We start from the raw sequence: 115,343 nt of genomic DNA on the forward strand, positions 1-115,343 counted from the left end.
AAAGTAAACCAGAGGCAGAAGTAGAGAAGCTGGAAGAAGAAAGTAAACCAGAGGCAGAAGTAGAGAAGCTGGAAGAAGAAAGTAAACCAGAGGCAGAAGTAGAGAAGCTGGAAGAAGAAAGTAAACCAGAGGCAGAAGTAGAGAAGCTGGAAGAAGAAAGTAAACCAGAGGCGGAAGTAGAGAAGCCGAAAGAAGAAAGTAAACCAGAGGCAGAAGTAGAGAAGCCGAAAGAAGAGACAAGTAAATCTGTAACAGTGAGGGAAAATGTAAGTGAGCTAGAAACAAATGTTGAGAAACAAAAAGAGGGTTTAAATGGATTAGGAACGGCGAATGTTCAAAAGAGTGAAGCGGTACAAGCACAGGAAGTAGTGAATCAAACAACGGAAGAAAATGTATCAGATAAACAAGTTAGCAAGCCGAAAGAAGAAAGTAAAAAATCTTTAGCAGCAACAGGTGGACAAGCGAATACATCAATGTTACTTTCAGGTGTAACATTAGTTCTTTCAGCATTGAGTATGTTTGCATTTAGAAAGAGATTATTTAAGAAGTAAATAACGTTTTATCTTATTATATTGCAAAATAATTATATAAGTTTTTGAGAAGACATTATCATGGCAGTTTCATTTTGAAATAGGCTTATGATAATGTTTTTTTAAGGAGGATATAAATGGAAAAGGTGTAAATGTATTAGAGAAGGAGGAGAGGTTATGTATGTCAGTTCGATTTTGAAAATTGAAGAGGTAGCATCATTTATTGCGAATATGAATAAAGATGCTACTCATCATGTTGGGTATTGTGGAGAAGAGAAAGAGGAGTTGTTACAGACAATTATCCATGATTTTTCGGATATAGGGTGGGAACAATCTTTTGTTGCTACTTATGAGAATAATAACTTAATAGGTGTATTAGGATTTGATGTGGATGAAGTAAAGAAATGTGCAGAAATATGGGGACCGTTTATTCTTTCAGCGAATTGGGAAGAAGTTGCGTTACATATGTGGAAGGAACTTATAGAAAAGGTACCCGTTCATATTGAGAAATTTTATGGTTTTTATCATGTGGAAAATAATAATTGTGCCCGCTTAATGAAGGATTTACATGCAAAAGAAAAAGAGCTACATAGTATTTTCAGGTTGAGTAATAGTGGCGTGAAACAACATACTATATGTAATGTAGAAGAAGCTTTACCACAGGTATTCGAGCCGTTTATCGCTTTACACAATAATGTTTTTCCTAATACATATTATGACGGAAATGAAATTATCGAACGTTTAAGTGATACGAATAAATTATTTGTGAGTATGAAGAATGATAAGTTAGAAGGCTACGTATATGTTGAAGTAAATCCGGAGTTTCAAGAAGCAAATATCGAATTTATTGCAACTGCTGAAAATAGTAGAAAAAAAGGTGTCGGAGAGTGTTTATTGCAAGCTGCAATTCAGTATATTTTCTCCTTCCAAGGGATGAGAGAGATAGAACTATGTTTGAATACGAATAATGATCGTGCGATGAAGTTGTACAAGAAAGTGGGTTTTGAGGAGAAGGCATGTTTACAACACTATATAATAGAGTAAAAAACCCATTCATATGAATGGGTTTTATTAATCTACTTTTTTCCTCATCCATCAAGGATTTAGGAGTGATTTGAGGCGCCAATCGTTACATAACCTTTTTTATTTTTTTGGGAACTTCTTTTGTTTGTGAATTAACATTTTCCTTTTGCAACTCTTTAAAGAGCGAAGTAACCATAAGAACGACTACGATAGAAAATGGTAGTGCTGCAATGATAGCTGCAATTTGTAGTGCATTTAATCCTCCAGCTTGTAATAAAATAGCGGCAATTATCGCGATTGTTAATCCCCATATAAGTTTTAAACTATTTTTCGGTGATAAGCTTCCGTTACTCGTTTGCATTGAAACAACAAATGTTGCTGAATCGGCAGAAGTAACGAAAAATGTGGCTACTAAAATTAACCCGATAATCGTTAAAAATGTAGAGAATGGTAGATGTGAAATAACAGCAAATAATCCAATCTCTGTACCATTTTTTGCAATTTCATCAGCTATTCCAAGCGATTGGAACATTTCCATATGGATTGCGGTACCACCAAATACTGCAAACCAAAATGTACAGATAAGAGTTGGGACTAATACAACTCCAAAGATAAATTCTTTTATTGTGCGTCCTTTAGATATACGGGCGATAAATGTACCGACGAATGGAGACCAAGAGATCCACCATCCCCAATAAAAAATAGTCCAGTTTTCAATCCAAGAAGAGGATTTTTCACTAAATGCTCCTAAATTTAATCCCATGCTAGGTAAATCACCAATATAAGAACCAAGTGTAGATGTGAAATATTTCATAATAAATACAGTTGGTCCCAAAAGTAAGAAAGAAACGAGTAAAATACCTGCAAGAGAGAAATTCAAGTTACTCAGATATTTAATCCCACGATCTAAGCCAGTTTGTGCACTTGTTAAATATAAAAGAGCGAAGATAGCTATAAGTACGAGCTGAGTAAGTAAAGTGTTATGGATGGAAGGGAATAAATAGCTTAATCCTCCGGCGATTTGTTGAGCACCAATCCCAACAGATGGTACAATGCCAAATACTGTGGCTAAAACAGCTAGAATATCAACTGCTTTTCCGATACGAGAATTTTTCGATCGATTAAATAATGGAGTAACTGTAGCCCCGATAGTGCTACCTTTTTGTTTGCGGAATGTGAAATATGCAATTGTTAAAGCGACCATTGCGTATAGTGACCACGGAAAGAGTCCCCAGTGGAAAAATGAATATTGCATAGCAAGTTTAGCGCTTTCTTCTGTACCTGCTTTTCCTGTTAACGGATCTGTAAAATGTGAAATCGGTTCAGCGATTCCATAAAAGAGGAGTCCAATTCCCATTCCTGCCCCAAACAACATGGATAACCAAGATGGATAATTATATTTTGGCTTTTCTCCATCTTTACCAAGACGAATAGAACCGTACTTAGAAAATGCTAAATAAGCAGCCAAAATAATCATTGTAGTCATAAGTAGAGAGTAAAACCACCCAAATTTATTGAGGATAAATGAGTTTAAAGAAGATGTAACACTTTGTAAATCGTAGCCTTGTATCCAACTTGCTGGGGTAATTCCCCATATAATGAATAATGTTGTTAGCAAGAAGGAGATATAAAATACACTGTTTTCTTTTTTTATCATAGAATCCCACCCTTGTTTAATAAAGTTAACAATTATAATAATCATAACAATTAAGTTTTTAATTGTCAAAAAATTCCCTTTTTATAATATGAAAGGATGCAATTTGTTTTAGGGAGGTACAGAGCAATGCGTTCACGATATGTACAAATTATAGGAAGAAATAATATGAAATATTGCATTTTATATTGTTGTATCCAGATTTTATGTTAAATTCTTGGATGGAATATTAAAATAGGGGGCAAGGATATGAACAAGAAATCAAAGATCAATAAAGTGATGCTTAGCATTAGTACAATGGCTTTATCGTTAGGTGCACTTCAAACTCATGTAGCAGCGGAAGAAAAAGTACCGTATAACGTGTTGAAAACGAAACCGGTTGGAATTGAAAAGTCGGTAGATGAGATTGGGCACGTTTCTAAAGCGGAGGAAACATTATCGTTTCAAGAACGTTTAAAAGTAGGAGACTTTTCACAGCGACCAGCATCTAATACGAATAAAGCGACAGTAAAGCAAGTTAAAGAAAGCTATTCAATGGCTGATTTAAACAAAATGAATGATCAAGAATTAGTTGAAACATTAGGCAGTATTAAGTGGCACCAAATTACAGACTTATTCCAGTTTAATGAAGATGCAAAAGCTTTTTATAAAGATAAAGGGAAAATGCAAGTTATTATAGATGAATTAGCTCATCGAGGTAGTACATTTACGAAAGATGATTCAAAAGGAATTCAAACATTTACGGAAGTGTTACGTTCAGCTTTTTATTTGGCATTTTATAATAATGAATTAAGTGAATTAAATGAAAGAAGCTTCCAGGACAAATGTTTACCTGCTTTAAAAGCAATCGCAAAAAATCCAAACTTTAAGCTTGGTACAGATGAACAAGATACAGTCGTATCTGCATACGGAAAATTGATTAGTAACGCTTCAAGTGATGTTGAAACGGTTCAATACGCAGCTAATATTTTAAAACAATATAATGATAATCTTCATACGTATGTAGACGATCGTATGAAAGGACAAGCTGTATACGATATAATGCAAGGGATTGACTATGATATACAGTCTTACTTAATTGAGGCTCGTAAAGAAGCGAATGAAACGATGTGGTATGGAAAAGTAGATGGGTTTATTAATGAAATAAATCGTATTGCTCTTCTAAATGAAGTAACACCAGAAAATAAGTGGCTCGTTAATAATGGAATTTACTTTGCTAGTCGTTTAGGGAAGTTTCACAGTAATCCAAATAAAGGATTAGAAGTTGTGACACAGGCAATGCATATGTATCCACGTTTAAGTGAACCGTATTTTGTCGCAGTAGAACAAATTACAACAAATTATAACGGAAAAGATTATAGCGGGAATACAGTAGATTTAGAGAAAATACGTAAAGAAGGAAAAGAGCAGTACTTACCAAAAACGTATACATTTGATGATGGATCTATCGTATTTAAAACAGGAGATAAAGTATCGGAAGAAAAAATTAAGAGACTGTACTGGGCTGCGAAGGAAGTAAAAGCGCAGTATCATCGTGTAATTGGGAATGATAAAGCGTTAGAGCCGGGAAATGCAGATGATATATTAACGATCGTAATTTATAATAGTCCAGATGAATATCAGTTAAATAGACAATTGTATGGATATGAAACAAACAACGGTGGAATTTATATTGAAGAAACAGGAACATTCTTTACATATGAGCGCACGCCAGAACAAAGTATTTATAGTTTAGAAGAGTTATTTCGCCATGAGTTTACTCATTATCTTCAAGGGAGATATGAAGTTCCTGGTTTATTCGGAAGAGGAGATATGTATCAAAATGAGAGATTAACTTGGTTCCAAGAAGGGAATGCTGAATTTTTCGCAGGATCTACTCGAACAAATAATGTAGTACCGAGAAAGAGCATCATTAGTGGATTATCATCTGATCCTGCAAGCCGTTATACTGCAGAGCGCACACTATTTGCTAAATATGGTTCTTGGGATTTCTATAATTACTCGTTCGCATTGCAATCTTACTTATATACGCATCAGTTTGAAACATTTGATAAAATTCAAGATTTGATTCGTGCGAATGACGTGAAAAATTATGATGCATATCGTGAAAATCTAAGTAAAGATCCTAAGTTAAATAAAGAGTATCAAGAGTATATGCAGCAGTTAATTGATAATCAAGATATATACACTGTACCAGAAGTAGCTGATGATTATTTAGCTGAACATGCAACGAAGTCGTTAGCAGCGGTGAAGAAAGAAATTAGTGATACGTTGCCTATGAAAGATACAAAAATGACAAAACATAATTCTCAATTCTTTAATACATTTACATTAGAAGGTACGTATACAGGTAGTGTCACAAAAGGTGAATCAGAAGATTGGAAAGCAATGAGTAAAAGAGTAAATGAATCTTTAGAACAATTGGCGCAAAAAGAATGGAGTGGCTACAAAACTGTTACAGCATACTTCGTCAATTATCGTGTGAATAGCTCAAATCAATTTGAATATGATGTAGTCTTCCACGGTATCGCAAAAGATGACGGAGAAAATAAAGCTCCAACAATTAATATAAACGGCCCTTATAATGGACTTGTAAAAGAAGGTGTTCAATTTAAAAGTGATGGCTCAAAAGATGAAGATGGAAAAATCGTTTCTTATTTATGGGACTTTGGAGATGGAAGCACAAGTGCAGAAGTAAATCCAGTGCATGTATATGAAAGAGAAGGTTCATATAAAGTAACGTTAAGAGTAAAAGATGATAAAGGGAAAGAGAGCAGAAGCGAAACAACGGTTACGGTTAAAGAGGGAAGTTTAAAAGAATTAGAACCAAATAATCGTTCAGAGGAAGCAAATCAGATTGGGCTAAACAATACTATAAAAGGTAGCCTTATCGGCGAGGATCACACTGATGTTTATACATTTAATGTAGCATCAGCGAAAGATATCGATATTTCCGTTTTAAATGAGTATGGAATCGGGATGACATGGGTACTTCACCATGAATCAGATATGCAAAATTATGCTGCTTACGGTCAAGCAAATGGAAATCATATAGATGCAAAAATGAATGCAAAACCAGGTAAGTATTACTTGTATGTATATAAATATGATAATGGCGATGGAACATACGAATTATCAATAAAATAAGTGCTTTTCCAATGTATGTTTAACTTTACTTTTTGTGGAAAATAGTATATTATATAGATATATAATATATCGGTTATTTACTAGGAGGAGCCTGTCACAAGAGGCTTCTCCTGTTCTTTTTTAGGAGGCCTGTCTTACAGGCTTTTCTTTAAAAGGCAAATAACTGAAAATTAAGAACAATAATCTTTGAAAGAGGTGGGGCATACACATAACAAAAAAGGGATTGTTTAAGAGAGGAGGATAAGAAATGGTTTTGTTTGGTTATCCACTTGAAACAATTTATTTATGCGGATTTATTATTGCTACTATACTCACTGTGATTTATATCTTTTTTGGGGATATATTTGAATCCATATTTAGTTTTGGAGGCGGATCGGTATCCGTTGTTACTTTATTACTTAGTTTTTTCGCCATGCTATGTGGACTTAGTTATATAGGAGAATATTTATTTTCCTTTAATAGTATTCTTATTTTCGTGGCTGCATTTGCTATATCCTTTATTGGTGTATTCATAATGAAAATATTAATTTTAAAGCCGATTGCAGAAGCAGAACAAAATACTGTGCAACGTATGGATGAATTCATTGGTTGCAAGGGAGAAGTCATTACGACAATTCCTACAGAAGGATTTGGTGAAGTATTAATCTCCTCCCAATTTGGAAGTAATGCAATTCCAGCTAAAACAATTGGGAAAAAAGATATTTCACAAGGAACTGAAGTTATTATTGAGGGAGTCCAAGATGGTGTTTTGCTTGTACAAAACATCGCTTATTCTTTAAAAAAACCAAAATTATAAGGGGGAATTTACATGACGATTCCATTAATTATTGGTGGAGTTTTACTTGCAATTTTAATTCTACTCATTTTAGTATTCATTACGAAGTATCGAACAGTTGGACCAGATGAAGCGTTAATTGTTACAGGGAACTGGCTTGGTGGTGGGAAAAATGTAGTTACCACTGATGATGGAAAGAAGATTAAGATTATTCGCGGTGGCGGTACATTCGTAGTTCCAATTATGCAAAGAGCAGAACCTTTAAGCCTACTAAATTATAAGTTAGAAGTGGGTACACGCGATACGTATACGAAGCAAGGTGTTCCAGTTACAGTAAATGGTGTTTCTATTATTAAAGTAGGTTCTACAATCGAAGAAGTATCTACAGCAGCTGAGCAATATTTAGGAAAAGAAACAGAAGAGTTAAAGGTAGAAGCAAAAGAGGTTTTAGAAGGTCATTTACGTGCGATTTTATCCTCTATGACAGTAGAAGATGCGTATAGTAATAGAGAGCAATTTGCTCAAAAAGTGCATGAAGTAGCTTCTACAGATTTAAAGAAAATGGGTCTTCGCATCGTTTCCTTTACCATTAAAGAAATCATGGATAAGAACGGTTACTTAGATGCACTTGGTCAGCCGCAAATTGCGACGGTTAAGCGTGATGCAACAATTGCAAATGCAGAGCGTGAAAAGGAAGCTCGTATTGAAAAAGCTCGTGCTGAGAAAGAAGCGAAAGAAGCTGAATACCAACGTGATGCCCAAATTGCTGAAGCTGAAAAACATAAAGAATTAAAAGTACAATCTTATAAGAGAGAGCAAGAACAAGCTCGTGCAGATGCGGATCTTTCTTACGAATTACAACAGGCGAAAGCGCAACAAGGTGTTACAGAAGAGCAAATGCGCGTTAAAATCATTGAGCGTGAGAAACAAATTGAATTAGAAGAAAAAGAGATTGCGCGTCGTGAAAAGCAATACGATGCAGAAGTAAAGAAAAAAGCAGATGCAGATCGTTATGCTGTCGAGCAATCAGCGGAAGCAGAAAAAGTAAAACAGATTAAAAAGGCAGATGCGGATCAATATAAGATTGAAGCAGAAGCGAGAGCACGTGCAGAAGAAGTACGTGTAGAAGGTTTAGCGAAGGCGGAAATTGAGAAAGCGCAAGGTCAAGCGAAAGCGGAAGTACAAAAAGCACAAGGTACAGCAGAAGCCGATGTTATCAGATTAAAAGGTTTAGCGGAAGCAGAAGCGAAACAAAAAATTGCAGAGGCATTTGAGTTATATGGCCAAGCGGCAATTATGGATATGGTACTTAAAATGCTTCCAAGTTATGCGAAGGAAGTTGCAAGCCCACTTAGTAACATTGATAAAATTACAGTTGTGGATACAGGCGGCGGTGGTAAAAATAGCGGCGCCGGAAAAGTTGCAGGTTATGCGACTGATTTAATGGCAACGATGCAAGAAACGTTAAAAGCATCTTCTGGCATTGATTTAAAAGAGTTATTAGAAGGATTTGCTGGAAAAGGAGCAGTACAGCAATTATCAAGCGATAAACCTGTTGTATCTGTAGTAGAAGATGAGAAAAAAGAAATAGAAAAAGAGAAAGAATAGTAAAGCGGGAGGGACCTCTAGTAAGTGCAATGCTAGAGGTTTTTCTGTGGATTATAATATTTCGAATAATATACATTTTTATATATTGTTTTAATTATTTAATTTATATAGAATGAAAAGGGTATGTATTAACTATTTAATAAAAAAAGAGATGAAGAGTTAATACAATTAATCGTGTAATTTATATAAATAAATTAAATGTGAGATAATTACATTTAAAACGGTATGGAGGGGTAAAAATATGTTTCAAGGGAAATTAAGGAGTAGTAGTCTAAAAGCAAAGTTACTTGTATCATTTGTTATCATTTTAATTCTTCCAAGTATTGTAATTGGTTGGACGTCTTATCAGCAAGCGAAGACAAACTTTAATGAAACGATTTCACAAACGGCGAAAGATAATATAAAAATTTTGGATAATGTAATTAATAAAGAATTGGATAGTAAAAAAGTAGATGCAGTTTATTTTACGAAGTTATTTACACAATCAAGTTACCAAACGGATCAAATACAAAATATCCAAAATAAACTAGAAGAATATAATAAGTTACATCCAGAATTAGAAGCCATCTATACTGGATCGAGCAATGGGCAGTTTATTCAATCACCGTCTATTCAAATGCCAGAAGGATATAATCCTACTGAAAGAGATTGGTATAAAGAAGCAGTGAAAAAAAGTGGAGAAGTAATTATTACAGCTCCATATAAATCAAAAACGACAGGAAATATTGTTATTACAATAGCAAAGCAAAATGAGGATAAGAGCGGTGTTCTAGGTATTGATTTAATTATTAATGATATCGTAAACACTTCAAAGATGGTTAATATCGGTAAAAAAGGATATGTAGCAATTTTTGATCAAGATAAAAATGTAGTAGCACATCCGACGATGAAGCCAGGAGATAAGGTAGAAGAGAAGCTTGAAAAAGAGTTGTACAAACAAGAAACAGGTGATTTTAATTTCACATTAGATGGTGAAGAGCGTCATATCACTTTTAAAACAAATAAGATAACTGGATGGAAATTAGCAGGAATTATGCCTGCAAAAGAAATTATTGAAGCAGCTGAACCTATTTTCTATAAAACGCTAACTGTTATTGGTATTTCATTAATAATTGGTGGGATTTTAATTTACTTCATAATTGCTTCTATTATTAGTCCGTTAAAACAACTTGTTATATCATCGAAAAAGATTAGTGAAGGCGATTTAACAGAAACAATTACAGTTCATTCTAAAGATGAAATTGGACAGCTAGGAGAAAGTTTTAACGAGATGGCGGCATCATTACATCAGGTCATTTCTAATATAAATACTTCAGCAAGTCATGTGGCGGCATCTTCAGAAGAATTAACAGCTAGTATGAAGCAGACAAGTGAAGCAACGGAACAAATTACACAAGCAATAGAGCAAGTGTCGAGCGGATCGGAAATACAAACGAAAGAAGTTGAAGAAGGCGCAACATTATTAGAAGAAGTTACAGAAGGAATTCAGCGTGTTGCAGATAGTTCTTCATTAGTATCCACAGCATCTATGTATACGAAGAAAAAGGCTGAAGATGGTGGAAGGTTAGTTGAAAAAACTGTGAATCAAATGCAATTAATCCATGAGTCTGTTTCACAATCAGATAAAGTCATTGTTTTGTTAGATGATAAATCAAAACAAATTGGAGCAATCCTTGAGGTGATTCAACATATTGCAGAGCAGACAAATTTATTAGCATTAAATGCGGCAATTGAGGCTGCGAGAGCTGGAGAGCAAGGAAGAGGATTTGCAATTGTAGCCGATGAAGTGCGAAAATTAGCTGAGCAATCAGGACAGTCTTCTACGGAAATTGGAAAACTAGTAAAAGAGATCCAATTTGATATAAAGGAAACGGTAAGTTCTATGAAGCAAGTTGGGACAGAAGTACAATCAGGGCTTGTAGTTGCAAATGAAACGAAGCAAAGCTTTGCAGAAATATTGAAATCTACGGATGATACAGTTGTACAAATTGATAACATGGTAGATGTAGCGAAGCAAATGACGGTAGATGCAAGACAAGTAAGTGCATCTATTAATGAAATTGCAGCTACGATTGAAGAAAATGCAGCAAGCGTTCAAAATATTGCTGGTTCCTCTGAAGAACAATTAGCTTCAGTAGATGAAATAAATGCAGCAGCAGTCCATTTATCACAAATGGCAGAAGAATTACAAGAGATGATTGGTAAGTTTAAAGTGTAATAACGAATGCTAAGAAACGAGGTAATAATTTTACTTCGTTTCTTTTTTATGAATAGAAAAAGAAATATAGAGTAACCATGTTATGATTAAGTATAATTAAAGAGACTGTATATTCTTTAAATTCTATCTTTAATCATGTTAGGGGAATGGTTTTGAAATTAAAAAAATTAAAACTACAACCGAGAATTACATTAACTATTAGTACACTAATTTTAGTTGTACTGCTGTTAACGAGTTACTTATTTTATTACATATTATCTGAAACGGTAGAAGAGCAAATTGGGAAACGGGCTTTGCATGTTGCGAAAACAGTTGCTGCTATACCTGAAATAAAGGAAGCTTTTCAAAAAGAAAATCCAGCTTCTATCATTCAGCCGATTGCAGAAAAAATTCGAATTGATACAGATGCTGATTTTATTGTAGTTGGAAATAAAGAGGGGATTCGATATGCACATCCTAAGCGAGATAAAATAGGAGAAGCAATGGTTGGTGGAGATAACGAAGGGGTTCTATTAGAAGGGAAATCTTATGTTTCGAGAGCAACTGGATCATTAGGCCCTTCATTACGCGGAAAAGTTCCAATCCGTAATCAGGAAAATGAAATTATTGGCGTGGTGTCTGTTGGATTTTCAATGGATGATATTCATGGTGCAGTAGAAGTGTATGGAAAGCGTGTATTTTGGATTACAATAGCAGGTCTTTTAATTGGGATAATTGGTTCTATATATTTAGCAGGCAGTATAAAAAGAATGATGTTTGGTATGGAGCCAGAAGAAATTTCATCTTTATATGAAGAGCATAGTACAGTGATTCAATCTGTACGTGAAGGGATTATTGTCATTGATCAAAATGGGATGATTAGATTAGTCAATCAAGCAGCTTATGACATTCTTTCATTAGATGAACAACGAAATATTATTGGAGAATTTATTTTAGATGTAATTCCTAATTCAACGATACTAGATGTACTTCAAACTGGGGAAGAACAGTTTGATCGTCAATTAAATATAAAAGGGCAGGCTGTTATTGCGAACCGTCTACCTATTAAAGTAAAGAATAAAGTAACTGGTGTTGTATCGAGCTTACGTTTGAAATCTGAAATGGATCAGTTAACAGCAGAATTATCTCAGACGAAGCAATATACAGAGGCATTACGAGCGCAAACACATGAATATAATAACTTATTGTATACGCTCTCAGGCCTTATCCAGTTAGAATCATATGAAGATGCTTTAGAGCTTATTCATAAGGAAACGGCGGTCTATCAAGATTTTGTTCAATTTATTATGAAGCGAATTCAAAATCCGTGGTTAGGTGGGATTTTAATTGGATTCTATAATAGAGCAAGAGAGTTGAAGATTGATTTTATGCTAGATAGAGAGAGTAGTTTAGACAAATTAAGCCCGCACATTGAGAGTAATTATGTCGTTTCTATTTTAGGAAATTTAATTACGAATGCATTTGAAGCGATTGAAAGAAATGAAGAACATAATAAGAAAGTAAGAATGTTTGTAACTGATATTGGAGAAGAAATAGTCATTGAAGTGGAAGACTCAGGACAAGGGATTCATGATGAGGTCATTACTAGCATATTCTATAAAGGCTTCTCGACGAAAGAAGGCGAGAAGCGAGGGTATGGATTAGCAAAAGTGAAAGAGTTAGTAGAAGATTTAAATGGAAGTATCGCAATCGAAAAAGGGGATTTAGGTGGTGCATTGTTTATTATTGCATTACCAAAAGAGAGAGGCGAATTGTAATGGGTGAGGAGATTGAAGTATTGATTGTAGAAGATGATATTCGAATTGCGGACATTCATCGTCGTTTTACTGAAAAAATTGAGGGGTTTAAAGTCATCGGAACAGCAACGAATGGAGAACAAGCGAAAGAATGGCTAGATCTTGTGAAGCCACAGCTCGTTTTATTAGACGTGTACCTACCTGATATGCAAGGAACGGAACTTGTCACATATATTAGACATAATTTACATGATACAGATATTATTATGATTACAGCTGCATCGGAAACAGATGTAGTGAGGCACGCCCTGCGAGGTGGAGTAACAGATTATATCGTAAAACCACTTATGTTTGATCGATTTAAAACAAGTTTGGAAAATTATCAAAAAAAACTTGTACAGCTAAAGAAAAATAATCAGTTATCTATAGAACAAATTGAACATTTATGGTCTCAAAGAGGCGTAAAGGGAAATGAAATAGAATATGCCCCGAAAGGGATAGATCCCTTAACTTTAGCAAAAATAAAAAAACATATGTTAACAGTGAATGAAGAAGGTATTACTGCGGAAGTGCTAAGCTCAATGGTCGGAGTAAGCAGGTCAACAGCGAGGCGTTATTTAGAATATTTAATATCAGGAAAGAAAGTTCATGCGGAGCTTATATATGGGAGTGTAGGGAGACCAGAAAGAAGATATTTTCTTGTTTCTTCATAATAAAAAACAGTAGAGGATATATGTCCGCTACTGTTTTTTATTTTATATTGGAATAATCCCAATTAAAATTCCAGTAATCAACATGACCATTGTCGTTCCAACTGCCCACAATAAAGTAAAACGTTGATGTTCACCAAAATCAACTTTTGCCATCCCAACTAATAAATAAGTGGATGCGACAAGAGGGCTTAATAAGTGAACAGGTTGCCCGAGTAAGGAAGCGCGTCCCATTTCAGCTGCACTAATTCCGTAAGTGGCAGCAGCTTTCGTTAAAATAGGTAGTACACCGAAATAAAATGCATCATTGGACATGAAAAATGTGAATGGCATGCTAAGAAGAGCTGTAATAATTGGTAGTTGTGGTCCAAGGGCGTCTGGTATAAGAGTTACTACACTTTTAGCCATTGCATCTACCATTTTTGTTCCTGATAAAATCCCAGTGAAAATCCCAGCGGCAAATACGAGAGAAACAACAGCTAACACGTTTCCTGCATGAGAAGCAATACGCTCTTTCTGTTGCTCTAAGTTCGGATAGTTAATCATAACAGCAATAGCGAAAGCGATTGTAAATAAAACAGGTAACGGCATAACTTCTAGTATGAGACAGACAAGTAAGGTAGCAGTTAATAAAAAGTTAATCCATAGAAGTTTAGGGCGCTTATGAACAGCAGCTTCTAATGTTGCAGCTTGCTCATCCATTGTTTGCATTTGTTTTAAATATTGTACATCCATAATTCCTAAACGTTTTCTCTCTTTTTTGCCAAGATAGTAAGCAACGAAAACTACCCAAAGTGCACCAGCGATCATTCCTGGTATAAGTGGTGTAAAGAGCTCTGAAGCGTCTAGTCCAAGTGCACTCATAACACGAGCTGTCGGTCCACCCCACGGTGTAAGATTTGTCACCCCTGCACCTAACATAACAACCCCAGCTAATATAAGTGGATTCATCCCAAGGCGTTTATATAGTGGGTACATTGCGGAAACAGTAATCATATAGGTTGTCGTTCCATCCCCATCTAATGAAACGATAATCGTAAGAATTGCTGTGCCAACAACAATTTTTAAAGGATCTCCTTTTACAAATTTCAAAATCCTACTAATGACAGGATCGAATAAACCGCTATCAATCATAATTCCAAAATATAAAATAGCAAACATAAGCATAATACCAGTAGGTGCTAGTTTTTGAATTCCTTCTAACATCATAGGCCCCATGTCTGCATAAAAGCCTCCAATTAATGCGAAAGTAATTGGAATTAATATTAATGCTACTAGTGCTGACATACGTTTCGTCATAATTAAAAACATAAAGACAAATACCATCGCAAATCCAAGTAGTGCTAACATGTAATCTCCCCCTCAAAAATGATTGCGCTTTCAAAATAAAATAAAAATTCAGAAAAAAGTTTTTTTGTTTATCATAAAAGCATTCATTCGAATGGTAAATAATTTGAAAAATAACATCATTAGAAGCATAATTTTTATTTTGGTCATTTTGTTCACGGTAGTTAATTTGAATTTTTAAAAAGTAAGCTGCTCTCCATAAGAATGGTAGAATAAGATGAAAATATTGAAGTGTGAAATAGGGAGTAGATTTTATATGAAAACAAGAATGGAAGAGATTTGTAGTTCTTATGAAGGAAAAGTAGAAGAGATTTTTGTTAATGAATCTTCTTACGTATATGAGTGGGAAAAATTAATGATGATCCGAAAAAATAACGGTGAGCTTGAAAAAGTTGCAGTTGGCATCAGTGGAAATATAAGATTAGTAAATGTAGTTGTTGGGCAGCAAATTCATACAGATACATTATTAATTAAAATAGAAGATGATTTAGTAATTACAGGTTGTGAATGATGAGAGGTGTGTAGAGAGGACTACACATCTTTTTTGTTCCATATATTACAAAAGACACATCGTTTTTTCACAAATCGCACACAAGTTTTTGATATGCTCCTTGTAGAAGATAAGGTTAGGGAGGAAATACAATGAGAACAAAGTATGTGATGCTTGCTATATGCTTATTCTTTGTCTTTACAATTGTAGGATGTGGTAAGAAACAAGCAGAGGCTGTGGCAATTGATGAGAAGCATGATAAGTGTGATATTTGCCAAATTGGGGTAATGGATAATCAATTTGCAACAGAAATCATTTTAGAAAATGGAAAAGCATTAAAGTTTGATGATATCGGTTGTATGTATAAATGGATGGAGATTAATCCGGGTGTAAAGACGAAAGAAAAATTTGTTCGAGATTATGATTCGAAAGATTGGGTTTCGTTAGAAGACGCTACTTACGTATATGATAAAACAATTACAACACCAATGGCTTATAATGTCATTTCATTTAAAAACAAAAAAGATGCAGAGAGCTTTGTATCTAACTATAAGGGGAAAGTTCTTTCGTATAAAGAGCTAGCAGAGCATAAATGGGAAATGAATAAAGAAATGATGGGGAACCCGAAAAAGGGAAATCACGGTGGGCATCATTAATACTAGAAAAAGACAACTATATAGTTGTCTTTTTCTAGTATTATTCAGGTGCAAATATAGAAAAGGTGTAAAATTTTTAGAAGAACGGTTACAATGGAATGTAGTGACCTAAAGCAATTATTTACCCAGTATTAACGGGCAGTAAAACTCCCACCTCAAAATTAGGCAGGAGCAAAGAAGTTAGGTGGGAGATCAACAGCCCGTAAATACCCGATTGGTTCAACTAATAATCAGTGGGGTGAACCCTCCCACTGATTAAAGTTTCACTTTATGTACTTTTTAGAAATGTATACAAATGCGGTGAAAACGTGCTAAACTAATTGCTTCATAATGTTAATGATGAGGCCATCAGGCGTATCATTCCAATAGGTTGAGAAACATAGTATAAGTTTAAGATACTCCAATTAAAGAAGGAATATAAAGGGCTTATGGATAAATGTACTCAAGAAGAGTTATTGTATGTGATGGAGGAATGGTTAAGAAAACATTATCTTTCATAGGAGCTGTAGTTGTGAGAAAACAAAAAATTTTATTATGTATGTTATTAGGACTTTTAATGACCGTAGTGGCTTGTGATAAGCAAGAAGAGCCAGAATCGAAACCGGTTCATGTGAAAAACGAAAAGAAAAAAGAGAAGCATAAAGAACAGGAAGAATCTAAAGAAGAAAAAAGTATAAATTTAATGGACAAACAGTTGCTACTTTCTGCAACTCTTGGAGACACAGAAACAGCTATGAAGTTGATCCAAGATGGAGCGAATATAAATGTAGAAGGTGACAACGGAGAAACACCTGTCCTTGCAGCAACGTACCAAAATCATGTAGAGACAGTGAAAGCATTAATTGGTGCAGGTGCTAATATTGAAATTAAAGATGAGAAACAAAGTAATCCACTTCTTTATGCAAGTAGAGAAGGCTATACGGATATTGTAAAAGTATTAATTAATGCAGGAGTTAATACGAAAGAAACGACTAAGTCAGGTGGAACAGCACTTATTTCTGCATCTGAGCGTGGCCATGTAGAGGTCGTAAAAGAATTGTTAGAGCATACAGATATTGATGTGAATTATAAAAATGCTCGTGGTGGAACAGCTTTAGTAGAAGCAATCGTATTAGGAAATGGTAGTGAAAACCATAAGAAAGTAATTCAAATGCTTATTGACCACGGTGCAGATGTAAATATGGCCAATAAGGAGAATATTACGCCACTGCAATATGCTGAAAAAAGAGGTTTTAAAGATATTGCAAATATGTTGAGGACAGCTGGAGCGAATGAAGTAGTACAGCCACAACAACCAGTAGAATAAAAAACGAAAAATAATCCCATTTAGATAGACAGAATGAAGAAATCAGTTAGCATGATGGATTCAGTAATGTGTATGTAAATGGGATTTTTATTTTGAGCATGAAAAATAGATTGTAAATAGTATATGAAGTAACTAAGGAGGATATAAATGAGGCTCTCAGAACTTGATTTAATAGTAATTCAAGTAGAGGTTTTATTTGTTCATAATCAAGTAGGAAAAATCAAATATGTAAATGAACAAGGAAATACGAAAGCACCACGCTTTTTTCTTGGCAGAACTCGTGAAGGGAGTATAACGAGATATCATTGTGATCTGGATGATGAAACGGTAGGTAAGATTGAGAAATTAATTCGAGAACCTTCAAATCATATAGAGATAGCAAAGATTATCCATGTATTAAATGAAGAAAGAACAGTAAAAAATATTTGGATGGGCCCTGCTTTCATGTTCTCTAATAATTTACATAAGCCAACTAGAACAATACAGATAACAGAGAAGAATAAAGAGCTTTTGCGAGAAAATTTTCCTAATCTAATAGAACAGATGGAGTGGAGGCAACCTTACTTTGCAATTGTAAAAAATGAAAAGGTAGTTTCTATATGTTGCAGTGCTAGGAGTACACCTGTAGCTGCTGAGGCGAGTGTGGAAACTTTAGCGGAGTTTCAAGGGAATGGATATGGTACTGATGTTGTTACAGCCTGGGCGATATCAATACAAGAAGAAAACCGCATTCCACTTTATAGTACTTCTTGGGATAACTTTGCTTCACAAGCAGTTGCAAAAAAACTAAAACTAATTAACTATGGAATGAATTTGCATATCACTTAAATTTTAAAAATAGTTGTTTGCGGTTGGGATTCATCCATATATTTAGATTATTGTTAAAAATATGGTGAATATTAACATTCGATTAACACCTAATTAACAATTTATCAAAACTGACTTAATAAATACGTAATATAGTAAAGGTAACAAAATAACTAGGGTAGAGAACATTTGAGAACACCCGCTTACATATAACGTGCCACTTTCTTAGGTGTGCTCTATTCCCTAGAGTTCAAATAAGGAGAAAGGTGTTCTATGTAAGTAGGTGTTTTTAGTTTGGATAAAAACAGAAAAGTTAGGTGGAATGAATGTTTAAAGAACCTTATATTGCGATGATAAAGGATTGGAAAGGATACAACACATACAAAAAATTAACGAAAACAGTTTTTCTTATGACGGGTTCAATGCTGGAATTACCAGAGCGTGTATATGAATTACAGAAACATGGACATGATGTCTTTCTTCATTGTGATTTTATACAAGGTTTAAATACGAATACAGAGGAAGCACTTTTGTATATTCAAGACGTTATCGGAGCACAAGGCATTATTTCAACAAAAGGATCGACAATTCGAAATGCCAATAAAATTGGATTAAAAACGATCCAACGTATTTTTATTGTCGATACTTTATCTCTTACAAAATCAATTGAAAATTGTAAAACGACTAAACCGAATGCAGTAGAGATTATGCCTGGTATTATGCCTTCCATTATTAAGCAGTTAGCAGAGGAAATAGAATTTCCTATCATTGCAGGCGGATTGATTCAAACGCGAGAAGATGCAGAAGTTGCCATTCGTGCAGGAGCGAGTGCGATTTCGACGAGTCACTATGAAGTATGGATACAAGAGGAAAAAAGGAGTGCAACTTTGTGATTGAATTGAAAAATGTTTCAAAGGTATATAAAAATGCAGAAGAGACAGCGGTTAAGGGTGTATCGGTTCACATTAAGAAGGGCGAGTTTTTTGTTTTAGTTGGGCCTTCAGGATGTGGGAAAAGCACATTATTACGAATGATCGCTGGCCTAGAAGAAATTTCTTCGGGGGATTTAATTATTAATGAATGTGTTGCAAATGATTTAGAGCCGAAAGATCGTAATCTATCAATGGTATTTCAAAATTACGCACTATACCCACACTTATCTGTAGAAGAAAATATTTTATTTGGACTTAAGGTAAGGAAAGTACAAAAAGAAGAGCGGCAAAAGAGATTAATGGAAGCTATTGATATGGTAGGGCTGAAAGAGTATGTGAAAATGAAACCAGGTCAATTATCAGGTGGACAAAGACAGCGTGTTGCGCTTGCTAGAGCAATCGTGAGCCAAGCACCGATTTGTTTAATGGATGAACCACTTTCGAATTTAGACGCGAAATTACGTGCGCAAATGAGAATTGAAATTAGAGAAATTCAGCAGCGTTTAGGAATTACAATGATTTACGTTACTCATGATCAAATAGAGGCGATGACTATGGGAGATCGCATCATGGTTTTAAATAAAGGAAGTATACAGCAAGTTGGAACACCGCTTGACATCTATAACGAACCAGCAAATGAATTTGTTGCAAGTTTTATAGGGTCTCCTTCGATGAATATAAATGATGGAGAAGTAGACAAAGAAAAAGGTGTATTACATATAGGGCAATTGCAAATTCCGTTATCTATTGGACAGTTAAAGCAATTACCAGAAGGAATAATTCGCATAGGCATGCGTCCTGAGCATATTGCCCTGTGTGAGGAAGGACAAGAAGTTACGCTACAATCTGTAGAAGTATTAGGCAACGAATCTATATTAAACTTCGCAATAAATGGAACAACTTGGAGTGCAAAAGTCATTGGACAGCTACTCTTGAACAAAGGTGACAAAGTAAAATTATTATTCTCACAAGATAAGTTATGCTTCTTTCATCAGAATACGAATGAACGATTAAAAGTGGTAGCTGAAGAAGAGTTGAAAGTGGTGGCGAAATAATGATTGAAGTAGGCAAGTTACCAGCCCAAGCAAAGGTGGCAAAAAAGAAGAATTTATGGAGTAGAACGAAAGATTTAAGAATAGGATTATTATTTTTAGCGCCATCTATTTTATTATTCTCGATTTTTCTTTTTTATCCATTATTTAGGACGATTTACTATAGCTTTTATTTAACAGATATACACGGAGAAGCTAATCTTTTCGTTGGCTTAGAAAATTATCAATACTTATTTTCTGATCCTGCTTTCTACAAAAGCATAAAGTCAACTTTATTATTTGTTGTATATACAGTGCCTACGAGTATTATACTCGCTTTATTTCTTGCATTGATTGCAAATGGAAAAGTAAGAGGTATTGGGGTATTCCGGGTGTTATTTTCTTCCACTATGGGAATATCAGTAGCTGCTAGTGCGGTGATTTGGCTATTTTTATTTCATCCAAGTGTCGGATTATTTAATAATATATTAGCCTCTATGAATCTACCTGCAATCGCATGGTTAACGAGTCCGGATTGGGCATTGTTCTCTGTATCAGTTACAACGGTTTGGGTGAATACAGGATTTGCATTTTTAGTTATATTAGGTGGTTTACAAAACATTGATACGTCTTTATATGAAAGTGCATCTATAGATGGTGCTAGCTATTTATATAAGCTTCGTCGTGTTACATTACCGATGCTATCACCAACTTTATTCTTTATCGTGACAGTAACGTTAATTAGTGCGTTCCAAAGCTTCGGACAAATTGATATTTTAACACATGGTGGACCAAATGATGCAACGAATTTAATTGTATATTCGATTTATAAAGAGGCATTTGTGAATCATCAATTTGGAACAGCAAGTGCACAAGCGATGGTATTATTTATTTTCATTTTCATTGCTACATTACTTCAATTCAAGTTTGCTGAGAGAAAGGTGCATTATAAATGATCGTTAAACAGTGGAAACAAAATTTCCTATTATACATGCTGCTCATTATTAGTGCAGTAATGGTGTTTTTTCCTGTACTCTATGCATTTTTAATAAGCTTTATGACACCAGACGATATTCAAATGAGAAGGTTATTTCCGACTCAATTTACTTTTGATAATTTTATTAATATTTTTCAAAAAGTACCGCTTTTTACATACTTATATAACAGTTTAATTGTATCGACAGTTGTTATGGTTGGACAACTTATCGTATCAAGCTTAGCAGCCTATGCTTTCGTCTTTCTTCAGTTTAAAGGAAGAAATCTTATTTTCTTCCTGTTTATTTCAACGATGCTTATTCCGTGGGAAGCGACGATGGTACCTAACTTTTTAACGATTCAAAACTTTGGTTGGATCAATAGCTTCGCTGGAATGACAGTGCCATTTTTTGCAACAGCTTTCGGTATTTTCTTACTACGTCAACACTTTATGACGCTTCCGAATGAACTGAAAGAAGCTGCTTTTATTGAAGGGATTGGAAATGTAAAGTTTTTATTTAGCGTTGTAATTCCGTATTGTAAAACGAGTTTTATTACGCTTGGAGTATATAGTTTTTTAACAACATGGAATATGTACTTATGGCCACTTTTAGTGACCACTGATGAAAAGGTAAGAACAGTCCAAATTGGTGTGAAGCAGCTTCAGTCTCAAGAAGTTGCAACTGATTGGGGAAGCGTAATGGCCGGTGTTACGGTTATCGTAATTCCGACATTGATTCTACTATTTTTAGGGCAAAAGCAATTACAACAAGGATTAACAAAAGGTGCAATTAAATAACTAAGAGAAGGTGAGATTAAAATGAGTCTAGTTAAAAAAGGTGCTGCTCTATTAATGATAGCAACAATGGCATTATCTAGTGCAGCTTGTTCAAATAGTAAAACAGAAGGAAAACCGGAAGCGCAGGCAAAAGTAGCACCAGTTGAAAAAAATGGTGATAAAACTGTAATTCGTTTTTGGCATGCGATGGGTGGAAAAACACAAGGCGTGCTAGATGGGCTTGTTGCGGACTATAATAAGTCACAAAATAAATACGAGATAAAGCCAGAGTTCCAAGGAACATATGAAGAGTCTTTAACGAAGTTTAGAACGATGTCTGCTACGAAAGAAGCGCCAGCTCTTGTTCAGTCGAGTGAAATTACAACAAAATATATGATTGATAGTAAAAAAATTACGCCAATTGATAGTTGGATAAAAAAAGATAAGTACGATACTTCAAAGTTGGAAAAAGAAATTACAAATTATTATTCAGTTGATGGAAAAATGTATTCTATGCCATTTAATTCATCTACACCAGTATTAATTTATAATAAAGATGCTTTCGCAAAGGCGGGCTTAGATCCAGAGAAAGCTCCAAAAACATATGCGGAATTACAAGAAGCAGCGAAAAAGTTAACGATTAAAGAAGGCGGAAATGTAAAACAATATGGATTTTCAATGCTGAATTATGGTTGGTTCTTTGAAGAATTGTTAGCGACACAAGGCGCTTTATATGTAGATAATGAAAATGGTCGTAAAGATGCTGCAAAGAAAGCTGTATTTAACGGTAAAGAAGGACAGAAAGTATTTGGGATGCTAGATGAGTTAAATAAAGCTGGTGCACTAGGAAAGTATGGAGCAAGTTGGGATGATATTCGTGCCGCGTTCCAGTCTGGACAAGTTGCTATGTATTTAGATTCTTCAGCAGGTGTTCGTGATTTAATTGATGCATCTAAGTTTAATGTAGGCGTTTCATATATTCCATACCCAGAAGATTCAAAACAAAATGGTGTTGTTATTGGTGGTGCATCATTATGGATGACGAATATGGTTTCAGAAGAAACACAACAAGGTGCTTGGGACTTTATGAAATATTTAACGAAGCCAGATGTACAAGCAAAATGGCATACTGCAACAGGTTATTTCTCTATTAATCCGGATGCATATAATGAACCGTTAGTGAAGGAGCAATATGAAAAATATCCACAGTTGAAAGTAACAGTAGATCAATTGCAAGCGACGAAACAATCTCCAGCAACACAAGGTGCTTTAATTAGTGTATTCCCAGAATCACGAGATGCAGTTGTAAAAGCATTAGAAGCAATGTATGACGGAAAGAATAGTAAAGAAGCGTTAGATGAAGCTGCAAAAGCTACAGATAGAGCAATTAGTATTTCAGCTCGTACGAGTCAAAAATAAGAGAAAGCCGTATCCGAAAAAGGATACGGCTTTTTTTAGGAGATAAGGGATCAAAAAAATGAAGAAGTCTTATCTCTTTTATATGAGTAAAGGGTCTAGAATGAATCTTGTCCTTTTCATTATTTGTTTAACTCCATTGCAACTTGTTTGCCATTTACGAAAACCTCTGCCACTGCTACCATAACTTCCATCACTTTTTTCATATCTCATCTCTCCTTGTTTTTTGTTTCATTTCTTACTTTTAGTATAAGGAAATATAGCAATCGCAACTATCGAATTGGATGACAAGAGACTTACATTGTTGTAAGGATAATCGTTTTATTTGTAATAAATGTGATTTCGGATTTGGGTTCAGAAATTTCTGCCGTTTTGAACTATAATTAGAAAGAGAGTGGCTTAGAAAGAAGGGGATAATATGAAAAGAATTCTTGTTATTAGTGATATTCATGGAGAGATAGAAAAGTTCGAACAGTTATTGGAAGAAGCTCAATACGATGCAAAACAGGATCAACTAATTTTACTAGGAGATTATGTAGATCGTGGTCCAAATGCGCGTGCTGTAATTGAAAGGGTAAAAGAATTGAAAGAAGAGGGGGCCTTCGTTTTAAAGGGCAATCATGAAGATATGATGATTAAGGCGTTAACTACAAATGAAGAACGTTCATGGAACCATTGGGTAAAAAGAAACGGTGGAGATAAGACTTTATACAGCTATGGATTTGTAGAAGAAGATATTGTAGTTAATGAGGAAGACTTCCAAAAACCGATTTTACAATCGCATGTTTTAGAAGAACATGTAAAGTTTATTCAAGAATTAGATCATTACATTGAAACAGAAAAGTATATATTTGTACATGCTGGTGTTGAGCCATTGAAACGAGTTTCTGAATGTGAACCATATACGTTAATGTGGACCCGTAATGAGTTTCATAATGGATATAGCGGTGAAAAGGTTGTTGTATTTGGTCATACGGAAACAAAAACGCTTCACGGTAGTGAGAATTGCGGCGTGTATTTTGGTAGTAATCGAATTATTGGAATTGATGGCGGTGCTGTATATGGCGGCCAGCTAAATTGTTTAGAATTGCCGAGTAAAAAGGTGTACGTAATAAAAAGTTGAAAGAGATAAGGAGAATCTTATTTCTTTCAACTTTTTATTAAGCAAAATTTAAGGAAGAGTTTTTATAATTAATCTTTAAAATTCTATATCAAGAAAAAGTGTAGAAAGAACGAATTAAAAATGAAGTTACAAAATATGATTATATTCTTTTGTTAGGAAAAGCAGGAATGTGATTATAAATAGAATTGAATGATATGGTGGAAGGTGAGAATATGCGCTTACTCGTAGTAGAAGATAATGCTTCCTTATTAGAGTCTATTGTCCAAATATTACGCGACGAATTTGAAGTAGATACAGCATTGAATGGAGAAGATGGATTATTTCTAGCATTACAAAATATATATGACGCTATTTTGCTTGATGTGATGATGCCAGAAATGGACGGTTTTGAAGTGATTCAAAAAATACGAGATGAAAAGATTGAAACACCAGTCCTGTTTTTAACAGCGAGAGATTCTTTAGAAGATCGCGTAAAAGGGTTGGATTTTGGTGGAGATGACTATATCGTTAAGCCATTTCAGGCTCCAGAGTTAAAAGCGAGAATTCGTGCTTTATTGCGACGAAGCGGTAGTTTAACAACAAAGCAGACTATTCGCTATAAAGGGATTGAACTGTTTGGAAAAGATAAAGATGTTCAAGTAGATGGACAAAGTATGAAGTTAACATTAAAACAATATGAGCTTCTAGAGTACCTCGTTCAAAATAGCGGAAAGATTTTAATGCGTGAACAAATTTTTGATCGTGTTTGGGGATTTGATTCAGATACGACAGTGGCAATTGTAGAAGTGTATGTACATCATTTACGTAAAAAATTAGAGCCATTCGGTTATCAGAAAGATATTCAAACCGTTCGAGGTATTGGATATATATTAAAAGAACAATGAAAAAGGGAAGTATGTTTCAGAAGACGCGTATTCGATTGACTATATTGAATTCATTAGTATTTATCATTTTGATAGGCGTATTAGGTAGTATCATTTATTCTTACACATATAAGCGTATTTATAGTGGAGTAAATGAATCAATAGAAAAAGCCGTTCAACATAGAAAGAATGCAGATGATAAAAAACTACCTAAAAAAATTAGGGGATATCCTCCAATTGGGGATCCAAGGATAATGGAGTTAACTTGGCTGGGAAACACGGTGGAGATAGATATTGAAAACGGCAAACGTCGTTTTATCTTTGAAGATAATTTGGAAAAGTTTTCTCCAAAGAAATTAGGAACTTTGCAAGATATAGAAGTACAAGGACAATATTTTAGAATATTTGCATTTCAGAAAGATGCAAAAATAGTTCAAATTGCAAGGGATATAACAGCTGAAAAAGAAATGTTACATACTTTATTTTTAATTCTTGTGATAGGTTGTAGCGTAGGAAGTTTATGTGCAATAGGAATTGGCTTTTTCTTAGCTGGCAGGGCACTTGTACCCATTCAAAATTCATGGGAAAAACAGCAGCAATTCGTTTCTGATGCATCACATGAACTAAGGACACCGCTTGCAGTTATTCAATCAAAAACGGATGTTTTATTCCAGTCACCATCCGCTACGATAGAAGAAAAAGCGATGGATATTTCTACAATTTCAAAAGAATGTAGGCGGTTATCAAAACTCGTTAGTAATTTATTATTGCTAGCACGCTCTGATTCTAATCAAATTGAGATGGATAAGAAAACATTTGAACTCGATAAATTGTTAGAAGAAATAGTAGCTCCATATAAGGAGATTGCTTCTTATCAAGAAAAAGAAATGATACTAAAAGTAGAACGTGGCGTATCTTTTATGGGGGATAGAGAGCGGATTCATCAAATGATGGTCATATTGTTAGATAATGCGATGAAGTATACGAATGAAGGTGGGCATATTCAAATTGATTGTACGCAAACGAACAGTTCGATTCGTATACGAGTGAAAGATGATGGGATAGGAGTAAAAGATGAGGACATCCCAAAACTATTTAATCGTTTTTATCAAGGAGATAAAGCGAGAAGTGCGTCAGAAGGAGCGGGATTAGGCCTTTCAATCGCGAACTGGATTGTAGAAAAGCATTATGGGAAAATATCGGTAGAGAGCCAATTGGGAGAGGGTACTTGCTTTGAAGTGATTCTTCCTAAAAACCAAAGAATATAAGTGAGAAGACGATCTTGTTTTTACAAGATCGTCTTTTTTTTAAGGGAAAGTTAAGAAACTATTTTTAACATGTATTATATACAGAAAAGTTCGCCCTATAAAGAAACGATTATAAAAAGGTATTTGAGCAGATTATATCAATCAGAATGTTATTTCGATTATGTATAGTATTAAAAAATTTATGGGCATGATGGAAAAGAAGTTGTAAGAGGGAGGAATTAATTTTGAAAAAGAAAATGATGATGGTATTCACTATTGGAGTAATGAGTTTAAGTATATTAGGGGGTGCCTCTCCTTCTGAAACATCAAAAGGAAAGACAGATTACAAGCAGCGCAGCAAAGAACAATTAAACAATGGAAAGATACATGCTGTGCATACAGAAGAAAAGGCGGAGAATTTAGGGATTGAAACGGCAGGGAAAGAACAAATTACGCTAGAAAAAGAAATCCATGAGACGGAAGTAGGAAGAGAAGCGAAGCAGCTAGGAATTTCAATTGAAGGAAAAGATGTTGGAACTCTTTCAGAAGAAATCTATGAAACAAAAGTGAAGCAAGAAGCGCTAAAGCTAGGCATATCTATAGAGAATACAACGATTGTAAATTTAATTAATCAAATTAATACGATTAAAATTAATGATGAAGCGGATAAACTAGGCATTTCAACAAATGGAAAAGCAATAGAGGAAATTGCGGAAGAAATCTATGGAAGGAAAGTAAGAGAGGAAGCAGGGAAGTTAGGGATTTCACAAAAAGGAAAAGGGATAGAAGAGTTAGCACAAGAAGTGTATGAACAAAAAGTGCAAGAAGAGGCAAAAAAATATCATATTGATTTATATGGTAAAGATATATATCAAGTATTAAGTGAAATTAATGAACAAAAGGTGTTACAAATGGCAGATGAGCTTAATATGGATAAAACGAATAGGAACGCTCAAGAACTAGCAGAAAAAATAAAAAAAGAACAGCCTGAAAAAGGAAAAGAACTAAATTTTGTACCGGTAATTCGCACGGATGCTGACGCGTTTTATTCTTATTTAACGAACTAAAAAGGGCGTGAGAGTGATACGGAAATGGAAGTGGTATATATGTATGGCTGTACTCGGTATAGCAGTATGGAATGTATATACAAATGGAATTACAAAGTATGCGGAGAAGTTAACATTCTTCAATATACAAAGCGGAATTAGTAATAATGATGAAAAGGTCATCTTATCAAATGTACCCTTAATTCAGCAATTACCAGAGCTGGATAGAGGATGCGAAGTAACGAGCTTAGCGATGCTGTTACAATATGCAGGTGTTTCAGTAGATAAGATGGAATTGGCAAGTGAAATCAAAAAGGTGAATTTTTTAGACAATGGTGTAAGAGGAGATCCGAATGAAGGATTTGTAGGGAATATTTATACCTTTTCTGAATCTGGATATGGTGTATATCATGGACCACTTTTTCAATTAGCGAAAAAATATTTACCTAATAAAGCTATAGACTTAACAGGGAAGAGTATAGAAGAAGTTTATAAGAGTGTAAAATCAGGGAAACCGGTAGTTATGATTACGAATGCAACATTTACACTATTAGATGAGAATGAATTTACTACGTGGGAAACAAATAGTGGAGATGTTTCTATTACGTATAATGAACATTGTGTAGTGCTTATTGGATATGATAAGGAATTTGTATATATTCGAGATCCTCTAAGTGACAGTTTAGATGTAAAAGTACCGAGAGAAAGTTTTGAACAGGCATGGGTGCAAATGGGGAGTCAGGCGATTAGCTATGTGAAAAGCTCTAAATGAATTAGTAAGGAAAGAGATGTAAGGAATTGTAAGAGAGGGTTTTGTGGGTGTTTTTTGTTACGAAATAAGAGAATTTCATCTTATTATATAAGCTGAAGTTCTCTTATTTTTTATGATTACATCTTTAGAAGTAGTGAATATGTAAAAATGCATAATTGACGAAAATATTACATGTTATCATTATATATTGTTTTATATATGTTACTTGTATAAAATTACACAAGTATCCACATTCCATAAAGGAGGCTTATTATGCAAAAAATATTTAACTGGGTTAAATGTATGAGCATCAAGAAAAAATTAATCATTTCATTTTTTCTTATTTTAACTATACCAGGACTTATTATCGGCGGTGTTTCATATCAAACTGCCAAAACAAATTTTGAACAACAAATCACAGGTAAAGCAAAGGAAAATATTTCGATTTTAAATACTGTTATTTCTCAAAATATAGAAGAGAAATTTGTTGATGCAGCATACTTTGCAGACATCTTAACAGAGGATACATATCCAAACGGACAAGAAGAAATAGTAAGAACGAAGTTAGCGCAATATATAAAACTTCATCCAGAAGTAGAAGGTATTTATATTGGAACGCAGACAGGAAAGTTTATAAGAGAACCATTTATCAAAATGGATGATGGGTATAATCCAACAGATAGATCTTGGTATAAAGAAGCACATGAAAATAAAGGGAAAGTAATTGTTACTGCACCATATCAATCAGCATCTACAAAAAATATGGTAGTGACAATTGCAAAAGAAGTAAAAGATGGTAAAGGTGTTATAGGAATTAACTTAAATTTAGATAACATCTTGAAAATTTCCAAAATGATTAACATTGGTGAAAAAGGTTATGCAGTTATTTTAGATCAAAATAAGCAAATTGTTAGTCATCCATCTAGAAAACCAGGTGCAAAAGTTACTGACCCTTGGATTAAACCGATTTATGAAGAAAAACAAGGAAATGTCTCTTATACAGAACAAGATGATAAAAAGAATTTAATCTTTGCAACAAATGAGAAAACGGGCTGGAAAGTAGTTGGAGTTATGTTTGATGAAGAAATTACCCAAGCTGCGAATCCAGTATTTTATAAGACTTTTATTGTTATTGCTATCGCTATTGTATTTGGTAGTGTATTAATTTATTTCATTACAAAGTCTATTACAAGACCATTAAGAAAAATAGCTGACTCGGCACATAAAATTAGTAAGGGAGATTTAACAGAGAAAATTACAATCTATTCCAAGGATGACATAGGGAAATTAGGGAATTCCTTTAATGAAATGTCTGCCTCTTTACAAGATGTGATTACTCAAATTAGTTTTTCAGCAGAACATGTGGCGGCATCGGCTGAAGAGTTAACAGCGAGCGTACAGCAAGCAAATGATGCGACAGATCAAATTACAATTGCAATGGAACAAGTATCAGGTGGGGCTGAATCACAAAGTCAAGGTGTTGAAGAAGGTGCGGCTACATTACAACAAGTAAATATAGCAATTCAAGATGTAACTGGAAGCGCGGAATCAATTTCTATCTCCTCATTACATGCGAAAGAAAGAGCTGAAGAAGGGGAAGAATTGGTTGAACAAACTGCAACACAAATGCAGTCTATTTCTAGGTCGGTATCCGAGTCGGATGCTATTATTAAACTTCTTGATGAGAAATCAAAGCAGGTAGGAGCTATTTCTGAAGCAATTCAAAACATCGCTACTCAAACGAACTTATTAGCTTTAAATGCGGCTATTGAAGCAGCAAGAGCAGGTGAACAGGGCCGAGGGTTTGCTATTGTAGCAGATGAGGTTAGAAAATTAGCGGAGCAATCAGGAGAATCATCTGGAGAGATTGCAAATTTAATTGCAGAAATTAAGGCTGATATTGAACATACTGTTAAGGCGATGGATAATGTGAATGGGGAGGTTCAACAGGGTCTTGAGGTTGTAACAAAAACGAAAGTAAGTTTTACGGAAATTTTAAGTTCTACTACACATATTGTTTCTCAAGTGAATCAAATGGTAGAAACAACGAAGAGAATTGCTGGAGATGCAAATGAAGTGACAAATGCTATTGATGAAATTGCAGCAGCTGCAGAAGAAAATACAGCTAGTATGCAAAGTGTTGCTGCTTCAACAGAAGAACAAGTGAATTCAATGGAAGAAATTAGTTCGGCTTCGCAAAACTTAGCTGAGATGGCCGAAGAACTACAAGCGATGACTAGTAAATTTAAAGTATAATAATAGCAGATAAGTAAGGTGAAAATAATATCACCTTACTTATTTTTCTATTCAGCAATTAGGGGAGTCATTAACGGGATGAAAAAAAGAAAAAGACTATGGAATTTATGGAAAACGATTACATTGTTAGTTTGTACAGTTGTAATTTTTTCTTTACTTGTGACAGATATATTAATTAGTCATAATGTAGAACGGACGACGGAGGATAGCCAAGCAGAGAAAGCAAAAACAATTGCACACATTGTGGCGAATGAGTCGATTGTAATCGATGGTTTAATTGGGAAAGCAGATCCTTCTGCAATCCAAACGTATACAAATAGAATATTAAAAAACACAGGTGTTCAATTTATTGTAGTTATGGACATGAATGGAATAAGAAAATCACATCCAAATCCTCAAAAAATAGGTCATCATTTTATTGGGGGTGATGAAGGGCCTGCATTGAAAGGAAAGGAACATGTATCGCTGGCAGAAGGAACTTTAGGTATTTCAATGCGAGTGTTTGTACCTGTATTTTCTGAAACAGGTGAACAACTTGGAGCGGTGGCCGTTGGTATTTCAGCAGATAATGTAAAAGAGAGAGTTAAGGAAAGTAGACATATCATTTATATTGGTGTTGGAGTTGGGGTACTAGTCGGAATTATAGGAGCAATATTGCTAGCTAGACATATAAAGAAAAGTTTATTCGGTCTTGAACCTCACAGGATAGCGAAAATTCTTGAAGAAAGAAATACGATGCTCCAATCTGTAAAGGAAGGTATTATTGCTGTAGATAAAGAGGCCAATGTAACTTTAATAAATAATGAGGCAAAACGATTGTTTAAGAAAAGTGGACTTGAAGAAGATTTTATCGGTAAAGATGTTGAGTTGTACATGCCTAATTCGCGTATAAAAGAAGTATTACAAACGGGAGAGGTGCAATTAAACGAAGAACAAAATATTTATGGAATTACGATTGTGACGAATCGTGTTCCTTTATATGTAAAAGGAGAAATAGTTGGCGCAATTGCAACATTTCGTGATAAAACAGAGATTAGAAAATTAGCAGAAGAATTAACTGGTATTAGACTATATGCGGAAGCGTTACGGGCACAATCTCATGAATTTATGAATAAAATGCATGTCGTATTAGGGCTTACACACATGAAGCAGTATGAAGAATTACAGAAGTATATAAGTGGTATGGTGTCAGAGCATCAATATGAAATTGGTGGGATTATGAAAAAAATAAAAAGTCCAGTATTTGCTGGTTTTTTACTCGGAAAACTTAGCTATGCTAGAGAGAAAAATATAAAATTAATTATAAGTGAAGATTCTTATATGCCGGAAATAGATGATGAAAGTATTACTCATGAGCTTATTACGATTGTCGGAAATTTAATTGATAATGCATTAGAGGCAGTGACGAATTGTGAAAAGAAGCAAGTTGAAGTTGAGATACAATATGGGGAGACACTAACCATTACAGTACAAGATACGGGAAAAGGTGTACAAGAAGAAGAAATAGGGGCATTATTTACGAAAGGTTATTCCACAAAAGGAGATAACCGTGGTTATGGTTTGTATCTTGTAAAAGAAAGTATACAGCGAATAAATGGGGAAATTCATATGCATTCATTAGTGGGAAAGGGAACAACGATAACAATTGAAATACCTAAAGGTAGGGATGAGAGGCAAATATGATTAAAGTTTTAATTGTAGAAGATGACCCGATGGTAGCAATGTTAAATACGCATTATTTAGAGCAAGTAGGAGGATTTGAACTTGTTCAAGCAGTTAACTCCGTAAAATCGGCGCTAGAAGTATTAGAGGAATCACGAGTAGATTTAGTATTACTTGATATCTTTATGCCTGAAGAGACTGGATTTGAGCTCTTAATGTATATTCGGAATCAAGAAAAAGAAATCGATATTATGATGATTTCAGCTGTACATGATATGGGGAGTATTAAAAAAGCATTACAATATGGCGTAGTAGATTATTTAATTAAACCATTTACATTTGAACGATTTAAAAAGGCGTTAACTATATATCGAGAAAAACTTACTTTCATGAAAGAACAACAAAAAATTAGTCAATCGGAATTAGACTCGTTAATTTTGCAAAAAGAAAAAAGAGAGCCTACTGTCACGAAAGAGCTTCCGAAAGGGTTAACGAAGCAAACGTTGCAATTAATTTGGCAGAAGATCGATTCGCTGAACGGACGAGCATTTACAACAGAGGAAATGGCGCAATTAGTTGGTGTTTCAAGGGTTTCTATTCGAAAGTATGTAATGTTTTTAACTGAAATTGGAGTGTTAGAAAACGAAATGGTGTATCAACATGTAGGAAGACCTGTAAGTAAATTAAGATGTATTGATCAAAAGAAAATAGAGTTTTACGTATAAGCGACTTAATATAAGTCGCTTATACTTTTTTTAATTACAAAATCAATTACAAAACTTACAAAAACTATTTTTACTATTGAAAGCGTTTTAATATTGTTATTAAGAAAACGAGGGGGTGCCATATGGGAATTCAAAAGAATGTGGAAGCGGTATCATTTTCGGGAGGAAATGAAGTACAAAGAGAATCTTTCGCTTCTAAAATTATGAATGTAAAAATCGGTGTTATACCTTTACCGTTATATGTAGTATTGGCTGCTATTATTTATGGGGCATCTGTATATAATAAATTGCCAGCAGATATGATTGGTGGATTTGCAGTTATTATGATCATGGGGATTTTCTTAGGCGATATTGGGATGAGAATTCCAATTTTAAAAAATATCGGCGGTCCAGCAATACTTTCGTTATTTATTCCATCATTACTTGTATTTTTTAACTGGATGAATCCAGCTTCAATGGAAGCTGCGACTATGTTAATGAAAAAATCGAACTTTTTATATTTATATATTTCTTGTTTAGTAGTCGGAAGTATTTTAGGAATGAACCGTAAAGTGTTAGTACAAGGTTTCGTTCGCATGTTTATTCCTTTAGTAGTAGGGACGTTAGCCTCTATAGCAGTAGGGTTATTGGTCGGTTCATTATTTGGATTTGAAATGAAGCACACATTCTTCTTTATCATCGTACCAATTGTGAGTGGTGGTATCGGGGAAGGGATTTTACCATTGTCGCTAGCTTATAGTGATATTTTAAATGAATCATCAGCAACGTTTGTATCACAGCTTATTCCAGCAGCTATTATTGGAAATATGTTCGCAATTGTAAGTGCAGGGTATATGAAGCGTTTAGGTGAGAAGAAACCGGAGCTTAGTGGTAACGGTGTATTAGTGAAAACAGACAATCAAGCGGAATTATTAAAAGAACAAAATACAGAGAAGCCAATTGACTTCTCATTAATGGGAGCAGGTTTATTAATTGCGTGTACGTTCTTCATCTTCGGAGGATTTGCTTCTAAGTTCATCGGTATTCCTGGGGCAATCATTATGATTTTCTCAGCAGCGCTTGTGAAATACTTTAAATTAATGCCAGCAAAAATGGAGCAAGGAGCATTCCATTTATATAAATTTATTTCGAAGAATTTAACTTGGCCGTTAATGGTTGGATTAGGATTGCTATATATCCCGTTAAAAGACGTAGCAGCGGTTCTTTCAGTAGGATATGTTGTTGTGTGCGCATCGGTTGTTCTTACAATGGTAGCAGCAGGTTTTCTTGTAGGGAAAGTGATGAAGATGTATCCAGTTGAATCGGCGATTGTAACTGGATGTCATAGCGGTTTAGGCGGAACTGGAGATGTTGCTATTTTATCGGCTTCAAATCGTATGGAATTAATGCCGTTCGCGCAAATTTCGACTCGTTTAGGCGGAGCGGCAATGGTTGTAACGGCGACAATATTATTAAAAATGTTTTCATGATCAAACAAGCTAGCTATATTCATATAGCTAGCTTGTCAAATTAAGGGGAGATTATAAGTATGTTAGAGAATCAAATTAATGAAAGATCATTGTTATTGCATAAAGAATTAGTAGGGAAAATTGAAATTACAAGTAAAGTAGAAGTAAATTCAGCGGATGATTTAAGCCTGACGTATACACCAGGTGTAGCGGAGTCTTGTAAAGCAATTGCGGCAGATGAAGAAACGGTGTATGACTATACAGCACGTGGTAATATGGTGGCAGTTGTCTCAGATGGAACAGCGGTACTCGGTTTAGGAAACATTGGACCGAAAGCAGCTATGCCTGTTATGGAAGGAAAAAGTATTTTGTTTAAGAAGTTTGCGAATGTAGATGCTTTCCCATTATGTTTAGGCACAACGGATGTAGATGAAATCGTTACCCTTGTAAAAAATTTAGAGCCTACATTTGCAGGGATTAATTTAGAAGATATTGCAGCACCGCGTTGTTTTGAAATTGAAAAACGATTAAAAGAAGAAACGAATATTCCTGTATTCCATGATGATCAACATGGAACAGCTATTGTCGTTTTAGCAGCTGTTATTAATGCATTAAAAGTTGTTAGCAAACAAATGGATAATGTGAAAATCGTTATTAACGGTGCGGGTTCGGCAGGAATTGCAATTGGAAAATTATTATTAAAGGCTGGTGCAAAGCACATTACGCTAGTTAGCCTAGAAGGTATTGTTTGTGAAGGTGAAACATGGATGAACGAAGCACAAATTGAAGTTTCAAAAAAGACAAATCGTGAACATGTGCGTGGAACGTTAAAAGAAGCGATTCACCAAGCTGATATTTTTATTGGCGTATCTGCTCCTAACGTATTAACGAAAGAACTTGTACAGACGATGAATGAGCAAGCAATTGTGCTTGCAATGGCGAATCCAATTCCAGAAATCTTCCCAGAGGATGCATTAGAGGCTGGGGCAGCTGTAGTAGGAACCGGGCGCTCGGATTATGCGAATCAAGTAAATAATGTATTGGCGTTCCCAGGAATATTCCGCGGTGCGCTAGATGTGCGCGCGACTGATATTACAGAAGAAATGAAATTAGCGGCAGCATATGGGATCGCTAACATCATTACGGACGAAGAACGTAATGCGAATTATGTAATCCCGAATCCATTAGATAAAAGAGTTGTTCCAAGTGTTGCAGAAGCAGTAGCGAAAGCAGCCATTGATTCAGGGGTGGCGCAAATTACGAAAATACCACGTTATTAATAGCTAAAAGCAGTGCCTAAAAAGGCACTGCTTTTTTGAGATAAGAAATCAAAATAAGGAGAGAGTGTTTTAGTTTAGTCACTTTACTCAGTATGGATTACAAATTGATCATAATATCTTTCATTCACATATATATTTAATAACCATAGTCCAGATGAAGGTAGTGACATAGTGAGAGGGAGTTCGTTTGTAGTGGAATCAATTGTATTTGAAGTAGTCCAAGTTGGTTTGGAAGTTTCTTGTTGAAAGAGTACGGGTGTTGGCGTTACTGATCCTTGCTTTAGTGCAATAATAGATAGTTTTCCAGTTGGCATTTCAGGATCTAAAAAGTACCACATCATTTCATTTTTTTTATTTGCGATAATAGGGCTATCGGTCATTGCAATTTTGTCTTCGATACCTCTTAAAGGTATTTTTTCTTGTATGAAGGAGGGTGTTTCTTCCCAATTTACATCTTTTAAAACGCTAAGGTGAAAGAAGGAAGGTGCATTAACCTGAGTGGATGACGTTGCGATGGATTCTTTTTTAGGTACTTCTGAATCAAGTTGCAATTGCGAGCATCCAGTGATGAGAAAGGAGAAAAGTAGCATAGTGCCGATTTTTTTCATGGTGTCACACCCCTAATTTTTATTATTAGTGTAATTGTATTTGCCAGAAAGCGGGACAATTCCTTTAAAAGTATAAAAAGGGGTCGTAAGTTTTGTACGACCTCTTTTGACATTTTTTATATTTGTTCAGATGTAAAGGCTGGCTCATTCTCTTTTTGTGGCATCGTTAAGAAAATAACAGAAAGAACAATACATACGCCGCCTAGTAATTGATATGCTCCAAATGATTCATTTAGCCAAGCGATTGAAACGATAGCCGCTACAAGTGGTTCAATACTAGATAAAATGCTTGTTTCTGTTGCTGCTAAATATTTCAGACTACCGATATAAAGAAGAAAAGAAAGAGTGCCACTTATAATGATAAGAATGAGCATAGAAAAAGTTTGGAGTGTGAAAGTTTGCGAAATTTGATCCCACCCAAAAGAACGATTACAAATAAGCAGTGCAATTCCTCCAATTAACATCCCCCATCCAATTACTATGGTTGTTCCGCATTCTTTAATAAGGGAAGCTGGATGGAGGGTATAAAATGCAAATCCAATTGCTGTTAATAGGCCAAAAATAATGGCTTCTTTCGATAAAACAATATTTTCAATTGAACCGTTTGTAATAATAAAGTACGTTCCCGTTAGCGCAGTTACAATTGCGAGTAGTTGCATAGAAGCAGGGAATTTTCGTTGTTCAAATGCGACATAAATGGTAATAAAAACAGGACCTAGAAATTGAAATAATGTTGCTGTGACCGCATTACTAATATGAACTGTTTCGATAAAGGCGTATTGTGCACCGAGCATGCCGAGAATAGAGAAAATAATAAGTTGTATAGAATGTCTAGTGTGTTTCCAAATTTGAAAAATGTTTTGTTTCCTTATCAGTAAAAAAGATAAAATAAATATTCCCGCAAGCAGCAATCGAATTGTTAAAAAATCAATTGATGATACGTTAGTATGTTGAAATAGCCACTGAATCATCGGGCCAGATAATCCCCATAAGGTAGCTCCTGTAATAATCATAATGAGTCCAATCCGTCTACTATTGTTCATAATCATGCATCTCCTCTCGAGTATTTGATTTTTTATGTGTGACATGATAAAAGGAATTATATATATAATCTGGCACTGTAAAAAGTATCAGATTTCAGTTTTATTAAGGGGTCAGATGTTATGTTAGAATTAACGCCTAATTTAAATACGCAAAGTAAAATAGCGTTGTATGTGCAATTGTATGAGTATATAAAAAAAGAGATTAGAGATGGAACGATTCCGGCTTTTACAAAATTACCTGCAAAAAGAAAACTGGCGAGTTATTTACAAGTGAGTAAGAATACAGTAGAAGCGGCTTACGAGCAATTACTTGCAGAAGGTTATATTGAGTCGGCGTCGAGAAAAGGTTATTTTGTATGTAAAGTTGAACAAATGATTTATGTAGAAGGAAGCGATGCGAAAGTAGAAGAAGTGCCGTTTCGGGAGGAGAACTATAAGTTTGATTTCACCCAAACAGGGGTTGATACGAATACTTTTCCGTTCACTATGTACCGCAAGCTTATAAATGATGTATGGCAGCCGCATAATAATGATTTGCTTTTTCTTGGACACCCTCAAGGAGAATTAAGCTTACGAGAGGAAATTGCGAACTATTTGTATGAATCTAGAGGTGTGCGTTGTTCAGCTAGTCAAATTGTATTAGGAGCGGGAACACAAATATTAGTGAAATTATTGTTTCAATTGTTAAAGGGAAGCAATTATGCAGTTGAAAACCCAGGGTATCATAGGAAAATGGTTGTTTTTGAACAGGGAGAAGAGAAGGTTCAAATGTTGTCTTTAGATAGGGACGGAATTTGTATGGCAGATTTAGAAAATAGCGATGCGAATGTTGTATTTGTAACTCCCTCTCATCAATTCCCATGTGGAATGATTATGCCTATTACGAGAAGGACGCAGCTTTTACAATGGGCGAAGAAAGCGAAAGACAGGTATATTATTGAAGATGATTACGATAGTGAATTTCGCTATTCAGGAAGGCCAATTCCGGCACTACAAGGGTTAGATACAAATGGGAAAGTTATTTATATGGGGACGTTATCAAAAGCTTTGTTGCCCTCATTACGGATGAGCTATATAGTATTACCGAAGAATTTAATTAAAAAGTATCAAAAGGAATATCTGTTTTATACACAAAGTGTTTCAAGAATGGACCAAGAAGTGATTAGAAAGTTTTTAAATGAAGGTTATTGGGAAAAACATATTCATAGAATGCGTGTCGTCTACCGGAAAAAGAGGGATCGACTCGTCTTTGAAATAGGAAAGTATTTCTCTAATCGTGTTGAGGTGATAGGAGAAGATTCGGGATTACACATTTTATTACAAGTGCATAATGGAATGCGAGAGGAAGAACTCATTAAAGAAGCTGCGAAATATAGTATTAAATTATATCCTGTTTCTACGTATTATAAAGACGGTACTGCACCTGGAAATGTAGTTTTACTTGGGTTTGCGATTTTATCAGAGGAAGAAATTGCAAAAGCGATTCAATTATTAAATATAGCGTGGTTTAGAAAAAAGTAAAAAAACATCCTCATACACGAGAGGATGTTTTTTATTATCTATTTTCATCTAGGAATAAGACCATATGCTCTTCGTCCCAATATTGTCCGTTATATTTTAATGAACGTTCTTGCACACCGAATGTTTTAAATCCTAATGATTCATAAAGTTTTTTTGCTCCATCGTTGCCAACAACAACATCAAGCATAACTTGTTCTACTTCTAAAGATTTAGCAAGTTCAAGACATTCTTTAATAAGTGCTTTTCCTGCCCCAAGTCCGCGTGCTTTTGGAGACACATATACAGAACCGATTTTAGCTTTATGTTCTTGTTTTACATATGGTTTCGTTTCCAGCGTTGCAACCCCGATTAATTTTCCATCTTTAAATGCACCTAGCGTATAGTTTTCATCTTGTGCTAATTTTTGTGCTTTATATTCAATCGCACACTCTTTATTAATAATATCTTCATAAGAAGAGCTAAAAGCTTCAGGGTTTTGCTTTAATCCTTCTACACGAAGTTCTAAGTAAATTTCCGCTTCGTCTTTTGTTAATACATGGATATCCAATTATATCACCCTCCAAATCTTTGCAAATGTACCTTTATTTTATATTGAAATAAGAATAATTTCAAAAGCTTAGCTTATATGAGCTGATTTTATGAACAAAATAACACCAGTAGTGTTTACTACTACTGGTGTTTTCACACGCATCTTATTCAAAAGGTAGCTCAATTATAAAGTTTGTTCCTACTCCTAATTGGCTTGTTACTAGAATGGAACCATTATGCAATTCTACAATTTCTTTTGCAACAGCTAGCCCGATACCTTTTCCTCCAGTAGCTCTCGTTCTGGATTTATCAACACGATAAAAACGATCGAAAATATGCGGGATATCTTCCACAGGAATACCTTCGCCTTCGTCTTGTACACTTATTGTAAAATAATCTGTTTCCGTTAGTACACGTATTGTTATAGAAGTATTTTCTGGTGAATGCTGATAAGCGTTATGCAATAAATTTAACATCACTTGTTCCATGCGTCTTTCATCTATATACACTTCTAAATCCTCTTTACAGTATACATGAAGTTGCATTTGCTTATTAGTTAATGTTGTTTTTGTTTTTTCAACCATTCGCTCTAGAAAAGGCCTCAGAAGTACTTTTTGTTTTTTTATAACAAATTGGTGCTGTTCTAGTTGTACAAGCATAAATAGATCTTGTACGAGATCGGTTACACTATCCGTTTCATCCTCAATGATTTGTAAGTATTCTTCTCGCTCTTCTTTCGTTAAAGAGTCTCTCTTTGCTACCTTCGCATAACCTTTCATATAGGTCAATGGAGTTAATAGTTCATGGGCGACACTAGCGAGAAATTCGTTTCTTTCTTTTTTCATATAAGTCAGTTCACTGGATAAATCTTCAATCGTTTTTGCTAAGCTTCCAAGTTCATCATTCCGTTTAATACCTAATTGAATTGGCTTATTTAATTTTGACATTTTTTCTGTTGCCCTCTTCATTTTTATAAGCGGTTCTGTAATAACACGAGAAAAAACAAAGACAGAAATAGTCGTTAAAATAACTGTCAAAACACTAATGATAAGAAATTGCTTCATGAGTTTAAGTAACATATTTTCTAAGAAAGATGTTTTTAGTAACATATATAACTTTCCTTGAAACTCTGCTGTGTTAAGTGGGCTTACCGTTGTGATGAATTTTGATTTTTTCCAGTTCTTTTCGACAACCAGTCCGTTTTCTGGAATATGTTGTGTTTTACAAGTAAGTTGTTTTTGCATCGCCTTTGTTACAGGTTCTGAAGTGGAAATAATTTTGCCATTATTGTCTGTTATAATGATAGTTATATCAGAGTTAGCAATTGCTTCTGATTCGACTAAGTGTTCAGCTTCAGTGTTGATATCAAAATCGGGGTATACAGCACGTTTAGGCCGTTTACTGTGTTCAGCGCTTTCTGTGAGTCTCTTTTCTTTAGAGTATGCATTCCACTTGGCCCGGTTTTTAATCATGCTACTATAGCGATTACCCTTTTCTAAAAGAGCAAGTGTTTCCTCCTCAATGCGCATGTTTGAAATGCTTTTGTAAAAAGATACGAAAGCAATTGTTTCAATACATAAAGCTAGTATTAAAAAGTATGTCCCAATTTTAAGTGAAAGTTTACTCATTTTCTCACCATACCTTATTTCATATAAAAGGTCAGTGATATACTATTGTCCACTGACCGAAGTAATTATTCACTTTTCCATTTATATCCGACCTTATAAACAGTTTCTAAGTAATTTTCAACTGGAAATCCTTTTTTACGTAATTTATCACGGATATTGCGAATATGTGAATCGATTGTTCTATATTCAATGTCTGTTTCATACCCCCAAATTTTTTCAATTAAATCATCTCGGCTATAAGCACGGTTTGTATTTTGTAAAAATAGTCCAAGTAACGAAAATTCGATAGGAGTCAGTGAGATTTTCTCGTCATACACTGTGACAGTATGTTTCGTTTTATCCCACTCAATACCATTGAAGCTAACAAATCCATCTTTCTTTGTACGGCGTAATATAGCCTCAATTCGTGCAACTAATACATGCTCATCAAATGGTTTTGTAATATAGTCATCTGCGCCGATCGTAAGGCCTTTTACCATATCGTAATTTTGATTACGAGCTGTTAGCATAATGATTGGAACGTTGGAAATTTGACGGATTTGATAGCAAGTATCCCATCCATCCATATTCGGCATCATTACATCTAACAAAACAATATCAAAGTCTTTTTGTTCTATTAACTTTAGTGCTTCAAGGCCAGAGGTAGCTTTCATACAAAAATAGCCACGAGGACTTAAGAACAGATCTAATAATCGTAACATACGTTCTTCATCGTCTACTAATAAAATTTTCACCATAATCTTGTGCACCCCAAACTGTTCATTCTACTTGTATAGTTTACATGAAAATGATAAAAAACTCTTTTTATGTGATTGAGTGGAAGAGTGATTTCTCGCTCAGAGTAATTGACATAAAAAATGCACTAGTTTTGCACAACTATTTTTTATAATAGAAAACGTAGCGACACAAAATACCCTATGTTGCGACATAACGTCATGTCATTTTATTTATAAAATGACAATTCCATTCTATTGTGTATGTGAGATAGAGAGGGTTTTCGTATTCACCTCGCATCGGATAAGAAAAATTTCCTATCTCACACTTTTTTTTAAAGGAGATCATACACATGAATCCAAAAGAAGAAATTTCAAAAAAAGAAAAGCAAGATCGTAATACGGTTGTCATGTGCGTTGCCGTATCTATGGTTATTATTATAAGTTGTGTAAATAAAATTTTGGGGATTTTATAATATAAAAAAAGCTTATTGCTTCTTAAGAAGCAATAAGCTTTTTTCGTTGTTAGGGGGAGTATTTTTATATAATAAACCAAGGTAAAATTGCTAATCCAGAAGTTACAATTGCTGTAGTAAATATTAAAAGCATAGCTCGTTTGTTTTGTTTCATGTCACATTCTCCTCTACATATCAAGTACATGCGATCAGCGTGGGATGTAGTTCCCCACTGAGTAAAGTTTCACTTTATATTTTTAGTATAATGAATGGAAAGGTTTGGTACGATCGATAAAGGTGACATGAAGATTACATTGTTGTAATGAAAAAAGCATCTTTCTTAATAAAAAGATGCTTTTGGAAAACTAGATTGAAGTATTAATCATTTAAGAACAGAACCATATGTTCCTCGTCCCAATATTGACCGTTATGTTTTAATGAACGCTCTTGTACGCCGTAAGTTTGGAAGCCTAATGATTCATATAATTTTTTTGCTGCATCGTTACCAACTACAACATCGAGCATAAGTTGTTCTACATGTAATTTATCGGCATTTTCAATAATTGCTTTAATGAGAGCTCGTCCTGCTCCAAGGCCACGTGCTTTAGGGGAAACAAAAACGGAACCGATTTTTGCTTTATGTTCTTGTTTAATGAAAGGCTTTGTTTCTAAAGTAGCAATGCCGATTAAATCGTTATCTTTGAAGACCCCTAGAGTATACTTATCCGGATTGCTTAATCGTTTTGCCATAGCAGCTACAGGATTCTCATGTTTCAGAACATCTTCATAAGAAGAACTAAAAGCTTCCGGGTTCTTCGTTAAACCTTCCATACAAACTTTTAAATATATTTCTGCGTCCTCTGTCGTTAATAAGCGAATTTCCATCGTTGTAACCTCCTTGGTCGATTTTAAATCAAATAAATCCATTACATATATAAGAATGTGTATGCGTTTTGTTAGCAGTCTCTTTTAATTTGTAAAAGAATGAAAAGATATATGCTACAATATTTTGTTTTTAATTATGTAATGAAATTATATATTAACTTTATTAACTATTCAAGTGTTTAATATATTACATTTTCATAACTAAAATAACTCCTCAACCGAGGAGTTATTTTAGTTATTCGATTGATAACCATCAATTCGATGTGGGTGCGTGTAAATATTACAAGATTCATTTCTAATAAACCCTACGACAGTAATGCCTAAATCGTGAGCGAGTTGCAATGCTAATTTTGTTGGAGCGGATTTAGATAGAACAATTTCACATCCGATTTTTGAAACTTTGAGTAAAATTTCGGATGAAATGCGTCCGCTAAATGCAATGATTTTTCCTTTAACAGATATATTGTTGCGTAAACAATGTCCATATATTTTATCTAATGCATTATGTCTTCCGATATCCATTCTTGATAGGAGGATATTGTTTCGATCACATAGCGCGGTATTGTGAACACCGCCGGTTTGACGAAAGGTAGTGGAAGATTGTTGTAAAGTATTCATTAAGTAAAAGCATTCTTCAGGAGTAATTTTTACATGTATATCATGTAAATCTTTTGCTTTTGCTGCATCGTTAACAAAAATAAAACCTTGTCTACCTTTTCCGCAGCAGGAAGTGATGTATCGTTTATTGTATAAATTTTGATAGAGCGGATTTATTTTTGATGATGTTACATGGACAATTCCGTTATCTTTTTGAACCCATAGTTCTTCAACATCTTTATAGGAAGAAATAATCCCCTCAGAAATTAAAAAACCAATTACCATATCTTCAATATAATTTGGTGTACATACGACTGTTACATATTCTTCACCATTCAATTTAATCGTAATAGGAGATTCTGTAACAATCTCATCAAGTTGTTTTGAAAATGTACCAGATTGATAATGTACAATTGTATACGTTTCTTGTGTAGGCTCCATATTAAATTCCCCTTTTTTATGTATTTCTCTCCCATATTTATTATAAAACAATGGAAAAAATAAAGTGAAACTTTAATCAGTGGGGGGCTTCATCCCCCACTGATTATTAGTTGAACCAATCGGACTTTAATGGGCGGCCCGACCCCCACTTAACTTCTTTGCTTTCGCTGAATTTTGAGGTGGGGGTCTTACTGCCCATTAAAGCGGGATAAAAACACCTATTAACAAGAAAATCACAGATTATTTTGGTTATTATTGTATATGTACGATATAATAGAACTGTAGAATAGTGATATTTTCAAGCTTTCGTAGTTATACCTTATAACATCTAGAATCGACTTCATAAGAAAAGTATTTGCGCAGAGCGTTTCAAAAATATGTACAGTAACCCACTTATGAAAACGGATTCATAAGTGGGTTGTACAGTTGGTTGTAAGGAGAGGGGAAACTATGGCAGAACAGACAGTCCGTGTAACCGTAGATGGAAAAGAATTTTCAGCATCAGGTGAAAAGACAATACTACAATTATTTAATGAGAGTAATTTGGAACATCCTCAAATTTGTCATGTACCAGAAGTAGATCCAATTCAAACTTGTGATACGTGTATTGTAGAAGTAGATGGGAAGTTAATGCGTGCTTGTTCAACGAAATTAGAGAACGGTATGCACATTGAAAGACAGTCACAGCGTGCCAAAGAGGCGCAGACTGAGGCGATGGACCGAATATTAGAGAATCACTTATTGTATTGTACCGTGTGTGATAACAATAATGGTAATTGTAAAGTCCATAACACCGTACATATGATGGGAATTGAAGAACAGAAATATCCGTATGAGCCGAAAGTAAGTGCTTGTGAAGTGGATATGTCACATCCGTTTTATCGGTATGATCCAAATCAATGTATTGCTTGTGGACAGTGTGTAGAAGTATGTCAAAACTTACAGGTTAATGAAACTATATCGATAGACTGGAGCTTAGATCGTCCGCGTGTTATATGGGACAATGGTGTAAGTATAAATGACTCATCTTGTGTAAGTTGCGGGCAGTGTGTAACAGTATGTCCATGTAATGCGTTAATGGAAAAATCAATGTTAGGTGAAGCTGGATTCATGACAGGATTAAAACCAGATGTGTTAGATCCGATGATTGATTTTGTAAAGGATGTAGAGCCTGGATATAGTAGTATTTTAGCAGTTTCAGAAGTAGAGGCTGCGATGCGTAAGACGAAAGTGAATAAAACAAAAACAGTTTGTACATTTTGTGGCGTCGGTTGTTCATTTGAAGTATGGACGAAAGATCGCCATATATTAAAAGTACAACCTGTTTCAGATGCACCAGTTAATGGTATTTCCACATGTGTAAAAGGTAAATTTGGATGGGACTTTGTAAATAGTGAAGATCGAATTACGAAGCCATTAATTCGCCAAGGAGATATGTTTGTTGAAGCTACTTGGGAAGAGGCATTAGAAGTTGTTGCTTCTAACATGCAGCATATTAAATCTGAATATGGCAGCGATGCATTTGGATTTATTTCTTCATCCAAAGTAACAAATGAAGAAAATTACCTTATGCAAAAGCTAGCCCGTCAAATATATGGAACGAATAATGTAGATAACTGTTCCCGTTATTGTCAATCTCCAGCAACAGATGGTTTATTTAAAACCGTCGGTATGGGAGGGGACGCTGGAACAGTGAAAGATATTGCGGAAGCAGGCCTTGTCATTATCGTTGGTGCGAATCCAACAGAAGGACATCCTGTACTTGCAACGCGTGTAAAACGTGCTCATAAATTACATGACCAAAAATTAATTGTGGCGGACCTTCGTAAACATGAAATGGCAGAGCGTGCGGATTTATTTCTTCATCCGCGCCAAGGCACGGATTACGTATGGCTTGCTGGTATTACGAAATATATTATTGATCAAGATTGGCATGATAAAAAGTTCATAGCTGAAAATGTGAAGAATTTTGATGAATATAGCAAAATGGTAGAAAAGTATACGCTTGATTATACAGAAGAAATTACGGGGATTTCGAAAGAAAATCTGAAAGAAATGGCTCGTATGGTATATGAAGCAGATGGTACTTGTGTACTTTGGGGAATGGGTGTAACTCAAAATACTGGAGGAAGTACAACTTCAGCAGCAATTTCAAATCTATTGCTTGTTACGGGTAATTATCGTCGTCCTGGTGCAGGAGCATATCCATTACGCGGACATAATAACGTACAAGGTGCTTGTGATATGGCGACATTACCAAACTGGCTCCCAGGTTATCAAGCAGTATCAGATGATACGCTTCGTGCTAAGTTTGAAAAAGCATACGGCACAACGATTCCGAAAGCACCAGGATTAAATAATATTGCAATGTTACTTGCCGCAGAAGAAGGAAAATTACGTGGTATGTATGTCATGGGTGAAGAGATGGCTTTAGTCGATTCCAATGCGAACCATGTGCAACATATTTTAGCGAATTTAGACTTCCTCGTTGTTCAAGATATGTTCTTATCAAAAACAGCTCGTTTTGCTGATGTTATTTTACCAGCGGCACCAAGCTTAGAAAAAGAAGGAACGTTTACGAATACAGAGCGACGTATTCAAAGATTATATGAAGTATTGAAACCGCTTGGCGATTCAAAACCAGACTGGTGGATTTTACAAAAAGTGGCTCGTGCACTCGGCGGGGATTGGAATTACGAAAGTCCAAGTGAAATTATGGACGAAATTGCATCACTTGCACCGTTATACTCTCAAGCAACGTATGACCGTCTAGAAGGATGGAATAGTTTATGTTGGGGTAGTCATGATGGTAGCGATACACCGCTATTATATGTAGACGGATTTAACTTCCCAGATAAACTAGCTCGTTTATCATTAGATGAATGGGTACCACCGGTTGTAGCGCCAGATGAGTATGATTTACTTTTAAATAATGGACGTATGCTAGAACATTTCCATGAAGGGAATATGACGAATAAGTCGGCTGGTATTTTATCTAAAGTATCTGAAGTATTCGTTGAAATTTCACCTGAACTCGCTATAGAGCGCAATGTGAAAGATGGTGGTCTTGTAGAATTAGCATCACCATTTGGCAAAATTAAAGTACAAGCGCTTATTACTGATCGTGTAACGGGGAAAGAGCTATACTTACCGATGCATGCAACGATAAATGAAGAAGCGATCAATATTTTAACTGGGACGGCAACAGACCTTTATACGTGTACACCGGCGTACAAACAAACGATGGTGAAAATGCGTGTATTACGTGAAAAAGGAAATCGTCCGTTACCATCTTCAAACCCGCGAGATAAAAAGCGTAATCCGCAAAATGGTGTTGAAATCGAGCAAAAATGGCAAAGAAAACAATACGTATCACTTGTGGACTAGGGGGCGGAGATAGTGGCGAAAGAAATTACTTTAATTAAAAAGAAAGTTGTAACAGAGGAAGAACAGAAACAGCAAGTAGCAGATGAACTTCTAAATGAGCTATCTAATAATCGTGAAGCAGTAGAAGAAACGATGCAGCTTTTAGCGCAGTTGCAGAAGGCTGGAATATTAGATGCGGCGATTAGTTTACTTGCTGCGAAGGAAGATGTTTCAAAAATTGCTGTGGAGCAATTAAATCGTGAACCAGTTAAAAATGCACTTAACAATATGATGGGTGCGGGGGAAGCATTATCCGCAGTTGACCCAGAAGTAACGAAGCAAATTACATCGAGCTTAGTCACTGGATTGCAATTTGCAACAGATGAATTAAATAGTGGTAAAAAAACAAAAGTGATGGATTTCTTTAAAGTATTAAAAGATCCAGATATCAATAGAGCTATTACATTCGGTTTTAGCTTCTTGAAAGCATTTGGACAAGGGCTAGAGAAAAAATAGAATAAATGAAAAAGTGATGGGAAGTAGCCATCACTTTTTTCATTATATGTATAAGAGTGTTCATGTTAAGCGGAATATATTATTATTAAGAAGATGGATTAGAACTGGAAATGTGGAATCCATTTCAAATACCGTTTTAGAATTTGGAGGAATATATGCAACACCGTAAAAAACTATCTATACTAGGAGTAATGAGACATTCCTTTCAAACAGTTAAATTTGCTTTTTGGAATGTATTAACTTTTCAACTTGCTTATAAATTGTTAGCAGCGATTGTGTTTATCCCACTTTTCGGTATTATTTTCAATAAGTTGTTGTACTTTGGTGGGTATGCAAACGCAACAAATGATGAGTTATTAGCATTTTTGAAAACCCCATACGGGATTTTGGCGATTGTAATTTTATCTATATTGGCATTGTTCCTGATCTTTACAGAGTTTGCAGTACTTATTATCATTTCGTACTTCGCTCATAAAAGGCAAAAGGTGAGATTACGTCCGATTTTATATAAAACAGTAACGTATTTACCTTCTCTGTTTACATATTGCTTACCTGGCTTTGTTTTGTATGCAGTTGTACTATTACCACTATTAAGTATGGGATATAAATCTGCATTGATTCCTGAAATTCAAATTCCTAATTTTATTACAGGTGAACTATTTAAGACAACGATGGGGCAAGTTGGATATTATACTTTCTTTGCTGTAGTTGCTTATTTGAACCTTCGTTGGATTTTTGTTTTACCCATTATTGTTTTAGAGGAGAAGCCGTTCCGTACAGCAGCACGCAAAAGCGCAAACTTAGTAAAAGAAAGCTTCTTTAAAGTATTGTTCTTTTTAGTAGGTTTTTTCATATCTGTAGGAATTGTTTTTCTTTTATGTGTAGGAATTTATTTACTTTGTCTGTGGGGAGTATATGAATTTACAAACCCAGAAGGGACATTTGCACTACTAGCAGAGTCAACTATTTCCGTTTTCCTAACAAGTACATTGTATCTATTTAGCTTTATTATGACGCCGTTCTATATTATGGCGTTAACAAGATTGTATTTACAAAAGGTTCCGGTCGAAGATGTTTTATTAGAAGAAGGGTTAGATTATTCAAAGACGAAGGCAGATAAATGTTTCTTCCAAAAACATCGTTGGAAATTTATTGGTGTATATATTGTAGGAATTATTACGGCGGGAATGGTTGTTGCTTTCATTGTGACCTTTATTACAAACACATATAAAGAACCGATTATTATGGCTCATCGCGGTTATATTTCAAAAGGTGTAGAAAATACGAAAGAAGCTGTGCAGGGAGCTATTGATGCGAAAGCAGACTACGCTGAAATTGATGTACTACAAACGAAAGACGGTGAATTAGCAGTTATACATGATTTGAAGTTGAAACGTCTTGCCAATGCAAATGTTCATGTTTCGGATTTAACGATGGACGAGTTAAGGCAGCTTACCCTTAGTCAAGATGGGTTTTCAGGACAAATAAGTACACTTGATGAAATCATTAAGCTGGCTAAGGGTAAAATCAAACTTAATATTGAAGTGAAGCTTCATGGTGGCGAAAAAGATTTTGTAAGTAAAGTATTAAAAACGATTAAAGATAATGAATTTGAGAAACAATGTGTCATTCAAACGTTACATTACCCGCTTATTAAAGAGTTTAAGCGTGCAAATCCAGATATAAAAGTCGGATATATACTGTATGCAAGTAGAGCCAATTTAAAGAATGTGAAAGCTGATTTTTATGTAGCGGAAGAATATATGTTAAATAAGAAATTAGTAAAAGAAGCAAGGAAGTTAAACAAGCCAATTTACGTATGGACGGTAAATGATATGGAAAGTTTAAAGGGATATTATAAGTTAAACGTAGATGGTATCATTACCGATTATCCTGAATCGGCACGTGAAACAATTAAGATGTTAAAAGAGCAAGAAGAGGAAGAGAGTGATCTGTTTGATAAAATTACGGAAACAACAGATGATTTATTTTCCAAGTTATTTATAAGTTATCCAGCTGCTAGTTAAATGCTAGCAGCTGTTTTTTTGGAAAGAATATATCCCTAAAGTAGTGTTTAAACTCATAACTGTATATGTATACGGCATCATTGGTGTTTCTTACATTGTTACATTATTGTCGAATAATAAATGATTGTTGTTTATTTTAAAGGAGTATAATAAAAATAGAGTGATAGATAATGAGATGGAACAAAGAGGCTAATAGAATCAATGTTCCATATATTTACACTATTCTAAATATATAAACTTTAAAAATATAGTATGTTAGCGTTTTCATAACTTTTAAGTTATGCTAGAATAAGGACATAAGTTATTAATTATTACAAAAAGAAAAAAGACTTTCTTTTTTCTGTTAATTATAAGGGGGCATTTCATTATGCGTATTGGGGTACCAGCAGAAATTAAAAACAACGAAAACCGTGTGGCAATGACACCAGCAGGTGTTGTACATTTAATTCGTAACAATCACGAAGTATTCATTCAAAAGGGTGCAGGTTTAGGATCTGGTTTCACAGATGCTCAGTATGTTGAAGCAGGAGCGAAGATTGTTGATACAGCTGAAGAAGCTTGGAACATGGAAATGGTTATGAAAGTTAAGGAACCAATTGAAAGCGAATACAAACACTTCAGCGAAGGTTTAATCTTATTCACATACTTACACTTAGCTCCAGAACCAGAATTAACAAAAGCATTAATCGAAAAGAAAGTTGTTTCTATTGCATATGAAACAGTACAATTAGAAAACCGTTCTCTACCATTACTTGCACCTATGAGTGAAGTAGCTGGTCGTATGGCTGCACAAATTGGTGCACAATTCCTTGAGAAGAACAAAGGCGGTAAAGGTATCTTACTTGCAGGTGTTCCAGGGGTTAAACGTGGTAAAGTAACAATCATCGGTGGTGGACAAGCTGGTACAAATGCTGCTAAAATTGCAGTTGGACTAGGTGCGGATGTAACAATCATCGACTTAAGTGCAGAACGTCTTCGTCAATTAGATGACATTTTCGGAAACCAAGTAAAAACTTTAATGTCTAATCCGTACAATATTGCAGAAGCTGTAAAAGAGTCTGATCTTGTAATCGGTGCAGTATTAATCCCAGGTGCAAAAGCACCAAAACTTGTAACAGAAGAAATGATTAAATCAATGGAACCAGGTTCTGTTGTTGTAGATATCGCGATTGACCAAGGTGGTATTTTCGAAACAACTGACCGTATTACAACTCACGACAACCCAACTTACGAAAAACATGGCGTTGTTCATTATGCAGTTGCTAATATGCCAGGTGCGGTTCCACGTACATCAACTCTTGCATTAACAAACGTAACAGTACCATATGCAGTACAAATTGCTAACAAAGGTTACAAAGAAGCTTGCCTAGGCAACTCTGCATTACTAAAAGGTATTAACACATTAGATGGCTATGTAACATTCGAAGCAGTTGCAGAAGCTCACGGTGTAGAGTACAAAGGTGCTAAAGAATTACTAGAAGCAGAAACAGTATCTTGCTAATAAAAGCATTATACAAAACAAAATCGAACAATATATAAAACAACATGATAAGAGCTAAGAGATAATACCTCTTAGCTCTTCTTGGCAAAAGGGGGCATACATCGTGGCCAACCTATTTAAAAAGAAATCCGTTACGCAATTGTTAGGGGAAAGTAAAAGTAAAACTTTAACGAAAACGCTAGGGGCATTTGACCTAACAATGCTAGGGATTGGTGCGATAATCGGTACAGGAGTACTAGTATTAACAGGATTAGTAGCAGCAAGAGATGCTGGTCCAGCAGTTATTTTTTCATTCATGATTGCAGCGATTGTTTGTGGATTTGCAGCATTATGTTATGCAGAAGTTGCATCTACACTTCCGGTTTCAGGTAGTGTGTACACATATTCATATGCGACAATTGGTGAGTTTATTGCCCACCTAATGGGATGGACATTACTATCTGTATATGTCGTAACAACTGCCGCAGTAGCAGGTGGATGGACAGGTTATTTTAATAACTTAGTGAGCGGATTCGGATTAGAAATTCCAACAGAGTTGTTAAAGATTCCATCACAAGGTGGGATCGTGAATTTACCAGCAGTAGTCATTACATTAGTTTTAACTTGGTTACTATCAAGAGGTACGAAAGAAAGTAAGCGTGTGAATAACATAATGGTATTAATTAAAATTGGTATTGTTATTTTATTCATTGCAGTTGGTGCGTTCTACGTACAACCAGAAAACTGGACACCATTTGCACCATACGGTATTAGCGGAATCTTTGCCGGCGGAGCAGCAGTATTCTTTGCTTTCTTAGGATTTGATGCATTAGCAACTTCTGCTGAAGAAGTAAAAAATCCACAACGTGATTTACCGATTGGTATTATTGCTTCGTTAGTTATTTGTACAATTATTTATGTTGTAGTTTGTCTCGTTATGACAGGTATGGTTTCTTATAAAGAATTAGATGTACCAGAAGCTATGGCATATGTATTAGAAGTTGTAGGACAAGATAAAGTAGCAGGTGTAATCGCAGTTGGAGCTGTAATTGGTATTATGGCTGTAATCTTTGCTTACATTTATGCAACGACACGTGTATTCTTCGCGATGAGCCGTGATGGTTTATTACCAAAATCATTTGCGAAAATTAATAAAAAAACAGAAGCACCAGTATTTTCAACTTGGTTAACAGGTATTGGTAGTGCTTTAATTGCTGGATTTATCGATTTAAAAGAATTGTCTAATTTAGCGAATATTGGAGCATTGTTAACATTTGCGATGGTAGGTGTGTCAGTTATTATTCTTCGTAAAACACATCCGAATTTAAAACGTGGCTTTGTGGTACCACTTGTACCAACGCTACCGATTATTTCAATCGCATGTTGTCTATTCTTAATGTTTAACCTACCATTAACAACATGGATCTACTTCGGTATTTGGTTAGCAATTGGAGTAGTTGTATACTTTGTATATTCGAAAAAACATAGTCATTTAAAAGACGATGGAAGTTCGCAGGATAATTTAGAACAAGCTAATTAAAAGCTTAATTAAAAGGGATATAAGTATAGTAAGCCTTGTGCGTCTAGGGAACGCGCAAGGCTTTTTCTTTTGTGCAAAGTGTATATTCTTTTTTGTATGAGAATGTAATGGATGCGGAAAATATGTGTAGATCTTTTTAAAATGTGAACGAAATGTTCAAAAAAATGTATGAGATTTCATTGACACATATGAATGGACGCTCATATAATAAAGGTATAAGATATATGAATGATTGTTCATATGTTCAAATGAAGAGGTGAGCTATAATGGCTGGAAATAAAGTAGAAACACCACAAGAGACATGTTCTCAAACGATAATTCATGAAGAAGTTGTTGATCAAGTAAAACAAACAATTCCAACGGATGAAAGTTTAAGTAAAGTAGCAGAATTATTTAAAGTATTAGGCGATCGTACACGTACGAGAATATTACATGCGTTATTTGAAGCTGAAATGTGTGTGTGTGATTTAGCTTATTTATTAGGAATGACACAATCATCTATTTCACATCAGCTTCGTGTGTTAAAGCAAGCGAAACTTGTGAAGAATCGTAAAGAAGGAAAGGTTGTTTATTATTCGTTAGCTGACCAGCACGTAATTCATATCTTCGAGCAAGCGTTTGAACACGTAAACGAGGAAGAATAAAAAGAACGCGAGGAGGGAGAACGATGGCTGAAGCATTAGTGAAAAAGAAACTGATGTTAGAAGGTTTAGATTGTGCGAACTGTGCAATGAAAATTGAAAAAGGTGTTGGGAATATAGAAGGAGTAAATTCTTGCTCTGTAAATTTCGCGACAAAAACAATGGTTTTAGAAACAGCGCAAAATAAAGAAAGCGAAGTTGTTACAGAAGCAAAACAACTCGTTACAAAATTAGAACCGCACATTAAAGTGCAAGAAGAAAAAAACACAAAAGTTGCAAAAGAAGTGTTTATATTAGAAGGTTTAGATTGCGCAAATTGTGCGATGAAGATTGAAAATAAGGTTAAGGAAATGCCGACTGTTTCAGCAGCAACTGTTGATTTCGTATCAAAGAAATTACGAGTTGAAGTAGCGAATAAAAGGGAACTAGAAGCGACTGTAGCCAATATAACAAATGTTGTTCAAAAGTTAGAACCAGATGTGAAAGTTGTTCGGGAAGAAAAAGGTGGTCATGATCACGGGCATAGTCACGACCATGGTGAAGCAAATGTGAAAAAGATGGTAGGACGATTAGTGGTCGGCGGAATTTTGACAGCAATTGCTGCATTAGCTGGCTTACCACAAATGATCACAATTCCGTTATTCGTCCTTGCGTATTTATTAATAGGTGGAGATATCGTTTGGAGAGCGGTAAGAAATATAACTCGTGGTCAAGTGTTCGATGAGAACTTCTTAATGGCAATTGCAACACTAGGAGCTTTCGCGATTCAGCAATACCCAGAAGCGGTTGCAGTAATGTTATTCTATCAAGTAGGGGAACTATTCCAAAGTATTGCGGTAAATCGTTCTCGAAAATCAATTACTTCATTAATGGATATTCGTCCTGATTACGCAAATGTAAAGGTTGGAAATGAAACGAAACAAGTATCGCCAGAAGATGTACAAATCGGTGATTACATTATCGTGAAACCTGGTGAGAAAGTACCATTAGACGGAAAAGTAATTGAAGGAACATCAATGGTAGATACTTCAGCATTGACTGGCGAATCTGTACCACGTGAAGTGGAAGTTGGAAATGATGTATTAAGTGGTTTTGTGAACCAAAATGGTGTATTAACAATTGAAGTTACAAAAGAATTTGGCGAATCAACTGTATCAAAAATTTTAGATTTAGTTCAAAATGCAAGCAGTAAAAAAGCGCCGACAGAAAACTTTATTACGAAGTTCGCGCGTTACTACACTCCAGTTGTAGTAATTACAGCAGCGATCATGGCGTTTATTCCACCACTTATTTTAGAAGGAGCTACATTCTCTGATTGGATTTATAGAGCTTTAGTGTTCTTAGTAATCTCTTGTCCATGTGCGTTAGTTGTATCTATTCCTCTTGGATTCTTTGGAGGTATCGGTGGCGCATCTAAAAGTGGTGTGTTAGTAAAAGGAAGTAACTATTTAGAAGCTTTAAATGATGTGAAATATATTGTTTTTGATAAAACAGGCACATTAACAAAAGGTGTCTTCAAAGTTACAAAAATGGAACCAAGCGAAGGCATTACAAATGAAGAATTATTAGAGTACGCAGCATTTGCTGAAGTGTATTCTAACCATCCAATTGCACAATCGATTCGAAATGCATATGGAAAATCAGTGGATGAAAAAATAATCGATGATTATAACGAAATTTCTGGTCACGGTACAGTCGTAAAAGTACAAGGAAAAGAAATTTTTGCAGGTAATGCTAAATTAATGAGAAAAGAGAACATTACATTTAAGCAACCAGAAACAGTAGGTACATTAGTTCACGTTGTTGTAGATGGAAAATATGCAGGTTATATTGTTATCTCTGATGAGGTAAAAGAAGATTCAAAACAAGCAATTCAAAAGTTAAAAGAACTAGGTATTAAGAAAACAGTCATGTTAACTGGTGATGCAAAACCAGTTGGTGAAGCTGTTGGTAAAGAATTAGGTTTAGATGAAGTTCACGCAGAACTATTACCGCAACAAAAAGTAGAAGAGATTGAAAAAATTGATGCAGCGAAGCATGGAAAAGAAAAAGTTGCTTTCGTTGGTGATGGTATTAATGATACACCGGTATTAGCAAGAGCCGATGTTGGTATTGCAATGGGTGGTTTAGGATCAGATGCAGCAATTGAAGCAGCAGATATTGTTATTATGACTGATGAGCCTTCAAAAATTGCAACAGCTGTAAACATTGCAAAACGTACACGACGCATTGTGTGGCAAAATATTATCTTTGCATTAGGGGTAAAAGGATTAGTTTTACTACTTGGTGCTTTCGGTATTGCAACAATGTGGGAAGCGGTTTTCTCAGATGTTGGTGTGACACTACTGGCAGTGTTAAATGCAATGCGTGTACTAAGAGTGAAAGATTTATAAAAAAGAGGACGCAACCTGCGTCCTCTTTTTTAGGTTATTCTGTTGAAATTGACTCAATAAAATAATAACAAATATTATTTTATAAATAAATAACTTAATATTTAAATTTACAAATAAAAAATATTTGTCTTATTATTTTAATATATTTTCCACAAAGATACATATAGTATTGAAAAAACAGAGAAGGAGAAGCTTCTCTGTTTTATTTTTGTATATTTTTTTCAACTTGTTCTCGAACAGTTTGAATGTAATTCATTTTATGATCCCAGCATTCTTGACTTAAATCGACAGGGTACTCTTCAGGGTTTAAAGTTCGCATATACTCTTCCCAAAATAGTGCGAGACTTTGTTCATTATATTTTTGAATATCTAATATGCCTGGTAGTTCATATGTTCTTTCACCATTAACAAAAATGTCTTTATGCAGTTCGCGTGCTTCAAAGTTTGTTACAAATTTACTTATATACGTGTGAACAGGATGAAACATTTTTAAGCGTTCTTCTTTTCCTGGTTCTTCACAATCTAATGCAATATAATCGCCTTCAGCATGATCGTTCACTCGATTGATAATGCGATAAATTCGTTTCAGTCCTGGAGTAGTAATTTTTTCAGGGTTAGATGAAATTTTAATTGTATCATTTAATTTTCCATCAGTATCTTCAATCGCAACGAGTTTATAAACAGCTCCTAAAGCTGGTTGCTCAAAGGAGGTAATCAATTTTGTTCCAACGCCCCATACATCAATTTTTGCTCCTTGAGATTTTAAGTGCATAATTGTGTATTCATCTAAATCGCTAGAAGCAATAATTTTTGTATGTGTAAAGCCAGCTTCATCTAGTAGTTTTCTTGCCTTTTTAGATAAATAAGCCATATCACCACTATCAAGGCGAATTCCGTAAAAATCGATGCGATCCCCGAACTCTTTCGCCACGCGAATTGCATTTGGAACACCAGATTTTAATGTGTCATATGTATCAACGAGAAAGACGCATTTTTTATGAGTTTCAGCGTATTTCTTAAACGCAACATATTCATCACGGTATGCTTGAACGAAAGAGTGTGCATGTGTGCCGGCTACAGGTATTCCGAAGCGTTTCCCAGCCCGTACGTTACTCGTAGATGAGAAACCACCGATAAAGGCAGCACGTGTACCCCAAAGAGCTGCATCGAACTCGTGGGCACGTCTTGTGCCGAATTCTAAAAGTTCATCGTTATTTGCAGCGTGCTTCATACGAGCTGCTTTCGTTGCAATTAATGTTTGGTAATTCACAATGTTTAACAGGGCGGTTTCAATAATTTGTGCTTCGCCGAGCGGTGCATCGACACGTAATAAAGGCTCGTTATTAAAGACAACTTCACCTTCTTGCATACTTCGAATCGTCCCAGTGAATTTCATATTTTGTAAATACTGAAGAAATTCTTCTTCAAATTGTAATTCTGCTAAATAAGCGATATCGCTTTCGGTAAAGCTGAAGTTTTCTATGTACTCTACAATTTTTTCAAGACCAGCAAAAACAGCATAACCATTCTCGAATGGAAGTTTTCGAAAGTATAAATCAAACACCGAGCGGCGGTTATGAATACCATCTTTCCAATATGTATAAGCCATATTAATTTGATATAAATCTGTATGTAAGGCATAGCTATCGTCTTTATAATAAGTCATCGCGAAAACACCTCCATAATTTGGTTATAGTATACCAATTTTTCACGGCTCGTAGCAAAGAATGGATATGAAAGTATAGTCAAGAGGGAAAAAAATGAAATATTGCATATTTTTTAGAAAATTAACATTTATCAATTTATATTTCTCAAGATTTTATGTATTATTAAAGTAATGGGGGTAAATGAGAATGGAGGAGGACAATGCAACAAACATTAGAAAAGATAGGCAAACAAGTCTTTTATAAGCGGCTACAGCAAAAAATGACACAAGAAGAATTATGTCAGGGCATTTGTTCTGTCTCATACTTAAGTAAAATCGAAAATGGAAAGATCGAAGCATCAGAAGAGATTCTACAATTGCTCTGCGCAAGATTAGAAATTGCCGTGACGGATTTGAGAGATGTAGAAGAAGATGTGAAGGTGAAGTTGGATGAATGGTTGAATGCATTAGTTCATTTGGACAAGCCACAAGTAGAACGCATATATGAAGAGCTGCAAGGTGAAATGAAGCATGTTTTGGATTTTGAAATTATAAATTATTATAAGTTACTTTATACGCGGTATTTAATCATGAAGAGAGATTTTCCTGCTGTTAAAGAAGAATTAGAGAGCTTAAAGAAGATGTACAAAAAGTATTCACCATTCCAAAAATTATTATATACGTATAGCAAAGGCTTGTATTATTTTTTACAACATAGATATAAGAGGGCATTGGAGTATTTGACTCGAACAGAAGTAATGGCAAAGGAACAAGGTTATCATGAAAATGGAATATATTTCAACTTAGCTCTTGTTTATAATGAATTGGAAGTTGAACATATGACTTTACATTTTGCTAATGTAGCAATGGAAGGATTTAAGAATGAATATAAATTCCGTTATGTGATAAATTGCCAGTTACTTATTGCATTGAGTTATATACAAAAAAAACAATATAATGAAGCACTAGCTATTTATAATAATATTTTGAGAGAAGCAAATTCTTTTGCTGATAAAGAAAGTATAACAGCTATTGCTTTAAATAATTTAGGCTTCTTGTACTATAACTTAAAAGATTATGCGAAAGCTAAAGATTATTATTTGCAATGTCTAAAGTACAAAAAGGAAGAGGATTTAAATTATATTGATGCAGTATATGAGATCGCTTTGCAGTGCATTGAATTAAAAGAATTTGAAGAAGCAAAAGATTGGATTGATAAAGGGATAGATGTCGCGAAGAGGGATGAAAAGTATAAAAGTATGCTATATATACTTTTAATACTTAAGCATAAATATTTTGAAACTAAAGATGTTTATAAAAAGTTTTTAGAGGTTGAGGCAATCCCGTTCTTTAGAAGTGAAGAGAATAAAAAAGAATTAAAAATGGTGTATTTAGAACTAGCGGGATACCATGAAGAATTATTAGAGTATAGGGAAAGTAATAATTACTATAAACTAGCAATTAATTTATTAGAAGAAAAGGGAGGAAAATAGTATGAAAAAGAAAATAATTATTGGTGCTTTGGCTTTGATAGCTGTATTGGTAGTATTGGAACCACAATATGCTTGGACATCGGATATCTATGGTCAAGGAGAAAAAGTAGTTGAATTGGTAAATTCTTAATAAAAAACCCCTTTCCAACCGGAAAGGGGTTTTTTCAATATTTGTTCCTCAAAATTCTACAAAACTTGAGAAAGTAATTATTTGAATTTTTAGTATATTAATAGTGGAAACATAATGCTAATATGAAACTACTCTTTTTCAAAAAATTTTTTATTAGGGGGAAGGTTCATGAAAAAGAAAAGTTTAGCATTAGTGTTAGCGACAGGAATGGCAGTTACTACGTTTGGAGGGGCAGGCTCTGCGTTTGCGGATTCTAAAAATGTGCTCTCTACGAAGAAGTACAATGAGACAGTACAGTCACCGGAGTTTGTTTCTGGGGATCTAACTGGGGCAACTGGTAAGAAAGCAGAATCTGTTGTGTTTGATTACTTAAACGCAGCAAAAGGTGATTACAAGTTAGGGGAAAAGAGTGCGCAAGATTCTTTCAAAGTGAAACAAGTGAAGAAAGACGCTGTAACTGATTCAACAGTATTACGTTTGCAACAAGTATACGAAGGAGTACCTGTATGGGGTTCTACTCAAGTAGCTCATGTGAGTAAAGATGGCTCTTTAAAGGTATTGTCTGGAACAGTTGCGGCTGATTTAGACAAAAAGGACAAGCTGAAAAATAAAAATAAGATTGAAGGCGCAAAAGCGATTGAAATCGCACAGCAGGATTTAGGAGTAACGCCGAAATATGAAGTAGAACCAAAAGCGGACTTATATGTATATCAAAATGGTGAAGAAACAACATATGCATACGTTGTAAATTTAAACTTCTTAGATCCAAGTCCAGGAAACTACTACTATTTTATTGAAGCAGAAAGCGGTAAAGTATTAAATAAGTTTAATACAATCGATCATGTGACAAATGATGATAAATCACCAGTTAAACAAGAGGCTCCTAAGCAAGATGCAAAAGCAGTTGTAAAGCCTGTAACAGGAACAAATAAAGTAGGAACTGGTAAAGGGGTATTAGGAGATACGAAGTCGCTTAATACAACGTTATCTGGATCATCTTACTACTTACAAGATAATACACGCGGAGCAACAATTTTCACATATGATGCGAAAAACCGCTCAACATTACCAGGAACATTATGGGCAGATGCAGATAATGTTTTCAATGCAGCGTATGATGCAGCAGCAGTAGATGCTCATTACTATGCAGGTAAAACATATGATTACTATAAAGCTACATTTAATAGAAATTCTATTAATGATGCAGGAGCACCGTTAAAATCAACAGTTCATTACGGAAGTAATTATAATAATGCATTCTGGAACGGATCACAAATGGTATACGGAGATGGTGATGGTGTAACGTTCACTTCATTATCTGGTGGAATTGATGTAATTGGTCACGAATTAACGCATGCAGTTACGGAAAATAGCTCTAATTTAATTTATCAAAATGAATCAGGAGCTTTAAATGAAGCAATTTCTGATATCTTTGGTACTTTAGTAGAATTCTATGATAACCGTAATCCAGATTGGGAGATTGGGGAAGATATTTACACACCTGGTAAAGCGGGAGATGCGCTTCGTTCTATGAGTGACCCTACGAAGTATGGTGATCCAGATCATTATTCTAAGCGTTACACAGGTTCAAGTGATAACGGTGGCGTTCATACAAACAGTGGTATTATTAATAAACAAGCTTATTTATTAGCAAATGGCGGAACACATTACGGTGTAACTGTAAATGGTATCGGTAAAGATAAATTAGGTGCAATTTACTACCGTGCAAACACGCAATATTACACGCAATCTACTACATTTAGCCAAGCTCGTGCTGGTGCAGTACAAGCTGCAGCTGACTTATATGGTGCGAATTCTGCAGAAGTAGCAGCAGTTAAGCAATCATTTAGTGCTGTTGGTATCAACTAAGGCTTTAGAGGATAGCTATTAATAAAATACCTCAAAAATAAAGAAGGAGCATAGGCTCCTTCTTTATTTTTTTCTCCATTTTTTCCACAAATAATACAACCCAATGCAACCTGCGATTGTTACAATCCACTTCGCTTCATTTGTGCCATTCATGACATGGTATGCAGAATATACCTCGATTAACAATGCCGGTATTTTACCTATTGTACTGGCAATACTGAAGGATAGTAATGACATTTTGCCTAGAGCTGCAAATAAAGTCACGATACTAGATGGAATGAAAGGAATGAGGCGGAACGATAGGACGAGTAGAAAGGCCTCTCTACCTTCTACATAAAGTAGGCGTTCTACCTTTGGATACTTATTTACTTTGCTGTGAGTGAATTTCTGAAGACCTATACGATAAATATAAAACGAGATAATAGCCCCTAATGCCTCGCCAGCGATCGAAATAATAGTTCCATTTGTTACACCAAAGAGCTGTATGTTAATAGCGGTCAAAAAAATACTAGGGATAATACCTAAAAGACTAATGACTATGTTGATTAAGATACTAAGTGGAATTGCGATTGAATAATAGTCTGTTAAGAAGCTTTGAATTGTTTCAGCCATTGTTTAAAATCCTTTATCTTTTTTTGCATTACACCATATTTCTATTGTATAGGCAAGTGCAAATTTACATAATGTAGAAAACGTCGATAAAACACCGTTTTTATACCGTATATGGGTATTAGGTATGTAGAAATGGGGGTATATTTAAAGTTTTGGAAAATAACCAAATGAACCTTGTGTTAAAAGGTTTTGTTCGGTTGTTTCAATGAGGATTAAACTCGGGAAATAATTATAAAAACAAGGGGGTATATTTTTATAGATCTCAAAAACAGCGGATTTATCCCACTTTAATGGGCAGTAAGACCCCCACCTCAAAATTCAGCGAAAGCAAAGAAGTTAGGCGGGGATCAACTGCCCATAAAAGTCCGATTGGTGAGGGCTGATAATCAGTGGGGATGAAGAAAACCCCCACTGATTAAAGTTTCACTTTATAAAAGTTAGGTGGTAATATGGCAAAATAGATGAGGAATTTGAAAAATGTGTATGTTTTTTCGGTGTGAAATTGACTTTTAGTGAAGTTACGATAATAATCATGAAAGAGGTGATATGATGAAACGAATAAGTAGTCTTTTCATGAGTAGTTTATTGGCACTCATGCTGATCTTAAGTGGATGTGCAGGAAAAGAACAAAAAACAGAGAAACAAACAGGGAATCAATCGACATCAGTAGAAAAAATTAGTGATAATATTTTAGATGAAATGGAAGGACCACCTAAAAATGGTCACACGATTGAAAGACATGTAGGCAAATCAGAAGAAGATTTGAAGAATCGCTTGAAGACAGATAAAGTGTCAGCCGCAAGTACATACTATGATAAAGAAACAGCGACGAAAGCTGTAAAAGATAGCTTGAAGCAACATGACAAGGAAATTCAAGATTGGTTAAAAAATTCTAAAGAGGCTCGTCTCGTATTAAATACAACTCATTCATTCCCTGTTGGAAAAACGGTAATAAAGAAAAATATGAGTGTAAAAGACAAGTTAGTAAAAACTGTTACTGTTTTAGCAAGAGATAAGTCAGGAGAATTAGGGTTTAAGATTATTACTTCTTATCCATCTGATAAATAAGAAGGGGGAGTACATTATGTATACGACATTACAATACTTTCTTAAATCGTACTGTACGTTAAGTATTCATGAGGATGAAATAGTAAGCGTGATGGAAGAGTTTATTGAACAAGAAGACGAAGAAATTGTTTTGAAATTACGTGATGAATTAATAAATATGAAGAAAAAGAACGCGTGGGAAGAGGCATGTGTATTAGCTGCGAAGCAAGGAAATCGTATGTGGTCTTTAGAAGAAACGAAAGACCATCTTGAAACTTTTTTACTATTACTGCAAAAGAAAAAGGCGTGATTTAATCACGCCTTTTTCTTTATACTATTCGGTTGATAGTATCTATTCCTTTGGAGCGCTTTTATATACGCTTTTTGAAATTTGCCCATTAGATATTACTTCACCGTTTTGTGTAACTTTTTTATATGTAACTGCTGTTATTTTATCATTAGTCCTACTAATTACTTGAGAAGAAACTTCAACATTTTTCCCAGTATTTGTACCGAAAATACGTGCAGTAATACTACCTCCATTTGAAAATGCTTGAATATAAATATGATTGCCTGTATTGTTTTTAAATTTTAAATCTGGACCATAATCTGCTACTGCTGCATCTTGCCCAAGTGGTAAATAATTTACGGGCATAGAATGATTGCTTCGAGAAACAATTCCTAAATCTGCTCTTAAAGCTGCGCTATATAAAGTACTACTAACTTGGCAAACGCCTCCGCCTGCACTTTGTATAACTTTCCCTTGTGAATATACGGCTGCGGATTTATAACCATGAGCAGCATCCGTTACGCCAACGCGGCCATTAAAACTAAATGTTTCATCAGGTGCGACAATCACTCCACTTAAAGTATTAGCTGACTTATTTACGTTAAAGGATTGATTCCCATTACGACCAGCCATTGGAGTTGAATATTCAGCAATTACTTCTTTAATCCCCATTTTCTGTATATCTTCTGTAGAACGTTCAGGTTTTAATAGTGTAACGGGTAATGTAATGTCAGATGTGCCAGAAGTAATGGCTTGCTGCGTTAAATTAGTTAACTTTTCTTTATCGATTTTTTCTCCATTTTGACTCTGGCTAATATTTACTGTAGTGCCTTCAATACTTAATTCAGCATTAACGGGATTTTTTAATGTTTCATTATATTTATCCTTCATAAAGCTTTCATAAGCAGTTGTATTTAATTGAGGTGTTAATTTATAGTCACGTTTTAATTCACCGTTCTCAGCTTGTTTCCGCATTTTGTAACGATTTATTGCGTTGCCTTCTTGTTCTTTAAAGATTTTGTCGATAATATCTTTTTCTTTATAATTTATCCCCAAATCTTTCCACGTGTAAGTTTGTTTATCGTTTTGGAATATGTAGGTAAGTGATTTTTGATCTAATTCAGTTATTTTTTGATTAATAATAGCTTGAATATCTTTTTTATTTTTTCCATCGAGAGAAATACCTTCAAATGTAGTGTTAGGTAATGCAGTAGTATCTAATTGATTATTTAGTTGGGATACATATTGATATCCGCCAACACCGCCTATACAAAGTAATATGCCTCCAGCAATTGCAGAACCAATCAGTATTTTACTTAGCTTCATTTATTTCCCCCCAGAAATTTTTGTATAAATATATGTATTACATTTTTTGTATAAAAATGATGAAAATAACATTATGTACGTACTAGTATACTATTATTTTCACTATGTGTGTAATGTTTTTATAAAAAATGTTACACTGTTGTAATAATTGTCTCTTTTTGTCACAATATGTACGAAAAATATGTTGAAAATTATAATAAAAAGGCTGTCTAGAAGTTCTAGCAGCCTTTTTATTATAATTTTTTATGTTCATTTTTATTCGTAACACCGAGATGTTCTTGTAGTGTTGTCGAAATCGTATTGACACTTTTTTCGTTTGGAACGTAATAATAAATACCACTTATATATTTATCAGTACCTTCTACTTGCATTTTATCCATTTTTAAATTGGAATCCATTGAATTTTTTGCAATTGTCATCATATCATCAAAAGTTAAATTTGTTTTTAAGTCTTTATCGACAGCGTCTAATAGACCACCGATCTTATTAATGGAATTAAGTGATAGTGCTTTTTGAGCGATAGCTTCTAAAACAAGCTGTTGTCGTTGACCGCGCATATAATCACTATCGATATGACGAGTTCTTGCTAGTGCCAGTGCTTCCTCTCCATTTAAATGTTGACGTCCCTTTTTAAGGTGAATTGCATCTGCTTCATCTTTACTATTTTGTTCCGTGAATTCAACTGGAACATCGACAGTAATACCACCAAGGGAATCAACAATTTTAATAAATGATTTAAAGTTGAATTTTACATAGTAGTCAACTGGAACATCTAAAAAGTTCTCTACCGTATCAATCGTGCTGTCCACACCACCGAATACGTGTGCATGTGTAATTTTATCGTATTTATCACGTGATTTAATATAGACACGTGAATCACGTGGAATGCTTACAAGTTTAACGGATTTATCGTTTTTATTAATTGTGGCAAGTAATAACGCATCTGTTCGAGTTGCTTTTCCATAATCTTTTTCTCTAATATCACTTTCATCAACACCCATAATTAGTACGGAAATGTTGTCGGTCATAGGTTTAACAGCTTTTTCACGTTTACTGGACTTTTCTCCTCGGCCTAGTTCAGCATAAGCATTATTTAAGACGGACTTTGCTTTACTGTATATATGGAAGGAATAGCCCCCAGCTCCAAGTGCTACAACCAGTAATGGAATAAGCAGGAACCAAAGTAGGCGTTTTTTCTTTGAGCGTCCTTTTTTGGCTCGAGTATCTTTGTTCATATCGGATTTCATCATTTTTTCTCCTTTAAAACTATCAAAGTATATACATCTAGAAGCGCATTCAAACACATAAAAAATATTGTACGCTAAATAAAAGCGATTGTACATGTATAAAAAATAGATGTCTTGATTATTTATAAAGACATCTATTCGTTATTGTATACAAAAGATAGGGAGAAGAAAATGATAAAATTTTACCTAATTACAACATAATGCTTACGATAATTGCAGATAAAATGCTAACGAGGGTTGCTCCGTATAGTAATTTAAGGCCAAATCTAGCAACGACGTTTCCTTGTTCTTCGTTTAATCCTTTTACCGCACCTGAAATAATGCCGATAGAAGAAAAGTTAGCAAAAGAGACGAGGAAGACAGAAATAATACCAACTGTACGAGGAGAAAGGCTATTAGAAATTTTACTAAGATCCATCATGGCTACAAATTCATTCGTTACAAGCTTCGTTGCCATAATGCTACCAGCTGTGACAATTTCAGTACTTGGTACACCGATAAGAAACGCAATTGGTGCAAAGACGAATCCGATTAATTGCTGAAAAGTAATGCCGAATATAATAAGGAATAGGTCATTAATACAGCTCATTAATGCGACAAATCCAATGAGCATAGCACCGACAACGATAGCTACTCGAAATCCATCTAGAATGTACTCTCCCAGCATTTCAAAAAAGCTTTGCTTTTCGCCTTTTATTTCTAAAATATCTTCATCATCTTTCACGTCGTAGGGGTTAATAATCAGTACGATAATAAAACCGCTAAATAAATTGAGAACGAGTGCGGTTACCACATATTTAGGTTCGATCATTGTCATATAGGCACCTACGATAGACATAGATACGGTTGACATGGCAGATGCACAAAGTGTATAAAGACGGTGTTTTGGAATTTGAGCTAATTGTTTTTTGACCGTAATAAAAACTTCTGATTGACCGACAATGGCAGAGGCGATAGCGTTGTAAGATTCTAATTTCCCAAGACCATTTATTTTGCTAAGAAAGTAACCGATCCAACGAATAAAAAATGGTAGTATTTTGAAATGTTGCAGTATACCAATTAAGACGGAAATGAAGACAATTGGTAATAAGACAGTAAGGAAAAAGGGCATTTCACCTTTATTGGCAAGGCCGCCAAATACGAAGTTAATACCATCAGCAGCATACTCGAGTAGCTTTGTAAACAGACTGGAAATGATCCGAATAAGTATGAGACCGATTTCTGTATTTAATAACAAATAGGTTAAAATTAACTGTATAATAAGCATGATGAAAATAGGTTTAAATTTAATATGTTTCTTATTGTTACTAGCAATATAAGCAAGCAAGAAAACAACGATAAGTCCCACGAAAAAAGTAATAAATTTCATAGTAAGCCCCCTAAAAGAGATATTCTGCTATATATGTTTTTCATTTCAAGAGAGAATATGCATCTTTGGTAAAGAAAGGAATAGAGAGTATGAATATATGTAGAGTGCACCACGTTGCAATTATTTGTTCAAATTATGAAGTGTCAAAGGATTTTTATACTCGAATATTAGGTTTTAAAGCGACGAATGAAGTATATAGGAAGGAACGAGATTCTTATAAGTTAGATTTATGTGTAGGAGAAGAGTATCAAATTGAATTATTTTCATTTCCAAGTCCGCCTGAGCGCCCGAGTTTCCCAGAAGCGGCTGGACTTAGACATTTAGCATTTGCTGTTACAAATATAGAAGAGGCTGTGAAGCATTTACGCCAATGTGGTGTTAAGACGGAATCAATCCGTATTGATGAAATAAAGGAGAAGAAATTTGTCTTTTTCCAAGACCCTGATGGTTTACCTTTAGAATTGTATGAGGTTTGAAATTGGTGAATTTTATATAGGGTTGCTTTTGAGTAAATGAAGAAACTAAAGTGAAACTTCTTTTTTAAAGGAGGTGTCACTTTAGCTAAGAAGGCTAAAGGATATATGTGGATATTTTAAAATTACTGATGGTAGTCATTCTTATTGCATTAACAGGTTTTTTTGTAGCTGTTGAGTTTGCAATTATTAAGGTGCGTAGCAGTCGTATTGACCAACTCGTTAGTGAGAAACGACGAGGAGCATTGGCAGCAAAAAAAGTAACTTCAAATTTAGATGAATATTTATCAGCATGTCAGTTAGGTATTACAATTACCGCTTTAGGGCTTGGGTGGTTAGGCGAGCCGACTATAAAACATTTACTAGAGCCGTTGTTTTTAAAACTACACCTATCTTCTGCAATTGCAAGTACTGTTTCATTTATTATTGCTTTTGCAGTTATTACGTTTTTACATGTTGTTATTGGTGAACTTGCTCCTAAGACGTTCGCCATACAAAGGGCAGAGCAAGTTAGCTTATTATTATCGAAGCCACTTATTTATTTTTACCGAATAATGTATCCGTTTATTTGGGCTTTAAATGGTTCAGCAAGGCTTGTAACAGGGTTATTCGGATTACATCCGGCTTCTGAACATGAAGTTGCTCATTCGGAAGAAGAATTACGGTTAATCTTATCTGAGAGTTATGAGAGCGGAGAGATTAATCAAAGGGAATTTAAATATGTAAATAATATTTTTGAATTTGATAATAGAGTGGCAAAGGAAATTATGGTACCTCGTACGGAAGTTGTAGGTTTATATGAGGACGAACCATTTGAAACACATATTAAAATAATCGCACAAGAAAAATATACGAGGTATCCTGTATTTGGTGAAGATAAAGATGAAATCATTGGGATGGTTAATGTAAAGGATTTATTTATTCGTTATATGGATGGTAATCGGGACGAGGAGTGCTCGATTATGCCATATACAAGGCCGGTCATTGAAGTACTAGAAAATATTCCAATTCATGATTTACTATTACAAATGCAAAGAAAACACATTCCATTAGCTGTGTTGTATGATGAATATGGCGGTACAGCGGGGATTGTTACGTTAGAAGATATTTTAGAAGAAATTGTTGGAGAAATTCGAGATGAATACGATGAAGATGAACACCCACCTATAGAGCATATAAGTGAAGGGTGTAAAATTGTAGAGGGAAAAGTGCTTATTAGTGAAGTGAATGATTTATTTGGTATACACTTAATCGCTGATGATGTAGATACAATTGGTGGGTGGATTATGGTACAAAAGCAAATCGTTGCTGAAGGAGATATTATTGAAAAACACGGCTTTTCTTTTAAAGTTCTGGAAAAAGATATGCATCAAATTAAACGAGTGGAAATAAAGAAGGGAGAAGAATGATTTTCTATAAAAGGTATATATAGAAAATTAAATGTTTGCGCTTTCAAAAAAGGTGCTATATAGTGAAGGTGGACACTGAAAAATTCTTCTGAATGATACTCGTATTTTTAGAGGGCGAATTTTTTAAATAGGGATTTAGAATGAAAAGTATAGGTGATGAAAATGATAGCAACGAAGGATATACGTATAGAAAAAGATTTTTTAGGTGAAAAGGAAGTACCAAGTAGAGCTTATTACGGTGTACAAACATTACGTGCGGTAGAAAACTTCCCGATTACAGGATATCGCATCCATCCGTCACTCATTACGGCAATGGCAATTGTGAAAAAAGCGGCGGCACTTGCAAATATCGATACTGGTTACTTAGCGAAAGACATTGGGCACGAAATTGCAGAGGCAGCGCAAGAAATTGTTGATGGAAAATTCCATGATCAATTTATCGTAGATCCAATTCAGGGCGGTGCTGGAACTTCTATTAATATGAATACGAATGAAGTAATTGCTAATCGAGCGTTAGAACGTATGGGATATGAAAAAGGCGAGTATGCAAAAATTAGCCCAAATACGCATGTAAACATGGCTCAATCGACGAATGATGCGTTTCCAACGGGAATTCATATTGCAACTCTTATGATGTTAGAAGAACTTCTTATTACAATGGAAGAACTTCATGCTGCTTTCCGTGCAAAAGCAAAAGAGTTCGATCACGTCATTAAAATGGGACGTACACATTTACAAGACGCTGTTCCGATTCGTCTTGGACAAGAATTTGAAGCATATAGCCGCGTGCTTGCGCGTGATATAAAAAGAATTAAACAATCTCGCCAACATTTATATGAAGTGAACATGGGGGCGACAGCTGTTGGTACGGGATTAAATGCAAATCCTACGTACATTGAACAAGTGGTGAAACACTTACGAACATTTAGCGGATTCCCACTTGTTGGTGCAGAGCATTTAGTTGATGCAACGCAAAATACAGATGCATACACAGAAGTATCTGCAGCATTAAAAGTATGTATGATGAATATGTCTAAAATTGCGAATGACCTTCGTATTATGGCATCTGGTCCACGTGTTGGATTGGCGGAAATTCAATTACCAGCTCGTCAGCCAGGTTCATCTATTATGCCAGGTAAAGTAAATCCTGTTATGGCAGAAGTAATTAATCAAGTCGCTTTCCAAGTAATTGGTAATGATCATACAATTTGCTTAGCGTCAGAAGCAGGACAACTGGAGCTCAACGTAATGGAGCCTGTGCTTGTATTTAATTTAATTCAATCTATTAGTATTATGAATAACGGATTCCGTGTATTCCGTGAATATTGTATTAAAGGAATTACAGCAAATGAAGAACTGCTGAAACAATATGTTGAGAAAAGTGTTGGAATTATTACAGCAGTTAACCCTCATATTGGTTATGAAGCAGCATCACGTATTGCACGTGAAGCAATTGAAACAGGAAAATCTGTTCGGAAGTTATGTTTAGAACATGGTGTACTGACAGAAGAAGAATTGGATATTATTTTAGATCCATTCGAAATGACGCATCCTGAAATTGCTGGTGCTTCTTTACTAAAGAATAAGAAGATGTAATGTGAAAAAACACCGATCCATTTGGATCGGTGTTTTATTTTTAAAAGATATTAAATACAGCGTTTAATTGAAGTAAGCTAATGATAGCTAAGAAGATTAAACTGTATTTCATTGCTGTTTTAAATAGGGCAGATTCTTTACCAACTAGTCCAACTGCTGCACAAGCAACTGCTACAGATTGTGGTGAAACCATTTTTGCCATTGTACCACCTACTACGTTTAATGCAACAAGAGTAGAAGGAACGATGTTTAATTGATCTGCAGTTACTGCTTGAAGCGGTGCGAATAATGAACCACTTGATACTACTGAGCCTGTAATAAATACGCCAATCCATCCTAAGATTGGAGAAAGAACTGGGAATGCATTACCAGTAGAAGAGAATGCAAGTCCAAGTGTAGATGACATACCAGAGTAGTTTTCCACGTAAGCTAAAGCGATAACGCTACAGATTGTATACACTGGAGCTTTTAGTTCTTTTATTGTTTCAACCATTAATTCTTTAACCATTTTACCTTTTACGCGGTACACGATAAGTGAAACGATAATCGCTAATACGATTGCAGTAGTTGTAGATGAGAATACATCAAATTTGAAAACAGCTGCGAAAGGTGTATCAGCTTTTGTAATTGGTGTAGTTTTCATAACAGCGTTATGAAGACCAGGGAATTGAATGTTAAATACTAGGTTTGCTAGTGCGCCATCCGGAGCAAATAGAGCTTTAATTGGTTTTAAATTAAAGATTGTTACGAATGCAGTTAAGAATACGAATGGAGACCAAGCATATAAAATTTGATTGAATGTATGAGATACTTTTTCTTCTTGTTTTTCTTCTTTAGTAGAAGATTTTGGCTGCCAAACACGTAAGAATAATGCAAGAGAGATCATACTTACAACGGCTGCGAAAATATTAGTAAGTTCTGCACCTAAGAAGTAAGTTACAACGAACTGAGTAATTGCGAAAGAAACACCACTTACAAGAATACCTTGCCAAGTTTCTTTAATACCTTTCATTCCATCAACCATTGAAACAAGTAAGAAAGGTAATACAATACTGATGAATGGTAAAATAAGAACAGTTTGACGACCGATAGTTAATGCATCTAGCTCAGTTAATTGTGCTGGTACTGTAACTGGGATACCCATAGCACCCATAGCACCACCAGCGATGTTTGCTACTAAACAAATACCTGCTGCTTTTAATGGATTAAAGCCCATACCTACAAGTAGTGCAGCTGTAATAGCAACTGGAACCCCTAGACCAGCTGCGCCTTCTAAGAAAGCACCGAAAGAATAAGCGATTAATAATACTTGTAAACGTTGATCATTTGTAATGCTTGAAATACTATCACGAATGATGTTGAATTGCTCTGTTTTAACAGTTAATTTGTAAAGGAAAATTGCTGCGATAACGATAGTGCAAATTGGGTAAAATCCGGATAAAATACCGAATCCGGCAGATGCTACAGCTACTGTTGCTGGCATTTTATAAACGAATATAGCAAGAATAATAGCGATAATTACACTGTAAAGCCCAGCCATGTAACTTTTCATTTTCAGTCCCATTAAACAAATAATGAAGCAAAAAATTGGAAGTGCTGCGATTAGAGCAGATAACCAAATATTGTTTAATGGGTCATAAATTTGTGTCCAAGTACTCATAATAATGACAACTCCTATCTATTTTATGTGAAGAAATTCACATTATTTGTGAAACTATTCACAATCAACTTACATGCTTAGTATATTCTCCTTCAACACTATTGTCAACGTAAAAAAGTATAATTATTCCATAATAGTGTTAAAAGAAATGCTTTGTTCATAAAGTAGACAAAAAGCCCGCTCAAATCTATTTGAGTGGGCGAGATAAATGATTTGCATATTCTTTTTTATAGTTGTTTATACATTATTGATCCTACAGCTCTATAGTAGAGAGCGTCTTTGTATCGCATATAGAGCTTCAGAATGTATCTCTTGTCCCATTTGATCAAGTTAGGAGTGGAACAGGAAATGTATTTAATAGGAAGTGTTCCATCATAGTTCAAGCTAGTGAATAGTAATTAAAAAGTAATAAGTTAATATTTAATGTTACGGTAGCTCTTTTTACTGAAAATTCCTTTTAGCGTAACAAAGAGGTTAAATATAACCCAAATACGTTACGATAGGTTATCAATTATAGACGGTATTTTACAATATCATTACTGCACGTTGCAATGAGGTGAAAATATAACAAAAAGCCTGATAAAACAACGTTTGCAAGCAAAGTATTTGCAGCCCGTTGTTTTGCTTTTTCGTTATATCATATAGTATAATATTCAAAATCAGCAAGGAATTTTTCCTGAGTCTTTTGCTGGTTAAGGTGGAAAAAATTTTCAGCTTTATAGGTTGATAAAGTTATGTCGTAACAGGAAATATAAGAACAGATATATAAATAAATAAAAAGAAAATAAAAACGAAAATGAGGGGAACTTTATGAGCCAAAATCAATTCGAATGTCGTATTTCAGAAGAAGATGTACAAATGTTAAGAGCGTTAGCGCATCCGTTGCGTCTACGCCTAGTAATGGAACTAATGCAACGTGGAACATGTAATGTAACACAATTACAGGAAGTGTTAGAAATTCCGCAATCAACAGTTTCGCAACATTTAACGAAATTAAAACAAAATAAAGTAGTACGCTTTGAACGACGAGGACTAGAAGTGTATTATCAAATTCATAATGATAAAGTAAGTGAAGTAGTAAAAACATTATTTTCTTAAAATTTGAATATTATGGAAAAAGACGTATGGGATATACGTCTTTTTTATTTGTCAGAAAGGTAACATGAGAGAAAATGTTGGAATGTAAGGAAGAAAAGGCTATTAATTAACATGCTGCTATATGGAATATATTCTAAAGGGAAAAGAAAAGATAGAAAGGAGTGTAGCAAGTAAAAGGAGGAATGGTAGTATGGATGTAAAACGTGTGAAACAAATTTTATCTTCTTCAAGTAGAATTGACGTTACATATGAGGGCGTACCAGTATGGATTGAGAGCTGTGACGAGCAGAGCGGGGTTGCTCAAGTGTATGATGTATCTAATCCTGGAGAAAGCGTCCACGTGAACGTGACGGCTTTAGAGGAGAAGTAATAGAAAAGACGCTTCTGATTTTAGAAGCGTCTGTTTTTGTATTATTCCATCATACTCGCAACTTTTTTAGAGAAGAGAAGGAGTACAAGTCCTAAGACGATAACGATAATGCCAATACTTGCAAATACTTCAAGGTATCCTAATGATTGTGTAAAGGAAGCAAGTTTACCAGCTAACCAGTTAGCCATACCTGAACCAGCTAACCATACCCCCATTAGTAATGATGCTAATTTAACAGGTGCAATTGCACTTACCATTGATAGACCGATTGGTGATAAGAATAGTTCTCCAATTGTATGGAACATATAAGTGATAACGATGAATAATAAGTTTGCTTTAACAGTTATATCAGCTTCACTACTTCCAGTTTTTAGAACCGCTAATGTTAAAACAAGGTAACCTATACCTAGTAAAATCATACCAAATGCCATTTTTGTTGGTATTTTTAAATCACCACGCTTTGATTTAGAAAGTTTTAACCATAGCATAGATACGAATGGTGCAAGTAGTACGATGAACGCTGGATTAACGGATTGGAACCAAGATGTTGGAATTTCCCATCCAAAAATTGTACGATCAACAAATTTATCTGTATAAAGTGTTAAAGAACTACCAGCTTGTTCAAAGCCTGCCCAGAAGAATACTACGAAACAAGTTAAAATTACAATTGCCCAAGTGCGGTTTTTTTCTTGTTTTGTTAAAGGTTTCTTTTCGATTGCAGGTTGATTTTTTGTTTTTTTACCAACAACTGTTGTTCCTGCTGTACCAAGATAGCGAGGAGCTAATAAGTTGAAAACAATTTGTCCAATAATCATACCGATACAAGCTGCTAAGAATCCGTATTTATATCCCATAACCATAACGCCATCAACGCTTGTTTTAAAGAAATCTTCTGCTAAAAATCCACAAATAAGTGGAGCGAAGAAAGCACCTACGTTAATACCCATATAGAAGATAGTAAATGCACTGTCACGACGTGAATCATTTTCACTATACAATTCACCTAACAGTGTAGAAATATTTGGTTTGAAGAACCCATTACCAATAACTAATAGTATTAATCCTAGAAATAGTCCTGTTTTTGTATTCATTGAGAATAGTACAAAGTTGCCGATTGCCATAATAATTCCGCCGAGAGTAATGGCATGACGTCTTGTAATATAATGATCTGTTAGCCATCCACCTATAATTGGCATGAAATATACTGCCGCTGTAAAAGTACCATATAATTGCACTGCAAACGCCTTATCAAATCCTAACCCGCCACTAACCGCAGCAGTCGTTAAATAAAGAACTAAAAGGCCACGCATTCCATAATAACTAAATCTTTCCCACATTTCTGTTAAGAACAACAAGTACAATCCTGGTGGATGTTTTTTTGGTGATTGTTGCTCTCCAGCTTTGTCTAATTTTAAAGCTGCATCCATTTTTGTTTCCCCCTAATCCTGTATAACGGATATTTATGTAATCATTTTAATTTACAAAATATTTAGAAGTCAATAGAATTATATGGAAATAGAAAGAAAATTTCTAAAAAATTCTATTGTTCTTCGACCGTTACTGTATTTTGCCCTGAAAACGAGATGATAAGCGTTTTCAAATGTAATAATTGAATTCTAAAAGAAAATAAAATAGTGATTAATCAGAAAATTTAGATTAAAATATTTATTCTGATATAGAGAAAATATATTCTATTTACTTTTATAATATAACATATTGGGAATAAAAATACAAAACGAAATAATGTGACATTTAAGTGAATTGAAAAATAACCAGCTCACAGAAGGGGAGCTGGTTAAGGAAATACTATTTAACAAAGCGTTTTTCGATATCATCTAATAGTAGGTTAGCAGCCATTACACCGCCAGCGGTATTCCAAATCACATCGTCAACTTTGTATGCTTTATTATTTTTCACTGCATTTAAGTTTTTAAATAATGGATCATTGATATATTCTTTTTCTAATTCAGAGCCTTTTTTCTCGTTTCCTTTATCGAATGTGAAGTAGAACAATACATCGCCATCCATTGCAGAAATACGTTCTTTAGATACGTTACGCTCTGCGAAGTCATCTTTATTTTGATCGCCAGGACGTTTAAATCCAAGTTCTTTTAAAATAACACCAGAGAATGTATCACCATGATAAATACGAACATCACCAGGCATGAAGCGAACCATAGAGATTTCTTGATTTACTTTATCACCTAGTTTGGCTTTTAAATCTTTCATACTTTTATCGTAATCAGCTAAAACCCTTTGGCCTTCTTTTTCTTTATTTAATGCTTTCGCATAAAACTTGAAGTTATCTTTCCATTCACCGCGTAATGTTTCAGAGAACACAGTAGGTGCAATTGCTTTTAGTTGCTCGTACACTTTTTCGTGACGCATTTTGTTACCGATAATTAAGTCTGGTTTTAAAGAAGCGATTGTTTCTACGTTCACTTGTCCTTCATCACCAACAACTTTTACATCTTTCATTTTATCTTTAATATGTGGATACCATGGATCACCAGTCCAAGATTTTACAGCCCCAACTGGTTTCACACCTAGCTCAAGTAAAGCTTCAGTTCCTTCGTTTGTTAAAATAACTACACGTTTTGGATTAGCTGGAACTTCTGTTTTCCCCATTGCATGTTCCACAGTAATCATTTCTTTTTTTGTATCTTCTTTTGATTCGTCTTTCGTATTTGATTTTCCACAAGCACTTAAAATTAGTGAAAAGGCTAATAAAAATACAAATACTGTAAACGATTTCTTTTGCATGAATTTCATTATGTACCCCCTAGATACTGAGAAGTTTTTTCAATAGCAAGCATGATATTAATACTTCATGGTCTAATTGTCAATGAAAATAATTCTCATTATCGTTGACAATGCGAATTAAATTGAAATACACTTACAACGTATCATTATACATTGAAGGGGAAACGCTGCATGTTATTAAAAACAAATCAAGCAAAATGGATTGGATTATTTGTTGGGATCATTGCAGTTATTATTTGTATTTGGGGAAGTATTATTTTCGGATATACAAATACGAGCTGGAAATTAGCGTTAGATGCTTTTTTTCATTTCAATGGTTCCAATGAACATATTATTATTCAAAATGTACGCCTACCAAGGGCATTAATTGCAGCTAGTGTTGGTGCTAGTTTAGCCATTGCGGGTTGTCTTATGCAAACTTTAACGAAGAATCCGCTTGCTTCTCCAGATTTTATTGGATTAAATTCAAGTGCTGCTTTCTTCATAGTTGTAGCAATTGTTATTTTTTCCGTGACGTCATTATCAGCTTTCACGTGGATTGCCTTTTTAGGAGCGGCAATTGCAGCTGTACTTGTATTCGCTTCTAGTTCTTTAGGAAAAGAGGGGACAACGCCTCTTAAGTTAACATTAGCAGGTGTCGCAATTAGTGCGTTATTTTCATCACTAACACAAGGATTACTTGTTTTAAATGAAAAGGCGCTTGAAGAAGTATTATTTTGGCTTGCCGGATCTGTGCAAGGAAGAAAGTTAGAAATTTTACAATCTGTATTCCCATATTTATTAATAGGCTGGATCGCATCTCTTATGATGGCAGGGAAAGTAAATACATTAATGATGGGGGAAGACGTTGCAAAAGGACTTGGTCAAAGAACGATTTTAATGAAATCATTCATACTACTTATTATTGTCCTGTTATCTGGTGGTTCAGTTGCGGTCGCTGGTCCGATTGGATTTATTGGTATTGTTACTCCGCATTTTGCCAGATTTCTTGTTGGAGTAGATCATAGGTGGCGAGTACCGTATAGTGGCTTGTTAGGTGCAATACTATTAATCTTAGCTGATATAGCAGCAAGATATGTCATTATGCCACAAGAAGTACCGGTAGGGGTTATGACAGCATTTATCGGGGCCCCATTCTTTATTTATATTGCACGTAAGAGAGGGCTTAGCAAATGAAGAAGTATATTCCGTTTCGTATAGGAAAAGGCGGGCTCTCGTTTTTAATGTATAAAAGAGCTTGTCTCGTCTTATTCAGTTTACTAGTTGTTTTAATAGGATTATTTTTTGCGAGTGCAGGTATGGGAGACATGAAAATTGCTCCTTATGATGTATGGCAAGCGATCAATGGAAATGGCGATGCAATGTCCAATATGGTTGTAAATAAGTTTCGTATGCCGCGTATTTTAATTGCTATTCTTGTAGGAATCGCACTTGCGGTAGCAGGATGTATTTTACAAGGTCTCGTCCGAAATCCACTTGCTTCTCCGGATATCATCGGGATTACAGGTGGTGCAAGTGTTGCAGTTGTACTGTTTTTAGCTATATTTAGTGATAAAAATAATGCGCTAACTGTAAGCATTCATTATATGCCGTTAGCAGCCTTTGTTGGGGCAACAATTGTAGCGCTTTTTGTATATTTATTTGCATGGAGAAATGACGGGTTATCGCCGATTAGTCTTGTTTTAATTGGTGTTGGGTTTTGGGCGTTAACGAAAGCGGCAACGACTTTGTTTATGTTATTAGCGCCAATTTATCAAGCGAGTCAAGCGAATGTATGGATTACGGGTACTGTTTACGGTTCTTCATGGCAAAATGTTATGGTACTTGCACCGTGGGTTCTCATTTTAACGGTAATATCATTTATAGCTGCTAGACATTTAAATGCGCAAGAGCTAGGGGATGATATTGCGGTAGGACTTGGTGTTCCTTTAACAAAGTCACGCGTATTCATGTTATTACTGAGTACAGCTTTAATTGGTGGAGCAGTTGCCTTTGCTGGAGGAATTGGATTTGTCGGTTTAATGGCACCTCATATTTCACGAAGACTAGTTGGTTCTTTATACGGTGCATTACTCCCAGTTGCGGCGATTGTTGGTGCAATTTTAGTACTTGCTGCAGATTTAATTGGGCGTACAGTTTTCACCCCACTTGAAATTCCAGCAGGAGTATTTACATCAGCAATTGGTGCACCTTATTTTATTTATTTACTTTATAAAAGTCGGAATTCATAAAGGGAGATGAATATGCAAAAAGCATTGGAGACGAAACGTTTGACGTTGTCTTATGGTGAAACAATTATTATTAATGAGTTGAATTTAGAAATTCCAAAAGGAGAAATTACAATCTTCATTGGTTCTAATGGTTGCGGGAAATCAACTTTATTACGTTCACTAGCTAGATTATTAAAGCCAACAACTGGTGATATTTTGTTAGATAATCAAGCTATTCAAAGTATGCAAACGAAGCAAATTGCTCGTCAAATGGCAATTTTACCGCAAGGACCGCAAGCGCCAGAAGGGCTTACAGTATTGCAACTTGTAAAACAAGGCCGCTATCCATATCAAACATGGCTGAAACAGTGGTCAGAAAAAGACGAGGAAATGGTACAGAAGGCACTTGCGGCAACAGGGATGACAGAATTTGCTGAGCGTGATGTACATGCTCTTTCAGGTGGACAACGACAACGTGCTTGGATTGCAATGACGCTTGCACAAGATACAGATATTATTTTACTGGATGAGCCTACTACCTATTTAGATATGACTCACCAAATTGAAGTGCTTGATTTATTATTCGAATTAAATGAAACAGAACAAAGAACAATTGTCATGGTATTACACGATTTAAATTTAGCATGTCGTTATGCAGACAATATTGTAGCCATTCAAGATAAACAAATATATGCACAAGGTAAACCTGAAGAAGTAGTGGATGAGAAGCTAGTACGTGATGTATTCCGAATGGAGTGTCAAATTAGTACGGATCCATTATTTGGAACGCCACTTTGTATCCCGCATGGAAAAGGAAGACGTGTACGTAATGAGGTTGCTCAGGCAATGAGATAATAAAAAAAGACGATGAGGATTCCATCGTCTTTTTTTATTTTTCGCAAGAGAATAATAGGAAGAGGGGAATACGTAACCGACGTTCATATTCTTCTTCACTCTGAAAATAAGTTTGATTTGGTGTAGCTTCTTTTAAATTTGTAATCGTAAATCCGGCTTGTTGTAACAATGTGAAATATTCTTCCATTGTACGATGATATTTAATAACTTCTTGATCAATCCAAGGTTCAACGCGTTTACCCATTTTAAAATAATCATCGACGAGCCAGTTCGTTCTTTTCCCGCTCGTTTGTAAGCTTTCAAATGAAGAGGTAATAATAGGATGTTGAACGCTAAAAGTAAAGGTTCCATTTGTTTTTAAAGTTTCGTACACATTTTGAAAAATGATAGGAAGATGTTCAATATAATGTAAGGCGAGTCTAGATGTTACTAAATCAAAAGTAGCAGGAGGGTATGTGTAGTCTTTGAGGTTTAAAAAATGGACGGTCCCATTTTTATCTTCTAGTTGTTTTTTAGCTTTTTCATACATAAGTTCGGAGCCTTCAATACCAGTGTAAGAGTGGCAGTCTTTTTCTAATAATTCCTTGCCAAATTTTGCGTCACCGCAGCCTAAATCAAGGATTTTCTTTCCTTTCACATCACCAATGAGTTGAAAGAAGGCTGGTTTTTCAAGTGATTCATTTGGGCTATTTTCTCGGTATCTTCGTTTCATATATTGTTCAAAAAATGATTCATTATTATATACATCAGATTCAGTAAATGCCATGATTGAAGCCCCCTTACATATTTTTTTTATTCTACCAAATATGAAAAGTAAATGATAGATTTCTTGTAACGAATCATATATAATCTAGAATTGTAAGCGGTTACTTTAAACTATTTTTCTATAATAAATTCTGAAAACGTGTTAAGCTAGTAGAGGGATTATTAGAACTATTAAGACAATAATTCGCTTACATGAACGATGGGAGGCTTCACGATGTCTAGTAAAACACTTGCAAAATTTTTAGAAGAAAATTTAGAGGATTTAAAATCAAAGGGGCTTTATAACGTAATTGATCCGCTTGAGAGTTCAAATGGACCGATCATTACAATTGGCGGAAAAGAATATATTAACTTATCTTCAAACAACTATCTTGGATTAGCAACAGATAGCCGTTTACAAGAAGCAGCAATTGGCGCAATTCATAAGTACGGTGTTGGAGCAGGAGCTGTTCGTACAATTAACGGTACTTTAGATTTGCATATTAAATTAGAAGAGACAATTGCAAAGTTTAAACATACAGAAGCAGCAATTGCGTACCAATCAGGATTTAACTGTAATATGGCAGCGATTTCAGCCGTTATGGATAAAAATGATGCGATTCTTTCAGACGAATTAAACCACGCTTCTATTATTGATGGTAGTCGTTTATCAAAAGCAAAAATTATTGTTTATAAACATTCTGATATGGAAGATTTACGCCAAAAAGCAATCGCGGCGAAAGAATCAGGTCTTTACAATAAATTAATGGTAATTACAGACGGTGTCTTCTCAATGGATGGAGATGTTGCAAAACTACCAGAAATTGTTGAGATTGCAGAAGAATTAGATTTAATGACATACGTAGATGATGCACACGGTTCAGGTGTACTTGGTAAAGGGGCAGGAACTGTAAAACACTTCGGTCTGTCTGATAAAGTTGATTTCCAAATTGGTACATTATCAAAAGCAATTGGGGTAATTGGTGGATATGTAGCAGGGAAACAAAACTTAATTGACTGGTTAAAAGTTCGTTCACGTCCATTCTTATTCTCTACAGCATTAACACCAGCTGATGCAGCCGCTTGCATGAGATCAATTGAAATCTTAATGGAAAGCACAGAGTTGCACGATCGTTTATGGGAAAACGGTCGCTATTTAAAACAAGGGTTAAAAGAACTTGGCTTTAATATCGGAGAAAGTGAAACGCCAATTACACCTTGTATTATTGGTGACGAAGTATTAACACAAGAATTTAGTAAACGTCTAAATGAAGAAGGCGTATATGCAAAATCTATCGTCTTCCCAACTGTAGCAAAAGGAACAGGGCGCGTTCGTAATATGCCTACAGCAGCTCATACGAAAGAAATGTTAGATGAAGCAATTCGTAAGTATGAAAAAGTAGGGAAAGAAATGGGCATCATTTAAGTAACGACATCTTTTGAATAGCTTGCAAATGAGGAGTGGGGAAAATGAAAAAAATTCTAGTAACCGGTTCTTTAGGGCAAATTGGTTCTGAACTAGTAATGAAACTTCGTGATGTATACGGTGCATCAAATGTTATTGCAACAGATATTCGTGAAACAGATAGTGAAGTAGTAACGTCTGGTCCATTTGAAACGTTAGATGTAACAGATGGGCAAAAACTACATGATATTGCAAAGCGTAATGAAGTAGATACAATTATTCATTTAGCAGCTTTACTTTCAGCAACAGCAGAAAAAAATCCGTTATTTGCTTGGAATTTAAATATGGGTGGACTTGTAAATGCATTAGAAGCAGCTCGTGAATTAAACTGTAAGTTTTTCACGCCAAGTTCTATCGGTGCATTCGGTCCATCAACGCCGAAAGATAATACGCCACAAGATACAATTCAGCGTCCTACTACGATGTATGGGGTAAACAAAGTAGCAGGAGAATTACTATGCGATTATTATCATCAAAAGTTTGGCGTTGATACGCGCGGTGTACGCTTTCCAGGTTTAATTTCTTACGTAGCTCCTCCAGGAGGCGGAACAACTGACTATGCAGTTGAAATTTATTATGAGGCGATTAAAAAAGGCACATACACCTCATACATTGGAGAAGGAACATACATGGATATGATGTATATGCCAGATGCTTTACAAGCAATCATTTCATTAATGGAAGCTGATCCAAGTAAACTTGTGCATAGAAACGCGTTCAATATTACAGCAATGAGCTTTGAGCCAGAGCAAATTGCAGCATCAATTCGTAAACACATCCCGACGTTTACAATGGATTACGCTGTAGATCCTGCTCGTCAAACAATCGCTGATAGCTGGCCAAACTCTATTGATGCAACAGCAGCAATGAAAGAGTGGGGCTTTAAAGCAGAATACGATTTAGACAAAATGACAACGGACATGTTGGCTAAGTTAAAAAAAAAGCTCACAGCTGAGTTAGTGATGAATTAATAGGAAGGGTCGATTCTTAGGAATTGGCCCTTTTATTTGTATTTTAAGAATATACAAATAATTATAAGTGTGATAGAATGAGTTAATTTGTGCATAAAGGGGAGAGATACAATGGAGAAATGGGAGTTAGCAAAGGAAATTTACAATACATCACGTTTAACGGGAACATTTAAACTTCGATCAGGACAAGTATCAAATCAATACTTTGATAAGTACTTATTTGAATCTAATCCGGTACGGTTATTAGAAATTGCTAAACAATTGAAAGAGCTCATTCCTCCTGAGACAGAAGTACTCGCGGGTTTAGAGATGGGAGGAATTCCAGTAGCAACAGCATTATCTTTACAAACAGGTATACCAGTTGTATTTGTAAGAAAAGAAGCGAAGAAGTACGGTACATGTAAGTTAGCAGAAGGCGTTAATATTGCTGGGAAAAATGTTTGTGTTGTTGAGGATGTTATTACAACAGGTGGTCAAATATTATTAAGCACGAAAGATTTAAGAGAACTAGGTGCGAAAGTACATCATGTTCTAGGTGTGATTGAACGAACGAAAGAGGGAAGAGAAAACTTATTAGAAGATGGTTTACAACTACATTCTTTATTTACAATGGATGAGTTAATTGAAGGAGAAAAGCAACATGCAAAGAGTTGACGTCGTATATGCACTAATACATGATGAAGGAACAGATAAAATATTAATGGTACATAATGTAGAACAAAACGTTTGGTCACTGCCAGGCGGTGCTGTTGAAAAGGGTGAAACGTTAGAAGAAGCTCTAGTAAGGGAAGTAAAAGAAGAGACAGGTTTAACTGCCGTGGCAGGTGGACTTGTTGCAATCAATGAAAAATTCTTTGAAGTATCAGGGAATCATGCGATACTTTTTACATTCCGAGCAAATGTAGTAAAAGGTGAACTGATTGCAGAAGATGAAGAAGAAATTTCTGCAATAGAGTGGGTGGATCGAACGATCGCAAATGAAAGATTCCCATTCTACGATGGAGGATTCGAGGCATTATTAGAAGTAGCCATTCCATACAAGTTTCAACCAGAAACAAAGTAATTGAAAGAAAAAAACAGGAGCGCAACGCTCCTGTTTTTCTATTCAATCGTCTTCAGTAATAACTTTTTCAATAGTGGTTTAATCTTCAGACGTAAATCTTCAGCGTGATTTGCAACTAAGAAGTGATGGTTATAAATGTTCTTCATTAATTGATAAGTTGCTTCTTTCGCTTCGCCTTCTTCGATGAAAATTCCGATTACTTCCATACCACTTTTACGAGCAAGTTTGACAGCTTCATGCGTATCTAAAATACCGTCTTGTTGGTAGTCTAGCGCAGAAGGCTCACCGTCTGTGAAGACAAGTAAGAATTTATGCTTTTCGGGTCTTTTTGCAAGCTTTTCAGAAACGATACGAATAATATATCCGTCGCGATTATCTTCTTCTTCGCGAAGCTGCATAATTTCGGGACCAACGTTTGGTAATGTTGAGTTTTTATACGTTACAACTTCATGGATAACGTTCGGTTTATCTTCAGGTTTAGCACTAGAAGCATCTTCCCAAAATCCGCTAATAGCGTGCGGGATTTTTAACGATTTCAATGCTTCATGGAATAGGACCACACTCTTTTTTGTTTCTTCCATTTTGTTATACATAGAACCAGAGCAGTCTACTAATAGTTGGAATGCAACGTCGAGCTCTTGTGATTCTTGCCCTTTTTTATAAAACATGCGAGGCTGCTTTTCAGTATAAATACGAAGGAATTTCTTACGAAGTCTTCCGTAATATTTATCACTATTTGCATTCGTTTTATTTTCAATCGTTTTTTCGATAATTTTCTTTAATTCTTTTACATCTTTATTAACGACTGATTTGATAGCTTGGTAATCTTTTTTCTCATCGGTATTTGCTTTGCGAGCTTCTTTAAATGTATGAGAAGCACCAACGTTATACTTACCGTATGCACCATCATTTTGACTAGAAGCGTGAGAAGCTCTTGCTTCTTTTGTGTCAGCACCATCAAAGTTAGATTGTGTACTTTTTTGAGAAGTACCTTGTACAGAGCCAAGTGCTTGGTCGCCATCTTCTGATTCGCGAGCAGTGTCACCCATCATATTTGTTTTGGTTCCGCTTTCTAATTCAAAGCGTAAAAAGTTCTCGTTTTCATTGTTTTTATTTTCACGGTGCCATGTTGAGAAGCTTTCATCCATTTTGTTTTTATTTTCATCGTCATCTATAAGCTGCGTATCATCATTTGCTAAATCTTCGACGCGACAGTTTTTTTCGTCTGCAATGACAGATAAATAAAGCGGTGCATGCCCGAAATAGTTGTTAAGCATATCACTTTCAAGAAGCTCCTCTAAGCGATAGCGAATTTTCTCAACGATATACATAATATCTTCCGTATTACGAGCTTGGAATGTTTCATGCAAAATAGCTTCAATTTGCTCGAAATATTCATTATTAAACATTTCATATTTATCGCTCGTTAATGAAAGATAGCAGAGACAAAATAGACGATCACCGTGATAGTTACGAACACGATTGATTTCATTTTGTGAGCCGAAGTAATTGCGATACATTTCTTTTCTTCTTTTAAAAACATGCTTTGTGCCAGGGCGTAAGTTTTTTACGATTTCCTCAACACGTAAATCTTCTAATAGAACAAATAATTGTGTTAAAAACTTTTTTAAGGGTGATTCTTGTAATTCAATCGCATAAGAACGAATTAAAGTCATGTCCGAGTAATGTTTATTACCAAGTGCTTTTAAAAACACTTCGCTTTTTAATCCGATTACTGTATCCTCTTCTTTTCGATCATCCCAAAAGTGACTAATGACAACCTTTTTTTCAATTTCGTCGTAGTATGCTTTATAGCCATACTCAAGGTAGGCATCATCTTCTTTGAGAAGGGCATACATTAAGTTTTCCATTTGTAGAAACAGCGACGCATCAATTTTTTTGTCACTAAAAATTTGTCTCATGAATTATCCCTCAAAGAAATAACTTTCTGCTAATTCACGGACAGTCATTTGTTCTGTTTCATCGTTTAATTTTGCGATAATACTACGTTCAATTGCACGCATAACAGGAATATATACACCTAAATCACATGCATCGATAATGCCACGAATACTTGCTGCTTCTTCACTTACGCGGCCATCACGAGCTAAAGGCATAAGATCGCTTGCAAATGCAACGAACTTTTCAATTGTTGCAACATCATTTAATTTTGATTCAGCTAATAATAGTTCTTTTAATGTATCACCTTGAATGTAAGGAACTTCAATAATAACGAAACGGTTTTTTAACGCTTCGTTTAATTCACTTGTTCCAACGTAACCTTCATTAATTGCTGCAATTACGCGATACTCGTCATCACCATATACAACTTCTTGTGTAAACGGGTTTGTAATCATTTTACGGTAATCTAATGCACCGTGAAGAAGTGGTAACGTTTCAGGTTTTGCCATATTGATTTCATCAATATATAGGAAATGACCATTCTTCATTGCTTTCATAAGAGGACCGTTAACGAATGCAACTTCAGATGCGCCATCTTTCGTTTGTAGTGTGTTGTATCCTAAAATACCTTCTACATCTAGGTCGACAGAACAGTTAATGCTATGCATTGGTTTTTGGAATAAAGAAGAAAGCGTTTCAGCTAGTACTGTTTTACCACTACCAGTCGGCCCTTTTAATAGAATGTTTTTGCCAAGAAGAAGTGCTGTAATGGCATCTTCGATAATGCTGTTATCAGATGCTTTATATATTTTTGTACCGATTAAATGTGCATTTTCACCAGCTTCTTGCTTATTCTTTTCGTGAATTGTAGAGAGCTGTTGTTTTAAATCAGCATGTATATGAAATTGTTCTAACATGTATTTCCCACCTAACATTATTTTCATAAAGTAATACATCTTATGATAACTTGTTTTAATATGGTATGCAAAGAAAAGGGGAGGGGACAAATAAAAAAGAAAAAGCAATCAATTGCACATTGATTGCTTATAGTAAAGGAGAAATGAGCCTCATAAAAGACTCTAATATTCGTTTTTTGATACTTCTTTTTTGGAAAGCGTTCCATTTAATTTCAGTGGAATGCTTAAAGTCTTCTTCAAAATCACGTTTAATATCATGAACAGTTTCTGATTCATACAGTACGCTAATAATTTCGTAATTCAATTCAAAGCTGCGTACATCCATATTTGCTGTTCCGATTGTTGTAATTTTATCATCAACAAGTACAATTTTTGCATGCATAAAGCCATCTTTATAACTATAGATGGAGGCACCGGCTTTTAAAAGTGGAGTGAAGTAGGACTGGGATGCTTGATCACTAATAATACTATCACTTTTACCAGGATATAAAATGCGTACATCTATGCCAGATATTGCACTTAAACGTAATAATGTTAAAGTTTCTTGATCTGGAATAAAATATGGTGTAGCAATCCAAATAGATTTTTTTGCAGAGCCCATAATAGCTAATAACGTATTACGAATGCTCTTATCATCTGAGCTTGGTCCGCTTGCTACAATTTGCACAGCACCTTCTGCATTTGAAATTTCTTTACCTGGGAAGTATTGTCTATTCATAAATTGATCCCAGGAATAGGTTTTCAAACCACTAGATGCATAGAGCCAGTCCTCTAGAAAAATTGCTTGTAATTTATATAACGCTTTTCCTTCGATTTTCAAATGACTATCACGCCAAACGGGAAACTTTTTTGAACGGCCAAGATATTCATCACCGACGTTAAGTCCTCCAGTAAAACCAATTTCCCCATCGACAATGACGATTTTACGGTGGTTACGATAATTAACTGTTTCAAGTAACCAAGCTGAAAAAATAGGGTCAAATTCAACAATTTCAATCCCAGCTTCTTTCATAGGTTTTAAAAAGCGTCTTCTTAACGTATTACTTCCTAATCCATCATAAAGGAAGCGTACAATAACACCAGCTTTTGCTTTGTTTATTAAAGCATCTCGGACTTTTGTACCAATCTCATCAGATTTATAAATATAGTATTGGATATGTATGTGATGTTTTGCTTGCTCGATAGCTTGCAAAATTTCTGAAAATGTTTGATCTCCGTTTGTTAAAAGTTTTGTAGTTGTTCTATCTGCGGCAGGCCCGCCTCCAAATTTTTGTACAACTTCTGTTAAATGGGCAGAGCGTTCACTTAATGGGACTTTGAGTGATAACTCTAGTCGTCTTCCTTCTAATATTTCACGGAATAATTTTCTTTGTTCTTCTGAACGATGGAGATGCTTTTTTCTTCTCCAACGGCTACGCCCGAAAATAGAGTATAAAAGTACACCTACAACGGGAAGAAGTGCTAATACTAAAAACCACGCTAAGGTACTTTGAGGAGACCTATTTTCGATAAAAATAACGAATGAAATTCCTACAATTGTGATGGACCAGAGAACGCCGACAAATGTATATAACGAAATATACGATGTATTTAATAGGAAAAGAACGATAGATACAATTGTAAATATTAATAGTAATTGGACAATAGGTTTCTTCATTTCTATATAATTCCTCTAATCTTTCTTTAATATAGACTTCCTAAATTGCAGATGTAATGTGACATTTTTATCCCACTTTAATGGGGAGTAAGACCCTCACCTCAAAATTCAGAGAAAGCAAAGAAGTTAGGCGGTGGGCGGGCTGCCCATAAAAGTCCGATTGGTGAGGGCTGATTAAAGTTTCACTTTATTATAAAGTGTTTTTTGTTTTTTACAAAATGTAGGTGTTTCCCCATACTTTCCGCATTTGTCCTACATACAGTGTATTGTTACGTTTTTAAAGAGAAAAGGAGGATGAATAAAATGTATGGTCGTCCAATTGGAGGCTTTGGTCACGGTGGTTTTCATGGTGGTTTTGGACATTCCCCATTTTTTGGTGGAGGTTTCTTCCCAGGTTTTGTAGCAGGTGCTTTACTCAGCCCTGGGTTTGGTTATGGTGGATATGGTTATCCGTATTACTCGGATTATTCTTATTATACAGGTTACCAACAAGATCCGTATTATTCATACAATACCTATTAAGATGCGAACATGAAAAAGGAGAGGGAAAACATGAATTATATAGAAAATAACGGATTGTATTATCGTCATAATCATGGAGGTCACCATCATAATGGGGGACATCACCACCATGGAGGGCACAATCATCATGATTACCACCATCATCATCACGGAGGTGGATGGGGCTGGGGTGGAGGCTCATGGGGCGGTGGATTTTTCCCTGGAAGTTTTGCTGGAGGTGTGTTAGGTGGGCTTACAGCAGGAGCATTAACGGGTGCAGCAGGTGGAGGATACTATCCAGCACCGTACCCAGTAACTTATCCAGCGCCATATCCAGTTCCATATCCAACACCATATCCGGGGTATCAACAAACACCATATCCGTATTAAACAAAAAAAGAGGATAGCCTCTTTTTTTGTTTAATACGGTATTTATTTATAAAATACTTCCAAAATTAAGGTGAAAATATGTTAATATTTTGTTATTATAATTCAAAAAACATATATAATAATTTTAATTTATCACGCATTAACGGGCAGTAAGACCCCCACCGCAAAATTCAGTGGAAGCAAAGAAGTTAGGTGGGGGATCAACTGCCCGTAAAAGCTCGATTGGTGAGGGTTGATTAAAGTTTCACTTTATACATATGTTCTTGAAGAGTTGTATAGAGTTAGCTATAAGAAACTACTACGTATAATTGAAACGGTATTATATTGCTTTTTATTACAAATAATATTATGTTATTTTAATCGGCATATTTCAAAACGTGATGTATGTAAAGGGCGATTATTAGGAAATGAAATATCTCTATTTCTATGAAAAGAAACAAGTTGTGTTTTAGTCAGATAGGAAGCAAGGAGAGATGCGCATGCTAGAACAAAGAGGTCATGCATTATATGAATCTTCATTGCGAGATTTAAAGTTAGCATTAGATGAGTCTTCAATTGTTGCGATTACAGACCGAAAGGGTCTTATTACATATGTAAATGATAAGTTTTGTGAAATCTCCAAATATACACGAGAAGAGTTAATAGGGAAAGATCACCGTATTTTAAATTCAGGACATCACCCGAAAACATTTTTTCAAATGCTATGGAAGCGTATTTTGAGCGGAAAAGTATGGAGAGGTGAGATTCGAAATCAAGCAAAAGATGGTACATATTATTGGGTTAAAACAACAATTGTTCCATTTTTAAATGAAAAAGGAGAGCCATATCAATTTATTGCGATCCGAAATGATATTAGTAGTAGGAAAGAAGCAGAACAGAGGTTACGGTTAAGCGAAAGTCGTTATAGGGAGCTTGCGTATCATGATGCTTTAACGAGTTTACCGAACCGTTTACAATTAATAACGACTGTTAACGAATTAATTGCTGATAAAAGAGAGTTTGGTATGATTTATTTTGATTTGGATCGTTTTAAATTAGTAAACGATACGCTAGGTCATATGATAGGAGATTTACTTTTAAGCGAAGTTGCTTCACGGTTGCATTATGTGCTAGGAGAGAAAGATGTTCTGGCTAGGCTGGGTGGCGACGAATTTGTGTTGTTAACAAAAAATCATACACAAGATGAGATGAGGCAGCTAGCGACATCTGTGTTGTCATGCTTTCAGGCGCCATTTATACTTGAAGGTCATGAAGTATACATTTCAGCTAGTCTAGGACTGTGCTCATATCCGCAAGATGGACAAGATATAGAAACTCTATTGAAGAATTCAGATTTAGCTATGTATAGTGCGAAAGAACAGGGAAGAAATGCAGCGTGCTTCTTTACAGATGAGTTACGTGCGAAAATAAATCGTAGAATGAAAATTGAATTTGCTTTGCAAAAGGCAATTCGTGATGAAGAGTTAGATGTGGCACTGCAGCCTATTATTGATTTGAAAACGAAGAAATATACTGGTATTGAAGCTTTAGCGCGTTGTTTGACAGAAGAAGGACCTATTTCACCAAGCGAATTTATCCCAGTGGCTGAAGAATCTGGACTTATTATAAAATTAGGAGACTGGGTATTAGAAAAGTCATGTCGCTTGTTTAAAACATTGCCAGAGTACGAAGAAGGACTAAAGTTATCTGTGAATTTATCCATACAACAATTAATGCAAAAGCGTTTTATTTTATCTGTACGTAGCATTTTAAGGAGAACTGGATTTCCACCGAATCGTTTAATTTTAGAAATAACGGAAAGCATTGCTGTTCGTCATTTTGATTATATTATTGCTACATTACAAGAATTAAGAAATATGGGTATTTTAATTGCTTTAGATGATTTCGGAACGGGCTATTCCTCTTTATATTATTTAAAACAATTACCATTAGATATAGTAAAAATTGATCGTAATTTTATTCGTGAATTTCATTATGATCATGCACAGCCAGAGCGAACGATTGTAAAATCTGTTATCGAAATTGCCCATAGCTTACATTTAGCAGTAGTTGCTGAAGGGGTAGAGACAGTAGAGCAAGAAAGTTTATTACAATCTATGGGGTGTGATTATGTACAAGGATTTTATTATGCGAAGCCTTTATCTGTAGGCGAGTTAAAAGAAAAGTTAATTACAAATTTTGAATAAAAAAGAGAAGCTGGTAGCTTCTCTTTTTTAATTCATTTTTTGGAGTTTTTCATTAGTACTGGATAAAGAATAAGACCTAATACGAACAATCCGATTCCTAAGAAGAACGTTTTTAAATCAGCAGTTCCCGTTTTGATAACCCAAATAGAGTATATAAATGCTAATGTAGTGATGATCCCGTCCTTTATTCGAGAGCCAGGCAGTATATCATACGTTTCTCCTGTAATAACTAATTTGAATTGGTACAGCGTAGAAACAAGGTATGGAATTAAATAAGCTAATGTTGCTACAACGATAGCGAAATTATAAGCTTCTGATACGGTACCAGAAATCGTTGAGAATAAGAAAATTTGCGTCATTACATTTGTAATAAATAATGATTTTGAAGGGCTACCTTTTTTATTTGTTTTTGCGAAAAAATTAGGGAAAAGTCCATTTTTTGCTGCCTGGTAAGGTACCTCTGAACTAACAACGATCCAGCCAACTGTAGATCCAAATAAAGATACAAGTGCAAGTAAAGCCATTATATATGCACCTTTATTGCCAATTGCTAAATTTAATGCGTCTACTAATGGCTTTTGAGACTCTTTTAAAGCATCTTGCGAGAGAGCTCCCATTGTAAGTAGAGTAATTGACATGTAAATAAGAAGAGCGATAATTAATCCGAAAATCGTAGCTTTTTTTACATCGCGCTGAGATTTTGCACGATTAGAAAGCATGACAGCAGATTCAATACCGATAAATGCCCAAAGTGTTGCGATAGCAGCTGAATTAATTTGTCCACCTAACGAAATCGATTGTCCTGCTTCATTCATAAATGTTTGCCCATCTCCGAAATTAGAGGCATTGAAAATGAATAATGTGATTACAATAAACATTGTAAATCCGATAATTTTTGCAATAGTAGCAAGAAGATTCATATTTCCAGCACGATCAATATTTTGAGAAAGAATATATTGAATTCCCCATAACATAAGGCTACATACGAGGAACGTTAATCCTTTTCCAAGTTCTAGTGAAAATCCGTTTGTTGAAAAGAGAATTTGCTTACTTTGTAAAACTGGAAAGAATGTTGATAAATATCCAGCAAAGGAAATAATAACAGATGCTGTTGCAGCCCAGTTCGCAGCCCAATATCCCCATGCCATACTATATCCTGCAACTTTACCTGCTTTTTTTGAAGGGAACATCGCTTGAGCATAGCTTTGTGGCCCCGCTTTTAATTCTGGCTTTCGGATTGCTAAATTTCCAAATACGAGTGCAATCATAAATACGCCAAGTCCTGTAATACTCCATGCAAGTGTAGAACCCATTGGACCCGATACTTGTGCTAAATTTGCTGGGAGCATAAATACGCCACCGCCAACCATATTCCCGATAACAAAAGCTGTTAAAACCCATAATCCCCATTTTTTCGTTTCCATTTTTGTTAACTCCTTTGTAGTAAGATTTGCTTAAACATCTATTTTTACTAGCTTTTTGGCAATAAAAAAGAGCCATGTAGATAAAAAATACCTACATGGCTCTTCGCCTAACGTAGGTACAACGGGAATAACCCTTGTACCTACGCGTAATTTTTCCGCTAGGTTTCAAGGGTTACGTATGATGATGATGTTTTTGTGCAAATGTAACTACAATTGTTGTATAAGTAAGCATAGTTCTTTGCTCCCTTTCTCCTCTGATTTTGAAGTTAGTATACTACATGTTTTTTTGAATGAAAAGAAAAATATAAATTTTTTTTATAAAAATACGTTTTAGAGATTAAATATTTACCTTTATTTTTCCTATACTGGAAAATAAGTGAGAGATTGGCAGAAGAGTGTAGCATGATATAATACATATAGAACTAGAAGGTGACAAGGGGCTATTGTAGATGATGAGTAAGTATGAACAAATTTATACAGAAATCAGTAATTCTATTGATAATAGGCAATTAAAAGAGGGATGCAAAATCCCGTCAGAAACTGAATTAATGAAGCAGTATGAAGCGAGCCGCGGTACTGTACGAAAAGCTGTAGATTTATTACAAGAACGTGGATATGTTCAAAAAATACACGGAAAAGGTGTTTTTGTTTTAAAGCGAAAAAACATTGAGTTCAACTTTGGTGGCATTGTAAGTTTCCAAGAAGAAAATGAACGTTTAGGACGCCATTGTATTACAGAAGTCGTGGAAATGGAGAAAGTAAAAGCGACAAAAGAGGTTGCAAAGCTATTAAATGTGAAAGAGAAAACAGAAATAGATCATATTAAACGCGTAAGGAATATTGATGGAGAAAAAGTAATTTTGGATATTAATCATTTTGTATCGGAATATATTCCTGGATTAACGAGTGAAATTGCAGCGCAGTCCATTTATAAATATATTGAGAAAGAACTAGGTCTTCATATTAGTTATTCGCAGAGAGTAATTGAAGTACAGCCATGTACAGAGGACGATAGAAAGTATTTAGATTTAAATGGAACAGACTATGTTGTTGTCGTGAAAAACTTTACGCATTTTTATGATGGAAGTCAGTTCGAATATACAGAATCCCGCCACCGCTTAGATATTTTTCATTTTTCGGATGTGGCGCGGAGAAAATAAGGAGATGGAACGTAATAATGTTTCATCTCTTTTTTTATAAAAAAATTACAAACTCGTATATACGAGTATTGACTAACTTATATATACGAGTTAATATGTAATTGTAAACGGTATCAAAAAAAGAAAAGAGGGACGGGAATATGGGGAAAGACTATCGTAAAACAGCAGAGGAAGTGTTGCAGTATATTGGCGGGAAAGACAATATTGAACAAGCTGCGCACTGTGTAACGAGACTCCGTATCGCTTTAAAGGATGAAAGTAAAATAGATAACGATAAATTGCAGTCTGTTTCATTAGTAAAGGGAGCGTTTCATAACGCTGGGGTATTTCAAATTGTAATCGGTCCAGGGGATGTTGATCGAGTATATGCTGAATTGATAACGCTTGCAGGTATGAAGGAAGCGACAGTAGCTGATGTAAAAGATTCTGGAAACCAAAAGCTAAATCCAGCTCAAAAGTTTGTAAAAGTATTTTCAGATGTATTTATGCCGATATTACCAGCAATCGTAACAGCTGGTTTATTAATGGGAATTAACAATCTATTAGGGGCGAAGGACTTATTTTTTGAAGGTAAAAATTTATTAGATGTGTATCCAAACTTAAGTGGGCTTTGGGATTTAATTAATATGATGGCGAATACAGCATTCGTATTCTTACCAGCACTTGTCGGTTGGTCAGCAACGAAGCGTTTTGGTGGTAGTCCGATATTAGGAATTGTTATGGGATTAATGCTTGTGCATCCAGCATTATTAAACGCGTGGGATTACGGAAAAGCAGCAACTGGTTTAGATGGACAAAAGATTGAGTACTTCGATATTTTAGGATTATTTCAAATTGAAAAAGTAGGGTATCAAGGTCAAATCCTCCCGGTCTTAGTAGCAGCATTTGTATTAAGTAAAGTGGAAATTTTCTTAAAGAAACATGTACCAAATGCAATTCAATTGTTAGTTGTACCCATTACAACGATTGTCGTAACAGGTGTGTTAGCACTAGGGATTATTGGTCCAGTTACACGTCATATTGGAGATTTATTAACAGCTGGATTAGTAGGTGTATATGAAACAGTACCAGTAGTTGGAGCAGTATTGTTTGGAGCATTGTATGCACCACTTGTAATTACAGGTATGCATCATATGTTTATTGCTATCGATTTACAGTTAATTGCACAACACGGTGGTACATTCATTTGGCCAATGATTGCCCTTTCTAACATTGCGCAAGGCAGTGCGGCACTTGCGATGTTCTGGATTTCTAAAAATCAAAATGATAAAAGTATGGCATCTACATCAGCAATCTCGGCATATTTCGGTATTACAGAGCCAGCTATGTTTGGTGTAAACTTACGAAATAAATTCCCGTTCTATGCAGCGATTATAGGATCGGCTGTGGCAGCCATATTTATTACGTTAAATGGTGTATTAGCACCTGCTATCGGAATTGGCGGATTACCTGCATTTATTTCTATCATTCCGAAATCGATTCCAATGTTTATTGTCGGAATGATTATCGCAGTTGTAATTCCATTTACGTTAACGTGGTTATTTGCAAAACGAGTAAAACAGAAGTAGGAGGAAGTTAAACATGAAGGATTGGCATAAAAGTGTAGTTTATCAAATTTATCCGAAGAGCTTTAATAGCTATTACAATAAAGAAACCGGTGATATAAAAGGGGTTACAGAAAAACTAGATTACTTAAAAGAACTCGGAGTAGATTATATTTGGTTAACACCGATATACCAATCGCCACAAAATGATAATGGATACGATGTAAGTGATTACTACAATATTGATCCGTCTTACGGAACGATGGAAGAGTTTGAAGAGCTTTTAGAAGAAGCAAAAGCACGTAACATTGAAATTATGCTTGATATCGTTGTAAATCATAGTTCGACGGAGCATAAGTGGTTTAAAGAAGCGAAGGAAGATAAAAATAGTCCATATCGTAATTACTATATTTGGCGTGATGAAAAAAATAATTGGCAATCTAAGTTTGGTGGGTCTGCGTGGAAATATGATGAAAAGACAGAGCAATATTATTTACATCTATTTGATGAGACACAAGCGGATTTAAACTGGGAAAATGAAAAACTTCGTGAAGAAGTATATGATATGATGCGCTTTTGGCTTGATAAAGGGGTAACTGGATTCCGATTAGATGTTATTAATTTAATTTCAAAAGATCAACAGTTCTTAAATGATGATGGAAGTATGGCGACAAGCGATGGCCGTAAATATTATACAGATGGCCCGCGTGTGCATGAATATTTACAAGAAATGAACCGAAATGTTTTTGAAGGGAAAGATGTAATTACAGTTGGAGAAATGTCATCTACGACAATTGATAATTGTATTAAATATTCAAACCCTGAGCGTAATGAATTAAGTATGACGTTTAGTTTCCATCATTTAAAAGTTGATTATCCGAATGGTGATAAGTGGACAAAGGCTGATTTTGATTTTATTAAATTAAAAGAGATTATGTCTAATTGGCAAATTGAAATGCAAAAGGGCGGGGGATGGAATGCGTTATTCTGGTGTAATCATGACCAGCCTCGTATTGTGTCACGCTTTGGTGATGATAGAGAGTATCGAAATGAATCTGCGAAAATGTTAGCGACAGCTATGCATATGTTGCAGGGCACACCTTACATTTATCAAGGTGAAGAAATCGGTATGACGAATCCTAAATTCGAGTCTATTGAGCAATATCGCGATGTAGAATCGTTAAATATATACGATATAAAGCTGGAAGAAGGATTACCAAAAGAAGAGATCATCGGGATTTTAAAACAAAAATCTCGTGACAACTCCCGTACTCCAATGCAGTGGAATGAAAATATGAACAGTGGCTTTACAACAAGTACACCTTGGATTTCAGTGGCTGAAAACTTTAAAGAAATAAATGTAGAGAAGGCACTAGAAGATAAAGAGTCTGTATTTTATCATTATAAAAAGTTAATCGAACTTCGAAAAACGTATGATGTAATTACAGAAGGAGAATATGCTATTTTGGATGAAAATGATCCTAAAATTTGGGCATATACTCGTACTACAGAAAGTGAAGTGCTACTTGTTATAAATAACTTCTATGGAGAGGAAATAACGTACTCTGTACCAGCGCACGTTCAATTAGATGGAATGAAACAAGAAGTACTACTGTCGAATTATAAAGATTCCAGTAAGGATATTACAAAACTTAACTTAAGACCATATGAATCAATTGTATATCGATATATGAAATAAAAGGTTGTATGCCCGCGTGGCATACAACCTTTTATTTTAAGACACCACTATACAAAATGCTTACTTCTACCTCAGGCTTAAATTTTACTTTTGCATAATCTTTATTCCAATTTTTTTTCTTCCATAGGTCAGGATGATAAGCGATAAGATGTCTACCAATTCCGAAAGCATCACAATTTGCCTTTTGTAGTTTATTTGTTATTTTTTTCGCTTCTTTTGTAAGTTGTTTCGATAATTTTTTATTTAGCTTTTTTCTTTCATCCATTTTATAAAGGTTATCTCTAGGAGCTTCAAGCGCTATAACTTTTAATTGCAGCTTAATATGAGCATAAACATTTCCTTTTTTATCTGTTGTTATTTTTAAATCCCGTTTTAATTTCCGATTGCTCACTTCCATTGTTAAATAGTCAGATGTCTTCTCAGATTCATCGCTAGTAAGTTTTTGAGTTATACGGGCACTTGTTCCCATCTTTCCGGTTAATAACACGAATAAAACAGATTGTTTCAAAGGTAAATGCCCAGTTAATTTGTCTTTATTAAATAAAGCTAATCCGTTTGTAATTACTTCTTTTCCTTTTATTTTTATAGAAGGGAGGGTAAAGTCCTTACCGGGATCTAACATTTTTGTAGCAGCTGTTTCTAAAGTTTCTTTTGGAAATACACTCATATCTTCTAAGCTTTTCACTTTTTTCTTTAGAAAATCTCCAATTAGTAAATTTCCTACTTTCTTTTTTTCTAGTATCTCGGATGTTTCACCATCTACTGCAATAAGCTTTACTAAAGCAGTTGGATTTGTTGGGTCCCGAAAGCTGACATCTAAATAGGGGAGTATACCTTTTTTTAAAATTTTGGTTCCTAGTAATTGAACACCATATTTGAAATAACGAATATTTCCAGTTACATTTTTTTTTAGGGCATCGCTTGTATCCCTTATGTTATGACCCGTCGCTGAATGTATTTCATTTTCGAATGAAGATTGCTCTCCGCTTGAACTTTTTACGAGCTCGATTGTTTGCTGGAGTTTATCCTCTTCTGTAATATCAGATCCAATACTATAAGCTAACCTTGCTTCCCTTAATGGTTCTTGATCCCAACAGCCAGCAAGGAATGCACTAGTACTTAATACAAAAAGTAATTTAACTCTTCTTTTGAACATACTGTTCTCCTTTCTTATTTCTTATTACTGAATAAAGTAGAAATAAAAGAGGAAGGACAACGATGAAAATATAGGTGAACTTATCTGTGAAAGTTGCAATCACTTTTAATTCTTCAGGTGTATCGATAAATAGGGCTACACTAAAAGCAATAATACCAACGATTGGGACAGCCTTTTTATGATTACCAAGATTGAATATATGTCCAATTCCTATAGAAGCAGCGCAGTAATAACTAGCGATAGAAGCTACAACGGTTATCATCCAAATTGGTATGAATAGTAAATCAGTTCGGTCTATAATCCCGATATGCAAGGAGCGTAATAAGTAAGCAACTGGTTCTGGAATAAGCTCAATTTGCTTTGGGCTAAATACGATAAAGCAAATCCAAACAGTAAAAGTATAAAAAAGAGTTACAAATCCATTGGCGATAGAAATTGCCTTTAGTTTTGCTACAGAACTCCCGTTTACCTTTGGAAAAGCGATAAGAATGATTTCAAAACCATACATGGCTGTAATTGTTTCCTTGGATGCTTGAATTATATTCCACCAGCCGGCTTCTGTAATGGGAAAAATATAAGAGAAATCAGCTCGGGAAAGCCCTAGGGCAATTAAAAGGGCCATTGGAATAATGAGGATAGAGGCCATGACATAAAATCGTACGATGACTTTAAAAGTGTTATAAGCTACATAACAACAAGCTATTGTAAATAGCATGAGAATGGCAGACCAAGGAGTAGCTTGTAAAATCCAAACTTTAATGACATTACAAGCATTTAACATAACTGTCATACCGATAAGGGTAAAATAAAAAACATAAGCAAAGCCTAATAGTTTTCCAAACTTATTACCAAATAGCATACAAACACTTTCATACATATCTGCATCAGGGAATCGTTTTAAGAAAAGCCACATAAGTAAAATAATAAGCTGAATCGCAAGCCCGGCGATGAGCGCGGAAATCCATCCACCACCTTTTGCTATTGGGTGAAGACGGTTTGGGAGAGAAAGTATGCCCACTCCAATTTGGCATTGAATAACGAAAAAGGTAAATTGAACTAGCGAAATTTTACTTTGCGTGTTTGTCACCGTCCTCATCCTCTCTCGTTACATGTTGGCGCTGCATTTTTTTCGGTTTGGGATCATGTGGTCGTTCCCAAAATGACCAAATTGGTAGTCTTACAAAAGAATCTTTCATATCTTTAATCCGCATTGGTGCAACAGGAGAAAGATATGGTGTATGAAAAGAATGAAGCTGACATAAGTGAACGAAAGTTATAATGAGACCGAATGATATTCCTACATATCCGAATATGGCAGCAAGAATCATTAATGGAAAACGAAGAATTCGAACTGCTGAGCTCATATCGTTTGATGGAACGAGAAAAGATGAGATAGCAGTTAAAGCTACAACGATAATCATTGTGTAAGAAACGAGTCCGGCTTTTACAATTGCATCACCAATTACTAAACCGCCTACAATACCGATTGTTTGTCCAACGCGGCTTGGCAGACGAATACCAGCTTCTCGTAATAACTCGAAAATCAGTTCCATTAAGAGAGCTTCAAAAATAGGAGGGAGCGGTACTTTTTCTAATGAAGCTTTAATTGTATAAACGAGTTCAAGTGGCAACACATCAGGATGAAAAGCAACCGTTGCGATATATATAGCTGGTAAGAGAAAGGCTATTAAAAAGCTCACTAAGCGAATCATTCGGACGAAAGAACCGACAATCCAGCGGTTATTATAATCGTCTGGTGATTGATAGAAAGCAAATAACGTAACAGGAACGATAAGCGCTGTTGGATCTCCATCAGATAAAATAGCAACTCGTCCTTCCATTAAGTTTGCTGCGACTCTATCTGGGCGCTCTGTATTTAATTGCTGCGGGAAGGGTGAGAAAGACGTATCCTCTATAAATTCTTGTATGTATCCCGGAGGCATGAGTGCGTCCGTTTTAATCGTTTCTAACCTTCTTTTTACTTCTGTAACTAAATCGTCATTCGCTATGTTTTGCATATAAGCAATTGCCACTTTCGTATGCATTTCTTCACCAAGTGTGAAATATGTAACGACGACGTTTGGACTTTTTATGAGTTTACGAATGGAAGCTAAATTGGTTGCTAAATCTTCTACAAAACCAGTATGCGGTCCGCGGACAATGCCTTCATTATCAGGTTCTGTTATATCTCTTTTTAAAGATAGAGCCGTTTCAAAAATGCAAAAGCTTTCGACATGCTCATGAAAATATAAAGATTTACCTTGTAATAAGAGCTGCACGCCATAATTTAAATTCGTTTCCTTTTTCATATTTAATGTAGAAAAAGCTTTATCTAAAGCCAAATCTGACCGCGTCAATAAAGGCTCAAGAGCTAATTGATGAATTAGATTTGGGTCTGCTAAAGATTCGATATATAGGATTGTTCCTTTTCCGTTTTGAAAAGGGAGATCTAATTTTTTTATATCGTCTGAATGACAGAGCTTATTTTCGATATAATTAATGTTTTCCGGAAGTGATGGAAACATAAGCTTTTGATCCGTACTCTCTTGTTGTTCTTTTTGCTCTGTCATAATTTCCACCTCTTTAGAATAAAGTTACTTCTGTTAATTTTTGTTTTTTGTGAGAAATTTATGCTTGGATTATATGAGAAAACAAATTCTATTTTATCGGCTATGATTGCCCACGCATTATTCAATTTCATAGCAGTACTTCTCACATTTATGTCGAATTAAGAAGATATATAGGAGGGATACATATGGAAATAGCTGTAGAACGTGTTTTTACAAAAGAAATTTTAGCAAGAGCAGCAAAGACATTTCATGTAACAGTGGAAGAAAAGCCACTTGGAGATTTTGAAAATTATATTTTTAAGGCAAAGGATGATCGTGGCGAAGATTACGTATTGCGTTTAACCCACTCTTCTCATCGTTCTAAAAAAGAAGTCGAAGCTGAACTAGATTTTTTACGATATGTTGCGGAGAATGGAGCAAAGGTAGCAGGTCCCCTTTATTCAGCATCTCAAAATCTTGTAGAAGAAATCAGAGCAGAGGATGGAACTTTCTTTTTCGCTTCCTTATTTACATATGCAAAAGGGGAGCAAGTAAAAGGAGAAGAATCGCCTTATTGGGGCGAGCCTCTCTTTGAAGCATGGGGAAAAGCGATTGGACAACTGCATCGTCTAACAATGAACTATCCTGAAACGGATCATCGTGATACGTGGGAAGAAGATGAGAGTGGGATTGTTAATGAATTAGAAGATGATCAAGTGAAAAAGATTGCAGCGGTATTAATGGATGAAATTAAGGCTCTTCCAGTTGAAAGAGAAACGTTCGGTCTTATGCACGGTGATATTCATCCAGGTAATTTTCATTATGATGGAAAAGAGCTAACGATCTTTGATTTTGATGATGTGGCTTATAATTACTTTATACACGATTTAGCGATGGTTCTCTATTACTCTGTTCTATTTACACCGTGGACAGTGGAGGAGAAGACGACATTCGCTCGTAAACAGTTACAAGTGTTAAGAAAGGGATACGAATATGAGCATAGGCTAGTTGATAGTTGGTATGAATCGTTATCACTATTTTTACGTTTACGTGATATAGGTTTATATGGAACACTTCAAAAGAAGTTTAAAGGGAAAGATATGCCTGATAACTTCTTGAAATTATCAGAAGAGCTATACGAAAGAATTATAAAAAGAGAAGCAATTGTGAATATATAATACATTTAGTTCAAAACAAAGTATATAAAACAAATATATACTTTGTTTTTTTATACAAAAATATGTTTACTTTATTAAAATAATATTGTCCTAGATTCGGTATACACTTATAATTTTATATATATTCTGAATATTCTTTATAAAAGAGGAGGGGGAATGTTGGAAGCTTTTGTGAATTGGTTAAATAATATTGTTTGGAGTCCAGCACTTGTTTATTTATGTTTGGGAGTAGGTTTATATTTTTCTATTCGAACGAAGTTTTTACAAGTAAGACATGTAGGAGAAATGGTGAAGCTGACATTTCAAGGAGAAAAATCAGAAGCTGGTGTTTCTTCATTCCAAGCGTTAGCACTTTCGTTATCAGGACGTGTTGGAACAGGAAATATCGCTGGGGTAGCAACAGCGGTTGCATTCGGTGGACCAGGAGCTGTATTTTGGATGTGGGCAGTAGCCTTTTTAGGTGCAGGATCAGCTTATGTAGAATCAACACTCGCGCAAATATATAAGACGAAACATCAAGGGCAGTTTCGTGGTGGACCTGCTTATTACATCGAAAAAGGTCTAGGAGTTAAATGGTATGCTTTAGTATTCGTTGCAGCGACAATTCTTGCAACGGGGCTTTTACTGCCAGGTGTGCAAGCAAATAGTATTGCCGTAAGTTTAGAAACAGCTTTTGGAATTAACACTACCGTATCAGGGGCTATATTAGTTGTCGTATTAGCTCTTATCATTTTCGGTGGAGTAAAGCGAATTGTTAACGTAGCGCAAGTTGTCGTACCGTTTATGGCAATAGGCTATATTTTAGTAGCTTGCGTCATTGTTGCTATGAATATTGAAAAATTACCAGAAGCATTTATGTTAATTATAAGAAGTGCATTTGCATTAGAAGCTGCTTTCGGTGGTATTATCGGTTTAGCAATCTCTTGGGGGGTCAAACGTGGTATTTATTCCAATGAAGCAGGACAAGGGACTGGACCACACGCAGCAGCAGCAGCCGAAGTATCACATCCGGCTAAGCAAGGTTTAGTGCAAGCATTTTCCGTTTACATTGATACATTATTTGTTTGTTCAGCAACAGCATTTATGATGATTATTACAGGCATGTATAACGTATTTGATGCAAGCGGAAAAAACTTTATCGTTAATAAACTAAACGGTGCTCAGCCAGGACCAGGATATACACAGGCGGCGGTAGAATCTGTTTTCCCTGGATTTGGAAACGGTTTCGTTGCAATCTCTTTACTATTCTTTGCATTTACAACAATTATGGCGTATTACTACATTGCAGAAACGAATATCGCGTACTTAAATCGTGATAAAGACCGTCCTTGGATGTCTATGGTATTAAAATTTGTATTTTTAGGAGCTGTATTCTACGGTTGTATAAAAACAGCAGCAACGGCTTGGGCTTTAGGTGATATCGGTGTAGGGATTATGGCATGGGTAAATATCATTGCGATTTTATTGTTACAAAAACCTGCATTAGTTGCATTAAAGGATTATGAAAAGCAGAAGAAAGAAGGAAAAGATCCAGTATTCGATCCAGGGCCATTGGGAATTAAAAATGCTGATTTCTGGGAACATGAATACGGAAAAGATAAGAAAGAAGAAGTATCTTAACTTAATAGAATAGAAATGAAAAAGCAAAGGGAAAATCCCTTTGCTTTTTTTATGGATAAAATGTGGCTGGAAGTTATTTTTTTGCCTATTTTTGAATATAAAAAGAATGTACATGCTTTGTTAGGGGAAGGGGGGAGTATGTTGATAGAGTTTCGTAACGTAAATAAATATTATGGCAACTTTCAAGTTTTAAAAGATATTAATGTGCAAGTGAAAAAAGGTGAAGTAGTAGTAGTTGTTGGGCCTTCAGGATCGGGGAAAAGTACATTACTCCGGTGTATAAACCAGTTAGAGTCAATTACAGATGGAGAGTTAATTGTACAAAATACAGAGGTACACAATGCGAAAACAGATATGAATGAATTACGCCGAAATATCGGAATGGTCTTTCAACATTTTTATTTATATCCACATAAAACGGTTCTTCAAAATATTACACTAGCACCTATTAAAGTAAATAAAGTTTCAAAAGAGGAAGCAGAAAAAACAGCCATGTTTTACCTAGAGAAAGTAGGAATTCCAGAGAAGGCTAACGTGTATCCACATCAATTATCTGGAGGACAACAGCAACGGGTGGCAATTGCTAGAGGGCTTGCGATGCAGCCGGAAATTATGCTATTCGATGAGCCTACGTCTGCTCTTGATCCGGAGATGATCGGGGAAGTACTTGATGTTATGAAAACGCTAGCTAAAGAAGGGATGACGATGGTTGTCGTCACGCATGAGATGGGATTTGCGCGAGAAGTGGCAGATCGGATTTTATTTATGGATGATGGCAAGATTATTGAGGATGCAACACCGGCGCAATTTTTTGCGAGCCCTGAACAAGAAAGAGCACGTTTATTTTTAAGCCGAGTGTTAAATCATTAAAGGAGGAATTTTATGCTTAAAATGAAAAAAATTTTCACCTTAATTGTATTTTCATGTTTATTTGTACTTGTCGTTGCTGGGTGCGGAAGTAAAAAAGATGAGGCGAAAGAAACGAATACGAAGCAAGGCGGTGCTGTTGAGCAAATTAAGAAGCGCGGGAAATTAGTAGTTGGGGTGAAGAATGATACGAACTTATTTGGATTGAAAAATCCTTCGACAGGGCAGGTAGAAGGATTTGATGTTGATGTTGCAAAGGCGCTTGCGAAAAAGATTCTTGGGGATGAAAAGAAATTAGAATTAAAAGAAGTAACGTCTAAAACACGTATTCCACTACTGAAAAACGGTGACATTGATGCAATTATTGCAACAATGACAATTACAGAAGAACGTAAAAAAGAAGTCGATTTTTCAGATGTATATTTTAAAGCAGGGCAATCGTTACTCGTGAAAAAAGGGAGCAATATTAAAAGTATTGATGATGTGAAAAAGGGCGTGAAAGTGTTAGCTGTCAAAGGTTCAACATCTACAAATAATATTCGCCAAAAATCACCAGAAGCGACTGTATTAGAATTTGAAAATTACAGTGAGGCATTTACAGCGTTAAAAGCAGGAAAAGGTGATGTTTTAACGACAGATAATGCAATTCTTTACGGCATGGCAAAACAAGATTCAAATTATGAAGTTGTAGGGAAAATTTTTACGGATGAGCCGTACGGAATTGCAGTGCAAAAAGGTGCAGATGATTTAACGAAAGAGATTAATAGCTTGCTAAAAGATATGAAAGCGAATGGAGAATACGATAAATTGTATGAGAAATGGATTGGGCAAAAACAAGAGAAGTAAAGTGAAACTTTAATTAGTGGGGCTTTATTCCTATTGAAGAGTAAGAGTGAGAGGATGAGGGATGCTCATCCTCTTCTTGTAAAGAAAGAGGGGAGAATATGTGCCTGATTTTTCTATATTAACGAATAACATTGATATGTATGTAGAGGGTTTTAAATATACAGTGTTGTCTAGTGTAATTGCATTAATAGGAAGCTTTATTTTAGGAGTAATTTTGGCGGTAATGCGTATTGCACCGATTCGCATTTTAAATTGGTTGGGAGCTACTATTGTAGAATTTGTAAGAAATATTCCGCTCGTATTAATTGCATTTATATTCTATTTCGCTTTACCTGTAATAGGAATTACTTTAAATGGTTTTGTAGCAGGAACAGTTACGCTTACCGTATATACTGCAGCGTTTATTGCCGAAGTCATTCGTGCTGGTATTTTATCAGTCGCGAAGGGGCAAATGGAAGCAGCGCGTTCTTCAGGACTGACGTATACGCAAGCAATGTACTATGTCGTTTTACCCCAGGCGATGAAAATCGTAATCCCTCCTCTAGGAAATCAATTTCTCAATTTAGTAAAAAACTCTTCCATACTCGGAATTATCGCTGGTATGGATTTAATGTATCAAGGAGATTTAATTTCAACGAAGACGTTTGTTACGTTCGATGTCTATATATTTGTTGGGATGTTTTATTTAATATTAACAATTCCGCTCAGTATGCTAGTGCGTTATTTAGAAAAACGCTTAGCAAAGGAGGCGGTGTAAATGGATTTTAAGGGAGCAATAACAGGTGATCATATTTTGTTTTTATTAAAAGGATTACTCATCACATTAGAGGTAGCGCTCGTAGCGATTATACTTAGCTTTATTATTGGTAGTGTAATAGGAATATTGCGCTACATGAAAATCCCTATCGTCTCACAAATATTAGGAGTTATCGTTGAAGTGATTCGAAACTTACCACTACTTTTAATTATATTTTTCACGTATTTTGCACTTCCAGAAGCAGGCTTGAAATTAGAAATTATAACAGCTACAATTGTTGCTTTAACAATATTTGAAGCTGCAATGATATCTGAAATTGTTCGAAGTGGTCTATTATCTATCGAAAAAGGGCAAATCGAAGCAGCGAGGTCTTCCGGGTTAACGTATGTGCAAGCGCTTTGGCATATTATTTTGCCACAAGCATTAAGAAGAATGGTCCCGCCACTTGTCAGTCAGTTTATTTCATTGCTGAAAGATACAGCGCTAGCAGTCGTTATATCACTCCCAGAGCTTATTCATAATGCTCAAATTATTAGCGGACAAAATGTAAATTATATGATTCCGACGTTTATAGTAGTAGCTTGTATGTATTTTATCGTAAATTATAGTTTATCAATTTTATCGAGAAGGTTAGAACTCCGTTAACTCTTACAATATATGTAAGGGTTTTTTCCTTGTTTATCCTTATTTTCCTCTAAATAGAATCTAAATCTTGCAATAATTCGATTTTTTATATTATTTTATCAGAAAAGTTTTAATTTTATATAGAAAATGTAATCGCTTTCGTGTATATTTTTATTATCAGAAAATTTTAACAAGACATAGGGGTATTGGTAGGGGGAGGATTTAGATGCAGCAACCAACGAATGAGAAATTACATCGTACGATGAAGAGTAGACATTTATTTATGATCGCACTAGGTGGTGTAATCGGAACTGGTTTTTTCTTAGGTTCAGGTTACACCATTAATCAGGCTGGACCAGGGGGAGCCATCCTTTCATATTTAGTAGGCGGATTTATTATGTATTTAACAATGCTTTGTCTTGGAGAGTTAACGGTAGCGATGCCAGTTTCAGGTTCTTTCCAAAAGTATGCGACGAAGTTTATTGGACCAGGAACGGGCTTTATGATCGGCTGGCTATATTGGCTTGGCTGGGCAGTAACAGTAGGACTAGAGTTAACGTCAATCGGTTTAATGATGAAAAGATGGTTTCCAAATGTTGATGTTTGGGTATGGTGCCTTGTATTTGGCGTTATTTTATATGCTTCAAACGCTATCTCAGCGAAGAGTTATGCTGAATTAGAGTTTTGGTTCTCTAGTATTAAAGTAGTTACAATTCTTGCGTTTGTTGTTCTTGGTGGTAGTGCATTATTAGGGTTTATATCATATGACGGAAAAGAAGCAGCACCTCTTTTCTCTAACTTTGTAAGCGATGGTGGACTTTTCCCGAATGGACTAGCTGCCGTATTACTTACAATGATTACAGTTAACTTCTCGTTCCAAGGAACAGAGTTAATCGGGATTGCAGCAGGAGAAAGTGAAAATCCAGAAAAAACAATTCCACGTGCGATCCGTAATACAGTATGGCGCATTATGTTATTCTTCATCTTAACAATGACGATTTTAGTAGGATTAATTTCTTGGAAAGAAGCAGGTGTAATTGAAAGTCCATTCGTAGTTGTATTTGATAAAATTGGTATTCCATACGCAGCTGATATTATGAACTTCGTTATTATTACTGCGTTATTATCTGTAGCGAACTCTGGATTATATGCAGCGACGCGTATACTATGGTCACTTGCTAATGAAGGAATGGCACCAAAGTCTTTTCAGAAAGTAAATAAGCGTGGTATTCCAATTACAGCGCTAGTTGTAACAATTGCTGTAGCTGCTTTATCTTTATTAACAAGTTTCCTTGCAGAAGATACAGTATACATGTACTTATTATCGATAGCTGGTTTATCAGCTGTATCAAGTTGGATTATTATTGCCCTGTCGCAACTGCGCTTTAGAAGTCAGTATATAAAAGGCGGAGGAAAGTTAGAGGATTTAAAATATAAAACACCGTTATATCCAATTGTTCCTATTTTAGCTTTAATTACAAATAGTATCGTTGTTATTAGTTTAGCGTTTATTCCAGAACAAAGAATGGCGTTATATTGTGGTATTCCATTTATCATTTTCTGCTACATATATTATTATATAAATAAGAAACGGCAGAAACCGATGAAGGTGGAGACAACAAATGAAACTAACCATCAAACAAGATGATATTGAGGCAGATTTATCGTATGGTCAATTAGCGATTGGAAAAGAAAACGGGTATTCACCGTTACAATTACTCATTTCTTCAATCGCAGGATGTAGTGCAATTGTCTTTCGAACAATTTTAGAAAAGAAACGTATTACATATGATACGTTTACAATTGAAACGGAAATTGGTAGAAGTGAAGCATTATCAAAACCAGTTGAAAGTGTTCATTTGCACTATAAAATCAAAGCACAAAACATTACAGAAGAGCAGTTGGACAAGGCACTGCAACTGGCAGTGAAAAATTGTACGATTGTTCAATCAGTAAAAGATAGTATAAAAGTTACGGAAACAATTGAACTAATAAAGTGAAACATAAAAACGTGAGAATATGGTTCTCACGTTTTTATGTTTTTAATAAAGGGGGAAATATGATGGAATGTTTAGGGTGTAAATTAGCAGGTGGAGAAGAAATTATATATAAAATATATGAAGATGACTATGTAACATGCTTTCTAGATCATGAACCTTTCTATACAGGACACACTTTAATTGTGCCAAAACAACATGTTGTAGAAGTAGATGAAGTAGATGATGTTGTAGCAAAATCCATTATGGATGCTTCTAAGCTAATTGCAAAAGCGATTAAGGCATTATATAAACCAGATGGAGTTACAGTTTGTCAAAATGGTGGAGTATTTAACGAGTTAACACATTACCATATGCATGTCGTACCAAGATATAAAGAGCGCTCGTTTGCTGAGTTTTATATGGTACAATCGGGAGAAAAACAGAATCATAACTTTGAAGAGACAAAGCATTTATTAAAAGAAGCGATAGAGCAAATACTACATATTGAAAAGGTGTAAAAGAATTTTTCTTAGAGATACAGTCAGGAAAATTCTAATATTAAAAAGCCCAATTTCTCAGTTAAAATAGAGAAATTGGGCTTTTGTTTATTCTATTATTAAATTTTATCTATAAAAAGATTTTACAGTGTCACAAAGTTTAGCGCTCATTCGTTATATAGAGTGAGAGGAGGAATTATATGAAAGTTACAAACAACGATTATGAAAAGATGGAAGAGCTATATGAGTTGTATGAACAAAAAGTTTATTATGTAGCGTATTCTATTTTAAATAATATTCAGCAGGCCGAAGATTCGGTTCAAGAGACGTTTATTACTCTTTATAAGAACTTGGAAAGGCTCCATAGCTTGAGTACTGAAGAGCTTAAACGATACATTTTGAGGGTTGCGAAAAACAAGGCGATTGATAGCTACCGGAAAAATAGACGACATGAAACATTTTTAGAAGAATATGAAAGAGAATCAACAGAAACAGTAGATGAAAATATTGAAGAGTGGGAAAAACGTGTAATGTCCGAGGTTCAAATTGATACATTGCTAAAAGAGTTAAATGAATCTAACAGACAGGTGTTTAAGTACAAAGTCTTCTATAACTTAACGTATCAAGAAATTTCAAGTGTCATGGGGATAACGGAGGCCAATGTCCGCAAGCAGTTTGAACGCGCTCGAAAACGAGTCCAAAATATGATAGGAGGTATACAACATGACGAATTCAAAGAACTCCAAAGAAATATATGAACTTGCTGAAAAAATCGCTTTAGATGATTTCGATAAACTCGAAGAACAACATGAATTTTCACATACATATACGCGCAAAAAGAAACAGTTTATGGAGGAAATGAAGCTGAAAGATGGACAACCTCAGAAAAAGCGTAAAAAACATCGTATGTTAATCGCTGCTGCTTGCTTATTAATTGGTATGCCGACAACAGTTTTTGGTGCAGTAAAAGTCTACAATATGATTGTCCAAAAACAAAATTACGAAGTAAATGTTTCGGTAACAAATAAGGACTCAAAAAAGAGTGATAAGTGGTATAAGTTGAAAATAGGTAAATTGCCAGAAAATATGGAAGCAATTGATGATTCTGCTATGAAATATTCATTTAAAGATAACGACGCAATGGGTGGATTTTCATTCGTTCTTTCGAGAGTGGGAGAAAATGCGGATTTTCAAACTTTATATTCAAAAAGTTATGAAGAAAAAGAGATAAATGGCAGGAAAGCAGTAATTGTCCATAAAGAAACTGGAAACAACAACGTAATGTTTGACAGAAAGGTCTTTCTCTTTTTTGAGAAAGAAGGGATTATGCTAGAAAGTTATATTGGATCCGATGTAAACGAAGAACAAATGATAGATGTGTTAGGGAGTATTTCACTTGAGCCAACGTCAAAAGAAAAGGCATCATATATAGCAGATTATGATGAAAATCGTTTTACCAAAGCAGCTGAACCGAAAGAAAATAAGGTGATTCCATTGAAAAAAGATAGTAAACGACTATTTCATATAGGACAAAAGGTTCCAGTAACGATATCTATGGATAACAGCCAAATTGAATATGTGATAGAAAAAGTTGAAGTCTTTGATTCAATCAAAGATTTTAAACAAGAGAACTTTAATGAACTTGGCCTAGAGATATTAAGCAAGATTAAGGCTTTAGATCAGACTGGAAAATTACTATCGTACAGACGAGATGAATATAAATTAGGGAATGGTAAAGATTCAATTGATACATTAGTAGATTCGAAATTAGTTAATGTTAAATTTGTCTATTTAACAACAACAGTGAAAAATATTGGTAAAAAGTCGACAGAAGAAATCTATATGCATCCATCCATAAAACAGCTTAAATTTGAAGGGAATGCATGGAAATACGCTAAAGAAGAGGGAATGGACGCAACGCGTATTATGACGGGGGAAGTTGATTACTTGGAACCTCACGGAGACGGAAAAAGCTTTTACAATATTGGCAGTATCCGACCAGGACAAACGATGAAAGTTAACTTAGGTTATTTTGTAGATGAGGATAAACTAGATTCAATCTTCCTTGATGCTTTCCATTACAGAGGGAATGGTGGCACTGAAAATATGAATGCGGAATATCGTTGGTGGATTGATATTCGTCAATAGTAACAAAGAGACTAAAAAGCTGCTTATATTTAGCAGCTTTTTTCGTCTTCATACATATGTAAAATCTCTTTCGCACGTATACGTAAACCATCTATTAATTCTTTCGGTTCTAACACTTTTGCATCTTTTCCAAGCCTATAAAATAAGGGGGTAATAAAATTAATTTCACCTTTATCAATTGTTGAATGTATATATCCTGTCCCATCTTCGTTTGCTACAACGAATTCTTCAAGGTAAGGCACGCTTTTACATTGGCGCACACCTTCTATCGTTAATAAAACATGTAACTGGATAGGAATGTTTATGACGTTAGAGCTAGAGTCAAACCATTCTTCTAAATTCATGAACGTATTTTCACTTTCTTCTGTTGATAATATAGAAAGAATACGATCAACGCGATACAGTAATACTTTTTTTCTACTGAAGTCGTAGGATGGTAAGTACCATAGCCCATCATGAGCATATACACCGATAGGATGAACATGTTTTGTTTTTATCCCCGATTTAGATTCGTATTGAAAGTGTAAATCTTTATTTTCAATAGCCGCGGTTAACACTTCGTTTAAAAGAGGGGTATCAATTGTTCTCTTCGGATTCCAAAAAGCGATATAAGAACGTATTTTATCAACTTTCGTTTTCGCATCATGCTGTAGAGAGCTGTACAGTTTGTGTGTAACGGAATTGATTTCTGTATTAAAAGGTAAGTCTCGGTAGTAGCTTAAAGATTGAAATGCAAAAAAGATGGAGACTGCTTCTTCTTCCGTAAATAAGATAGGTGGAATGACTCTATTCGTTAATACTTTATAGCCGCCGTTACGACCTTGTTCAGCATAAATGGGTAATCCCATATCACTCAAATCTAAAATGTATCTATGGACAGTACGAACGGAGATATTAAATTCATCAGCTATTTCTTGCGCTGTAAATGCCTTTTTGGCAGAAGCAAATATAAGAATATCTAATAAGCGTTTAGCTTTTGACAAATGTATCACCTTTTTTCTTTTTAACGTGACATAAATTGTCATGTTTTATTGTTAGTATATTGTTTACATCATATGTTATCAAGATGAGATACAAGGAGGAAAAGATATGTCACGTGAAATCGTTTTATTTATTGCGGCGAGCTTAGATGGATATATTGCGAAAGAAAATGATGATTTAGAGTGGTTAATGGAAACAGAAGGAGAGGGAGATAACGGTTATACAGAAATGTATGAAACAATTGATACAATAATTATGGGAAAAAGAACGTACGATTATGTAGTAGAGCATATAGAACCATTCCCGTATGTAGATAAAAAATGTTATGTTTTTTCTAACTCAGAAAAAGGTTCAAATGAATACGTGGAGTTTGTAAGTGAAGATGTAGTGGAGTTTACGAAAAGGTTGAAAGAGCAAGAAGGATCTAAAATATGGATGGTCGGTGGAGGGAGTCTACTGAGAGAGTTCTTTAAGAATAATCTAATTGATGAATATGTTGTTACGATTACACCACATATATTAGGTTCTGGAGTTCCGTTATTTCAAGACAAGAACCCGGAAATTAATTTAACTTTAACGGATACGAAACGTTTTGGGCAATTTGTAAATTTATATTATAAAGTAAAATGATAAAGAAACACGATTACTGATGGTAGTCGTGTTTCTTTACAGATGGTAATGAAATGATAAAGCAAGATCCGTGATCGACTTCGCTCGTTACAGCAATATTTCCGCCGTGTAATTCTACAATTTCTTTCACGATAGATAGTCCTAAACCAGTTCCACCTGTAGCTCGTGATCTTGCTTTATCAACACGATAAAACCGATCGAAAATGTGAGGGAGGTCTTCAGACGGAATACCTTCACCTTCATCTTCCATTGTAATGGTGATACGTTTATTTTCTTCTATAACAGAAATGCGGATGTGAGAATGTTCTTTTGAATGTCTATAAGCGTTATTTAAAATGTTCACCACAACTTGTTCGAATCGTTGTTCATCTAAGTTTACTAGCAGTGTAGGAGGACAAGAGAAAGAAACTGTAATGTATCTTTCTTTATACATGGCGTTTACTTTATCGGCTATGCGAGTAAGGAAAGTGTGTAAATGTACTTCCTTTACTTGAATAGAAAAGTTATGTTGTTCCATTTGTGCAAGTGAAAACAAATCTTGAACTAAGTTTGTAATGTAATCAGACTCATCTTTTATAATAGATAAATATCGTAAACGTTGCTTGGGAGATGTTGTTTCTTTTAAAGCAATGTCAGCGTAGCCTCTTACGTATGTCAAAGGTGTTCGTAATTCATGAGCAACACTTGCTAGAAATTCACTTCGCTCTGTTTTCATATAATGTAAATCATTAGCAAGCGTTTGAATTGATGAGGCTAGTTCACCAATTTCATCATTTCGAGTAGTCGTTAACGAAACGGATAAATCGCCTTTACTCATTTTTTCAGTGGCATGTTTCATGTGTAACAATGGTTTTGTTAATAACCGAGATAAAAGAAAAATGGTAATGACTGTGAGTAGAAATGTGATGGCACCAGCAATAATGAATTGTTTCGTTAATCCATTTACCAACTTTTCAATGGATTCTGTCCCAAGAAACATATACACATACCCTTCATGTTTTCCAGATACTATGATAGGACTAACTGTACATATATAATTAGATGTTTTCCAGTGATTTTCTATAATCGCTCCGTCATGATCTGTCCGTGTTTGCATCTTTTCAATATGCTTTTTTATAGTAGTATTTATTTCATTGGATTTAGCTAGTACATCCTTATTTGCATTTGTAATAACAACAGTGGTTTCTGCTTCGGATTCCATTAGTGCAACATGGGAAATTGTTTGCTGATCAAAATACTTTTCAAGGACATCTCTGTGACTATTTCCGCGCTTTAATAAAGCTGTCATTTCTTCATTTACTCTATTGTTGACAAGGCTATAATAAAGCGAGACAAATAGAACACTTTCGATTAAAAGTGTAACAATCAAAAAATAAAATCCGAGCTGAATAGAAATTCGCTTCATTGCTTTGCTCCTTAATCTAGAGTATCAATCCATCGATAACCAACTCCGTACACCGTTTTTAAATGATCATTAATAGGGAAATTTACTTTTCGTAATTTATCACGCAAATTACGAATATGTGAATCAACAGTTCTATCTTCTGTATTTGTATTTAATCCCCAAATTCGTTCAATGAGCTGATCACGGCTTAATACGTAGTTCACATGACGTAAAAATAATCCGAGTAAAGAGAATTCAATTGGTGTAAGAAGAAGTTCTTCGTTATAGACAGAAACGAAATGCTTTGCCTCATCCCATAAAATGCCGTGATATTGGATTTGCGTCCGTTGATTCGTTCGCCTTAAAACAGCTTCAATTCTCGCGAAAAGCTCTTCTTCATGGAAAGGTTTCGTTACGTAATCATCTGCTCCGATTTTTAATCCTTGGACGACATCTACCGTTTGATCACGAGCTGTTACCATAATGATAGGAACGTTACTAAATGAGCGGACTTTTTTACACGTTTCCCATCCGTCCATCGTTGGCATCATAATATCGAGTAAAACAAATTTAAAATTTTGATTTTCTATATGTGAAATCGCTTCTTCTCCGGATCGTGCACAGATGCAGTTATATCCAATGGGAGTAAGATAAAGCGTTAATAATTCAAGCATTCTCGGTTCATCGTCTACGAGCAGTATATCAATCATAGAGAGCCCTCCATATGTAATCTTTACTTAAATTGTAATGCAAAATCATGAAGAAATGGTGCAGATTGTAATGCGTCTGCATAATTTCTTCAGAATTGCTTGTTATTGTAAAGTTGAAATTCCATTTTAGGTAATGATATTGGCTCGAAAATGATTTATACGGAGGCGGTATAGTGAAAAAAATGACCCGAGTTTTTGGGATAACAATAATTACAGCAGTTGGTCTTGCGGCATGTGGACAAACAAATACAGATCATAAAAATCATGAATCGAAAGAAGAGAAGAAAACAGAGCAGAAGGAAATGAAAATGAATCAGGAGGTAACTGCACCGAAAGAAATGAATCAAGGTGCATCAAATGATTTATTAACGACAAGTTTAAAAAATGTAACGAGATTAAACACAAATGATC

At 35.1% G+C, this 115,343-nt stretch carries 101 protein-coding genes and 2 pseudogenes (1 of these 103 running past the window's edge); 75 read left to right on the forward strand and 28 right to left on the reverse strand.

All coding sequences use genetic code 11. The annotated features are described in order from the left end of the window. Positions 1–551: LPXTG cell wall anchor domain-containing protein (locus AC0NJG_RS16550; protein WP_474063228.1), on the forward strand; the 551-nt coding region annotated here is incomplete at its 5' end. Positions 552–707: 156 nt separating this feature from the next. After that, positions 708–1,574, forward strand: coding sequence for a GNAT family N-acetyltransferase (locus AC0NJG_RS16555; RefSeq protein ID WP_308901573.1), 867 nt, complete (start codon positions 708–710; stop codon positions 1,572–1,574). Positions 1,575–1,659: 85 nt separating this feature from the next. On the opposite strand, the gene opuD is transcribed toward AC0NJG_RS16555, so the two are convergent. Further along, positions 1,660–3,210, reverse strand: coding sequence for a glycine betaine transporter OpuD (gene opuD, locus AC0NJG_RS16560; protein WP_308901572.1), 1,551 nt, complete (start codon positions 3,208–3,210; stop codon positions 1,660–1,662). Positions 3,211–3,456: 246 nt separating this feature from the next. Here opuD and colA point away from each other — a divergent pair, with 246 nt between their 5' ends. From colA to AC0NJG_RS16595, 7 genes and pseudogenes are all read left to right on the forward strand, one after another. Then, a complete protein-coding gene (gene colA, locus AC0NJG_RS16565) occupies positions 3,457–6,354 on the forward strand; it encodes a collagenase ColA (RefSeq protein ID WP_173602078.1) in 2,898 nt (965 codons plus the stop codon). Between the two features lie 247 nt (positions 6,355–6,601). After that, entirely contained in the window at positions 6,602–7,150 is a 549-nt protein-coding gene (locus tag AC0NJG_RS16570) for an NfeD family protein (protein ID WP_474063229.1), read from the forward strand. A 12-nt stretch (positions 7,151–7,162) separates the two neighbouring features. Next, positions 7,163–8,737, forward strand: a complete 1,575-nt coding sequence (locus AC0NJG_RS16575; RefSeq protein WP_087953905.1) for a flotillin family protein — start codon at positions 7,163–7,165, stop codon at positions 8,735–8,737. Positions 8,738–8,978: 241 nt separating this feature from the next. Beyond that, positions 8,979–10,016 (forward strand): annotated as a pseudogene (locus AC0NJG_RS16580) (HAMP domain-containing protein); the annotation flags it as partial. 78 nt (positions 10,017–10,094) lie between these two features. Further along, positions 10,095–10,955, forward strand: a complete 861-nt coding sequence (locus tag AC0NJG_RS16585) for a methyl-accepting chemotaxis protein (protein ID WP_373687608.1) — start codon at positions 10,095–10,097, stop codon at positions 10,953–10,955. A gap of 146 nt (positions 10,956–11,101) precedes the next feature. Next, positions 11,102–12,712 carry an ATP-binding protein gene (locus AC0NJG_RS16590; protein WP_011039983.1) on the forward strand — a complete coding sequence of 537 codons (1,611 nt, stop codon included), beginning with the start codon at positions 11,102–11,104 and terminating at the stop codon, positions 12,710–12,712. Further along, on the forward strand, positions 12,712–13,404 hold the full coding sequence (locus AC0NJG_RS16595) for a response regulator (protein WP_087953903.1): 693 nt from the start codon (positions 12,712–12,714) through the stop codon (positions 13,402–13,404). Before AC0NJG_RS16590 ends, AC0NJG_RS16595 begins: the two co-directional genes overlap by 1 nt. 42 nt (positions 13,405–13,446) lie before the next feature. On the opposite strand, the gene AC0NJG_RS16600 is transcribed toward AC0NJG_RS16595, so the two are convergent. Next, positions 13,447–14,751, reverse strand: coding sequence for a CitMHS family transporter (locus AC0NJG_RS16600; RefSeq protein WP_087997466.1), 1,305 nt, complete (start codon positions 14,749–14,751; stop codon positions 13,447–13,449). A gap of 253 nt (positions 14,752–15,004) precedes the next feature. On the opposite strand from AC0NJG_RS16600, the gene AC0NJG_RS16605 reads away from it, so the two are divergent. The 20 genes and pseudogenes from AC0NJG_RS16605 to AC0NJG_RS16700 all read left to right on the forward strand — a co-directional run bounded on the left by AC0NJG_RS16605 (position 15,005) and on the right by AC0NJG_RS16700 (position 35,540). Continuing rightward, a complete protein-coding gene (locus AC0NJG_RS16605; protein ID WP_000857644.1) occupies positions 15,005–15,259 on the forward strand; it encodes a hypothetical protein in 255 nt (84 codons plus the stop codon). 131 nt (positions 15,260–15,390) lie between these two features. Then, positions 15,391–15,894, forward strand: a complete 504-nt coding sequence (locus AC0NJG_RS16610) for a nitrous oxide reductase accessory protein NosL (protein ID WP_087953901.1) — start codon at positions 15,391–15,393, stop codon at positions 15,892–15,894. A 436-nt stretch (positions 15,895–16,330) separates the two neighbouring features. Further along, positions 16,331–17,200: an ankyrin repeat domain-containing protein gene (locus tag AC0NJG_RS16615; RefSeq protein WP_140168796.1), complete on the forward strand. Its 870-nt coding sequence runs from the start codon at positions 16,331–16,333 to the stop codon at positions 17,198–17,200. Positions 17,201–17,347: 147 nt separating this feature from the next. After that, positions 17,348–18,028 (forward strand): GNAT family N-acetyltransferase, encoded by a 681-nt coding sequence (locus tag AC0NJG_RS16620; RefSeq protein ID WP_087997464.1) that lies wholly within the window; start codon positions 17,348–17,350, stop codon positions 18,026–18,028. Positions 18,029–18,333: 305 nt separating this feature from the next. Next, positions 18,334–18,900, forward strand: coding sequence for a glycerol-3-phosphate responsive antiterminator (locus AC0NJG_RS16625; RefSeq protein ID WP_087997463.1), 567 nt, complete (start codon positions 18,334–18,336; stop codon positions 18,898–18,900). After that, on the forward strand, positions 18,897–19,994 hold the full coding sequence (locus AC0NJG_RS16630; RefSeq protein WP_474063230.1) for an ABC transporter ATP-binding protein: 1,098 nt from the start codon (positions 18,897–18,899) through the stop codon (positions 19,992–19,994). Before AC0NJG_RS16625 ends, AC0NJG_RS16630 begins: the two co-directional genes overlap by 4 nt. Then, positions 19,994–20,926, forward strand: coding sequence for a carbohydrate ABC transporter permease (locus AC0NJG_RS16635; protein ID WP_000573564.1), 933 nt, complete (start codon positions 19,994–19,996; stop codon positions 20,924–20,926). The genes AC0NJG_RS16630 and AC0NJG_RS16635 overlap by 1 nt, the downstream gene beginning before the upstream one ends. Next, the gene (locus AC0NJG_RS16640) at positions 20,923–21,744 is read left to right on the forward strand and encodes a carbohydrate ABC transporter permease (protein ID WP_087953896.1); all 822 of its coding nucleotides are present in this window, start codon (positions 20,923–20,925) and stop codon (positions 21,742–21,744) included. The genes AC0NJG_RS16635 and AC0NJG_RS16640 overlap by 4 nt, the downstream gene beginning before the upstream one ends. 21 nt (positions 21,745–21,765) lie before the next feature. After that, entirely contained in the window at positions 21,766–23,142 is a 1,377-nt protein-coding gene (locus tag AC0NJG_RS16645) for an ABC transporter substrate-binding protein (RefSeq protein ID WP_474063231.1), read from the forward strand. Positions 23,143–23,557: 415 nt separating this feature from the next. Further along, on the forward strand, positions 23,558–24,262 hold the full coding sequence (locus AC0NJG_RS16650; RefSeq protein ID WP_474063232.1) for a metallophosphoesterase family protein: 705 nt from the start codon (positions 23,558–23,560) through the stop codon (positions 24,260–24,262). A gap of 212 nt (positions 24,263–24,474) precedes the next feature. Continuing rightward, positions 24,475–25,146, forward strand: coding sequence for a response regulator transcription factor (locus tag AC0NJG_RS16655; protein ID WP_001238626.1), 672 nt, complete (start codon positions 24,475–24,477; stop codon positions 25,144–25,146). Continuing rightward, entirely contained in the window at positions 25,143–26,393 is a 1,251-nt protein-coding gene (locus AC0NJG_RS16660) for a sensor histidine kinase (RefSeq protein ID WP_087997459.1), read from the forward strand. The genes AC0NJG_RS16655 and AC0NJG_RS16660 overlap by 4 nt, the downstream gene beginning before the upstream one ends. 224 nt (positions 26,394–26,617) lie before the next feature. Further along, the gene (locus AC0NJG_RS16665; protein ID WP_087953891.1) at positions 26,618–27,439 is read left to right on the forward strand and encodes a transporter; all 822 of its coding nucleotides are present in this window, start codon (positions 26,618–26,620) and stop codon (positions 27,437–27,439) included. 13 nt (positions 27,440–27,452) lie between these two features. Beyond that, the gene (locus AC0NJG_RS16670; RefSeq protein ID WP_140421300.1) at positions 27,453–28,190 is read left to right on the forward strand and encodes a C39 family peptidase; all 738 of its coding nucleotides are present in this window, start codon (positions 27,453–27,455) and stop codon (positions 28,188–28,190) included. 282 nt (positions 28,191–28,472) lie between these two features. After that, positions 28,473–29,486, forward strand: a pseudogene (locus AC0NJG_RS16675) (HAMP domain-containing protein); the annotation flags it as partial. Between the two features lie 120 nt (positions 29,487–29,606). After that, entirely contained in the window at positions 29,607–30,425 is an 819-nt protein-coding gene (locus AC0NJG_RS16680) for a methyl-accepting chemotaxis protein (protein ID WP_444876401.1), read from the forward strand. Positions 30,426–30,503: 78 nt separating this feature from the next. After that, on the forward strand, positions 30,504–32,108 hold the full coding sequence (locus AC0NJG_RS16685; protein ID WP_087953888.1) for a sensor histidine kinase: 1,605 nt from the start codon (positions 30,504–30,506) through the stop codon (positions 32,106–32,108). Beyond that, a complete protein-coding gene (locus AC0NJG_RS16690; RefSeq protein WP_474063233.1) occupies positions 32,105–32,812 on the forward strand; it encodes a response regulator in 708 nt (235 codons plus the stop codon). The genes AC0NJG_RS16685 and AC0NJG_RS16690 overlap by 4 nt, the downstream gene beginning before the upstream one ends. Positions 32,813–32,934: 122 nt before the next feature. Next, positions 32,935–34,281 (forward strand): 2-hydroxycarboxylate transporter family protein, encoded by a 1,347-nt coding sequence (locus tag AC0NJG_RS16695; protein ID WP_087953886.1) that lies wholly within the window; start codon positions 32,935–32,937, stop codon positions 34,279–34,281. A 59-nt stretch (positions 34,282–34,340) separates the two neighbouring features. Next, entirely contained in the window at positions 34,341–35,540 is a 1,200-nt protein-coding gene (locus tag AC0NJG_RS16700; protein ID WP_474063234.1) for an NAD(P)-dependent malic enzyme, read from the forward strand. Between the two features lie 83 nt (positions 35,541–35,623). Here the strand turns inward: AC0NJG_RS16700 and AC0NJG_RS16705 are convergent, their stop codons facing one another. Beyond that, positions 35,624–36,148, reverse strand: coding sequence for a DUF4871 domain-containing protein (locus AC0NJG_RS16705; protein ID WP_087953884.1), 525 nt, complete (start codon positions 36,146–36,148; stop codon positions 35,624–35,626). A 116-nt stretch (positions 36,149–36,264) separates the two neighbouring features. Beyond that, a complete protein-coding gene (locus AC0NJG_RS16710) occupies positions 36,265–37,191 on the reverse strand; it encodes a DMT family transporter (RefSeq protein ID WP_087997453.1) in 927 nt (308 codons plus the stop codon). A 120-nt stretch (positions 37,192–37,311) separates the two neighbouring features. On the opposite strand from AC0NJG_RS16710, the gene pdxR reads away from it, so the two are divergent. Next, positions 37,312–38,712, forward strand: coding sequence for a MocR-like pyridoxine biosynthesis transcription factor PdxR (pdxR, locus tag AC0NJG_RS16715; RefSeq protein WP_474063235.1), 1,401 nt, complete (start codon positions 37,312–37,314; stop codon positions 38,710–38,712). 34 nt (positions 38,713–38,746) lie between these two features. On the opposite strand, the gene AC0NJG_RS16720 is transcribed toward pdxR, so the two are convergent. The 3 genes from AC0NJG_RS16720 to AC0NJG_RS16730 all read right to left on the reverse strand — a co-directional run bounded on the left by AC0NJG_RS16720 (position 38,747) and on the right by AC0NJG_RS16730 (position 41,605). Then, positions 38,747–39,259: a GNAT family N-acetyltransferase gene (locus AC0NJG_RS16720; RefSeq protein WP_087953881.1), complete on the reverse strand. Its 513-nt coding sequence runs from the start codon at positions 39,257–39,259 to the stop codon at positions 38,747–38,749. 145 nt (positions 39,260–39,404) lie between these two features. Beyond that, positions 39,405–40,868 (reverse strand): sensor histidine kinase, encoded by a 1,464-nt coding sequence (locus AC0NJG_RS16725; RefSeq protein WP_088328052.1) that lies wholly within the window; start codon positions 40,866–40,868, stop codon positions 39,405–39,407. Positions 40,869–40,933: 65 nt separating this feature from the next. Continuing rightward, complete coding sequence (locus AC0NJG_RS16730; protein WP_000238954.1) at positions 40,934–41,605, reverse strand: response regulator transcription factor; 672 nt, start codon at positions 41,603–41,605, stop codon at positions 40,934–40,936. 329 nt (positions 41,606–41,934) lie between these two features. Between AC0NJG_RS16730 and AC0NJG_RS16735 the strand changes: the two genes are divergently transcribed. Then, positions 41,935–42,057 carry a hypothetical protein gene (locus tag AC0NJG_RS16735; RefSeq protein ID WP_001068392.1) on the forward strand — a complete coding sequence of 41 codons (123 nt, stop codon included), beginning with the start codon at positions 41,935–41,937 and terminating at the stop codon, positions 42,055–42,057. 357 nt (positions 42,058–42,414) lie between these two features. Here AC0NJG_RS16735 and AC0NJG_RS16740 read toward each other — a convergent pair whose 3' ends face one another. Both AC0NJG_RS16740 and fdhD read right to left on the reverse strand, forming a co-directional pair. Next, positions 42,415–42,921, reverse strand: coding sequence for a GNAT family N-acetyltransferase (locus AC0NJG_RS16740; RefSeq protein ID WP_000405883.1), 507 nt, complete (start codon positions 42,919–42,921; stop codon positions 42,415–42,417). 231 nt (positions 42,922–43,152) lie between these two features. Further along, positions 43,153–43,959 (reverse strand): formate dehydrogenase accessory sulfurtransferase FdhD, encoded by an 807-nt coding sequence (gene fdhD / locus AC0NJG_RS16745; protein WP_087953879.1) that lies wholly within the window; start codon positions 43,957–43,959, stop codon positions 43,153–43,155. A gap of 450 nt (positions 43,960–44,409) precedes the next feature. Between fdhD and fdhF the strand changes: the two genes are divergently transcribed. From fdhF to AC0NJG_RS16780, 7 genes are all read left to right on the forward strand, one after another. Beyond that, a complete protein-coding gene (gene fdhF / locus AC0NJG_RS16750; protein ID WP_143880765.1) occupies positions 44,410–47,346 on the forward strand; it encodes a formate dehydrogenase subunit alpha in 2,937 nt (978 codons plus the stop codon). 12 nt (positions 47,347–47,358) lie between these two features. Beyond that, positions 47,359–47,841 (forward strand): helical membrane plugin domain-containing protein, encoded by a 483-nt coding sequence (locus AC0NJG_RS16755; protein ID WP_001040525.1) that lies wholly within the window; start codon positions 47,359–47,361, stop codon positions 47,839–47,841. 155 nt (positions 47,842–47,996) lie between these two features. Beyond that, on the forward strand, positions 47,997–49,868 hold the full coding sequence (locus AC0NJG_RS16760) for a glycerophosphoryl diester phosphodiesterase membrane domain-containing protein (RefSeq protein WP_087953877.1): 1,872 nt from the start codon (positions 47,997–47,999) through the stop codon (positions 49,866–49,868). 367 nt (positions 49,869–50,235) lie between these two features. Continuing rightward, complete coding sequence (gene ald / locus AC0NJG_RS16765) at positions 50,236–51,369, forward strand: alanine dehydrogenase (RefSeq protein WP_001219742.1); 1,134 nt, start codon at positions 50,236–50,238, stop codon at positions 51,367–51,369. Between the two features lie 103 nt (positions 51,370–51,472). Then, complete coding sequence (locus AC0NJG_RS16770; protein ID WP_001284878.1) at positions 51,473–52,888, forward strand: amino acid permease; 1,416 nt, start codon at positions 51,473–51,475, stop codon at positions 52,886–52,888. Positions 52,889–53,154: 266 nt separating this feature from the next. Then, complete coding sequence (locus AC0NJG_RS16775; RefSeq protein ID WP_000918377.1) at positions 53,155–53,532, forward strand: ArsR/SmtB family transcription factor; 378 nt, start codon at positions 53,155–53,157, stop codon at positions 53,530–53,532. 23 nt (positions 53,533–53,555) lie between these two features. Then, positions 53,556–55,922: a heavy metal translocating P-type ATPase gene (locus tag AC0NJG_RS16780; protein WP_474063236.1), complete on the forward strand. Its 2,367-nt coding sequence runs from the start codon at positions 53,556–53,558 to the stop codon at positions 55,920–55,922. 202 nt (positions 55,923–56,124) lie between these two features. Here AC0NJG_RS16780 and AC0NJG_RS16785 read toward each other — a convergent pair whose 3' ends face one another. Beyond that, positions 56,125–57,588 carry a nicotinate phosphoribosyltransferase gene (locus AC0NJG_RS16785; protein WP_016716431.1) on the reverse strand — a complete coding sequence of 488 codons (1,464 nt, stop codon included), beginning with the start codon at positions 57,586–57,588 and terminating at the stop codon, positions 56,125–56,127. Between the two features lie 200 nt (positions 57,589–57,788). Here AC0NJG_RS16785 and AC0NJG_RS16790 point away from each other — a divergent pair, with 200 nt between their 5' ends. The 3 genes from AC0NJG_RS16790 to AC0NJG_RS16800 all read left to right on the forward strand — a co-directional run bounded on the left by AC0NJG_RS16790 (position 57,789) and on the right by AC0NJG_RS16800 (position 61,059). Beyond that, on the forward strand, positions 57,789–59,060 hold the full coding sequence (locus tag AC0NJG_RS16790; protein WP_088328054.1) for a tetratricopeptide repeat protein: 1,272 nt from the start codon (positions 57,789–57,791) through the stop codon (positions 59,058–59,060). Between the two features lies 1 nt (position 59,061). Then, the gene (locus AC0NJG_RS16795) at positions 59,062–59,190 is read left to right on the forward strand and encodes an NprX family peptide pheromone (protein WP_138322496.1); all 129 of its coding nucleotides are present in this window, start codon (positions 59,062–59,064) and stop codon (positions 59,188–59,190) included. Between the two features lie 168 nt (positions 59,191–59,358). Beyond that, positions 59,359–61,059: a M4 family metallopeptidase gene (locus AC0NJG_RS16800; protein ID WP_087953875.1), complete on the forward strand. Its 1,701-nt coding sequence runs from the start codon at positions 59,359–59,361 to the stop codon at positions 61,057–61,059. A 63-nt stretch (positions 61,060–61,122) separates the two neighbouring features. On the opposite strand, the gene AC0NJG_RS16805 is transcribed toward AC0NJG_RS16800, so the two are convergent. Beyond that, positions 61,123–61,671, reverse strand: a complete 549-nt coding sequence (locus AC0NJG_RS16805; RefSeq protein WP_087953874.1) for a TVP38/TMEM64 family protein — start codon at positions 61,669–61,671, stop codon at positions 61,123–61,125. A gap of 549 nt (positions 61,672–62,220) precedes the next feature. On the opposite strand from AC0NJG_RS16805, the gene AC0NJG_RS16810 reads away from it, so the two are divergent. Continuing rightward, positions 62,221–62,739: an RNase A-like domain-containing lipoprotein gene (locus AC0NJG_RS16810; protein WP_142940716.1), complete on the forward strand. Its 519-nt coding sequence runs from the start codon at positions 62,221–62,223 to the stop codon at positions 62,737–62,739. 16 nt (positions 62,740–62,755) lie between these two features. After that, positions 62,756–63,028: a hypothetical protein gene (locus AC0NJG_RS16815; RefSeq protein WP_000288803.1), complete on the forward strand. Its 273-nt coding sequence runs from the start codon at positions 62,756–62,758 to the stop codon at positions 63,026–63,028. A 42-nt stretch (positions 63,029–63,070) separates the two neighbouring features. On the opposite strand, the gene AC0NJG_RS16820 is transcribed toward AC0NJG_RS16815, so the two are convergent. The 3 genes from AC0NJG_RS16820 to AC0NJG_RS16830 form a co-directional block, all read right to left on the reverse strand. Beyond that, complete coding sequence (locus AC0NJG_RS16820) at positions 63,071–64,333, reverse strand: VanW family protein (protein ID WP_087953872.1); 1,263 nt, start codon at positions 64,331–64,333, stop codon at positions 63,071–63,073. A gap of 233 nt (positions 64,334–64,566) precedes the next feature. Beyond that, positions 64,567–65,583, reverse strand: a complete 1,017-nt coding sequence (locus AC0NJG_RS16825) for an LCP family protein (RefSeq protein ID WP_302479372.1) — start codon at positions 65,581–65,583, stop codon at positions 64,567–64,569. 187 nt (positions 65,584–65,770) lie between these two features. Next, positions 65,771–66,949: a NupC/NupG family nucleoside CNT transporter gene (locus tag AC0NJG_RS16830; protein WP_087953870.1), complete on the reverse strand. Its 1,179-nt coding sequence runs from the start codon at positions 66,947–66,949 to the stop codon at positions 65,771–65,773. An 89-nt stretch (positions 66,950–67,038) separates the two neighbouring features. On the opposite strand from AC0NJG_RS16830, the gene gloA2 reads away from it, so the two are divergent. The 3 genes from gloA2 to aspA all read left to right on the forward strand — a co-directional run bounded on the left by gloA2 (position 67,039) and on the right by aspA (position 70,427). Then, positions 67,039–67,425, forward strand: a complete 387-nt coding sequence (gloA2, locus tag AC0NJG_RS16835; RefSeq protein WP_474063237.1) for an SMU1112c/YaeR family gloxylase I-like metalloprotein — start codon at positions 67,039–67,041, stop codon at positions 67,423–67,425. Between the two features lie 107 nt (positions 67,426–67,532). Continuing rightward, the gene (locus AC0NJG_RS16840; RefSeq protein WP_087953869.1) at positions 67,533–68,831 is read left to right on the forward strand and encodes a hemolysin family protein; all 1,299 of its coding nucleotides are present in this window, start codon (positions 67,533–67,535) and stop codon (positions 68,829–68,831) included. A 162-nt stretch (positions 68,832–68,993) separates the two neighbouring features. Further along, entirely contained in the window at positions 68,994–70,427 is a 1,434-nt protein-coding gene (gene aspA / locus AC0NJG_RS16845; protein ID WP_474063238.1) for an aspartate ammonia-lyase, read from the forward strand. 40 nt (positions 70,428–70,467) lie between these two features. On the opposite strand, the gene AC0NJG_RS16850 is transcribed toward aspA, so the two are convergent. Then, on the reverse strand, positions 70,468–72,087 hold the full coding sequence (locus AC0NJG_RS16850) for an L-lactate permease (protein WP_087953867.1): 1,620 nt from the start codon (positions 72,085–72,087) through the stop codon (positions 70,468–70,470). 810 nt (positions 72,088–72,897) lie between these two features. Here AC0NJG_RS16850 and AC0NJG_RS16855 point away from each other — a divergent pair. Together AC0NJG_RS16855 and AC0NJG_RS16860 are read left to right on the forward strand one after the other, a co-directional pair. Then, positions 72,898–73,185, forward strand: a complete 288-nt coding sequence (locus AC0NJG_RS16855) for an ArsR/SmtB family transcription factor (protein ID WP_000081429.1) — start codon at positions 72,898–72,900, stop codon at positions 73,183–73,185. A gap of 190 nt (positions 73,186–73,375) precedes the next feature. Beyond that, the gene (locus tag AC0NJG_RS16860) at positions 73,376–73,555 is read left to right on the forward strand and encodes an acid-soluble spore protein H (protein WP_000382683.1); all 180 of its coding nucleotides are present in this window, start codon (positions 73,376–73,378) and stop codon (positions 73,553–73,555) included. 41 nt (positions 73,556–73,596) lie between these two features. Here the strand turns inward: AC0NJG_RS16860 and AC0NJG_RS16865 are convergent, their stop codons facing one another. After that, entirely contained in the window at positions 73,597–74,982 is a 1,386-nt protein-coding gene (locus AC0NJG_RS16865) for a peptide MFS transporter (protein ID WP_049114314.1), read from the reverse strand. A gap of 379 nt (positions 74,983–75,361) precedes the next feature. Further along, a complete protein-coding gene (locus AC0NJG_RS16870; RefSeq protein WP_087997442.1) occupies positions 75,362–76,327 on the reverse strand; it encodes an ABC transporter substrate-binding protein in 966 nt (321 codons plus the stop codon). 162 nt (positions 76,328–76,489) lie between these two features. On the opposite strand from AC0NJG_RS16870, the gene AC0NJG_RS16875 reads away from it, so the two are divergent. The 3 genes from AC0NJG_RS16875 to AC0NJG_RS16885 are packed head-to-tail and all read left to right on the forward strand — an operon-like array spanning position 76,490 to position 79,383. After that, the gene (locus tag AC0NJG_RS16875; RefSeq protein ID WP_474063239.1) at positions 76,490–77,494 is read left to right on the forward strand and encodes a FecCD family ABC transporter permease; all 1,005 of its coding nucleotides are present in this window, start codon (positions 76,490–76,492) and stop codon (positions 77,492–77,494) included. Next, positions 77,491–78,549, forward strand: a complete 1,059-nt coding sequence (locus AC0NJG_RS16880) for a FecCD family ABC transporter permease (RefSeq protein ID WP_143880772.1) — start codon at positions 77,491–77,493, stop codon at positions 78,547–78,549. The genes AC0NJG_RS16875 and AC0NJG_RS16880 overlap by 4 nt, the downstream gene beginning before the upstream one ends. Positions 78,550–78,561: 12 nt before the next feature. Then, positions 78,562–79,383, forward strand: coding sequence for an ABC transporter ATP-binding protein (locus AC0NJG_RS16885; protein ID WP_087953862.1), 822 nt, complete (start codon positions 78,562–78,564; stop codon positions 79,381–79,383). Positions 79,384–79,417: 34 nt separating this feature from the next. Here the strand turns inward: AC0NJG_RS16885 and AC0NJG_RS16890 are convergent, their stop codons facing one another. Beyond that, positions 79,418–80,149: a class I SAM-dependent methyltransferase gene (locus AC0NJG_RS16890; RefSeq protein WP_474063240.1), complete on the reverse strand. Its 732-nt coding sequence runs from the start codon at positions 80,147–80,149 to the stop codon at positions 79,418–79,420. A 213-nt stretch (positions 80,150–80,362) separates the two neighbouring features. Between AC0NJG_RS16890 and AC0NJG_RS16895 the strand changes: the two genes are divergently transcribed. The 4 genes from AC0NJG_RS16895 to AC0NJG_RS16910 all read left to right on the forward strand — a co-directional run bounded on the left by AC0NJG_RS16895 (position 80,363) and on the right by AC0NJG_RS16910 (position 83,626). Then, positions 80,363–81,553, forward strand: coding sequence for a glycine C-acetyltransferase (locus AC0NJG_RS16895; protein ID WP_000095906.1), 1,191 nt, complete (start codon positions 80,363–80,365; stop codon positions 81,551–81,553). Positions 81,554–81,597: 44 nt separating this feature from the next. Beyond that, positions 81,598–82,563, forward strand: a complete 966-nt coding sequence (locus AC0NJG_RS16900) for an L-threonine 3-dehydrogenase (protein ID WP_087953860.1) — start codon at positions 81,598–81,600, stop codon at positions 82,561–82,563. A gap of 111 nt (positions 82,564–82,674) precedes the next feature. After that, on the forward strand, positions 82,675–83,217 hold the full coding sequence (gene pyrE / locus AC0NJG_RS16905) for an orotate phosphoribosyltransferase (protein WP_474063241.1): 543 nt from the start codon (positions 82,675–82,677) through the stop codon (positions 83,215–83,217). After that, positions 83,204–83,626 carry an NUDIX hydrolase gene (locus AC0NJG_RS16910; RefSeq protein ID WP_143880775.1) on the forward strand — a complete coding sequence of 141 codons (423 nt, stop codon included), beginning with the start codon at positions 83,204–83,206 and terminating at the stop codon, positions 83,624–83,626. Before pyrE ends, AC0NJG_RS16910 begins: the two co-directional genes overlap by 14 nt. Positions 83,627–83,664: 38 nt before the next feature. Here AC0NJG_RS16910 and AC0NJG_RS16915 read toward each other — a convergent pair whose 3' ends face one another. From AC0NJG_RS16915 to AC0NJG_RS16925, 3 genes are all read right to left on the reverse strand, one after another. Further along, the gene (locus AC0NJG_RS16915; RefSeq protein WP_087953857.1) at positions 83,665–85,548 is read right to left on the reverse strand and encodes a vWA domain-containing protein; all 1,884 of its coding nucleotides are present in this window, start codon (positions 85,546–85,548) and stop codon (positions 83,665–83,667) included. Positions 85,549–85,551: 3 nt separating this feature from the next. Beyond that, positions 85,552–86,445 (reverse strand): ATP-binding protein, encoded by an 894-nt coding sequence (locus AC0NJG_RS16920; protein ID WP_071725348.1) that lies wholly within the window; start codon positions 86,443–86,445, stop codon positions 85,552–85,554. A gap of 127 nt (positions 86,446–86,572) precedes the next feature. Next, complete coding sequence (locus AC0NJG_RS16925) at positions 86,573–88,102, reverse strand: cardiolipin synthase (protein WP_429681204.1); 1,530 nt, start codon at positions 88,100–88,102, stop codon at positions 86,573–86,575. A gap of 303 nt (positions 88,103–88,405) precedes the next feature. On the opposite strand from AC0NJG_RS16925, the gene AC0NJG_RS16930 reads away from it, so the two are divergent. The 3 genes from AC0NJG_RS16930 (at position 88,406) to AC0NJG_RS16940 (ending at position 91,179) form a co-directional block, all read left to right on the forward strand. Continuing rightward, positions 88,406–88,624: a hypothetical protein gene (locus AC0NJG_RS16930; protein ID WP_000274348.1), complete on the forward strand. Its 219-nt coding sequence runs from the start codon at positions 88,406–88,408 to the stop codon at positions 88,622–88,624. Between the two features lie 30 nt (positions 88,625–88,654). Next, positions 88,655–88,993, forward strand: coding sequence for a hypothetical protein (locus AC0NJG_RS16935; protein WP_048552750.1), 339 nt, complete (start codon positions 88,655–88,657; stop codon positions 88,991–88,993). Positions 88,994–89,472: 479 nt separating this feature from the next. Next, positions 89,473–91,179, forward strand: a complete 1,707-nt coding sequence (locus AC0NJG_RS16940; RefSeq protein ID WP_087953854.1) for a putative bifunctional diguanylate cyclase/phosphodiesterase — start codon at positions 89,473–89,475, stop codon at positions 91,177–91,179. Positions 91,180–91,211: 32 nt separating this feature from the next. Here AC0NJG_RS16940 and AC0NJG_RS16945 read toward each other — a convergent pair whose 3' ends face one another. After that, positions 91,212–92,603 (reverse strand): amino acid permease, encoded by a 1,392-nt coding sequence (locus tag AC0NJG_RS16945; protein ID WP_143880777.1) that lies wholly within the window; start codon positions 92,601–92,603, stop codon positions 91,212–91,214. A gap of 449 nt (positions 92,604–93,052) precedes the next feature. Between AC0NJG_RS16945 and treR the strand changes: the two genes are divergently transcribed. From treR to treC, 3 genes are all read left to right on the forward strand, one after another. Then, on the forward strand, positions 93,053–93,763 hold the full coding sequence (gene treR / locus AC0NJG_RS16950; RefSeq protein ID WP_087953852.1) for a trehalose operon repressor: 711 nt from the start codon (positions 93,053–93,055) through the stop codon (positions 93,761–93,763). Between the two features lie 140 nt (positions 93,764–93,903). Continuing rightward, a complete protein-coding gene (treP, locus tag AC0NJG_RS16955; RefSeq protein WP_000513952.1) occupies positions 93,904–95,331 on the forward strand; it encodes a PTS system trehalose-specific EIIBC component in 1,428 nt (475 codons plus the stop codon). Between the two features lie 13 nt (positions 95,332–95,344). Then, positions 95,345–97,006 (forward strand): alpha,alpha-phosphotrehalase, encoded by a 1,662-nt coding sequence (treC, locus tag AC0NJG_RS16960; RefSeq protein ID WP_143880778.1) that lies wholly within the window; start codon positions 95,345–95,347, stop codon positions 97,004–97,006. Between the two features lie 31 nt (positions 97,007–97,037). Here treC and gerKC read toward each other — a convergent pair whose 3' ends face one another. Genes gerKC through gerKA form a run of 3 tightly spaced genes read right to left on the reverse strand, consistent with a single transcriptional unit; the run spans position 97,038 to position 100,732 of the window. After that, on the reverse strand, positions 97,038–98,162 hold the full coding sequence (gene gerKC / locus AC0NJG_RS16965; protein ID WP_143880779.1) for a spore germination protein GerKC: 1,125 nt from the start codon (positions 98,160–98,162) through the stop codon (positions 97,038–97,040). After that, entirely contained in the window at positions 98,143–99,249 is a 1,107-nt protein-coding gene (locus AC0NJG_RS16970) for a GerAB/ArcD/ProY family transporter (RefSeq protein ID WP_000185776.1), read from the reverse strand. Before AC0NJG_RS16970 ends, gerKC begins: the two co-directional genes overlap by 20 nt. Beyond that, on the reverse strand, positions 99,230–100,732 hold the full coding sequence (gene gerKA / locus AC0NJG_RS16975) for a spore germination protein GerKA (RefSeq protein WP_087953849.1): 1,503 nt from the start codon (positions 100,730–100,732) through the stop codon (positions 99,230–99,232). The genes AC0NJG_RS16970 and gerKA overlap by 20 nt, the downstream gene beginning before the upstream one ends. 18 nt (positions 100,733–100,750) lie before the next feature. Here gerKA and AC0NJG_RS16980 point away from each other — a divergent pair, with 18 nt between their 5' ends. The 12 genes from AC0NJG_RS16980 to AC0NJG_RS17035 all read left to right on the forward strand — a co-directional run bounded on the left by AC0NJG_RS16980 (position 100,751) and on the right by AC0NJG_RS17035 (position 111,227). Continuing rightward, a complete protein-coding gene (locus AC0NJG_RS16980; RefSeq protein WP_327905017.1) occupies positions 100,751–100,894 on the forward strand; it encodes a type II CAAX prenyl endopeptidase Rce1 family protein in 144 nt (47 codons plus the stop codon). A 23-nt stretch (positions 100,895–100,917) separates the two neighbouring features. After that, entirely contained in the window at positions 100,918–101,889 is a 972-nt protein-coding gene (locus AC0NJG_RS16985; protein ID WP_143880780.1) for a phosphotransferase enzyme family protein, read from the forward strand. Between the two features lie 159 nt (positions 101,890–102,048). Beyond that, positions 102,049–103,509 carry an alanine/glycine:cation symporter family protein gene (locus tag AC0NJG_RS16990; RefSeq protein WP_000387160.1) on the forward strand — a complete coding sequence of 487 codons (1,461 nt, stop codon included), beginning with the start codon at positions 102,049–102,051 and terminating at the stop codon, positions 103,507–103,509. A gap of 141 nt (positions 103,510–103,650) precedes the next feature. After that, positions 103,651–104,379 (forward strand): amino acid ABC transporter ATP-binding protein, encoded by a 729-nt coding sequence (locus tag AC0NJG_RS16995; protein WP_176364573.1) that lies wholly within the window; start codon positions 103,651–103,653, stop codon positions 104,377–104,379. 12 nt (positions 104,380–104,391) lie between these two features. Next, positions 104,392–105,222 carry a glutamine ABC transporter substrate-binding protein GlnH gene (gene glnH, locus AC0NJG_RS17000; protein ID WP_087997430.1) on the forward strand — a complete coding sequence of 277 codons (831 nt, stop codon included), beginning with the start codon at positions 104,392–104,394 and terminating at the stop codon, positions 105,220–105,222. A 100-nt stretch (positions 105,223–105,322) separates the two neighbouring features. After that, on the forward strand, positions 105,323–105,979 hold the full coding sequence (locus tag AC0NJG_RS17005; protein ID WP_087997429.1) for an amino acid ABC transporter permease: 657 nt from the start codon (positions 105,323–105,325) through the stop codon (positions 105,977–105,979). Further along, positions 105,980–106,624 (forward strand): amino acid ABC transporter permease, encoded by a 645-nt coding sequence (locus tag AC0NJG_RS17010; RefSeq protein ID WP_087953843.1) that lies wholly within the window; start codon positions 105,980–105,982, stop codon positions 106,622–106,624. It begins immediately after the preceding gene. 205 nt (positions 106,625–106,829) lie between these two features. Further along, a complete protein-coding gene (locus AC0NJG_RS17015; protein WP_087953842.1) occupies positions 106,830–108,251 on the forward strand; it encodes an amino acid permease in 1,422 nt (473 codons plus the stop codon). Beyond that, positions 108,226–108,603, forward strand: coding sequence for an OsmC family protein (locus AC0NJG_RS17020; protein ID WP_087953841.1), 378 nt, complete (start codon positions 108,226–108,228; stop codon positions 108,601–108,603). Before AC0NJG_RS17015 ends, AC0NJG_RS17020 begins: the two co-directional genes overlap by 26 nt. A gap of 62 nt (positions 108,604–108,665) precedes the next feature. Next, on the forward strand, positions 108,666–109,100 hold the full coding sequence (locus tag AC0NJG_RS17025; protein WP_087997426.1) for an HIT family protein: 435 nt from the start codon (positions 108,666–108,668) through the stop codon (positions 109,098–109,100). Between the two features lie 179 nt (positions 109,101–109,279). Then, positions 109,280–109,837: an RNA polymerase sigma factor gene (locus tag AC0NJG_RS17030; protein WP_087997425.1), complete on the forward strand. Its 558-nt coding sequence runs from the start codon at positions 109,280–109,282 to the stop codon at positions 109,835–109,837. After that, on the forward strand, positions 109,803–111,227 hold the full coding sequence (locus tag AC0NJG_RS17035) for a DUF4367 domain-containing protein (RefSeq protein ID WP_087953838.1): 1,425 nt from the start codon (positions 109,803–109,805) through the stop codon (positions 111,225–111,227). Before AC0NJG_RS17030 ends, AC0NJG_RS17035 begins: the two co-directional genes overlap by 35 nt. A gap of 29 nt (positions 111,228–111,256) precedes the next feature. On the opposite strand, the gene AC0NJG_RS17040 is transcribed toward AC0NJG_RS17035, so the two are convergent. Next, a complete protein-coding gene (locus AC0NJG_RS17040; RefSeq protein WP_140168789.1) occupies positions 111,257–112,252 on the reverse strand; it encodes a helix-turn-helix transcriptional regulator in 996 nt (331 codons plus the stop codon). Positions 112,253–112,316: 64 nt separating this feature from the next. On the opposite strand from AC0NJG_RS17040, the gene AC0NJG_RS17045 reads away from it, so the two are divergent. After that, the gene (locus tag AC0NJG_RS17045) at positions 112,317–112,838 is read left to right on the forward strand and encodes a dihydrofolate reductase family protein (RefSeq protein WP_087953836.1); all 522 of its coding nucleotides are present in this window, start codon (positions 112,317–112,319) and stop codon (positions 112,836–112,838) included. Between the two features lie 13 nt (positions 112,839–112,851). Here AC0NJG_RS17045 and AC0NJG_RS17050 read toward each other — a convergent pair whose 3' ends face one another. Next, positions 112,852–114,243 carry a sensor histidine kinase gene (locus AC0NJG_RS17050; RefSeq protein ID WP_087953835.1) on the reverse strand — a complete coding sequence of 464 codons (1,392 nt, stop codon included), beginning with the start codon at positions 114,241–114,243 and terminating at the stop codon, positions 112,852–112,854. Positions 114,244–114,254: 11 nt separating this feature from the next. Beyond that, positions 114,255–114,932, reverse strand: a complete 678-nt coding sequence (locus AC0NJG_RS17055) for a response regulator transcription factor (protein WP_087953834.1) — start codon at positions 114,930–114,932, stop codon at positions 114,255–114,257. Positions 114,933–115,105: 173 nt separating this feature from the next. Between AC0NJG_RS17055 and AC0NJG_RS17060 the strand changes: the two genes are divergently transcribed. Continuing rightward, on the forward strand, positions 115,106–115,343 hold the beginning of the coding sequence (locus tag AC0NJG_RS17060) for a cell wall-binding repeat-containing protein (protein ID WP_087953833.1). 1,010 nt of this gene lie beyond the right edge of the window; only the first 238 of its 1,248 coding nucleotides appear in the window; it begins with the start codon at positions 115,106–115,108; its stop codon lies beyond the right edge, outside the window.

The organism is Bacillus sp. SSR7, assembly GCF_055902415.1.

Bases quoted from the DNA above. Each gene is read 5' to 3' on its own strand.
- AC0NJG_RS16555 (WP_308901573.1), top strand. From the start codon at position 708: ATGTATGTCAGTTCGATTTTGAAAATTGAAGAGGTAGCATCATTTATT.
- opuD (WP_308901572.1), bottom strand. From the start codon at position 3,210: ATGATAAAAAAAGAAAACAGTGTATTTTATATCTCCTTCTTGCTAACA.
- colA (WP_173602078.1), top strand. From the start codon at position 3,457: ATGAACAAGAAATCAAAGATCAATAAAGTGATGCTTAGCATTAGTACA.
- AC0NJG_RS16570 (WP_474063229.1), top strand. From the start codon at position 6,602: ATGGTTTTGTTTGGTTATCCACTTGAAACAATTTATTTATGCGGATTT.
- AC0NJG_RS16575 (WP_087953905.1), top strand. From the start codon at position 7,163: ATGACGATTCCATTAATTATTGGTGGAGTTTTACTTGCAATTTTAATT.
- AC0NJG_RS16585 (WP_373687608.1), top strand. From the start codon at position 10,095: ATGAAGCAGACAAGTGAAGCAACGGAACAAATTACACAAGCAATAGAG.
- AC0NJG_RS16590 (WP_011039983.1), top strand. From the start codon at position 11,102: ATGGTTTTGAAATTAAAAAAATTAAAACTACAACCGAGAATTACATTA.
- AC0NJG_RS16595 (WP_087953903.1), top strand. From the start codon at position 12,712: ATGGGTGAGGAGATTGAAGTATTGATTGTAGAAGATGATATTCGAATT.
- AC0NJG_RS16600 (WP_087997466.1), bottom strand. From the start codon at position 14,751: ATGTTAGCACTACTTGGATTTGCGATGGTATTTGTCTTTATGTTTTTA.
- AC0NJG_RS16605 (WP_000857644.1), top strand. From the start codon at position 15,005: ATGAAAACAAGAATGGAAGAGATTTGTAGTTCTTATGAAGGAAAAGTA.
- AC0NJG_RS16610 (WP_087953901.1), top strand. From the start codon at position 15,391: ATGAGAACAAAGTATGTGATGCTTGCTATATGCTTATTCTTTGTCTTT.
- AC0NJG_RS16615 (WP_140168796.1), top strand. From the start codon at position 16,331: ATGTACTCAAGAAGAGTTATTGTATGTGATGGAGGAATGGTTAAGAAA.
- AC0NJG_RS16620 (WP_087997464.1), top strand. From the start codon at position 17,348: ATGAGGCTCTCAGAACTTGATTTAATAGTAATTCAAGTAGAGGTTTTA.
- AC0NJG_RS16625 (WP_087997463.1), top strand. From the start codon at position 18,334: ATGTTTAAAGAACCTTATATTGCGATGATAAAGGATTGGAAAGGATAC.
- AC0NJG_RS16635 (WP_000573564.1), top strand. From the start codon at position 19,994: ATGATTGAAGTAGGCAAGTTACCAGCCCAAGCAAAGGTGGCAAAAAAG.
- AC0NJG_RS16640 (WP_087953896.1), top strand. From the start codon at position 20,923: ATGATCGTTAAACAGTGGAAACAAAATTTCCTATTATACATGCTGCTC.
- AC0NJG_RS16645 (WP_474063231.1), top strand. From the start codon at position 21,766: ATGAGTCTAGTTAAAAAAGGTGCTGCTCTATTAATGATAGCAACAATG.
- AC0NJG_RS16650 (WP_474063232.1), top strand. From the start codon at position 23,558: ATGAAAAGAATTCTTGTTATTAGTGATATTCATGGAGAGATAGAAAAG.
- AC0NJG_RS16655 (WP_001238626.1), top strand. From the start codon at position 24,475: ATGCGCTTACTCGTAGTAGAAGATAATGCTTCCTTATTAGAGTCTATT.
- AC0NJG_RS16660 (WP_087997459.1), top strand. From the start codon at position 25,143: ATGAAAAAGGGAAGTATGTTTCAGAAGACGCGTATTCGATTGACTATA.
- AC0NJG_RS16680 (WP_444876401.1), top strand. From the start codon at position 29,607: ATGGAACAAGTATCAGGTGGGGCTGAATCACAAAGTCAAGGTGTTGAA.
- AC0NJG_RS16685 (WP_087953888.1), top strand. From the start codon at position 30,504: ATGAAAAAAAGAAAAAGACTATGGAATTTATGGAAAACGATTACATTG.
- AC0NJG_RS16690 (WP_474063233.1), top strand. From the start codon at position 32,105: ATGATTAAAGTTTTAATTGTAGAAGATGACCCGATGGTAGCAATGTTA.
- AC0NJG_RS16695 (WP_087953886.1), top strand. From the start codon at position 32,935: ATGGGAATTCAAAAGAATGTGGAAGCGGTATCATTTTCGGGAGGAAAT.
- AC0NJG_RS16700 (WP_474063234.1), top strand. From the start codon at position 34,341: ATGTTAGAGAATCAAATTAATGAAAGATCATTGTTATTGCATAAAGAA.
- AC0NJG_RS16705 (WP_087953884.1), bottom strand. From the start codon at position 36,148: ATGAAAAAAATCGGCACTATGCTACTTTTCTCCTTTCTCATCACTGGA.
- AC0NJG_RS16710 (WP_087997453.1), bottom strand. From the start codon at position 37,191: ATGAACAATAGTAGACGGATTGGACTCATTATGATTATTACAGGAGCT.
- pdxR (WP_474063235.1), top strand. From the start codon at position 37,312: ATGTTAGAATTAACGCCTAATTTAAATACGCAAAGTAAAATAGCGTTG.
- AC0NJG_RS16725 (WP_088328052.1), bottom strand. From the start codon at position 40,868: ATGAGTAAACTTTCACTTAAAATTGGGACATACTTTTTAATACTAGCT.
- AC0NJG_RS16730 (WP_000238954.1), bottom strand. From the start codon at position 41,605: ATGGTGAAAATTTTATTAGTAGACGATGAAGAACGTATGTTACGATTA.
- AC0NJG_RS16735 (WP_001068392.1), top strand. From the start codon at position 41,935: ATGAATCCAAAAGAAGAAATTTCAAAAAAAGAAAAGCAAGATCGTAAT.
- AC0NJG_RS16740 (WP_000405883.1), bottom strand. From the start codon at position 42,921: ATGGAAATTCGCTTATTAACGACAGAGGACGCAGAAATATATTTAAAA.
- fdhD (WP_087953879.1), bottom strand. From the start codon at position 43,959: ATGGAGCCTACACAAGAAACGTATACAATTGTACATTATCAATCTGGT.
- fdhF (WP_143880765.1), top strand. From the start codon at position 44,410: ATGGCAGAACAGACAGTCCGTGTAACCGTAGATGGAAAAGAATTTTCA.
- AC0NJG_RS16760 (WP_087953877.1), top strand. From the start codon at position 47,997: ATGCAACACCGTAAAAAACTATCTATACTAGGAGTAATGAGACATTCC.
- ald (WP_001219742.1), top strand. From the start codon at position 50,236: ATGCGTATTGGGGTACCAGCAGAAATTAAAAACAACGAAAACCGTGTG.
- AC0NJG_RS16775 (WP_000918377.1), top strand. From the start codon at position 53,155: ATGGCTGGAAATAAAGTAGAAACACCACAAGAGACATGTTCTCAAACG.
- AC0NJG_RS16780 (WP_474063236.1), top strand. From the start codon at position 53,556: ATGGCTGAAGCATTAGTGAAAAAGAAACTGATGTTAGAAGGTTTAGAT.
- AC0NJG_RS16785 (WP_016716431.1), bottom strand. From the start codon at position 57,588: ATGACTTATTATAAAGACGATAGCTATGCCTTACATACAGATTTATAT.
- AC0NJG_RS16790 (WP_088328054.1), top strand. From the start codon at position 57,789: ATGCAACAAACATTAGAAAAGATAGGCAAACAAGTCTTTTATAAGCGG.
- AC0NJG_RS16795 (WP_138322496.1), top strand. From the start codon at position 59,062: ATGAAAAAGAAAATAATTATTGGTGCTTTGGCTTTGATAGCTGTATTG.
- AC0NJG_RS16800 (WP_087953875.1), top strand. From the start codon at position 59,359: ATGAAAAAGAAAAGTTTAGCATTAGTGTTAGCGACAGGAATGGCAGTT.
- AC0NJG_RS16805 (WP_087953874.1), bottom strand. From the start codon at position 61,671: ATGGCTGAAACAATTCAAAGCTTCTTAACAGACTATTATTCAATCGCA.
- AC0NJG_RS16810 (WP_142940716.1), top strand. From the start codon at position 62,221: ATGAAACGAATAAGTAGTCTTTTCATGAGTAGTTTATTGGCACTCATG.
- AC0NJG_RS16815 (WP_000288803.1), top strand. From the start codon at position 62,756: ATGTATACGACATTACAATACTTTCTTAAATCGTACTGTACGTTAAGT.
- AC0NJG_RS16820 (WP_087953872.1), bottom strand. From the start codon at position 64,333: ATGAAGCTAAGTAAAATACTGATTGGTTCTGCAATTGCTGGAGGCATA.
- AC0NJG_RS16825 (WP_302479372.1), bottom strand. From the start codon at position 65,583: ATGATGAAATCCGATATGAACAAAGATACTCGAGCCAAAAAAGGACGC.
- AC0NJG_RS16830 (WP_087953870.1), bottom strand. From the start codon at position 66,949: ATGAAATTTATTACTTTTTTCGTGGGACTTATCGTTGTTTTCTTGCTT.
- gloA2 (WP_474063237.1), top strand. From the start codon at position 67,039: ATGAATATATGTAGAGTGCACCACGTTGCAATTATTTGTTCAAATTAT.
- aspA (WP_474063238.1), top strand. From the start codon at position 68,994: ATGATAGCAACGAAGGATATACGTATAGAAAAAGATTTTTTAGGTGAA.
- AC0NJG_RS16850 (WP_087953867.1), bottom strand. From the start codon at position 72,087: ATGAGTACTTGGACACAAATTTATGACCCATTAAACAATATTTGGTTA.
- AC0NJG_RS16855 (WP_000081429.1), top strand. From the start codon at position 72,898: ATGAGCCAAAATCAATTCGAATGTCGTATTTCAGAAGAAGATGTACAA.
- AC0NJG_RS16860 (WP_000382683.1), top strand. From the start codon at position 73,376: ATGGATGTAAAACGTGTGAAACAAATTTTATCTTCTTCAAGTAGAATT.
- AC0NJG_RS16865 (WP_049114314.1), bottom strand. From the start codon at position 74,982: ATGGATGCAGCTTTAAAATTAGACAAAGCTGGAGAGCAACAATCACCA.
- AC0NJG_RS16870 (WP_087997442.1), bottom strand. From the start codon at position 76,327: ATGAAATTCATGCAAAAGAAATCGTTTACAGTATTTGTATTTTTATTA.
- AC0NJG_RS16875 (WP_474063239.1), top strand. From the start codon at position 76,490: ATGTTATTAAAAACAAATCAAGCAAAATGGATTGGATTATTTGTTGGG.
- AC0NJG_RS16880 (WP_143880772.1), top strand. From the start codon at position 77,491: ATGAAGAAGTATATTCCGTTTCGTATAGGAAAAGGCGGGCTCTCGTTT.
- AC0NJG_RS16885 (WP_087953862.1), top strand. From the start codon at position 78,562: ATGCAAAAAGCATTGGAGACGAAACGTTTGACGTTGTCTTATGGTGAA.
- AC0NJG_RS16890 (WP_474063240.1), bottom strand. From the start codon at position 80,149: ATGGCATTTACTGAATCTGATGTATATAATAATGAATCATTTTTTGAA.
- AC0NJG_RS16895 (WP_000095906.1), top strand. From the start codon at position 80,363: ATGTCTAGTAAAACACTTGCAAAATTTTTAGAAGAAAATTTAGAGGAT.
- AC0NJG_RS16900 (WP_087953860.1), top strand. From the start codon at position 81,598: ATGAAAAAAATTCTAGTAACCGGTTCTTTAGGGCAAATTGGTTCTGAA.
- pyrE (WP_474063241.1), top strand. From the start codon at position 82,675: ATGGAGAAATGGGAGTTAGCAAAGGAAATTTACAATACATCACGTTTA.
- AC0NJG_RS16910 (WP_143880775.1), top strand. From the start codon at position 83,204: ATGCAAAGAGTTGACGTCGTATATGCACTAATACATGATGAAGGAACA.
- AC0NJG_RS16915 (WP_087953857.1), bottom strand. From the start codon at position 85,548: ATGAGACAAATTTTTAGTGACAAAAAAATTGATGCGTCGCTGTTTCTA.
- AC0NJG_RS16920 (WP_071725348.1), bottom strand. From the start codon at position 86,445: ATGTTAGAACAATTTCATATACATGCTGATTTAAAACAACAGCTCTCT.
- AC0NJG_RS16925 (WP_429681204.1), bottom strand. From the start codon at position 88,102: ATGAAGAAACCTATTGTCCAATTACTATTAATATTTACAATTGTATCT.
- AC0NJG_RS16930 (WP_000274348.1), top strand. From the start codon at position 88,406: ATGTATGGTCGTCCAATTGGAGGCTTTGGTCACGGTGGTTTTCATGGT.
- AC0NJG_RS16935 (WP_048552750.1), top strand. From the start codon at position 88,655: ATGAATTATATAGAAAATAACGGATTGTATTATCGTCATAATCATGGA.
- AC0NJG_RS16940 (WP_087953854.1), top strand. From the start codon at position 89,473: ATGCTAGAACAAAGAGGTCATGCATTATATGAATCTTCATTGCGAGAT.
- AC0NJG_RS16945 (WP_143880777.1), bottom strand. From the start codon at position 92,603: ATGGAAACGAAAAAATGGGGATTATGGGTTTTAACAGCTTTTGTTATC.
- treR (WP_087953852.1), top strand. From the start codon at position 93,053: ATGATGAGTAAGTATGAACAAATTTATACAGAAATCAGTAATTCTATT.
- treP (WP_000513952.1), top strand. From the start codon at position 93,904: ATGGGGAAAGACTATCGTAAAACAGCAGAGGAAGTGTTGCAGTATATT.
- treC (WP_143880778.1), top strand. From the start codon at position 95,345: ATGAAGGATTGGCATAAAAGTGTAGTTTATCAAATTTATCCGAAGAGC.
- gerKC (WP_143880779.1), bottom strand. From the start codon at position 98,162: ATGTTCAAAAGAAGAGTTAAATTACTTTTTGTATTAAGTACTAGTGCA.
- gerKA (WP_087953849.1), bottom strand. From the start codon at position 100,732: ATGACAGAGCAAAAAGAACAACAAGAGAGTACGGATCAAAAGCTTATG.
- AC0NJG_RS16985 (WP_143880780.1), top strand. From the start codon at position 100,918: ATGGAAATAGCTGTAGAACGTGTTTTTACAAAAGAAATTTTAGCAAGA.
- glnH (WP_087997430.1), top strand. From the start codon at position 104,392: ATGCTTAAAATGAAAAAAATTTTCACCTTAATTGTATTTTCATGTTTA.
- AC0NJG_RS17010 (WP_087953843.1), top strand. From the start codon at position 105,980: ATGGATTTTAAGGGAGCAATAACAGGTGATCATATTTTGTTTTTATTA.
- AC0NJG_RS17015 (WP_087953842.1), top strand. From the start codon at position 106,830: ATGCAGCAACCAACGAATGAGAAATTACATCGTACGATGAAGAGTAGA.
- AC0NJG_RS17020 (WP_087953841.1), top strand. From the start codon at position 108,226: ATGAAACTAACCATCAAACAAGATGATATTGAGGCAGATTTATCGTAT.
- AC0NJG_RS17025 (WP_087997426.1), top strand. From the start codon at position 108,666: ATGGAATGTTTAGGGTGTAAATTAGCAGGTGGAGAAGAAATTATATAT.
- AC0NJG_RS17030 (WP_087997425.1), top strand. From the start codon at position 109,280: ATGAAAGTTACAAACAACGATTATGAAAAGATGGAAGAGCTATATGAG.
- AC0NJG_RS17035 (WP_087953838.1), top strand. From the start codon at position 109,803: ATGACGAATTCAAAGAACTCCAAAGAAATATATGAACTTGCTGAAAAA.
- AC0NJG_RS17040 (WP_140168789.1), bottom strand. From the start codon at position 112,252: ATGACAATTTATGTCACGTTAAAAAGAAAAAAGGTGATACATTTGTCA.
- AC0NJG_RS17045 (WP_087953836.1), top strand. From the start codon at position 112,317: ATGTCACGTGAAATCGTTTTATTTATTGCGGCGAGCTTAGATGGATAT.
- AC0NJG_RS17050 (WP_087953835.1), bottom strand. From the start codon at position 114,243: ATGAAGCGAATTTCTATTCAGCTCGGATTTTATTTTTTGATTGTTACA.
- AC0NJG_RS17055 (WP_087953834.1), bottom strand. From the start codon at position 114,932: ATGATTGATATACTGCTCGTAGACGATGAACCGAGAATGCTTGAATTA.